The 112,578-nt window shown below is 63.3% G+C and carries 101 protein-coding genes and 1 tRNA gene (2 of these 102 only partly in view); 43 read left to right on the forward strand and 59 right to left on the reverse strand.

The features are described 5' to 3' along the window. The 4 genes from trhO to DYZ14_RS05130 all read right to left on the reverse strand — a co-directional run. A protein-coding gene (trhO, locus tag DYZ14_RS05115) for an oxygen-dependent tRNA uridine(34) hydroxylase TrhO (protein WP_154719691.1) crosses the window boundary here: on the reverse strand, positions 1-933 show its 5' portion. 12 nt of this gene lie to the left of the window's left edge; only the first 933 of its 945 coding nucleotides appear in the window; its start codon is at positions 931-933; its stop codon lies off the left edge, out of view. A 157-nt stretch (positions 934-1,090) separates the two neighbouring features. After that, positions 1,091-1,786, reverse strand: coding sequence for a helix-turn-helix transcriptional regulator (locus tag DYZ14_RS05120; RefSeq protein ID WP_154719692.1), 696 nt, complete (start codon positions 1,784-1,786; stop codon positions 1,091-1,093). Positions 1,787-1,833: 47 nt separating this feature from the next. Further along, on the reverse strand, positions 1,834-2,745 hold the full coding sequence (locus tag DYZ14_RS05125; RefSeq protein ID WP_154719693.1) for a CHAD domain-containing protein: 912 nt from the start codon (positions 2,743-2,745) through the stop codon (positions 1,834-1,836). Beyond that, positions 2,729-3,217 (reverse strand): CYTH domain-containing protein, encoded by a 489-nt coding sequence (locus tag DYZ14_RS05130; RefSeq protein WP_154719694.1) that lies wholly within the window; start codon positions 3,215-3,217, stop codon positions 2,729-2,731. Before DYZ14_RS05130 ends, DYZ14_RS05125 begins: the two co-directional genes overlap by 17 nt. A gap of 153 nt (positions 3,218-3,370) precedes the next feature. On the opposite strand from DYZ14_RS05130, the gene DYZ14_RS05135 reads away from it, so the two are divergent. The 4 genes from DYZ14_RS05135 to DYZ14_RS05150 all read left to right on the forward strand — a co-directional run bounded on the left by DYZ14_RS05135 (position 3,371) and on the right by DYZ14_RS05150 (position 5,800). Then, the gene (locus DYZ14_RS05135; protein WP_154719695.1) at positions 3,371-4,009 is read left to right on the forward strand and encodes a 2-dehydro-3-deoxy-phosphogluconate aldolase; all 639 of its coding nucleotides are present in this window, start codon (positions 3,371-3,373) and stop codon (positions 4,007-4,009) included. A gap of 92 nt (positions 4,010-4,101) precedes the next feature. Beyond that, the gene (locus DYZ14_RS05140; RefSeq protein ID WP_154719796.1) at positions 4,102-4,797 is read left to right on the forward strand and encodes a tellurite resistance TerB family protein; all 696 of its coding nucleotides are present in this window, start codon (positions 4,102-4,104) and stop codon (positions 4,795-4,797) included. Positions 4,798-4,880: 83 nt separating this feature from the next. Then, a complete protein-coding gene (locus DYZ14_RS05145; protein WP_154719696.1) occupies positions 4,881-5,576 on the forward strand; it encodes a GNAT family N-acetyltransferase in 696 nt (231 codons plus the stop codon). Beyond that, positions 5,573-5,800, forward strand: a complete 228-nt coding sequence (locus tag DYZ14_RS05150; protein WP_154719697.1) for a hypothetical protein — start codon at positions 5,573-5,575, stop codon at positions 5,798-5,800. Before DYZ14_RS05145 ends, DYZ14_RS05150 begins: the two co-directional genes overlap by 4 nt. Positions 5,801-5,805: 5 nt before the next feature. Here the strand turns inward: DYZ14_RS05150 and DYZ14_RS05155 are convergent, their stop codons facing one another. The 3 genes from DYZ14_RS05155 to DYZ14_RS05165 form a co-directional block, all read right to left on the reverse strand. Continuing rightward, entirely contained in the window at positions 5,806-6,921 is a 1,116-nt protein-coding gene (locus DYZ14_RS05155; protein ID WP_154719698.1) for a nickel/cobalt transporter, read from the reverse strand. Then, on the reverse strand, positions 6,915-7,553 hold the full coding sequence (locus DYZ14_RS05160; protein WP_154719699.1) for a DUF1007 family protein: 639 nt from the start codon (positions 7,551-7,553) through the stop codon (positions 6,915-6,917). The genes DYZ14_RS05155 and DYZ14_RS05160 overlap by 7 nt, the downstream gene beginning before the upstream one ends. Positions 7,554-7,644: 91 nt before the next feature. Then, entirely contained in the window at positions 7,645-8,538 is an 894-nt protein-coding gene (locus DYZ14_RS05165) for a LysR family transcriptional regulator (RefSeq protein ID WP_154719700.1), read from the reverse strand. A gap of 538 nt (positions 8,539-9,076) precedes the next feature. On the opposite strand from DYZ14_RS05165, the gene odc2 reads away from it, so the two are divergent. The 5 genes from odc2 to DYZ14_RS05190 all read left to right on the forward strand — a co-directional run bounded on the left by odc2 (position 9,077) and on the right by DYZ14_RS05190 (position 13,911). Then, on the forward strand, positions 9,077-10,210 hold the full coding sequence (odc2, locus tag DYZ14_RS05170) for an ornithine/lysine decarboxylase (protein ID WP_154719701.1): 1,134 nt from the start codon (positions 9,077-9,079) through the stop codon (positions 10,208-10,210). A gap of 90 nt (positions 10,211-10,300) precedes the next feature. Further along, positions 10,301-10,900, forward strand: coding sequence for a GNAT family N-acetyltransferase (locus DYZ14_RS05175; RefSeq protein WP_154719702.1), 600 nt, complete (start codon positions 10,301-10,303; stop codon positions 10,898-10,900). Positions 10,901-11,227: 327 nt separating this feature from the next. Further along, complete coding sequence (locus DYZ14_RS05180; RefSeq protein ID WP_154719703.1) at positions 11,228-11,866, forward strand: outer membrane protein; 639 nt, start codon at positions 11,228-11,230, stop codon at positions 11,864-11,866. A 328-nt stretch (positions 11,867-12,194) separates the two neighbouring features. Continuing rightward, the gene (locus DYZ14_RS05185) at positions 12,195-12,875 is read left to right on the forward strand and encodes an OmpW/AlkL family protein (protein WP_154719704.1); all 681 of its coding nucleotides are present in this window, start codon (positions 12,195-12,197) and stop codon (positions 12,873-12,875) included. Between the two features lie 211 nt (positions 12,876-13,086). Next, on the forward strand, positions 13,087-13,911 hold the full coding sequence (locus DYZ14_RS05190) for a polysaccharide pyruvyl transferase family protein (protein ID WP_195949833.1): 825 nt from the start codon (positions 13,087-13,089) through the stop codon (positions 13,909-13,911). A gap of 33 nt (positions 13,912-13,944) precedes the next feature. Here DYZ14_RS05190 and DYZ14_RS05195 read toward each other — a convergent pair whose 3' ends face one another. The 6 genes from DYZ14_RS05195 to DYZ14_RS05220 form a co-directional block, all read right to left on the reverse strand. After that, on the reverse strand, positions 13,945-15,015 hold the full coding sequence (locus DYZ14_RS05195; protein WP_154719706.1) for a GSCFA domain-containing protein: 1,071 nt from the start codon (positions 15,013-15,015) through the stop codon (positions 13,945-13,947). An 88-nt stretch (positions 15,016-15,103) separates the two neighbouring features. Next, positions 15,104-16,090, reverse strand: a complete 987-nt coding sequence (locus DYZ14_RS05200) for a WD40 repeat domain-containing protein (protein WP_154719707.1) — start codon at positions 16,088-16,090, stop codon at positions 15,104-15,106. Between the two features lie 58 nt (positions 16,091-16,148). Further along, a complete protein-coding gene (locus DYZ14_RS05205) occupies positions 16,149-17,264 on the reverse strand; it encodes a CobW family GTP-binding protein (protein ID WP_154719708.1) in 1,116 nt (371 codons plus the stop codon). Between the two features lie 209 nt (positions 17,265-17,473). After that, on the reverse strand, positions 17,474-17,863 hold the full coding sequence (locus DYZ14_RS05210) for a type II toxin-antitoxin system VapC family toxin (protein ID WP_154719709.1): 390 nt from the start codon (positions 17,861-17,863) through the stop codon (positions 17,474-17,476). After that, positions 17,860-18,117, reverse strand: a complete 258-nt coding sequence (locus tag DYZ14_RS05215) for a type II toxin-antitoxin system Phd/YefM family antitoxin (protein WP_154719710.1) — start codon at positions 18,115-18,117, stop codon at positions 17,860-17,862. Before DYZ14_RS05215 ends, DYZ14_RS05210 begins: the two co-directional genes overlap by 4 nt. Before the next feature lie 64 nt (positions 18,118-18,181). Next, a complete protein-coding gene (locus tag DYZ14_RS05220; RefSeq protein WP_154719711.1) occupies positions 18,182-18,973 on the reverse strand; it encodes a creatininase family protein in 792 nt (263 codons plus the stop codon). Between the two features lie 96 nt (positions 18,974-19,069). Between DYZ14_RS05220 and DYZ14_RS05225 the strand changes: the two genes are divergently transcribed. The 3 genes from DYZ14_RS05225 to DYZ14_RS05235 all read left to right on the forward strand — a co-directional run bounded on the left by DYZ14_RS05225 (position 19,070) and on the right by DYZ14_RS05235 (position 21,684). After that, positions 19,070-19,564 (forward strand): MarR family winged helix-turn-helix transcriptional regulator, encoded by a 495-nt coding sequence (locus tag DYZ14_RS05225; RefSeq protein WP_154719712.1) that lies wholly within the window; start codon positions 19,070-19,072, stop codon positions 19,562-19,564. A gap of 122 nt (positions 19,565-19,686) precedes the next feature. Then, positions 19,687-20,706, forward strand: a complete 1,020-nt coding sequence (locus DYZ14_RS05230; RefSeq protein WP_115669972.1) for a LacI family DNA-binding transcriptional regulator — start codon at positions 19,687-19,689, stop codon at positions 20,704-20,706. A 15-nt stretch (positions 20,707-20,721) separates the two neighbouring features. Further along, positions 20,722-21,684 (forward strand): 2-hydroxyacid dehydrogenase, encoded by a 963-nt coding sequence (locus tag DYZ14_RS05235; RefSeq protein WP_154719713.1) that lies wholly within the window; start codon positions 20,722-20,724, stop codon positions 21,682-21,684. A gap of 34 nt (positions 21,685-21,718) precedes the next feature. On the opposite strand, the gene DYZ14_RS05240 is transcribed toward DYZ14_RS05235, so the two are convergent. Further along, complete coding sequence (locus DYZ14_RS05240) at positions 21,719-22,474, reverse strand: gamma-glutamyl-gamma-aminobutyrate hydrolase family protein (RefSeq protein ID WP_154719714.1); 756 nt, start codon at positions 22,472-22,474, stop codon at positions 21,719-21,721. A 517-nt stretch (positions 22,475-22,991) separates the two neighbouring features. Here DYZ14_RS05240 and DYZ14_RS05245 point away from each other — a divergent pair. Next, entirely contained in the window at positions 22,992-24,098 is a 1,107-nt protein-coding gene (locus DYZ14_RS05245; protein WP_154719715.1) for a TRAP transporter substrate-binding protein, read from the forward strand. Positions 24,099-24,331: 233 nt separating this feature from the next. Here the strand turns inward: DYZ14_RS05245 and DYZ14_RS05250 are convergent, their stop codons facing one another. Both DYZ14_RS05250 and DYZ14_RS05255 read right to left on the reverse strand, forming a co-directional pair. Then, on the reverse strand, positions 24,332-26,170 hold the full coding sequence (locus DYZ14_RS05250; RefSeq protein WP_154719716.1) for a TRAP transporter large permease: 1,839 nt from the start codon (positions 26,168-26,170) through the stop codon (positions 24,332-24,334). Between the two features lies 1 nt (position 26,171). Further along, positions 26,172-26,723, reverse strand: coding sequence for a TRAP transporter small permease subunit (locus tag DYZ14_RS05255; protein ID WP_154719717.1), 552 nt, complete (start codon positions 26,721-26,723; stop codon positions 26,172-26,174). A 436-nt stretch (positions 26,724-27,159) separates the two neighbouring features. Here DYZ14_RS05255 and DYZ14_RS05260 point away from each other — a divergent pair, with 436 nt between their 5' ends. The 5 genes from DYZ14_RS05260 to DYZ14_RS05280 all read left to right on the forward strand — a co-directional run bounded on the left by DYZ14_RS05260 (position 27,160) and on the right by DYZ14_RS05280 (position 31,973). Next, entirely contained in the window at positions 27,160-29,463 is a 2,304-nt protein-coding gene (locus tag DYZ14_RS05260; protein WP_154719718.1) for a putative bifunctional diguanylate cyclase/phosphodiesterase, read from the forward strand. Positions 29,464-29,662: 199 nt separating this feature from the next. Next, positions 29,663-30,424, forward strand: coding sequence for an N-acyl amino acid synthase FeeM domain-containing protein (locus tag DYZ14_RS05265; protein ID WP_115669763.1), 762 nt, complete (start codon positions 29,663-29,665; stop codon positions 30,422-30,424). Positions 30,425-30,583: 159 nt separating this feature from the next. After that, positions 30,584-30,808: an aa3-type cytochrome c oxidase subunit IV gene (locus DYZ14_RS05270; RefSeq protein WP_154719719.1), complete on the forward strand. Its 225-nt coding sequence runs from the start codon at positions 30,584-30,586 to the stop codon at positions 30,806-30,808. A 28-nt stretch (positions 30,809-30,836) separates the two neighbouring features. Continuing rightward, positions 30,837-31,136: a hypothetical protein gene (locus DYZ14_RS05275; RefSeq protein ID WP_154719720.1), complete on the forward strand. Its 300-nt coding sequence runs from the start codon at positions 30,837-30,839 to the stop codon at positions 31,134-31,136. Positions 31,137-31,145: 9 nt separating this feature from the next. Further along, on the forward strand, positions 31,146-31,973 hold the full coding sequence (locus DYZ14_RS05280; RefSeq protein ID WP_154719721.1) for an NAD(P)(+) transhydrogenase (Re/Si-specific) subunit beta: 828 nt from the start codon (positions 31,146-31,148) through the stop codon (positions 31,971-31,973). Between the two features lie 80 nt (positions 31,974-32,053). On the opposite strand, the gene DYZ14_RS05285 is transcribed toward DYZ14_RS05280, so the two are convergent. Both DYZ14_RS05285 and rpsU read right to left on the reverse strand, forming a co-directional pair. Beyond that, a complete protein-coding gene (locus DYZ14_RS05285) occupies positions 32,054-32,920 on the reverse strand; it encodes a tetratricopeptide repeat protein (protein ID WP_154719722.1) in 867 nt (288 codons plus the stop codon). Between the two features lie 136 nt (positions 32,921-33,056). Continuing rightward, entirely contained in the window at positions 33,057-33,290 is a 234-nt protein-coding gene (rpsU, locus tag DYZ14_RS05290) for a 30S ribosomal protein S21 (RefSeq protein ID WP_115669758.1), read from the reverse strand. Positions 33,291-33,595: 305 nt separating this feature from the next. Here rpsU and DYZ14_RS05295 point away from each other — a divergent pair, with 305 nt between their 5' ends. From DYZ14_RS05295 to DYZ14_RS05310, 4 genes are read left to right on the forward strand one after another with little or no spacing between them, the layout of a single operon-like run. After that, positions 33,596-34,849 (forward strand): sarcosine oxidase subunit beta family protein, encoded by a 1,254-nt coding sequence (locus DYZ14_RS05295; protein ID WP_154719723.1) that lies wholly within the window; start codon positions 33,596-33,598, stop codon positions 34,847-34,849. 19 nt (positions 34,850-34,868) lie between these two features. After that, positions 34,869-35,189 (forward strand): sarcosine oxidase subunit delta, encoded by a 321-nt coding sequence (locus DYZ14_RS05300; protein WP_154719724.1) that lies wholly within the window; start codon positions 34,869-34,871, stop codon positions 35,187-35,189. Next, on the forward strand, positions 35,186-38,179 hold the full coding sequence (locus DYZ14_RS05305) for a sarcosine oxidase subunit alpha (protein WP_154719725.1): 2,994 nt from the start codon (positions 35,186-35,188) through the stop codon (positions 38,177-38,179). The genes DYZ14_RS05300 and DYZ14_RS05305 overlap by 4 nt, the downstream gene beginning before the upstream one ends. Continuing rightward, on the forward strand, positions 38,172-38,726 hold the full coding sequence (locus DYZ14_RS05310) for a sarcosine oxidase subunit gamma (RefSeq protein ID WP_154719726.1): 555 nt from the start codon (positions 38,172-38,174) through the stop codon (positions 38,724-38,726). The genes DYZ14_RS05305 and DYZ14_RS05310 overlap by 8 nt, the downstream gene beginning before the upstream one ends. 22 nt (positions 38,727-38,748) lie before the next feature. Here DYZ14_RS05310 and DYZ14_RS05315 read toward each other — a convergent pair whose 3' ends face one another. From DYZ14_RS05315 to DYZ14_RS05375, 13 genes are all read right to left on the reverse strand, one after another. Beyond that, the gene (locus tag DYZ14_RS05315; protein ID WP_154719727.1) at positions 38,749-39,804 is read right to left on the reverse strand and encodes a DUF2332 domain-containing protein; all 1,056 of its coding nucleotides are present in this window, start codon (positions 39,802-39,804) and stop codon (positions 38,749-38,751) included. A gap of 2 nt (positions 39,805-39,806) precedes the next feature. Further along, entirely contained in the window at positions 39,807-40,292 is a 486-nt protein-coding gene (locus tag DYZ14_RS05320) for a MaoC family dehydratase (protein WP_115669753.1), read from the reverse strand. Between the two features lie 91 nt (positions 40,293-40,383). Further along, a complete protein-coding gene (gene glgX, locus DYZ14_RS05325; RefSeq protein WP_154719728.1) occupies positions 40,384-42,351 on the reverse strand; it encodes a glycogen debranching protein GlgX in 1,968 nt (655 codons plus the stop codon). Between the two features lie 10 nt (positions 42,352-42,361). Continuing rightward, complete coding sequence (locus DYZ14_RS05330) at positions 42,362-43,993, reverse strand: alpha-D-glucose phosphate-specific phosphoglucomutase (protein WP_154719729.1); 1,632 nt, start codon at positions 43,991-43,993, stop codon at positions 42,362-42,364. A 4-nt stretch (positions 43,994-43,997) separates the two neighbouring features. Beyond that, positions 43,998-45,437 (reverse strand): glycogen synthase GlgA, encoded by a 1,440-nt coding sequence (gene glgA, locus DYZ14_RS05335; protein WP_154719730.1) that lies wholly within the window; start codon positions 45,435-45,437, stop codon positions 43,998-44,000. Continuing rightward, positions 45,437-46,705 carry a glucose-1-phosphate adenylyltransferase gene (gene glgC / locus DYZ14_RS05340; protein ID WP_154719731.1) on the reverse strand — a complete coding sequence of 423 codons (1,269 nt, stop codon included), beginning with the start codon at positions 46,703-46,705 and terminating at the stop codon, positions 45,437-45,439. The genes glgA and glgC overlap by 1 nt, the downstream gene beginning before the upstream one ends. Positions 46,706-46,718: 13 nt before the next feature. Continuing rightward, positions 46,719-48,932, reverse strand: a complete 2,214-nt coding sequence (gene glgB, locus DYZ14_RS05345; RefSeq protein WP_154719732.1) for a 1,4-alpha-glucan branching protein GlgB — start codon at positions 48,930-48,932, stop codon at positions 46,719-46,721. Further along, entirely contained in the window at positions 48,932-51,394 is a 2,463-nt protein-coding gene (locus tag DYZ14_RS05350) for a glycogen/starch/alpha-glucan phosphorylase (RefSeq protein ID WP_154719733.1), read from the reverse strand. Before DYZ14_RS05350 ends, glgB begins: the two co-directional genes overlap by 1 nt. Before the next feature lie 274 nt (positions 51,395-51,668). After that, positions 51,669-52,880, reverse strand: a complete 1,212-nt coding sequence (locus DYZ14_RS05355; protein WP_154719734.1) for a TadE/TadG family type IV pilus assembly protein — start codon at positions 52,878-52,880, stop codon at positions 51,669-51,671. An 81-nt stretch (positions 52,881-52,961) separates the two neighbouring features. Beyond that, positions 52,962-53,873 (reverse strand): transglutaminase family protein, encoded by a 912-nt coding sequence (locus DYZ14_RS05360; protein ID WP_154719735.1) that lies wholly within the window; start codon positions 53,871-53,873, stop codon positions 52,962-52,964. Positions 53,874-53,876: 3 nt separating this feature from the next. Further along, complete coding sequence (locus DYZ14_RS05365) at positions 53,877-56,291, reverse strand: circularly permuted type 2 ATP-grasp protein (protein WP_154719736.1); 2,415 nt, start codon at positions 56,289-56,291, stop codon at positions 53,877-53,879. A gap of 4 nt (positions 56,292-56,295) precedes the next feature. Beyond that, a complete protein-coding gene (locus tag DYZ14_RS05370) occupies positions 56,296-59,625 on the reverse strand; it encodes a transglutaminase family protein (protein ID WP_154719737.1) in 3,330 nt (1,109 codons plus the stop codon). Between the two features lie 213 nt (positions 59,626-59,838). Beyond that, positions 59,839-61,266 (reverse strand): mannose-1-phosphate guanylyltransferase/mannose-6-phosphate isomerase, encoded by a 1,428-nt coding sequence (locus tag DYZ14_RS05375; RefSeq protein WP_154719738.1) that lies wholly within the window; start codon positions 61,264-61,266, stop codon positions 59,839-59,841. A gap of 57 nt (positions 61,267-61,323) precedes the next feature. Between DYZ14_RS05375 and DYZ14_RS05380 the strand changes: the two genes are divergently transcribed. The 3 genes from DYZ14_RS05380 (at position 61,324) to DYZ14_RS05390 (ending at position 63,408) form a co-directional block, all read left to right on the forward strand. After that, positions 61,324-61,602: a hypothetical protein gene (locus DYZ14_RS05380; protein ID WP_154719739.1), complete on the forward strand. Its 279-nt coding sequence runs from the start codon at positions 61,324-61,326 to the stop codon at positions 61,600-61,602. Positions 61,603-61,722: 120 nt separating this feature from the next. Further along, the gene (locus DYZ14_RS05385) at positions 61,723-62,262 is read left to right on the forward strand and encodes a hypothetical protein (protein ID WP_154719740.1); all 540 of its coding nucleotides are present in this window, start codon (positions 61,723-61,725) and stop codon (positions 62,260-62,262) included. A 165-nt stretch (positions 62,263-62,427) separates the two neighbouring features. After that, positions 62,428-63,408, forward strand: a complete 981-nt coding sequence (locus DYZ14_RS05390) for a zinc-dependent alcohol dehydrogenase family protein (RefSeq protein WP_154719741.1) — start codon at positions 62,428-62,430, stop codon at positions 63,406-63,408. Positions 63,409-63,432: 24 nt separating this feature from the next. On the opposite strand, the gene DYZ14_RS05395 is transcribed toward DYZ14_RS05390, so the two are convergent. Then, complete coding sequence (locus DYZ14_RS05395) at positions 63,433-63,891, reverse strand: MarR family winged helix-turn-helix transcriptional regulator (protein WP_154719797.1); 459 nt, start codon at positions 63,889-63,891, stop codon at positions 63,433-63,435. A gap of 269 nt (positions 63,892-64,160) precedes the next feature. Here DYZ14_RS05395 and DYZ14_RS05400 point away from each other — a divergent pair, with 269 nt between their 5' ends. From DYZ14_RS05400 to DYZ14_RS05420, 5 genes are all read left to right on the forward strand, one after another. Further along, positions 64,161-64,856, forward strand: a complete 696-nt coding sequence (locus tag DYZ14_RS05400) for a fumarylacetoacetate hydrolase family protein (RefSeq protein WP_154719742.1) — start codon at positions 64,161-64,163, stop codon at positions 64,854-64,856. Between the two features lie 27 nt (positions 64,857-64,883). Then, complete coding sequence (locus DYZ14_RS05405) at positions 64,884-65,525, forward strand: TetR family transcriptional regulator C-terminal domain-containing protein (RefSeq protein ID WP_154719743.1); 642 nt, start codon at positions 64,884-64,886, stop codon at positions 65,523-65,525. 121 nt (positions 65,526-65,646) lie between these two features. Then, positions 65,647-67,008 carry an aspartate aminotransferase family protein gene (locus DYZ14_RS05410; protein WP_154719744.1) on the forward strand — a complete coding sequence of 454 codons (1,362 nt, stop codon included), beginning with the start codon at positions 65,647-65,649 and terminating at the stop codon, positions 67,006-67,008. Between the two features lie 463 nt (positions 67,009-67,471). Further along, the gene (locus DYZ14_RS05415; RefSeq protein ID WP_232365435.1) at positions 67,472-68,800 is read left to right on the forward strand and encodes a hypothetical protein; all 1,329 of its coding nucleotides are present in this window, start codon (positions 67,472-67,474) and stop codon (positions 68,798-68,800) included. 152 nt (positions 68,801-68,952) lie between these two features. Then, positions 68,953-69,366 carry a hypothetical protein gene (locus DYZ14_RS05420; protein WP_195949835.1) on the forward strand — a complete coding sequence of 138 codons (414 nt, stop codon included), beginning with the start codon at positions 68,953-68,955 and terminating at the stop codon, positions 69,364-69,366. Positions 69,367-69,450: 84 nt separating this feature from the next. Here the strand turns inward: DYZ14_RS05420 and DYZ14_RS05425 are convergent. Beyond that, positions 69,451-69,525: transfer RNA gene (locus tag DYZ14_RS05425), tRNA-Val, on the reverse strand. Positions 69,526-69,619: 94 nt separating this feature from the next. Further along, a complete protein-coding gene (gene cpdR1, locus DYZ14_RS05430) occupies positions 69,620-69,982 on the reverse strand; it encodes a response regulator CpdR1 (protein ID WP_115669735.1) in 363 nt (120 codons plus the stop codon). A gap of 197 nt (positions 69,983-70,179) precedes the next feature. Between cpdR1 and DYZ14_RS05435 the strand changes: the two genes are divergently transcribed. Both DYZ14_RS05435 and hisN read left to right on the forward strand, forming a co-directional pair. Continuing rightward, entirely contained in the window at positions 70,180-71,055 is an 876-nt protein-coding gene (locus tag DYZ14_RS05435; protein WP_154719799.1) for an N-formylglutamate amidohydrolase, read from the forward strand. 265 nt (positions 71,056-71,320) lie between these two features. Beyond that, positions 71,321-72,097, forward strand: coding sequence for a histidinol-phosphatase (hisN, locus tag DYZ14_RS05440; RefSeq protein WP_154719746.1), 777 nt, complete (start codon positions 71,321-71,323; stop codon positions 72,095-72,097). 4 nt (positions 72,098-72,101) lie between these two features. Here hisN and DYZ14_RS05445 read toward each other — a convergent pair whose 3' ends face one another. Further along, entirely contained in the window at positions 72,102-73,091 is a 990-nt protein-coding gene (locus tag DYZ14_RS05445; protein ID WP_154719747.1) for an alpha/beta fold hydrolase, read from the reverse strand. Positions 73,092-73,504: 413 nt separating this feature from the next. Between DYZ14_RS05445 and DYZ14_RS05450 the strand changes: the two genes are divergently transcribed. Then, complete coding sequence (locus tag DYZ14_RS05450) at positions 73,505-73,972, forward strand: Hsp20 family protein (protein ID WP_154719748.1); 468 nt, start codon at positions 73,505-73,507, stop codon at positions 73,970-73,972. Between the two features lie 87 nt (positions 73,973-74,059). Here the strand turns inward: DYZ14_RS05450 and DYZ14_RS05455 are convergent, their stop codons facing one another. Then, entirely contained in the window at positions 74,060-75,109 is a 1,050-nt protein-coding gene (locus DYZ14_RS05455; protein ID WP_154719749.1) for a threonine aldolase family protein, read from the reverse strand. Positions 75,110-75,526: 417 nt separating this feature from the next. Here DYZ14_RS05455 and gltB point away from each other — a divergent pair, with 417 nt between their 5' ends. Together gltB and DYZ14_RS05465 are read left to right on the forward strand one after the other, a co-directional pair. Beyond that, positions 75,527-80,248: a glutamate synthase large subunit gene (gene gltB / locus DYZ14_RS05460; protein WP_154719750.1), complete on the forward strand. Its 4,722-nt coding sequence runs from the start codon at positions 75,527-75,529 to the stop codon at positions 80,246-80,248. A 93-nt stretch (positions 80,249-80,341) separates the two neighbouring features. After that, positions 80,342-81,796 (forward strand): glutamate synthase subunit beta, encoded by a 1,455-nt coding sequence (locus DYZ14_RS05465; RefSeq protein ID WP_115669729.1) that lies wholly within the window; start codon positions 80,342-80,344, stop codon positions 81,794-81,796. A gap of 43 nt (positions 81,797-81,839) precedes the next feature. On the opposite strand, the gene DYZ14_RS05470 is transcribed toward DYZ14_RS05465, so the two are convergent. Next, complete coding sequence (locus tag DYZ14_RS05470) at positions 81,840-83,021, reverse strand: DUF459 domain-containing protein (RefSeq protein WP_154719751.1); 1,182 nt, start codon at positions 83,019-83,021, stop codon at positions 81,840-81,842. Positions 83,022-83,096: 75 nt separating this feature from the next. Then, positions 83,097-84,308: a lytic murein transglycosylase gene (locus DYZ14_RS05475; RefSeq protein ID WP_154719752.1), complete on the reverse strand. Its 1,212-nt coding sequence runs from the start codon at positions 84,306-84,308 to the stop codon at positions 83,097-83,099. Between the two features lie 195 nt (positions 84,309-84,503). Here DYZ14_RS05475 and galU point away from each other — a divergent pair, with 195 nt between their 5' ends. Further along, positions 84,504-85,391 (forward strand): UTP--glucose-1-phosphate uridylyltransferase GalU, encoded by an 888-nt coding sequence (gene galU, locus DYZ14_RS05480; protein ID WP_115669726.1) that lies wholly within the window; start codon positions 84,504-84,506, stop codon positions 85,389-85,391. Between the two features lie 70 nt (positions 85,392-85,461). Here the strand turns inward: galU and DYZ14_RS05485 are convergent, their stop codons facing one another. After that, entirely contained in the window at positions 85,462-86,967 is a 1,506-nt protein-coding gene (locus DYZ14_RS05485) for an outer membrane beta-barrel protein (protein WP_154719753.1), read from the reverse strand. A gap of 238 nt (positions 86,968-87,205) precedes the next feature. Continuing rightward, positions 87,206-87,475 carry a hypothetical protein gene (locus tag DYZ14_RS05490; protein ID WP_154719754.1) on the reverse strand — a complete coding sequence of 90 codons (270 nt, stop codon included), beginning with the start codon at positions 87,473-87,475 and terminating at the stop codon, positions 87,206-87,208. 364 nt (positions 87,476-87,839) lie between these two features. On the opposite strand from DYZ14_RS05490, the gene DYZ14_RS05495 reads away from it, so the two are divergent. Then, on the forward strand, positions 87,840-88,835 hold the full coding sequence (locus DYZ14_RS05495; RefSeq protein ID WP_115669725.1) for a KpsF/GutQ family sugar-phosphate isomerase: 996 nt from the start codon (positions 87,840-87,842) through the stop codon (positions 88,833-88,835). Here the strand turns inward: DYZ14_RS05495 and DYZ14_RS05500 are convergent, their stop codons facing one another. The 7 genes from DYZ14_RS05500 to DYZ14_RS05530 form a co-directional block, all read right to left on the reverse strand. Continuing rightward, positions 88,836-89,294 carry an NfeD family protein gene (locus tag DYZ14_RS05500; RefSeq protein WP_154719755.1) on the reverse strand — a complete coding sequence of 153 codons (459 nt, stop codon included), beginning with the start codon at positions 89,292-89,294 and terminating at the stop codon, positions 88,836-88,838. It lies immediately after the preceding gene. Positions 89,295-89,297: 3 nt separating this feature from the next. Then, positions 89,298-90,311, reverse strand: coding sequence for an SPFH domain-containing protein (locus DYZ14_RS05505; RefSeq protein ID WP_154719756.1), 1,014 nt, complete (start codon positions 90,309-90,311; stop codon positions 89,298-89,300). A gap of 110 nt (positions 90,312-90,421) precedes the next feature. Next, the gene (gene hemH / locus DYZ14_RS05510; RefSeq protein WP_154719757.1) at positions 90,422-91,456 is read right to left on the reverse strand and encodes a ferrochelatase; all 1,035 of its coding nucleotides are present in this window, start codon (positions 91,454-91,456) and stop codon (positions 90,422-90,424) included. A gap of 123 nt (positions 91,457-91,579) precedes the next feature. Then, entirely contained in the window at positions 91,580-93,457 is a 1,878-nt protein-coding gene (locus DYZ14_RS05515; RefSeq protein ID WP_154719758.1) for a 5'-nucleotidase C-terminal domain-containing protein, read from the reverse strand. A 213-nt stretch (positions 93,458-93,670) separates the two neighbouring features. Then, on the reverse strand, positions 93,671-94,033 hold the full coding sequence (omp10, locus tag DYZ14_RS05520) for an outer membrane lipoprotein Omp10 (RefSeq protein ID WP_154719759.1): 363 nt from the start codon (positions 94,031-94,033) through the stop codon (positions 93,671-93,673). A 209-nt stretch (positions 94,034-94,242) separates the two neighbouring features. Further along, entirely contained in the window at positions 94,243-95,688 is a 1,446-nt protein-coding gene (locus tag DYZ14_RS05525) for a homospermidine synthase (protein WP_154719760.1), read from the reverse strand. A gap of 113 nt (positions 95,689-95,801) precedes the next feature. Further along, entirely contained in the window at positions 95,802-96,701 is a 900-nt protein-coding gene (locus DYZ14_RS05530) for a heme-dependent oxidative N-demethylase family protein (RefSeq protein WP_154719761.1), read from the reverse strand. Positions 96,702-96,775: 74 nt separating this feature from the next. On the opposite strand from DYZ14_RS05530, the gene DYZ14_RS05535 reads away from it, so the two are divergent. Continuing rightward, on the forward strand, positions 96,776-97,021 hold the full coding sequence (locus DYZ14_RS05535) for a hypothetical protein (RefSeq protein WP_154719762.1): 246 nt from the start codon (positions 96,776-96,778) through the stop codon (positions 97,019-97,021). Position 97,022: 1 nt separating this feature from the next. Further along, entirely contained in the window at positions 97,023-97,313 is a 291-nt protein-coding gene (locus tag DYZ14_RS24640) for a type II toxin-antitoxin system RelE/ParE family toxin (protein ID WP_154719763.1), read from the forward strand. Between the two features lie 28 nt (positions 97,314-97,341). Here DYZ14_RS24640 and DYZ14_RS05545 read toward each other — a convergent pair whose 3' ends face one another. The 4 genes from DYZ14_RS05545 to DYZ14_RS05560 are packed head-to-tail and all read right to left on the reverse strand — an operon-like array spanning position 97,342 to position 101,272. Continuing rightward, a complete protein-coding gene (locus DYZ14_RS05545) occupies positions 97,342-97,626 on the reverse strand; it encodes a YciI family protein (RefSeq protein ID WP_154719764.1) in 285 nt (94 codons plus the stop codon). After that, a complete protein-coding gene (locus tag DYZ14_RS05550) occupies positions 97,626-98,255 on the reverse strand; it encodes an aminotransferase class IV family protein (RefSeq protein WP_154719765.1) in 630 nt (209 codons plus the stop codon). Before DYZ14_RS05550 ends, DYZ14_RS05545 begins: the two co-directional genes overlap by 1 nt. Next, positions 98,240-99,397 (reverse strand): aminodeoxychorismate synthase component I, encoded by a 1,158-nt coding sequence (locus DYZ14_RS05555; protein ID WP_154719766.1) that lies wholly within the window; start codon positions 99,395-99,397, stop codon positions 98,240-98,242. Before DYZ14_RS05555 ends, DYZ14_RS05550 begins: the two co-directional genes overlap by 16 nt. A gap of 21 nt (positions 99,398-99,418) precedes the next feature. Continuing rightward, the gene (locus DYZ14_RS05560; RefSeq protein ID WP_154719767.1) at positions 99,419-101,272 is read right to left on the reverse strand and encodes a M3 family oligoendopeptidase; all 1,854 of its coding nucleotides are present in this window, start codon (positions 101,270-101,272) and stop codon (positions 99,419-99,421) included. A gap of 235 nt (positions 101,273-101,507) precedes the next feature. On the opposite strand from DYZ14_RS05560, the gene DYZ14_RS05565 reads away from it, so the two are divergent. Further along, positions 101,508-103,058 (forward strand): sigma-54-dependent transcriptional regulator, encoded by a 1,551-nt coding sequence (locus DYZ14_RS05565; protein ID WP_154719768.1) that lies wholly within the window; start codon positions 101,508-101,510, stop codon positions 103,056-103,058. A 188-nt stretch (positions 103,059-103,246) separates the two neighbouring features. Then, positions 103,247-105,091: a DUF882 domain-containing protein gene (locus tag DYZ14_RS05570; RefSeq protein WP_232365437.1), complete on the forward strand. Its 1,845-nt coding sequence runs from the start codon at positions 103,247-103,249 to the stop codon at positions 105,089-105,091. A 113-nt stretch (positions 105,092-105,204) separates the two neighbouring features. Here the strand turns inward: DYZ14_RS05570 and DYZ14_RS05575 are convergent, their stop codons facing one another. After that, complete coding sequence (locus tag DYZ14_RS05575; RefSeq protein ID WP_028736531.1) at positions 105,205-105,471, reverse strand: DUF2312 domain-containing protein; 267 nt, start codon at positions 105,469-105,471, stop codon at positions 105,205-105,207. A 186-nt stretch (positions 105,472-105,657) separates the two neighbouring features. Next, entirely contained in the window at positions 105,658-106,455 is a 798-nt protein-coding gene (locus DYZ14_RS05580; RefSeq protein WP_154719769.1) for an N-formylglutamate amidohydrolase, read from the reverse strand. A 265-nt stretch (positions 106,456-106,720) separates the two neighbouring features. On the opposite strand from DYZ14_RS05580, the gene DYZ14_RS05585 reads away from it, so the two are divergent. After that, positions 106,721-107,134: a DUF1036 domain-containing protein gene (locus DYZ14_RS05585; RefSeq protein ID WP_115669963.1), complete on the forward strand. Its 414-nt coding sequence runs from the start codon at positions 106,721-106,723 to the stop codon at positions 107,132-107,134. Next, positions 107,134-108,573 (forward strand): pyruvate kinase, encoded by a 1,440-nt coding sequence (gene pyk / locus DYZ14_RS05590; protein WP_154719770.1) that lies wholly within the window; start codon positions 107,134-107,136, stop codon positions 108,571-108,573. Before DYZ14_RS05585 ends, pyk begins: the two co-directional genes overlap by 1 nt. A gap of 82 nt (positions 108,574-108,655) precedes the next feature. Here the strand turns inward: pyk and DYZ14_RS05595 are convergent, their stop codons facing one another. The 6 genes from DYZ14_RS05595 to DYZ14_RS05620 all read right to left on the reverse strand — a co-directional run. After that, positions 108,656-109,732, reverse strand: a complete 1,077-nt coding sequence (locus DYZ14_RS05595) for an alpha/beta fold hydrolase (protein WP_195949839.1) — start codon at positions 109,730-109,732, stop codon at positions 108,656-108,658. Positions 109,733-109,779: 47 nt separating this feature from the next. Then, positions 109,780-110,391, reverse strand: coding sequence for a tetratricopeptide repeat protein (locus tag DYZ14_RS05600; RefSeq protein ID WP_154719771.1), 612 nt, complete (start codon positions 110,389-110,391; stop codon positions 109,780-109,782). A 119-nt stretch (positions 110,392-110,510) separates the two neighbouring features. Continuing rightward, a complete protein-coding gene (ykgO, locus tag DYZ14_RS05605) occupies positions 110,511-110,636 on the reverse strand; it encodes a type B 50S ribosomal protein L36 (RefSeq protein WP_003497670.1) in 126 nt (41 codons plus the stop codon). A 177-nt stretch (positions 110,637-110,813) separates the two neighbouring features. Beyond that, positions 110,814-111,881, reverse strand: coding sequence for a 5-(carboxyamino)imidazole ribonucleotide synthase (locus DYZ14_RS05610; RefSeq protein ID WP_154719772.1), 1,068 nt, complete (start codon positions 111,879-111,881; stop codon positions 110,814-110,816). Further along, positions 111,878-112,378, reverse strand: coding sequence for a 5-(carboxyamino)imidazole ribonucleotide mutase (gene purE, locus DYZ14_RS05615; protein ID WP_115669708.1), 501 nt, complete (start codon positions 112,376-112,378; stop codon positions 111,878-111,880). The genes DYZ14_RS05610 and purE overlap by 4 nt, the downstream gene beginning before the upstream one ends. Positions 112,379-112,395: 17 nt before the next feature. Then, a protein-coding gene (locus DYZ14_RS05620) for a YdcH family protein (RefSeq protein WP_115669707.1) crosses the window boundary here: on the reverse strand, positions 112,396-112,578 show its 3' portion. 21 nt of this gene lie beyond the right edge of the window; only the last 183 of its 204 coding nucleotides appear in the window; its start codon lies off the right edge, out of view — the gene reads right to left on this strand; it ends in the stop codon at positions 112,396-112,398.

Consider the following 112,578-nt stretch of genomic DNA (forward strand, 5'->3'; position numbering starts at 1 on the left):
GTGCTTCTCGCCACGCTTCTTTGCCAGCGCGATCTGCATCTGGCGCTGACGATAGCGGTCGCGGTCGGCCTCGGTGCGGCTGTCGTAGCAGTGCGGGCAGGACACGCCTTCCTCGAATTTCGGCGACGTGACCTCTTCCGCGGTCAGCGGATAGCGGCAGGCGTGGCAGAGCGTGTGCTCGCCCTGCTTTAGCCCGTGGGTGATCGAGACGCGCTCGTCGAAGACGAAGCAGGCGCCGTCCCAGAGGCTTTCTTCCGCCGGCACTTCCTCGAGATATTTGAGGATGCCGCCCTTGAGGTGGTAGACCTCGTCGAAGCCCATTTCCTTGGCAAAGGCCGTCGACTTTTCGCAGCGGATGCCGCCCGTGCAGTACATGGCGAGCTTCGGCTTGTTGTGCAGGCCGGGATTGTTGCGCATCCAGTCGGGGAATTCGCGGAAGGTCTTGATGTTCGGATCGATCGCGCCCTTGAATATGCCGATCGCCGTCTCATAGTCGTTGCGGGTGTCGATGACGATCGTCTCCGGGTCGGAGATCAACGCGTTCCAGTCCTTCGGCTCGACATAGGTGCCGACGATCTTGTTGGGGTCGATGTTCTCGACACCCATGGTGACGATCTCTTTCTTCAGCCGCACCTTCATGCGCAGGAAGGGCATTTTCGCCGCGCGGCTCTCCTTGTGCACCAGGCCTGAAAATTCCGGCTGGGAGCGGATGAAGGCGAGGATTGTGGCGATGCCCTCGTCGGTCCCGGCGATGGTGCCGTTGATGCCCTCGGCGGCGAGCAGGAGCGTACCCTTGATGCCGTTTTCACGGGCCACGGCATCGAGTTCGGCGCGAAAGCTCTCGAAGCGCGGAAAGCGGGCGAAATGATAGAGCGCGGCGACGCAAAAGGCGCCGCCCTCTTCATGGCGAGGGGTCTGGAGATCGTCGGTCATGGCTCGGGGAATACTGCCTCGGCCCCTGCCGCGCAACGATTTTCGCGCGGCGGAATGTGATTTGAAGTTTGTCAAGCGCATCCGGGATGGTCGATCGGACGGATGGTGAGGTCGGGAGCGAGGCCGCAACGCGGTTGGGTCAGAAGTTGGCCGGAGCCTAGAGCATGCGCTCGGGAATGCCGTTCTGCTCTGCCCAGGCCCGGAGCAATTGCAGCCTTCTCTTCGGGTAGCGGCCGATCGGCCCCTCGAGCAGATCCATCCGGTCGGTTCGGAAGCTGCGGAAGTCGTTGCGCAGCGTGCACCAGGCGAGGACCACGCGGGCGCCGAGGAAGAAGGTGAGGGCAAAGGGCCAGATCAACCGCTCGGACGCCTCGCCCTTTTCGTCGCGGTAGGCGATCCTCAAGCTCTGCTCGGAGCGGATGAACTGGCGCATGCGGGCGAGATCCACACGGTCCTCAGGCAGCGGCAGTCCCGGGCCTGCAAACAGCGTGCTTGCCGTCAGTTCGTCGCGCAGGTCGCCCGGCAGGACGTCGGTGATCTTGGACAGCGCATCGCGGGCGGAGAGCGCCAGTTCCGGGTCGGCGCGCTGACCCACCAGTCGGGCGCCGAGCACCAGCGCTTCGATCTCCTCGCGGGAGAACATCAACGGCGGCAGCATGTAGCCGGGGCGCAGCACGTAGCCGACGCCCGCTTCGCCCTCGATATTGGCGCCCTGCGCCTGCAACGTGGCGATGTCACGGTAGAGCGTGCGCAGCGAAACGCCCAGTTCACACGCCAACGAAGCCCCGCTCACCGGCTGACGATGGCGGCGCAGGACCTGCAGCAGGGACAACAAGCGTTCAGAACGACTCATCGCTCAACTATACAGGACTTGCTGCCAAAAAGTGTCAGCAGCGTCGGCTATTCGGTGGCAGCCGTGATCCACAGCGCCTCGACGATCGTGCCCTCGCGCGCCGGCGGGTCGCCGAAGACATGCTCGGCGATCGCAAGCGCGTCCCTGCGCAATTCCTGCTGCTGGCGGATGATGGCGCCGAGCAGGTGGGAGAATTCCTCGCCGCCGCCGATCAGCCCGGTTTCTCGGTCGAGAAGGTCGGCGAGCAGCGCAAGGTCGTGTTCATGGCCCAGCGTGTCCACCAATGCCTTGGCTTCGGCGCGCTTGGCACGCATGGCCGACGGCCAGATGTCGCGCAGCAACGACAGGTTCATCCAGTATGCCTGGCCGGCCTTGCGCAGTTCGTGAAAGACTTCCTCGTGAACGCTGCGATGGCAATCGTCCAGCGACGTGCGGGCCCGGGCCAGGCCCTTGCGCCAGCCCCTGGCGAGCAGCTTGGCGGCCTTGCGCGGGCTGGAGGGAAAGCTTGCCGTTTCCAGCGCGGTGATTGCCTCGCGACAGGCCGAGATGGCATTGGAGACCTTTTCCGGCAGGTCTGTCTCGGCGAGCGCCCGTGCGTCACGACGTTCGGTGAGCGCCGCCCGTGCATGGGCAAGGGCGTTTCTCTCCTCATCGTTCAGCGCGTGGTTCTCAAGATAGGCGACGGTCTCGACGAGCGCCGTGGCATCGCGCACGACGGACAGTGTCCGGGCCGTATCGCGCAGCCGGGCATTCTCCACCGCACGGAACTGCTTCTGATCCAGGGCGACGAGGCGGTAGAGCGAACGTACCCGCTTGAACTTCTTGCGCGCCTCATGAATGGCTTCGTGCAGGCCCTCGGGCTGCTCTTCCAGGGCGCTGACGGCGCGCCGGAGCTGTTCGCTCGCAACCGCAACGACCTCTTCGCCAAAGGGGCGGTCCGGCCTAATTCGATACGGCATGCACAACCTCGGGCTTCAACCGTTCGGTGGCCAGCGCCTGGTTGGAATAGCGACGGTCGCCGGTGACCTCGCGTCCGAGCCAGTGCGGCAGCATCGGCCGGTCATCCTCCGACCGCATTTCCACCTCGGCGATGACCAGTCCCTGGAACGCCCCCTCGAAGACGTCGATTTCCCAGGTGAAGCCACCGATCTCCACCGTATAGCGCACCTTTTCGATGACGCTGCCGACGGCAAAGGAAATCATCTCGACGGCGTCTTCGAACGGGATGTCGTATTCGAACTCGTCCCGCACCAAGGCGGTCTTGCCGAACTTGACGGTCAGCTTGGCGGTCTCGTCATTGCTGGTCCGGACGCGGATCGAGCGGTCGTGATTGACGGAGAGATAGGCCTGGCGCATTGCCGTCGCGGATGTGGCCTGGTCCCGCCAGCTGTCGTTTATCACCAGGAACTTGCGCTCTATTTCTTTCGCCATCTCACCATCCATCGTGAAAATCCAGTTCAGCTTAGCCCAATTGGCCCATCGTGCAAACCAGCCCGTTCCTAGCGCGCGCATTTGTCTCGACAATGACACAGGTTCGCGATAATCCTTGGGCTGAATTCAATCGTTTGAAATGGATGGCAGACCGTGAGTGAGAAAACCGAAAAGCTCCTTTCCACCCTGAAGCTCCAGCCCGTCGTGCCGGTGCTGATCATCGAGGATGTGGCAACCGCCGTGCCATTGGCGAGGGCGCTGGTGGCTGGCGGACTGAAGGCGATCGAGATCACCATGCGCACCGATGCGGCGCTGGAAGCTGTCCGTCGGGTTGCTGGGGAGGTCGAGGGCGCGGTGGTCGGTGCCGGCACCATCCTCAATCCGGCGCATTTCGAGGCCGCGGTCGAGGCCGGCTCGCAGTTCATCGTCAGCCCCGGCACGACGCGCGAACTCATCCATGCCGCCCGCGCTTCGGACATTCCGCTTTTGCCCGGTGCGGCTACGGCCAGCGAAGTGATGCAGCTTCGTGACGAAGGCTATCAGGTGCTGAAGTTCTTCCCCGCCGAGCAGGCCGGTGGTGCGGCCTATCTCAAGGCACTGTCCTCGCCGCTCGCCGGCACGCTGTTCTGCCCGACCGGCGGTATCTCGCTGAAGAATGCCAGGGACTACCTGTCGCTGCCCAACGTGGTCTGCGTCGGCGGCTCCTGGGTCGCGCCGAAGGAACTCGTTTCGGCCGGCGACTGGGCCGGCATCACAAAGCTCGCCACGGAAGCCTGCGCGCTGGCCGGCTGACCGGTCTCTGCAATGAAAGCGCGGAAACGTCTTTGTATTTTCATGATCGGCTCCTTATCTAGCAGTCGATAATGAAACCGACGGAGATCCCGATGTTCGACGCGAAGAAGCTGCTTGACCAATTTCTCGGCGCCCAGGTGCCGGGTTCGACCGGCACCGTGAAGCAGAAGGCCGGCGATGCCGTCCAGCTTGCCAAGGACAATCCGCTGGCGACCGGCGCGATCGCCGCCGTTCTGCTGGGCACGAAGACCGGCCGCAATTTGGCCGGCAATGCGCTGACGCTCGGCGGTCTCGCCGCTATCGCCGGGATCGGCTACCAAGCCTACAAGAACTATCAGGCCGGCAAGGCGCCGCAGGACGTCGCCGAGGCCGAGCAGAAGCTGCTGCCGCCGCCGGCCGATTCGCCGTTTAGCCTGGAGGCGCCCGCAGCCTCCAACGATTTTGCCCTGACGCTGGTGCGGGCGATGATCGCGGCCGCCAAGTCCGACGGCCATATCGATGCGGCCGAGCGTGCCCGCGTGATGGACAAGATCCACCTTTCCGGTCTCGGGGCGGAAGCCGAAGCCTTCCTCGAAAAGGAACTGGCCACGCCGACCGATGTGGACGCACTGGTCAAGGCGGCGGTCAGCGAAGAGCAGAAGGTCGAACTCTACACCGCGTCGCGGCTGGCGATCGATCCTGACAGCCGGGCCGAGCGCGGCTATCTCGACCTGCTGGCCGGACGCCTCGGCCTTGCCGACGGGCTGGTCGACCATATCGAAGCGACGGTTGCGGCGGCGCAGGTCTGATCCGCTTTCCAAGGCGATCCCGAGGCCAGTTGCCTTTGCCGGGCGGCTGGCCTAATCGTTTGCCGACACATCAAGAGGCAAGCATGCGCGATCTTTCCACATTCAAGGGCTGCCCGGCACCGAAGCCGGTCCGGCTCGAAGGCCGTTTCGTCACTGTCGAGCCCTACGACAAGGCGACGCATTTGCAGGCCCTGTGGGACGGTCTCGGCGGCATGGGCATCAATCCGCTGCTGACCTATTTCACCCAGCCCGACTTCGCCGGGATCGATGATTTCGATGCTTGGCTCGACGGCGTTCAGACCAAAGGCGGCTGGGTTACGGAAGTCTTCTGTGACAAGCAGACGGGCAAGGTCGTCGGCATGGCCAATTACATGCGGGCGGATCCGGCCAATGGCGTGGTCGAAGTGGGCGGCGTCGCTCACGGCCCGGCGATGAGCCGCACGCCGCTCTCCACCGAGGCGCACTATCTGATGGCGCGCCACGTGTTCGACGATCTGGGCTATCGTCGCTACGAGTGGAAATGCCATAATGAGAACTTGCCGAGCCGCACCACCGCGGAGCGCTACGGCTTCACCTTCGAGGGCGTGTTCCGCCAGCACATGCTGTCAAAGGGCAAGAACCGTGACACGGCATGGTTCTCGATGATCGACGGCGAGTGGCCGTTGATCAAGGCAGCGTTCGAGGCCTGGCTTTCACCCGACAATTTCACCGAAGACGGCAAGCAGGTGCGAAAGCTCGAAGAGATTCGGGCGGAGCTCACCAAGGGAGCGACGGCATGAACGAGAACCAGAGCGAGAAGAAAAGCGACCGTTCGTCGGCCTATGCGGCGCTTGCCATCGTGCTCGGCTTCGGCCTCGTGCTGCTCGGCCTGCCGAAGCTGGTGCTGTGGATCGGCGATTTCTCGCCGGTCCTGGCGGCTGTCGTCGGCACCCTCGGCATCATGTCCTTCTTCATCGTGCTGTGGCTGCGCGCGCGCCACCAGAAGCGGCGCGACCGGTCCTGACCCATTCAGGGCTGGAGAGAGGCGGCGAGCAGTAGCGCGCCGAGCGCGATGACCGCAAGCGCTCCGAGGATCTCGATCGCGTCGGCCACCCGGCGGGCCGTCGGTGAACCCGGTCCGGAGAGCCGCACCGCCAGGCCCTTGGCCGAAACCGCGAGGGCGGCGAGGAGAGACACGGTGATCGCGGTGCCGAGCGCCATGGCGAAGACCGAAAATATCCCACCGAGATAAAGCCCGTTCAACAGGGCGAAGGTCATCACCAGCAATGCCCCCGAGCAGGGCCTGAGGCCCACGGCGATGATGGCCGACCACGCTTCGCGCAGGCTGAAATTCTTGGAGGACAGGAGCCGTGGGTCGGGCAGGTGGGTGATGCCGCAATCGGGGCAGACCGAACCCGGTGCAAGTGCGTCATGGCCGTGGTCGACGCCGGTTGCGCGGAAAGACGATCCTGTTCTGGTTCCGGCGGCGGAGACGCCGGCTCCGCTCGTCGCGGTGGCCGTCGCCGGCAATCCGGGCGAATCGAACAGGCTGGCTGTCGATGGCGTCTGAAACAGCACGGCGCTGACCGGTGTCCGGCGTGCGATGCGCAGGGCGTTCAGCTTGCGCAGCAGGAGCCAGGTGCCGAAGGCGACGACCAGGGCGAAGCTGGTGATCTCCAATACCTGCGTGGCGTCGGTCATGGAAATCGCCGTGCCGCGCAGGACGGCATAGCCGAGCCCGACCAGGGCGATCGCCACGACGCCCTGCAGGAAGGCGGAAACGAAGGAAATGGCAACGCCGCGTCGCAGTTCGGTTTCGTTGGCGATCATGTAGGAGGAGATGACCGCCTTCCCGTGACCGGGTCCGGCGGCATGGAATACACCATAGGCGAACGACAGTCCGATCAGGGTCCACAAATGGGAGGGATCTTCGCGCATCGCTTTCAGCGCCCCGGTCAGCGCCCGATAGAAGGCCTGCTGGTTTTCGTTGACCCAGGCAAGCAAGCCGCCGAACGGACCCGTCGTCTGGAATGCCGGCTCCGCCGTTCCGATGCCGAGCGGCGAGGCGGCGTGCGCCAGCGTGGCCGCGACGATCAGGATAAGGGCCGCACCGGCTGCCGGCCCGACAAGGCGGCGCATCAGCATGTCAGCTCGAGCCTCGTGGCGAACAGCTTGGTCATGTCAGTGCCGGCCGGATCGTCGAAAAAGGCCGAGGTCAGATTGGCCTGGTTTTCGGCCAGGACCTGGTCCGGGTCGGGCCGAACCACGGCGCGCTTGCACAGCTTGAAGCCTTCGCCCTCGCTCACCATGTCCTCGTCCTTGGCAAAATCGATGGCGGTATACATGGTCGGGTCATAGACGCCGATGGTGAGTTTGCCCTTCAGCGGCAGCGTCTTTTCCGGCTTTGCGACGAAGAAGACGAGCAATTGATTGTCCTTGAAATCGACATTGAACACCTCCGGCCTGGCGACCGGGACCGCCGCGCCATTGGCGGTGATCGAGGTGAAGTAGCCGTAATCGGCAAGCGAGGTGCGGATCGTCTCGGCGATCTCGTTGAGTTCGCTATGATCGAGTTTCAGGTCGCTGTTCTTGTCGAAATCCATCAGGACGCTCGACGAGAAGATGTCGTCGAAGCGCCAGACATTGCGCAGTTCGGCAAGGTTTCCATCCGCACCGGAGACGATTTCGAGGCGCGCCTCGGCAAAGACATGGGGATGGGCGATAGCAGGGAGGGGCGCGCCGAGGAGCGCCGCGATGAATGCCAAATGTGTTTTCATGCCTGCCCGCCTTCGTTCCGCGAATCCCAGTCCGATCCCTGTCCGACAATTTCGACGGAATTGGGACTGCGACGCCCGCCGTTCAATGGTCTCAGCCTTTCTGGCGAAACCAGGCATGAAGGTAATCCACGAAGGCGCGGACCTTGGCCGGCAGGTAGCGCCGATGGGGATAGACGGCATAGATGCCGCGATCCTTCGGCAGGTAGTCGTCGAACAGGGAAACGAGTTCACCCGTTTCGATATAGGGGCCGGCGATGAAGTCGGGGATCATCGCGACACCCAGCCCGGCGCGCGCCGCACGCAGGGTGGCAAGCGGGCTGTTGACCTCGATCGGACCGCTGACCGCGACCGAGATCGCCCCGCCCTGCGGATCGACGAATCGCACGGTGTTGTGCGCACGGGAGTTGGTGTCGACGAGGAAGGCTACGCGGGAGAGATCCTGCGGATGGTCAAGCGGTCCGTGCATCTCGACGAAGGCGGGCGTCGCGCAGGCATAGACCCGGAAGTCCGAGAGCTTCTTGGCGATGAGGGCGGAATCATCCAGCTTGGTGATGCGGATCGCCAGGTCGAACCCCTCCTCGACCAGGTCGACGAAGCGGTCCTCGGCGACGATCTCGAGCGACAGATCCGGATTTTCGGTGGCGAAATCGATCAGAGACTGGCCCACTTCGGCATCGATGAAGGTGCGCGGCACGGTGATCTTCAGCTTGCCCTTCAGGTCCGTGATGTTTTCCCGCACCAGATCGGCCAGGCTGTCGATCTCCTTGAGGATCTCCGTTGCGCTGCGATAATAGGTATGGCCGGCCTCGGTCATCGAAAATTGCCGCGTCGTGCGGTTGAGGAGGAGCGCGCCGAGTTCGTCCTCCAGTTCGCGCACATATTTGGACAGCAGCGCCTTGGACCGCCCGGTCTTTCGCGCGGCGGCGGAAAACCCTTCGGCTTCGACCACGTCGATAAAGGCGCGGATGCGCGTCAGCGTGTCCATTGATGGGCTCCTCCAGAGACTCTGGTTGAACTGTGAACACAACGGCTGGATCGTTCAATCATTTTTCTACCCCCAAGCTCAAAAAACGCTTGATTATGACCGCGAACATTCTTATCTCCCGTTCAGCCCAAAGTCGCACGTGCCCATGGGTGTCCGCCGACCCTCGATGTGGTGAGGAAATCGGTAAGGTACCTGGAACTAACCCCTCCAGTCGCTATTCCGGCCATCCGGGAAATGCGAGGACATCTGAAGCAACGACGGTGCGGGCCTTTCTAGTCTCTTCCGGCTTTCCATCAGCCGGAGTTACTTCAGAGGCACACCATCATTGCCGGAAGTGCGGTCGGGTCATCCCACCAATCCATGGCAGACAAAGCCGAACTGACGCTCCTGGCAGGGTGTCTGTTCACTATACGCGCTTCGAGCGCTCGTACGGTATCAGCGTCTCCACCGGCTGGTTTCGATCGGGTTCTCGTCGTCCTTTGTCCTTCCGAACTCGGCAACGAGTCCGGGAACCTTGGCACTTGAGAGGGATTGACCCATGACCACCGCTCGTATCCTCGACTTCATCAACACCCGACGTCCGGAAGGTCCCTGCCTCGTGGTCGACCTCGATGTCGTGCGCGATAATTACGGTGCTTTCCGCCACGCCCTGCCGGACAGCGCGATCTACTATGCCGTCAAGGCCAATCCGGCTCCGGAGATCCTCAAGCTGCTCGCCTCGTTGGGCTCGAGCTTCGATTGCGCCTCCGTTGCCGAAATCCAGATGGCGCTCGATGCCGGCGCAACCGCTGGCCGGATCTCCTACGGCAACACGATCAAGAAGGAACGGGACATTGCCCGGGCGCACGCGCTCGGCATCAGCCTGTTTGCCGTCGACAGCCATGAGGAAGTCGAGAAGGTCGCCCGCGCGGCCCCCGGCGCCCGCGTGTTCTGCCGCGTCCTGACCGATGGCGAAGGCGCCGAATGGCCGCTGTCGCGCAAGTTCGGCTGCGTGCCGCAGATGGCCGTCGACGTGCTCGTCTACGCCCACCAACTGGGACTCGATTCGTTCGGCGTGTCCTTCCATGTCGGTTCGCAGATGACCAAGGTCGATGCCTGGGATTCGGCCCTTGCCGATGCCAAGCGCGTCTTCACCTCGCTCGCCAAGCAGGGCATCCACCTGCAGATGGTGAACATGGGCGGCGGCTTCCCGACCAAGTACCTGCGCGACATCCCTTCGGCGGAAGCCTATGGCCGTGCGATCAATGGTGCGCTGAAGAAGCATTTCGGCAATCACATTCCGCAGACCATCATCGAGCCGGGTCGCGGCATGGTGGGCAATGCTGGCGTGATCAAGGCCGAAGTCGTGCTGGTTTCGAAGAAGTCGGACAACGACGCGCATCGCTGGGTGTTCCTCGACATCGGCAAGTTCGGCGGTCTGGCCGAAACCATGGACGAGGCGATCCGTTACCCGATCCGCACGGATCGCGACATGGACGAGATGGAGCCCTGCGTGCTCGCCGGCCCGACCTGCGATTCGGCCGACGTCATGTACGAGAAGAACATGTATCCGCTACCCGTCTCCCTGACGATCGGCGACGAGGTTCTGATCGAGGGCACGGGCGCCTATACGACGACCTACTCGGCGGTCGCCTTCAACGGCTTCGAGCCGCTCAAGGCCTACGTGATCTAGTATCACCGGGTCTTTCGACGACCGCGCCGGTTAAACCGGCGCGGCGCAACAAACCATCATCGGAAACACTTCTTGGTACGGGAGGCCACCATGGCCGCTGTTCTGGACGTCGTGCGCGCGTTTTTCGCGCCGCAAACTGCACCTGCCTTTGTCATCGATGCCGAAACGCCGGCCGATGTCGTGGCCCGCGAGGCCTTGCTCGACCGTGCCATGGGGGCCGGCCGGCGCAAGAAGTCGTCGGAAAAGATCCGCAAGGACCGTCTGCCGGCCGAAGGCCTGGCGCTGGTCGCCCGCGACCGCCAAGGCCATGTCATCGCCACGGTGCGGCTGTGGAATGTCGAGGCCGGCGTCAGCCGCGAAGGCCACCCCATCGACGCGCTGCTGCTCGGCCCGCTGGCGGTCGATCCCGCCCACGAGGGCAAGGGCATCGGCTCGGCGCTGATGCGTGCAGCGATGTTGGAAGCGCGCAAGCGCAACCACGGCGCCATCCTGCTGGTCGGTGATGCGGGCTATTACGAGCGCTTCGGTTTCTTCGCGCAAAAGGCACAGCATCTCGTGATGCCGGGGCCGTTCGCCCGCGAGCGCTTTCTGGCGATCGAGCTGAAAGCCGGCTGGCTCGAGGGGGCTGCCGGCATGGTGGTCGCCTCCGGCCGCAAGCTGTCGCATGCGCCGCGCCGCCACGTCGCCTGAGCACCAGACAGGTCCGCGCCCCCGGTAGAGTTCGACGCGTCTCGCGTCTGGAGCCGCCGGTGCGGGTGCGGGCCTTGCATCCCGCCGTGGGGACGCGGTGGGGCGAACGCCCCCTCTCCATCCACGGCGAGGGGGCGTTTCTGCGTCTGCATCCGGTTGGATTTCGCCCCCGCTGCGGCGTGTCCTTCCGGTGTCACTCCGGAAAAAAACAGCGAAGGCGCGGAACAATTCGCGCCCTCATGCTTGTTAGTCTTCGTGTGGCGCGTTTCGTCACGGCAGAGCGTCTGTTCCCGCGATGCGGGGCAGCCTTGAGAGGGAGTAGCAGCAATGATGAAGAAACTCGGATGGGGCGCGCTGGCGCTCGTCATAACGTCCACGCCGGTTCTTTCCGCAGATGCCGTTATCGAGGCTCCGGCCGTGCCGCCGGAAGTCGTGGAGACCACGCCGGTGTTTAGCTGGGCCGGCGGTTACATCGGTCTGCATGGCGGCTATGGCTGGGGCGAGGGGGACTTCTATGATGGCGTCACCTCGGCCTCCGACGATTTCGACGGCGGCCGCTTCGGTGGTTTCGTCGGCTATAACTGGGGCTTCGGCTCCGCCGCGATCGTCGGCCTCGAGGCCGATCTCAATTATGACTGGAACGAGAACAGCTACGGCGCCGTGGATGTCGGCACCGGCCTGAACGGCTCGGTCCGTGGACGCGTCGGCTATGCCATGGACCGCGTCCTGCTTTACGCGGCCGGTGGCTGGACGGCGACCGATTTCTCCGTCGAGGGCGGCGGGTTCGACGAAAGCGAAATGCTGAACGGCTGGACGCTTGGCGCCGGCTTCGACTATGCCGTCACCGACCGGATCTTCACGAGGCTCGAATATCGCTACAACGATTATTTCGAGAAGGACATCCTCGGCGTCGATACCGACTTCAACCAGCATGTGGTCAATGTCGGCCTGGGCGTGAAGTTCTAGTCGTCGGGACAGGCGACTTCGCTCCGGCTTCCGCTGCGAAGCCGGAGCCCATCGTCTGCGCCGGACAGCGCCGATCGGAGATGAGAATCAGTAGTTACGGAACGGGTTTGCAGGTCCTGTTCGGCGTTACGGCGCCCTTTGCAAGCGGCGCGCGGCGCCAGGATTTTCAATCGTCAAATCTGGCCGTGGCGGAATTGTGACAGGTGCGGCGCAGCGGCTCCAACCGATTGTTTTCCAAAGCATGTATTGATCTAGCTCAATCGTCCTTGCGTTGCGGGCGGCCTATTTTGTGCACGGCACAAGCCACCGATTATTCAAGGAGAGATTTATGAACACGATCAGCACGCGGCGGATCAGCGCCGTTGCCGCAGCCACGGCACTTCTGCTCACCGGCCAGGTCGCCTACGCGGCCGACATGACGCCGCTCGCGGATGCCCCCATTGCCGCGGCGCAGAGCCCTTGGCAGGTCCGCCTGCGCGCGCTCGGCGTGATCTCCAACAACGAGGGCGAAGTGGACGGCATTGCCGGTTCGGACCTGTCCTACAGCGATACCGTGATCCCCGAGCTCGACATCACCTATTACTTCACCGACAACATCGCCGCAGAACTCATCCTCGGCACGACCTACGCCAATGTCTGGGGCGAAGGCTCGATCACCGGCCTCGGCAAGATCGGTCGTACCTGGATCCTGCCGCCGACGCTCACGCTGCAGTATCACTTCACCGATTTCGGCGCGTTCAAGCCCTATGTCGGTGCCGGCCTCAACTACACGATCTTCTACAATGAAGAAGGCGCCAATGCCGACGATCTCGACATCGACAATGCCTTCGGTGTCGCCGTCCAGGCCGGTTTCGACTACATGATCGACCAGCATTGGGGCGTGAACTTCGACGTCAAGAAGATCTTCCTCGAACCCGACTTCACCGCCACCGTCGGGGGCGCCGATGTCGACGGTAAGGCCAAGCTCGATCCGTGGCTGATCGGCGCCGGCGTCACCTACCGCTTCTGATCCGGCCGCAAGGCCCATGGACGGCAGCCAGGGCTCCGGTCCCTCGGCTGCCGTTCGTCTTTGCGATGCGCCTGCTGCCGCCAAAGGCGCGACGCCGCATTCATGCGCAGCCGGCCCTTTCGCCCGGGCGGAAGCCCCGGCCGACGGGGGTTGCAATCGCCCGTGCCGCGTACTATCCCCGCGCGGTGGCTCATCAAGGGGACCTGACGGCATGAAAATCGCTGCTCTCAGCTGGAACGGCAACAATATCGGCGACGATATCCAGAGCGTTGCCGTCATGCAGCATCTGCCGCCCGTCGACGTGTTCCTCAATCGCGATCATCTCAACAGCTATGACGGGCCCGAGGCGTTGCTCGTCACCAATGGCTGGTTCCTGTCGAAGCTCGACAACTGGCCGCCGAGCCCGTCGATCAAACCGATCTTCTTCGGTTTCCATGTGCAGAAGCATGCCAAGCCGACGATCGCGCGCCATGCCGACTATCTGAAGAAGCACCAGCCGATCGGCTGCCGCGACCAGGGCACGGTGGATTTCATCCGCTCGCTCGGCGTCGAGGCCTATCTGTCGCTGTGCAACACGCTGACCTTCAACGCGCCGGCCGACCGCGATCCGGATTCGATCTATCTGGTCGAGGCCAATCGCGACCAGCTGTCGCCGAAGCTGTTCAAGAAGGGGCTGACGGTGAAGACGGTCAGCCATCGCTTCATCGACGTGTCGGCGGAGACGCGCCTGCAATATGCCAAGGAAATCGTCGAGACCTACGGCAAGAAGGCGGCGCTCGTCGTCACCACGCGCATCCATTGCGCCATGCCCTGCATCGCCATGGGCATTCCCGTCATCTTCGTCGGGCCGAAGAGCTATCGCACGCAGATCGTCGAGGAAGTCGGCCTGACGCGGCACAATACCTGGCATCCGTTGAAGCACCCCTTCACCCGCAGGATCGAGGCCTGGCCGCAGCCGCTCGACATTGCCGAGACCAAGAAGCGCGTGACCGCCGACATCAAGTCGCGCATCGCGGCGGCACTCGCCGAGGGTTGATTCCATTTGCGGTTAACAGGCGCCGGGGCGCCGTTATCGCAGGAAGTTCCGCTTGAAGGTCTGCATGATGAACTCGACCGATTCCTCGGTCGGGTGGCGGAAATCGTCCTTCATCGGGTTGGGCAGGAACGACGTCACCATCTCATAGGACGGGAAATAGTAGAGCTTGCTTTCGGCAGAGGGGCCGACCTCGCGCATCAGCTCGTCGATCGCCACCCGGAGCGAGGCCTTGGACACCGAACTTGCGGTGATGCAGGACACCGGCCGGAAGGTCGCGGCGAGCGGTACGGGCGAGAGCGTGATGATCACGGTCGCGTCGGGCCGGTGGGCGCGGATGAGCTGGTAGGTGCGGCGCAGGTTGTCGAGGTTTTCCACCGCGCCGAGAACGCGGAAACCGTGACGCTCAGCGTCGAAGTCGCGTTTCGGGATGGCGCGCCAGAAGATCTCGCCGGTCGGCTTGTCGTACCAGACCTCGGACAGGCCGAGTGTCAGGATGAAGACGTCGGATTTCTCGAAGATCGCCCGTGTCGCCTGGCGGACCTCGTCGGAATAGTCGCCTGGGACGCCTTCCTTGTCGTGCCACAGTTCGATCTTCGGCGCCTTGCCCTCGAAGGCCCATTCGAACTGCTGGCGGATCGCCGCGGAATTGACGATGCCTTCGCCGCTGCGCACCACATAGGAGTTCAGCTTCATGTCGCGGCCGAAGACCTGGTAGCCCTCGCGGTAGAGATATTTCGTCACCTCGCTGGCAAAGCAGCTGCCGAAGGCGGTGATGTAGTGCTCGCGGGTGATGAAGGGGGCGGCCGGAAACCAGCCCTTGCCGACATATTCATCGACCGCGTTGGGCTTCGCGATCGCCTTCTTGTCGGGGAAGAAGTTGGTGGTCTCGCCACGGTACCAGGTCGCATGCGCTTTGCGCCTGGTCCCGCCGGTTTCGTAGTAGATCTGGTCGGCGCGCTCGGGCTCGTCAACGAGCTTGAGGGCTCGCAGAAGCTTGTAGCGCAGGGTTTTCTTTGCGGGCTTGGAATGATCTTGGGCCATGGTCGAGCGATAACCCAGCGGAGGCGGCAATTCAAGCAACGCGATGCGCTCGATGGTGAGCAATCCACCAACGGTTCCGGCGTGAAGCCGGCATCGTCACCCGCCGCAACACTGCGGCAGGCGCTTTTGCTGTTTTCCCGGAGAAACGCCGTCAGGCGGATATGTCGATGACCCCGCAGTCGCCGGCGTCCGAAGCGTAGGCGAGGAGTTTGCCGTTGGCGCTCCAGCCCATCGAGGTGATCGCACCCTTGCCGGGACGTCGCAGCAGGGCCTCCTTGCCGTCGGCGATACGTGCCGCCAGAACCATGCCGTCGATAAAGCCGATCGCCAGGACCTCTTCTGCCGGATGGAAGGCGACCTGGGTGACCATGATGTTGGCGCGGGTGCCGAGTTCGAGCGGTGCCTTGCCCATCGGGCCTTCCTTGCCGGAAAACGGCCAGACGATCGCGGCAGGCGCACCCGACGAGGCGAGCCACTTGCCCTTGACCGACCAGGACAGCGACTTGACCTTGGCCGGATAGCCGGTCATGCGCATGTGGCGGGTTTCGGCCGATTTGCTGTCGAGCTTCCAGCCGTGCAGGGCGTTCTCCTGCATGGTGGTGACGACGAAGCGACCGTCGGGGGAGAAGGTCACGCCGGTATGGGCGCCCTTCCATTCGAGGTCGACCGGCGCGCCGGTCGTGCCGATCCAATGGAGCGTCACGCCATTGTAGCGGGCGGCAGCGACCCGCAGGCCCTTGGGCGCGAAGCCGAGGCCCTCGATGGTGCGCTCCTCGGTGAATTCCTTCACCTTGCCGTCGGCCAGGCGCACATAGCCAGCCTTGCCGACCGCATAGGCGACCGCGCCCTGCGGCCCGGCCGCGACGACGGAAACCCATTTGCGCGGCACGTGGGCAAGTTCGGTTAAGCTCCCGTCATGGCCGATGCGCAGAACCTTGCCGTCCTCTCCGCCGGTGATAAGGGTCTGGTCGGCGCAGTCCTTGACACAGGCGAGCAGGCCCTGATGGGCCTCCGTCACCTTCTCGCCGCCGTCTAGCCGATGCACGGTCCCGGAAGCCGCGGCAAAGACCGGAATATCGCCGAGAAAGGCAGCCGTGACGACGTGACCGTCGATGTCGAGGGGGGCAACCGTCGGCATCAGGCTTTCTTTCCGTTTGGCATGACTTGACCCGAAAACCGCTTCACACTTTTCGATGTCATGCTGCGGCCTCGCAGGCGTGGAAGCTCTTTTCCAGCTTCTCGCGGTCAAGGTCGCGTCCGATGAAAACGAGGCGGCTCTCGCGCTTCTCGCCGTCCTTCCATGGGCGCTGGTGGTCGCCCTCGATGATCATGTGGACGCCCTGCACGACATATCGCTCCTCGTCACCCTTGAAGGCGATGATGCCCTTCAGGCGCAGGATGTTGGGCCCGTCGGTCTGGGTGACCTTCTGGATCCAGGGGAAGAAGCGATCGGGGTTCATCTCGCCGCCGCGCAGCGAGATCGACATGACCGTCACATCATGGATCGGCGAGGGGGCATGGTCGTGGTGGTCGTGGCCGTGATGGTCGTGGTGATCATGATCATGATCATGATCGTGGCCATGGTCATGATGGTGGTGATGATCGTGGCCGTGATCGTGATCGCAGCCGGGACCGCAGACATGGTCGGGATCGTCGTGGTCGAGGAAGTGCGGATCGTTTTCCAGCGCCCGTTCGAGATTGAAGGCGCCCTGGTTCAAGACCTTGGCCAGGTCGACGCCGGACCGCGTCGTCGCATAGATGCGGGCCGAGGGATTGATGGCGCGAACGATGTCTTCGATGCGGTGCAGTTCGTCATGGCTGACGAGATCGGTCTTGTTGATGACGACCACGTCGGCAAAGGCGATCTGGTCCTCGGCCTCGCGGCTGTCCTTGAGGCGCAGCGGCAGATGCTTGGCGTCGACCAGCGCGACGACCGCGTCGAGTTCGGTCTTGGCGCGCACGTCGTCGTCCATGAAGAAGGTCTGGGCGACCGGGACCGGATCGGCAAGCCCGGTGGTCTCGACGATGATGCCGTCGAAACGGCCGGGTCGGCGCATCAGGCCTTCCACCACGCGGATGAGGTCGCCGCGCACCGTGCAGCAGACGCAGCCGTTGTTCATTTCATAGATCTCTTCGTCCGACTCGACGATCAGGTCGTTGTCGATGCCGATCTCGCCGAACTCGTTGACGATGACCGCATATTTCTTGCCGTGGCTTTCGGACAGGATGCGGTTCAGGAGCGTCGTCTTGCCGGCGCCGAGATAACCGGTGAGCACGGTGACGGGAATGGGTTTTGCGGCAGCTTCGGTCATGATTGCCTTCCTTGTTTGCTGGGCAGAGATATAGGCTGCCGAGTCGGCGGCTTACAACACTTGCCGGCAGATTTTTCCGGATTTCAAAGACCTTGGTGGCGGGTTGGCGGTTGTGACGCTGTGGCGGGCACAATAGAAAGTGGTTTGCGCAGCCACTCCGTTCGCCATCGGCTTGCCGTTGCTCCGCGGTCAATTCGGCTTGCCAAAGCTCAGGTCGGCAATGCCGGTCGGATATCGGTCCTGGAGAAATCGTCACCGATGAACAGGAGCGGGCAATTGAGCTGTTCGGCGAGTGCATAGGCGAAGCAGTCACCGAAGTTCAATCCGGCCGGATGGTTCCCCTTTCCCCAGCGGGCATAGGCCAAGGCGGCGCGTTCCGCCGTTTCCTCGGTCGCGTCGATGACGGTGAAGCGGAGCCGGTCGACCAGGTCGCGAATCTCCTGCAGGTGTCCCCTGGCAGTGGCGACGATCAGCGCTTCGGCCAGGGTGCCGGCGGAGATGCAGACTTCGTTGTTGGCTTCCAGCACGGCCTGGCAGTCATCGGCGGTCGCCTCGTTGCGGACGATCGCCATCAGCGCCGACGTGTCGATCGCGATCATCTGGGCAGGCCGTTGTCGTCATAGAGGAAATCCTGGCTCCGCGCCGCCTTCCCTTCGGTTGCCTGGAACTTGGGCGTGCGGGCACGGATTTCCGCGATGATGGCGCGCCGTTCCTCGGGCGTCTGAACCGGCGTGACGGGGGACAGCCTGACAGTCTCCTTGCCGTGGCGGGTGAGGATGATCTCCTCGCCGTTCTCGGCGCGTCGCACCAAATCGGTCAGGTTGGTCTTCGCTTCGCTGACGGGCATGCGCATGATCGAACTCGCTTCTGGTCCAATATTGCGGACCAGAATAGCGCATCTCGCGGGGGCGTTCAATTCAAGCAAGGTCGCCGAGGTCGAACGCCTGCACATCCCGCAGCAATGCGATCAGGCCATCGACAGCATGGTCGATCAGCTTCTCGCCCTTCTCCGCCGTTGCGGCCTTGGCATTGCCGGTGACACCCTGACGGTTGAGATCGGCCATTTTCCAGCCGAAGGCATGCGGGCCATAGGCGCGCAGGTGGGAAAACCGCCTGGCATAGTCGGATTGGCGTGACGGGAAATCCTCGGCCTTTGCCATGTCGACCCGCTCCAGACACAGCGCCAGCATGACCGAGGTCTCGATCTCGCCGCCATGGATGCCGATCGCCTTTTCCTCGGGCGTGATGACGCCTTCGGGCAGGCCGAAGCGGGTCCAGCTCGTCGCCACCGCAAGCATGCCGAAACGCACGCGCGCTTCGGTGGCGACAACGGTCATCAGCGGTGAATTGCCGCCATGGGCGTTGAGCATGACGAATTTTCGGACGCCCTTGCCCGACAGGTCCGCGGCAATCGCCAGCCAGCGCTCGACGGCGTCCTGATAGGCAAGGCTCCTGGTTCCGGCGACGTCCATGTGCTCGATAGAATAACCGACCGGCTCGGCGGGCAGGAATATGACCGGCAGGTCTTTGGGGAGCTTGCGCGCGAGGCGGGCAACGATCCCCTCGACGATCAGAGTGTCGGTTTCGAACGGAAGATGAGGTCCGTGCTGTTCATGGGCGCCGAGCGGCAGAACGGCGATGCAGTCGGGCTGCATCTGTGACGGGGAGACGGGTCCGCTGTCGGGCATATCGGGCTTGGATTGCTGCATCTGGCGTTGATCTTCGTTGTTCGATATGGATTCCTGGCAGAATATTAGCCGGCACATCATGATGTTCATTTCGCCATCGGGCGGCAGGGAGGCACAATGGCGAAAAAGGACAAGGGCGACAAGAAGAACAAGGCGGGCAAAAAGAAGGAGAACGGTGAGCGCCATCACTCCCTTGCCGCCGCAGTGACGCAGGCCGCCCGCGCCATGCGCACGCACCTGTCGCGCAGCCTTGCCGACAGCGGGCTCTATGCCGGACAGGATACGGTGGTGCAACTGCTCGCCGCGGAGGAGGGGCTGACGCCCGGCGCGCTGGCCCAGAGGCTCGGCGTCAAGGCACCGACCATGACCCGCACGATCGGCCGGATGGAGGCCCAGGGTTTCGTCGAGCGTCGCCATGTCGATGCGGACGGACGCCTGACCATGGTGCATCTGACGGCCGAGGGGCGTGCCCGGCTCGAGGCCATTGCCGTGGCTTCAGCGGAAATCGAGGAACTGGCGACCGCGGGATTGTCCGGCAAGGAGGTCAAGCAATTGCTCAAGCTTCTGGCCGCGGTGGAGGAAAACCTGCACGGGAATACGTCCAAGGACTGATGAATCTCCCCCTATTTCCTGGGAAACGGGAATTGAAATACGCACTTAAATTATTTAATTAAAAAGTTTAGGTGCGTTGGAGGAGACCGCAGGGCATGCATCGATCCATCAAGGGAGGCAAAGTGGCGCAGAAGGTCAAACTGTCAACGATCGCCGAGTCACTGGGGCTGTCGACCGCAACCATTTCGCTCGCACTGCGCGACAGCCCGCTGGTGGCCGCCGATACCCGCGAGAAGATCAAGGAGCAGGCGCGGACCCTCGGCTACATCTACAATCGCCGGGCCGCCAGCCTTCGCACCTCCCGCTCCGGCATCATCGGCGTCGTCGTGCACGACATCATGAACCCTTTCTACGGCGAGATCCTGAAAGCCATCGAGAGCGAACTGGACCGCAGCCGCCACACCTTCATCCTGTCCAACCACTATGACTCGGTCGACAAACAGCGGAACTTCATCGAGACGCTGCTGCAGCTTGGCGGCGACGGCGTCATCATGTCGCCGGCCATCGGCACGCCGGTGGAGGATATCCGGCTTGCCGAGGACAATGGCATGCCGGCGATCCTGATCGCGCGACAGATGGAGGGGCTCGATGTCCCGACCTATCGCGGCGACGACAGCTATGGCATTTCGCTCGCCACTAACCATTTGATCGGGCTCGGGCATCGGACGATCGCCATGATCGGCGGCACGGACCAGACCTCGACGGGGCGCGATCGATACCAGGGCTATGTCAACGCGCTGCGCAAGGCGGGGATCGAAGTGGACCCGGAACTGCGCATTCCCGGACCCCGCACAAAGCAGGGGGGCTTCGAGGCCGCAGTGCATTTCCTCTCCCTGCCGCAGAAGCCGACCGCCGCGGTCTGCTGGAACGATCTCGTCGCCATCGGCCTGATGAACGGTATTGCCCGCGCCGGACTGGTGCCGGGCCGCGACATTTCGGTGACGGGCTATGACGATCTCGAGGAGGCCTCGATCGCCACGCCGTCGCTGACCACGGTGTGGAACGGCCAGGCGGAAGTGGGACGGCTTGCTGCCCGCGCCTTGCTCGACAAGCTGGCCGGCAGCCACGAGCCGGACGGTATCCACCTGATCAAGCCGGAAATGCGCATTCGCCAGTCGACCGGCCCGATCCACATTCGCTGACCGACAGGAGGCCAAATGCCGAATTCGCGCGCTACCATCCTCGTGCCGGGCCGCATCAACCCGCGCGTCACGGAGAGGCTTTCCGCCCGTTTCGATCTTGTTTGCGTGCCGCATGGCCCGGACCTGGAGGTTTCCGCAGAGGATGCCGAAAGGATACGTGCGATTGCCGTGTCGGGCGCTCTCACCGCGAGCTGGATCACCAGGCTGCCGAACCTCGAAATGATCGCCAGTTTCGGCGTGGGCTATGACGGCGTCGACGTTCGCGCCGCCGCCGCGCGCGGTGTCGTCGTGTCGAACACGCCGGACGTGTTGAACGATGAGGTGGCCGACACCGCGATCGCCTTGTTGCTCAACACCGTTCGGCAACTGCCCCAGGCGGAGACCTGGCTGCGCGAGGGGCGCTGGGCGTCGGAGGGGCCTTTCCCGCTTTCGCCGCTGTCGCTGAAGGGGCGGCATGTCGGCATTCACGGCCTTGGCCGGATCGGTCTGGAGATCGCGCGGCGGCTGGAGCCTTTCAAGGTGAGGATCAGCTATTGCACGCGCCGGCCGCGCCCGGATGTCGGCTACAGCCATTTCCCGACGCTGCTCGGCCTGGCCGAGGCGGTCGATACCTTGATCTCGATTGTGCCCAAGACGCCCGAGACGATCGGGGTGATCGATGCCGAAGTGCTGAGAGCGCTGGGGCCGCGCGGCGTGCTTATCAATGTCGGGCGCGGCACGACCGTCGACGAGCCGGCGCTGATTGCGGCGCTAAAGGCGGGAACGATCGCGGCGGCCGGTCTCGATGTCTTCATGAACGAGCCGCAGGTGCCCAAGGAACTGATCGACCTGCCGAATGTTTCGCTGCTTCCGCATGTCGCCTCGGCGTCGGTTCCGACCCGAAATGCCATGGCGGATCTCGTGGTCGACAACCTGATCGCCTGGTTCGACACGGGCCGGGCTTTGACCCCGGTGCCGGAAACGCCGCAGAAGACCTGAGGCGTACCTTGCCGGGAAGAGGTTCCGGTCCGGGTCAGGCCTTGCTCTTGGCGTAGGCGCGCACGGCGTCGCCGAAGGCCTCGAACAGGGCGCGCGACGGGTTGTCGGTTTCGGCCCAGTATTCCGGATGCCATTGCACGCCGATGGCAAAGCCCTTGGCGTCGATCACCGAGACCGCCTCGATCGTGCCGTCCTCGGCCAGCGCCTCGACCTGGAGGCCCGGCGCGGTTTTCGAGATCGCCTGGCGATGCAGCGAGTTGACCTGGATCGAACCGGCGGTGCCGAGATAGCGGGCGATGCAGGAGCCTTCCGCCACGATCACGTCCTGGCGAATACTGTAGACGACGTCGCGATCATCATGCTGCGGCTTGCGATGATCCCACACGCCTTCCTGTTCCTGGATTTCGCTGGCCAGCGTGCCACCGAGCGCGACGTTCAATTCCTGGATGCCGCGACAGATGGCAAACAGCGGAATGCCGCGTTCGATCGCGCGGCGGATGAGCGGCAGGGTGGTGGCGTCGCGCGCCGGGTCGAAAGGGCCGTCGCTGTCGCGCGCTTCCGCGCCGTAGAGCGCCGGGTGCACATTGGTCGCCGAGCCGGAGACGAGAAGCCCGTCGACCCGGTCCAGAAGCGCGTCGGTCTCGTTTCCATCCTCGAAGGCCGGGATGATGAAGGACATCACGCCGGCGACCTTGAGGGCGGCGCGGACATACTGGTTCTGGGCGGCATGCCAGTGCGTTCCGTCGAATTCGCGAATGTCGGCGGGAATGGCAATGATCGGCTTGGGCATCGGAAACTCCAGAGACAGCCTCTTCGGGCATCAAGCATTTCTTGGATTGAGCCGGGGGGAGAAGTCAATATGTGATCGTGTTCCAGCCGTTGAGGCCTTGCGTGTGCCCGGCTCGATTCTGCAAACCCCATCCAGGGTCCTCCAGCGTGCCAGGTGGGAGGGATCTGGCCGTGTTGCCGGTATATGCTCTTCATTCCACCAGCATTGTGAACGAAAACGCCGCTGCGCAGAGCCTGAAACTGGTCCGCGGAGGGTGTCTGTTCCGGTCGACCGGGCACCGCCTGCTGGGCGGCCTGGCGAGCATGCATCCACGGCGACGCGCAGCGCGAAAAAGCAACGAATACAATCCGGATGATAGGAGCCAAGGCGCAATCGTCCGAATTGTCCATCTAGTCCGAAAGAATATTGCCGCGGCGCTTGAAACGCTTTGGACAAAATGGTTATCTCGCCGGCATTGCCATCGGGAGGGGGCGCAAGGTTTCCACCGTTTGGAGCAACCATGATGGGAGGTCAATTCATGGATCGTCGTTCATTTATCAAGAAAGCGGGTGTCGCCGGTACTGGCGTCGCCGCATCCACCGTGCTGGCAGCGCCTGCCATCGCCCAGGAAAACCCGAAGATCACCTGGCGTCTGACGTCGTCGTTCCCGAAGTCGCTCGACACCATTTACGGTGGCGCTGTCGACATCGCCGAACGCGTTGCTGCGGCAACCGACGGCAATTTCCAGATCCAGGTCTTCGCTGCCGGTGAAATCGTCCCCGGCCTGCAGGCCGTCGATGCCGTTGCCGCCGGCACGGTCGAAGCCGCGCACACCACTTCCTATTATTTCTGGGGCAAGGAACCGACCTTCGCTTTCGGTACCGCCATTCCGTTCGGCCTCAACGCGCGCATGTCCAATGCCTGGTTCAACCAGGGCAACGGCAACACGCTGATGAACGAGTTCTTCGCCACCCAGAACCTCTACGGTCTGCCGGCCGGTAATACCGGCGTTCAGATGGGCGGCTGGTTCCGTAAGGAAATCAACACCGTCGACGACCTCAAGGGTCTGAAGATGCGTATTGCAGGCCTCGCCGGCAAGGTGCTCGAAAAGGTCGGCGTCGTTCCCCAGCAGCTCGCTGGCGGCGACATCTATCCGGCGCTGGAAAAGGGCACGATCGATGCTGCCGAATTCGTCGGTCCCTACGACGACTCCAAGCTCGGCTTCCACAAGGTCGCCAAGTACTACTACTATCCGGGCTTCTGGGAAGCCGGTCCAGTTGTTCACGGCTTCTTCAACCTGGAGAAGTACAACAACCTGCCGAAGCACTACCAGGCGATCATCACCGACGCCTGCGCCTTTGCCAACACCAACATGATGGCAAAGTACGACGCCAAGAACCCGGCGGCGATCAAGCAGCTGGTTTCCGAGGGAACGGTCCTTCGTCCGTTCAGCCAGGAGATCATGGAAGCCTGCTATCAGGCGGCGATCGAGATCTATGCGGAACTGTCGGCCCAGAGCCCGTTCTTCAAGAAGATCTACGACGATCAGCTGGCGTTCAAGAAGGATGCCTATCTCTGGGCCCAGCTCGGCGAGTACACCTTCGACACGTTCATGATGATCCAGCAGCGCGCCGGCAAGCTCTGAGCTTTTCCAGGCCGTAGACCCTATGAGGCTCCGGGTGTCTTGCCCGGAGCCTTTTTCGTGTGCGGTCGGCGGATGCGGGGGCGCCAGGTCTCTCTCTCTCTCTCTCTCTCTCTCTCTCTCTCAGCCCGGCGCGGTCGCTGTCGCGGCAAAACGAAACGCCCCGGACCTGAGATCCGGGGCGTTTCGCATCATGTTCGTTGTTGGTCGGGATCCTGCAGGATCCCGGCTTGTGCTTACCTGATGACCGGCGGTTGGCTGAGGTCGGTTGCCGGGTTGGCAGCCGGCGCTGCCGGAGCAGGCGCGGGCTGTGGTCCGCCGAGGTTGAGCGGCGGCAGGCCCATGGCCGGAGCCTGGGCGCCATTGCCGTTTGCGCCACCCAGAGGCGGCAGGCCGAAGTTCGGCGCGCCGTTGCCGTCCGAACCGAGCGGCGGCAGCGTCATGCCTCCACCCTGGCCGAAGCCGGGAACCTCGATCTGCACGTCGGCCGGGTTGATGGTCGGCGCATCGCCCTTGTAACGCATGACCAGGCCGGGGAAGGCGATGACCACCATGATCGCCAGGAACTGGATGATGATGTAGGGGAACACGCCCTTGTAGATGTCGAGCGTCTTCATGCCGTCCATCGTCTTGCCCGTCACCTTGTCCTTCCACTTTCCTGCCGGCGCGATCGAGCGCAGGTAGAACAGCGAGAAGCCGAAGGGCGGGGTGAGGAACGAGGTCTGCAGGTTGATGCCGAGAATGACGCCGAACCAGACCAGGTCGATACCGAGCTTGTCGGCGACCGGAGCCAGCAGCGGCACCATGATGAAGGCGATCTCGAAGAAGTCGATGAAGCAGCCGAGGATGAAGACGATGATCGTCACGACGATCAGGAAGCCGTACTCGCCGCCCGGAAGCGCCGTCAGCAGTTCCTCGATCCAGACATTGCCGTTGATGCCATAGAAGGTCAGGCCGAAGACGCGGGCGCCGATCAGGATCATCATGACGAAGGCCGAAAGCTTCGTCGTTGCGTCGAGCGCGTGCTTCATGGTCGCCATCGACATGCGGCCCTTCATCGCCGCCATGATGATTGCACCCGCAGCCCCCATTGCACCGCCTTCGGTCGGCGTGGCAATGCCGAGGAAGATGGTGCCGAGCACGAGGAAGATCAGCGCCAGCGGCGGGATCAGGACGATGATGACCTGCTGGGCAAGTCGCGAGATGATGTTCAGGCCAAATTTCTGATTGGCCAGGGCGATCAGGTAGATGCTGAAGACGCCAAAGGCGAGGGCCGAGACGAGGCGCCATTCGGGGCTGGCAATGCCGGTGAACAGCACTTCATGGCCGAGGAAGTAGAGTGCAACGCTGATGACCAGCATGACGAAAAGCGAGGTGACGCCACCGCCGAGGGTACGGGCCTCGAGCGGCAGGGCAGGCGCCCATTGCGGCTTGATCATCGTGATGACGAAAATGTAGAGGCAGTAGGCCGAGATGATCAGGAGCGCCGGATAGAGCGCGCCGACATACATGTCGCCGACCGAGCGGCCGAGCTGGTCGGCCATGACGATCAGCACGAGCGAGGGCGGGACGATCTGCGCGAGCGTGCCCGAGGCGGCAATCGTACCGGCAACCAGGGGCCGGTTGTAGTTGTAGCGCAGCATGATCGGCAGCGAGATCAGGCCCATGGCCATGACCGAGGCGGCAACGACGCCGGTCGTGGCGCCGAGCAGTGCACCGACCAGGATGACCGCATAGGCAAGACCGCCGCGGATCGGGCCGAAGAGCTGACCGATGGTGTCGAGCAGATCTTCCGCCATGCGCGAGCGCTCCAGGATCAAGCCCATCAGCGTGAAGAACGGGATCGATAGCAGCGTGTCATTGTACATGATGCCGTAGATGCGGTCGGGGTGTGACTGCAGCAGAGGCCAGAAAAGTCTGATTTCCGGGGAGATGGCGGAAAGTTCGACACCGAAGGCGAAGTAGATCAGGCCGCCCGCGGCGAGCGTGAATGCCACCGGATAGCCGAGCAAGAGCATCAGCATCACCGTGGTGAACATGATCGGGGCGAGGTTGTGTGCGATGAAATCGATCATGTCAGTGTCCCGTCACTTCGGCGGTGTCTTTTACATCGGCCTTGTCTTCGAGATGGCCGGAAAGGATGGCGGCACGCTTGATGATCTCTGAGATCGCCTGGGCGCTCAGCAGCAGGAAGCCGAAGAAGACGGCGGCCTTGGCAGGCCAGACGATCAACCCGCCGGCGCTGGAGGAGATTTCGCCGATCTTGAAGGAGTTCAGGAACCACGGCCAGGCAAGCCAGGTCATCAGGAAGGTGAAGGGCACGAGGAAGATGATGTGCAGGATCAGGTCGATCCAGTCTCGCGTGCGCTTGCTCCACGAACTCGCGACGATGTCGATGCGGATATGTTCGTTGTTCAAGAGGGTATAGGCGGCGGCGAGCATGAAAACGGTGCCAAAGAGGTACCACTGCAGCTCGAGCCAGGCATTCGACGAGATGTCGAACATCTTGCGGATAACCGCATTGCCGGCGCTGATGATGACGGCGGCGAGGAGCAGCCAGGAAACCCAGCGCCCTATTGCCCCGTTGATCGCATCGATCACCCGGGTGATTGCCAATAACATTTTCATGTTTGTCTCCCCAAATACTAAGGGTCGTCCTTAGAGCATGAAAAGGTGACGTGCAACGGGTGAAGGCTCCGGTTTTCCGGCCTTTTCCGCAATCTGCGCCCTCTCTTCGTCTAGTCTTTCGTCTAATGCCTTCCGTCAATTTTTCACCGATGCGGCGGCGCCCGAAGGGAGGTCCAACGACACTCTGGGGAGCTGTTTCCGATGCCCCATTTCGGGACAGGGCACGACGCGTCGTTTGATCGACCTTAACTCGTTTGCAACGAGCGATTTGCCATCCTGGCGAAAATGCGCAATCTGCAGCAGTGGCCTGGGGACTGCTGTCGCGCGCGGCGCCGTGATCAAACGACGCGTGCGCTCGACTATGGATTTTCCTGTGTTTTTGGCAATCGATTTTTAAATCGTTTTGCATAGGTTGCAGGGACAAGGAGGCCAACGGATGAAGGCTCATGGCACGAAAGCTGTGCCGACGGACGTATACCTGTCCTTCGTCAGCTCGCTGTTCGGCAACCGGCAGACTCTGTTTACCGGCATGCTGGTCCACATCCTGACCTATCTCGTGGTCTATCATAAGACCAAGGATCTGGTCTTCGTCATGCTGGCCATCGCCTTCGTGGTCGTGTTCGCCAACCGCCTCCTCCTCTTCGCTCGCTTCAGCAAGGCCGAGAAGTCGACCTGGTCGCTCGAGGACATCCGGCAATGGGAGGCGCGCTATGTTCTGGGCGGCGCCTCGACCGCCGCCATTCTCGGAATCGGTTGTGGCTATTCCATTCTTGAATTCGAGGACACCTTCGTCGAGCTTGCCTGCGTTTCCGTCACCATGGCTTCGATGGTGTCCGTCGTCGGGCGCAATTATGGTTCTCGGCTGGCCGTCAACCTCCAGAGTCTGGCCTGTTGCGCTCCGATCATCGTCGGCGCCGCCTTTTCCCAGGACCCCTACAAGGTCCTCCTGTCGGTCATGCTCATTCCCTTCGTCCTGACAACCCAGGCGATGGCAAAGGGCGTGCGTGAGTTTCTCTATGAGAACGTCATCGCAGCACGGGAAATCAAGAAGGTCGTCGGCAGCTTCGACACTGCACTCAACAACATGACGCACGGCCTCATCATGCTCGATCCGCACAATCGCATCGAGGTCATCAATCGCAAGGCCTGCGAACTGCTCAATCTCGGCGAGCGGGCGAGGCTGAAGAGTTGTGATCTCGACGTCGTGTTGCGCTACGGCGTGCGCCATACCTTCATCGACGGTTCGATGCCGAGCCTGATCCAGCGTCAGCTCGCCCAATTGATGGACGGCACCATTTCGCGTGCCATCATGCAGTTCTCCGAGGATCTCGTGCTGGAGTTCTCCGCCAGCCGGCGTCCCGAGGGCGGCGTCGTTCTGATCTTCGAGGATGTCACCGCGCGCGTGCGTGCCGATCGCAAAATCCTGCACATGGTGCGGTTCGATTCCATGACCGGACTGCCGCAGCGCAGCTATTTCGCAGAACTCGTCAGGGACCAGATCGCGGCGCGCACCCAGGGGGGCGAGATCGCCTTCATGGTCCTCGACGTCGACGAGTTCAAGCATGTCAACGACATGAAGGGACACGTGACCGGCGACCGGCTGCTTGCAGCGATCGCCAACCGGCTGCTGAAGCTCGCCGCAGGGGAGGCGATCGTCGGCCATCTCGTCGGTGACCAGTTCGTCCTGTTCTTCCCCAATGCCGAGCAGCGTCCCGACCTCGAGCAGCGGATGCGCGCCATCCATGCCGCCATCGCCGGTCAATACGACATCGACGGCACCAGTTTTGCCGTCACCTTCTGCGCCGGCGCGGTCCAGATGGATATTGCCGAACTGCGGATGGAGGAATGGCAGATCAAGGCCGACCTGGCGGTGTTCGAATCGAAGTCGCGCGGCAAGGGAAATTTCACCGCCTTCGCCCAGGAGATGGATGCCCGCTACATTGAGCGCCAGCGACTTAAGACCGACCTCAAGGAAGCGGTCGAGACGGGTGCGCTGCAGGCCGTCTACCAGCCGATGTTCGTGTCGGACGGATCGCGCATCGCCTGCTGCGAGGCGCTGTCGCGCTGGACGCATCCGGACAAGGGCGCAATCCCGCCCAACATCTTCATCCAGATCGCCGAGGAAATGGGGATCGTCGCCGACATCACCCGTTTCATGATCCGCACGGCGTGCCGCGATTGTGCGACCTGGCCGGAGTCGATCGGGGTCTCGGTCAATCTTTCGGTCCAGGACCTGCGTAATGACGACATCGTCAGGACGGTGCTCGATGCGCTCGACGAATCCGGCCTGGCGCCGACGCGTCTGCATCTCGAAGTCACCGAGTCGAGCCTGATCGAGGAACTGGGCGCTGTCCGACTCATCCTCGAGGAGTTGCGCCAGCACGGCATCACCATCGCGATCGACGACTTCGGCACCGGCTTCTCCAGCCTCAGCTATCTCGATTCGCTGCCCGTCGACCAGGTCAAGATCGACCGTTCCTTCGTGCGCAATATCGGAGAGGATGCCAAACGGCTGAAGCTGCTGCGCGGCATCGTCACCCTGTCGCGCCAGCTCGATCTCGGCATCATCGTCGAAGGGGTCGAAACCCAGGAGCAACTCGCACTGTTGGCCAAATACGATCTGGCGGACCTCATCCAGGGCTATGTCTATTCGATGCCGATCGCTTCGGAAGCCGTTGCCGACCTTGCCGAACGGGCCGAAAAGAAGCTGGTTGCGGCCGGCGCCGTCAACGTCGCCTGATATCATTCCAGATCTCGTTTGCGAAATCCCCTGTATTTCAAGGGTGCGCCAAAGGCCGCAACTCCCGGTTAACCATGTTTTCTAAGCATTTGTTAACCTTAACAAACGGTAAATCGTCGCAGTACAAGATTTCGCAAGTGTGCAACCTCTCGTGGTTCGCTAAGGTTGGTTAACAAAACGTAAACCGCGAGGCCACCGAATGAATGCACGCGCCGAGGTGCCCGAAAGCTTTGCTGCGAGACTGATGTCGCTGCTCGACAATATCGAGTATCGACGGATCGAAAGCAGCGAGGACTTTGGCGAGATCGAACGGCTCCGCTACCGTGCCTACAAGGCGGCGGACGTCCTGCCGGTCGGGGCCGCCAGTCTGATCGACGACATCGATTTCGACGATCATGCCTATGTCTTCGGCGTGTACTATTTCGAGGAACTGGTGAGCACGGTGCGGCTGCACTATGTGACGCCGAGTCATCCGGTCGCACAGTCATCGGGTGTGTTCCCGGATGCGATTGACGATTTCCTCGAGGCGGGACTGACCCTCATCGATCCGGCGCGCTTCGCCGTCGAGCCTCAGGTCGCGGCGGAGCTTCCGGTCCTGCCCTATATCACACTCAGGCCGAGCATTGTCGCGGCTGCCTATTTCAAGGCGGACCGGGTTCTGCAGCACGTGCGGCCGCCACATGCGGCATTCTACAAGCGCGTCTTCTATGCCGACACGATCGTCGATCGCAGGATGACGGAGATCTATGGGCTGGAACTGACGCTGCTCGCCACCAACACACACACGACAGGCAGGAAGTTGCTGGAGCGTTATCCGTTCTTCAATTCGGGCGAACACGAGCGGCGCCTGATGTTTGGTCGCGACAGAACGCAGGCGGCGCCGTCGCTTACCGTGCTGCCTTCGGCCCGGCTGGTGTTCGAGGGGCACATTCCGGGTGCCATTGCCGGGGTGCATTATTGAATTATCCAGCATAGGGCGCGGTGACTGATTGCACTCCTTTCAAGCTTTGTGTAAGGCGGAAAAGGGGAGAGGCGTGTTCGACGCAGCAGCCTGCACCTGGTGAAATTCAAGTCGGCGGCCCGCTACCAAGGTGAGGCGGCCGCCCAAGGGAGACAGATCATGAGCGAACACCACGGCGGTCCCGTCGAAACCGGCGCTTCGATGAACTATAACGAGCATGAAAAGACCTACGATCTCTTCGTCGCCGCGACCAAGTACAGCACCGTCTTCCTCGTCGCGCTTTTGATCGCCATGGCCGCCGGCTTCTTCGGCGGCGCCGGCTTCCTCGGCGGCCTGATCGTTCTCGTCGTGCTCACCGCTGCCGGCGTGTTCCTGATGCGTTGATCGGCCGGCGGCAGGGGAAGGCGCAAGCATGTTCACCGCCGCTTCCGATCCCTTTCTGTTTCGGCTCGCCGTTTTCGCGCTGGCGCTCTTCGTCGGCTGGGTTTCCGCATCCCGAACATTGCGCGGCCATCGTCAGGCATTCGTGGTGGTGGCCGGCCTTATTGCCGCGGCGATCTCCAGCGGTGCCATCCTGATCGTCGGCGTGTCTCCGGCTGGCCCGGCTCGCAGCCTGTCATTCGCGGCTCTGCTTCTGGTCTCGGCCGGTGTCGTCGCTGGCCTTTTGATCGCTGCGCGGAGGATTTCGGCCGACAAGCGGCGCGCGGGCTAAAGGGGCATCATGCAGCAACTGGCCGTCATCTGCGATCTCGCTGCTGCCCTCTTCCTCGCCGTCTGCGCCATCAGGGGCGCTGGCGGGCGGCCCTTGCCCGCCCTGGTTCCGTTCTTGGCCCTTGGACTCGGTTCTGCCGCTCTTGCCGCCTTGCTGGCGGCTGAGCCGAGCTTCGGCGGTTCCCTGCTGATCCTGCTGGCGGTCGGGATCGGCTGCACACTGGGTGCGGCCGTGGCGCTTTCCGCCTCTCTTGCGCGTGTTCCGCTGTTCCTGACCGGCCTTTTGATCCTTTACGCGATCGTTGCGATCCTTCTTGCCTTCGCCATCGTCGACCGCGGTTCCCCATTCTGGCAGGCAGGTACGGGAACGGGCGACATCGAGCGGCTGGGCGCGGCCACTGTGGCGATGATCGCCGGCTGCCTGGTGCTGGGCGGCGGGAGCGTGCTTCTTTTTAGACGCGTCCGGGCGGCGAGCGCAGGGGAGTGGTTTGGCGGTCTGCGGCGCCTTCAAGCCGTTTCCACTGCCATGACCCTGTTGCTCGCCGGCGTCTTTCTCGTCACGCACAGCCCGCTGACATTCTGGCTCTGCGCCGTCACGGGCGTCCTGGCGGGGGCATTGCTGGTTCTGCCCATGGGTGCCAAGGCGCGTTGGCCGTTGTCGGTCTTGCTGACCGGACTGTGCGGCCTTTCCACCGCGGCCCTCGGCTTCGCCCTTGCGAGCCTGGTGATGATTACCGCCGGCGGCCTAGTCGCAGCGTCCATGGCTTCGGTGCTTGCCGACCTTGCCCGAGATGCGGGACGGCGACCGCTTTTGATGCTGTTCTACAGGCAAAACTGACGATCACGGGCTGCCAATGAAAAATGCCGGCGCGGAGCCGGCATTTTTTCATTGGCTATCTGTGCACCTCGACGCTCGGATCAGGCGCCGCCGCCGCGGGTGCGGGCGAGGCCCTGCTGGGCCGGCAGATATTTGGGATCAAGGCCGAGGGCGTGCGAGTAAGATTTCGAGGCGCGAGCCTTGTCGCCGCGGCGCTCGTAGATCAGCGCCTGGTTGGCCCAGGATTCGGCGATCTTGCCGTTCAGTTCGATGGCGTGGTTGAAGTCGGCGAAGGCGTTCTCGTCGTCGTTCAGGGCGACATAGGACACGCCGCGACCGTTATACGGCTCGGGCGCGCTCGGCGACAGGGAGATGGCCTTGGAGAAGTCGTCGATCGCCTTGTCGTGCTGACCGCGCAGCTGGTAGATTAGGCCGCGATTGTGATAGGCGCGGCCATCCGTCGTGTCGAGCTGGATGGCGCGGTTGAAGTCGCCGAAGGCTTCGTCGATCCGGCCGGCCTGGCGGTAGATGTTGCCGCGACCGATATAGGCGACATCGTAATTGGCGTTGAGGCGCAGCGCGGCATTGTAGTCCCGGGCCGCCTCGACAGGCTTGCCCATGTTGCGATAGACGAGCGCGCGGTTGGCGTAGGCCTGGTAGAAATTCGGATTGAGCTGCAGGGCGGTATTGAAATCGTCCAGCGCCTTGTTGAACTGCCCGGCACGGCCGTAAGCCGAACCGCGGACATTATAGCCCTCCGGATCGCGCGGATTGGCGGCGATGACCGACGACAGCGACGCGATGTTCTCTTCCGAGCCCTGTTCGCGATCGATGCGGATCGTGTCGGGGCTTTCTATCGTTTGACAACCGGCAAGGCCGATGAGGGCAAAAACCGCGACAATGCCGGCAAGGCGGCGCGTCCCGGCAATGGCAAACTTTGGGGTCTCAGGAAGCGAATGATCGATCATGGCGGGCCAATATGTCCGGCGGGCTGTCCGCCGCCGAGGAGCCGAACGGCAGCGCTTTTGGTAAAAAGGAAAAGAGCGGTGGCGAAACGATCGCCCCCGCCCTTAGAACATCGGAAAACGTCGAAAAAACGACAGATCAGCGAGCGGCGCGTGCCGGGGGCGCAGCAATCAGACCTTCGCGCTGCATGCGCTTGCGAGCCAGCTTGCGAACGCGGCGAACCGCTTCGGCCTTTTCGCGTGCGCGCTTCTGCGAGGGCTTCTCGTAATAGTCACGCATCTTCATTTCGCGGAAGATACCTTCGCGCTGCATCTTCTTCTTGAGAGCGCGAAGCGCCTGATCAACGTTGTTGTCGCGGACTAGTACCTGCACGTTTATCCCGTTCCTTTGGTTTCGAGTGGTCGTTGCGCCAAAGTCAGGTCATCGGCACAACGAAGAACTATCCTTTTCGCCCGGCTGCAAGCCCGGCGATTAGCGAGGCCAATTAGCAGAACATCGGGCCCAAGTCCAGATGGTGCGGGCGTTTTCGCAAGGGCAAAAAAGCGCGCCGGACAAGGGCTGGCCAAAGCGTGTCGAAAGAGGCATGTCGCAACGTCGCAAAAGGGCGGTCATGACGCATATGGATTTGTCAGTTTCTCAGCCTACCCCATTGCCTGAACTATAGGAGTTTGAGGCGAATGCGCAAATATTCGGTTTTTGCCGTGGCCCGCGAGGCGCTCAGAGCTCACAAGGGCTGGGAAGCCCAGTGGGTCTCTCCCGAGCCGCTTCAGGCTTATGACGTCATCATCATCGGCGGCGGCGGCCATGGCCTCGGCGCGGCCTATTACCTCGCCAAGGAACATGGAATCACCAATGTGGCGGTGATCGAGAAGGGGTGGATCGGCGGCGGCAATACGGGTCGCAACACCACCATCATTCGGTCCAACTATCTCTATGAAGAGAGCATGGACATCTACGAGCATTCCCTGAAGCTGTGGGAAGGCTTGAGCCAGGATCTCAACTACAATGTCATGTACTCGCCACGCGGCGTGATGATGCTGTCGCACAATGTGCATGACCAGCAGTCGTTCAAGCGCCACATCAATGCCAACAATCTCTACGGCATCGACAATGAGTGGCTGACGCCGGAGCAGGCGAGGGCTTATTGCCCGCCGCTCGATATTTCCAAGACCGCCCGCTACCCGATCAACGGTGCAGCGCTTCAACGGCGTGGCGGTACGGCGCGTCACGACGCCGTGGCCTGGGGCTTTGCCCGTGCGGCTTCCGATCGCGGCGTCCACATCATCCAGAACACCGAGGTCACCGGCATCCGCCGGGGAGCGAACGGTGAGGTCACGGGCGTCGAGACGTCGCGCGGCTTCATCGGCGCGAAGAAGATCGGTGTGTCGGCTGCCGGGCATTCCTCGGTCGTCATGGGCATGGCGGGCGTACGCCTGCCGGTCCACTCGACCCCGCTGCAGGCTCTCGTGTCCGAACCGATGAAGCCGATCTTTCCCTGCGTCGTCATGTCGAACACGGTGCATGCCTATATCTCGCAGTCGGACAAGGGCGAGTTCGTCATCGGCGCGGGCACGGATCAGTACAATTCCTATTCGCAGACCGGCGGGCTGCAGATCATCACGCATACGCTCGATGCCATCTGCGAACTGTTCCCGATGTTCCGACGCGTCAAGATGATGCGCCAATGGGGCGGGATTACCGACAATACGGCGGACCGTTCGCCGATCCAGGGCGTGACGCCGGTGCCCAACCTGTTCGTCAACGCCGGCTGGGGAACCGGCGGCTTCAAGGCGACGCCGGGCTCGGCCAACCTCTTCGCCCATCTGATCGCCAGGGGCGAGCCGCACCGCCTGGCGGCAGGCCTCACCCTCGACCGCTTCCGCACCGGACGCCTGATCGACGAGGCGGCCGCTGCCGCCGTGGCGCACTGATCCTCAAAGGACATTCATCATGCTGCTGATCAAATGCCCCTATTGCGAGGAAGAGCGCTCCGAGCTCGAATTCCGCGCCGCCGGCGAGGCGCATATCGCCCGCCCGGCGAACATCGCCGACATCACGGATGAAGAATTCGCGGAATATTTCTTCCTGCGTGACAATCCGAAGGGTCTCATCTTCGAACGCTGGCGCCATATGAGCGGGTGCGGCCGCTTCTTCAATGCCGTGCGCGACAGCGTGAGCGACAAGATCCACCTGACCTACAAGGCCGGAGAGCCGAAGGCCGACGTTTCAGCCTTCCTCCCGAACGCAGTCGAGAAGGGAGCGTCGAGATGAGCGGCGCCAATCGTATTGCCGGCAAGGGCCGCCTGACGCCGGCCCGTACCGCCCGTTTCACCGTCGACGGCAAGAGCCTGACGGCCTATGAGGGCGACACCGTCGCCTCGGCCATGCTGGCGAGCGGCATGCACCTCGTCGGCCGCTCATTCAAGTATCACCGCCCGCGCGGTATCCTGACCGCCGGTCCGGAAGAGCCGAATGCGCTGCTCGACGTCTCGCGCGACGCCGCCCGCCGCCAGCCGAACGTGCGCGCCACCGTGCAGGAAGTGTTCGACGGCATGAAGGTCGAGACGCAGAACCGCTGGCCGTCGCTGTCCTTCGACATCGGCGAGGTCAACGACTTCTTCTCGCCCTTCTTCGCCGCCGGCTTCTACTACAAGACCTTCATGTGGCCGAAGAGCTTCTGGCACTCGGTCTACGAACCCTTCATCCGCCGCGCCGCCGGCCTCGGCGTGGCTCCGAAGGAAGAGGATCCGGACCACTATTCCAGCCGCTATGCCCATTGCGACGTTCTGGTCGTCGGTGGCGGTGCAGCCGGCCTTTCTGCGGCGCTGGCCGCAGCCGAGACCGGTGCCGAGGTCATCCTGTGCGACGAACAGCCGGAACTGGGCGGTGCCTTCCACTACGATACCGGCGCGACCGTCGACGGCCAGAACGGCTATGACTGGGCGCAGTCGACCGCCGCCCGGCTGGCTGCTATGCCGAACGTGCGCTTCCTCTCCCGCACCACGGCCTTCGGCTACTATAACCACAACTTCGTGGCACTTGCCGAGCGCGTCACCGACCATCTCGCCAAGCCGGCCAAGAGCCTGCCGCGCGAGCGGCTGTGGCAGGTCCGCACTAGGAAGGTCGTGCTCGCCACCGGCTCGATCGAGCGCCACATGGTGTTCGCCAACAACGACCGGCCCGGCATCATGCTGGCATCGGCGGCACGCACCTATCTCAACCATTTCGGCGTCGCCGTCGGCGCCAAGGTCGGCATCTACACCGCCCATGATTCAGCCTACGAGGCAGCCTTCGACCTGAAGCGCGCCGGCATCACCATTCCGGCGATCGTCGACTGCCGCGAAAAGCCCGGCGAGGCGGTGCTGGCTCAGGCCCGCTCCCTCGGCATTGAGGTGCTTGTCGGCCATTCCGTCACCGATACGGTGGGTCGCTTGCGTATCCGCTCGATGACGGTCAAGCGCAACGGCAGCGGCAGCGCCCGCAAGATCGAGGTCGACGCGCTGATTGTGTCGGCCGGCTGGACGCCGTCTGTTCACCTGTTCTCGCAATCGCGCGGCAAATTGAAGTTCGACGTCGCCAACGACCGGTTCCTGCCGGATGTCTATGCGCAGGACAGCATCTGTGTAGGCACCTGCAACGGCACCGACGACCTGCAAGCGATCATCGACGAGGCATCGGCCGCCGGTGCAAGGATGGCGAAGGAAGCCGGCGCCACCGGATCTGCTTCGTCGGCGCCCACGGGCGTCAATGCCTTCGGCTGGACCGGCGGCATGATCGGTGCGGCCGAGGGGGCAGGGCGCGACACCAGCGTCAAGGCCTTCATCGACTTCCAGCACGACGTCTGCGCCAAGGACATCCGTCTGGCTGTGCGCGAGGGCATGCACTCGATCGAGCATATCAAGCGCTTCACCACCAATGGCATGGCCTCCGACCAGGGCAAGCTGTCCAACATGCACGGACTGGCGATCGCCGCGGAGATGCTGGGCAAGGAGATCCCCAAGGTGGGTCTCACCACCTTCCGCGCGCCCTATACGCCCGTTACCTTCGGCACGCTGATCAACCACTCGCGCGGCGAGCTGTTTGATCCGACCCGCAAGACCCCGATGCATGCCTGTGAGGCGTCACTTGGCGCTGAGTTCGAGGATGTCGGCAACTGGAAGCGCGCCTGGTACTATCCGCGTCCCGGCGAGGACATGCACGGGGCCGTCAACCGCGAATGCAGGACGGTCCGCGAGGCGGCCGGCGTGTTCAACGCCTCGACGCTCGGCAAGGTCGAGGTGGTCGGTCCCGACGCTGCCGAGTTCCTGAACCTGATGTACACCAATGCCTGGGACACGCTGAAGCCCGGCAAATGCCGCTACGGCATCATGACCCGCGACGACGGTTTCGTCTATGACGATGGCGTCGTCGGTCGCCTGGCCGAGGATCGCTTCCATGTGACGACGACGACGGGCGGTGCGCCGCGCGTGCTCAATCACATGGAAGACTACCTGCAGACCGAATTCCCGCATCTCAAGGTGTGGCTCACCTCGACCAGCGAGCAGTGGGCGGTCATCGCCGTCCAGGGGCCGAAGGCCCGCGACATCATCGCGCCTTTCGTCGAGGGCATCGACATCTCGAACGAGGCCTTCCCGCACATGAGCGTGGCCGAAGGCAAGTTCTCCGGCGTGCCGACCCGGCTGTTCCGCGTGTCGTTCACCGGCGAGCTCGGCTTCGAGGTCAACGTGCCGGCCGATTTCGGCGCGGATGTCTTCCAGAAGATCTGGGAACGGGCCGAGAGCCTCGGCGCCTGCCTCTACGGCACCGAGACCATGCACGTGCTGCGCGCCGAGAAGGGCTACATCATCGTCGGCCAGGACACCGACGGCACCCTGACGCCGGACGATGCCGGCTACGGCTGGGCTGTGTCGAAGAAGAAGAAGGACTTCGTCGGCATCCGCGGCCTGAAGCGTCCGGACCTGGTCAAGGAAGGGCGCAAGCAGCTTGTCGGCCTGCTGACCAAGAACCCGAACGAGGTTCTGGAGGAGGGCGGCCAGATCGTCGCCGATCCGAACCAGCCGAAGCCGATGACCATGCTCGGTCACGTCACCTCGTCCTACTGGTCGGAAAATCTCGGCCGGTCGATCGCGATCGCCACGCTGTTCGGCGGGCGGGCGCGTATCGGCGAAACGCTCTACCTGCCGATGAAGGACAAGACCATCGCGGTCGAGGTGACCGACACCGTATTCTTTGACAAGGAAGGGGGCCGCATCCATGGCTGATGCTTTCGTCGCTGAACGCAAGACCGTGCTGGCCCGCGCCCATGGCGGCTCGCCCTCTGTGCGACTGAGGCCCGCAGAACCCGCGATGCGTGTATCGCTGCGGGCCAGGGCGGAAGACGTCGCAGCCCTTTCCAAGGCGCTCGGGGTCAAGCTGCCGGTCAAGCCCAAGGGCTCGGCCAGCACCAAGGGCCGCATGGCATTCTGGCTCGGCCCGGACGAATGGCTGCTGATCGATGACAAGGGCGGCGATCTGATGGCCGACTGCGCCGCGTCCGGCGTGGTTCACTCGGCGACCGACGTCTCGCATCGCAATACCGCGATCATCGTTTCGGGGCCGGGTGCCGCCAATGCGATCAATGCCGGCTGCCCGTTGAACCTGTCGTTGAAGACCTTCCCGGTCGGCGCCGTCACCCGCTCGGTGTTCGGCAAGATCGAGGTCGTCCTTTATCGCATCGACGAAGAGACCTTCCGCCTCGAATGCTGGCGTTCCTTTGCCGAATACGCCTTCGGTCTGCTCAACGAGGCAGCGGAAGACGCGTCCGCCTGATTGTCTCAGGGCTTTCCGAAGGTCAGGCTGCCGGCCAGCCTTTCCATTGGACCCATCGACCATGGAAATCGGCGCGGCCGATCTCATACCGTTCGCCGGTCGGCCAGAGCTGGAGCGTGACCGAAGCGCCGTCCGGCTTGCCGTCCGCTTCCATCTGTAGGCGGGCGAGCGGGGCGTCGATGGTGGCGCGGGCGCCCGCCTTGCCGATCAGTGCTTCGCCCCTGGCCTTCAATGTCTCCGGAAAATACTGCCAGGCGATCGAGTGGTAGATCACATGGACGTTGCCTGGATACGGGCGTGCCAGACGGTCCGCGAGCCAGTCGATCGCGTCGGCCTTCTCAACCCGCATGTCATGCGCGGCCGCCAGGCCGAGCGCCAGTCGGGTCCGCTCCAGCCTGTCGGACTGATCGGCCCAGATGTAGGATAGAAGCCGCTCCTGGTCTTCGACAGAACGGGGATCAAGCGGGTTGAGATCACAGCCGGCCCGTTCGGCCACGGTGAGTGCGACCGATGGCGGCGGAGGACCGGACCAATCGGGCGCCAGTGTGACCGGTGCCCCCATGCCCCAGCCAAACTCGCCCAGCCGGTAGGCATAGCGATCCCATTGCAGATTGAGCCCGGCGCTCGCCCCGACCTCGGAGAGGATGAGGGGCTTTGCGAATTTCTCGCCGATCGTCAGGAAGCCCGGCAATAGCGCGGCGGAACGGCGGACCTCATTTGTCTGCGGCGCCGAGCGCAAGCGATCGCGAAGGAAAGGTTCGTCGCGTTCCAGCGCCGACTCGACCGCGCGCCACAGGTCCTCATCCCCGACCTCATGCGGCGGATAAGTCTTGGCAAGGACGGGGTCCGATCCAGAGCGCACAAGCGCATGAAGCGCCCCCGCAAGCCTGAGCGGAACACTGCCGGCCGCCGTTGCCGGATCGCCTTGCCAGCCGAGGACATGCCGACCGATGGCGGTCGTCTCGTCGAGGCGCCCGGCAGCCAGTCGGCAGAGACGGGCGGTGAAGGGAGAGCCGAGCTCATCGCAGGCTCTGGCCTGATGCAGGAAGGCCTCGCGGACGATGCCGGCCTTGTCCATGGTCACACGCCCTCTGGGCGGTCCTTCGGATCGAACTGGATGATGGTCATCCAGGTGGCGGTAAGCGCCGGCTTGCGTTCGCCCTCGATCTCGATGGTGACGTCATACGAGGTCATCATCATGCCCGCGCCGCGGAAACGCGCCTCGGACAGCACGAAATGCCCGCGAATGCGCTTGCCGCATTTGACCGGCGTCATGAAGCGGACCTTGTCGAAGCCGTAATTGATGCCCATGGTCTGTTCACGGATCTTCGGCAGGCAATCATAGTTCATCGTCGACAGCAGCGACAGCGTCAGGAAGCCATGGGCAATCGTTCCGCCGAATGGTGTTTCGGCAGCGCGCGCCGGATCGACATGGATGAACTGGTGATCGTCGGTCGCACCGGCAAAGGCGTCGATCATCGCCTGATCGACGGTGATCCACTTGGACACACCAATCTCCTCGCCGATCAGCGCCGAGACATCGGCCAGGGAAATCTCACGGGGCATGGAACCTCACCAATGGTTGCAGTCAGTGAATTCTTACAGGGGCTTGTCCGAACAGGGAATAGCGCGCCTGTGCGCAAGGAAAATGAAAAAATCAGTGTTCGATGTAAAAGGTGACGGAACGGGCACCGAGGCGGATTGGCTCGACGGGTTTGTTGGCGGGCAAGTGGTGCCAAATGCGTTTATCGCTTTGGGGTAGATGGAAGTCCAGTGTCGAATGGGAGCGGTTGAAAAGGACGGCGAGGCGCAGTTCGGTCTTCAGTTCGTAGTCGATCGTCCGCAGGATCATGGTGAGGCCCTGGGCCTCGCCGTTTTCCCAATCCGCGACGATCATGGGCGTGCCGCCCGGCGACAGCCATTCCACCGCGCCGTGATTGGCGAAGAAATGCGTCTCGGCAAAGACCGAGAAACGCTTGCGCAGCGTCGAAAGCTGCGAGACGTGATCGATCATGTCCTGGTCTGCCGCAGGCCAGTCGAGCCAGGTCAGCTCATTGTCCTGGCAATAGGCATTGTTGTTGCCGTGCTGGGTCCGGCCGAACTCGTCGCCGGCGGTCAGCATGATCGCGCCTCGGGTAGCAAACAGGGTGGAGAGAAGTGCGGCGACGTCGCGGCGACGGTCGGCGAGCACTGCGGGATTGGCCGTTTCGCCCTCCACCCCGTTGTTCCACGAGAAGTTCTCGTCATGGCCGTCGCGGTTGTGTTCGCCGTTCCGGCCATTGCGCTTGTGGCTGTGCGAGACCAGATCGAACAGGGTGAAGCCGTCATGGGCAGCAATGAAATTGACACTGCGGGTCTCGGCACCGCCGTTGCGCGAAAAGCTATCCGAAGATCCGGCAAGGGCCGTGGCAAGCGGACCGGCCATGTGGCCGTCGCCGCGCCAGTAGCGGCGGATATCGTCGCGCGCCCGATCGTTCCATTCGAGGAAGCCGTCGGGAAAATTGCCCAACTGGTAACCGCCCGGACCGATGTCCCAGGGCTCGGCGATCATCACCCGGTCCTCCAGCACCTCGTCGCTAAGAATAGCGTGCAGCGTGCGGGATGTGTGATGGAAGCCATGAGCGGTGCGGCCGAGGATGGGGGCGAGGTCGAACCGGAAGCCGTCGACGCCGGCGTGGATCACGAAATGGCGAAGGCTGTCGACGATCAGGCGGCGGACATAGGGATGGTCACAGGAAAGCGTGTTGCCGCAGCCGGTGTCGTTGACCAGTACGCCGGGATTGTCGGGCAGGTGGCGATAGCAGCACAGGTTGTCGAGGCCGCGCAAGGACAGCGTCGTGCCGAGCCTGTCGCTCTCGCCGGTGTGGTTGAACACCAGGTCAAGGATGACGCCGATGCCGGCCTCATGCAGCGTCTGCACGGTCTCGCGCATTTCCGTCATGCCGCCCGGTACGGTGCGCGGGTCAAGCGCCATCAGCGCGATCGGATTATAACCCCAGGCATTGGTCAGCCCGAGCGGCGGCAGATGACGCTCATCGATCCAGGCGACAATCGGCATCAGTTCGATCGCGTCGACGCCGAGCTTTCTCAGGTGGGCGATGACAGCAGGATGCGCAAGCGCGGCAACAGTCCCGCGCTGTTCCGGCGGGACATCGGGATGCCGCATGGTGAAGGCCTTGACCGCCAGTTCATAGATGAAACCACCCTTCGGTAGAAGCGGACGGAGCGGCTTGGCCAGCGGATCGTCGGTGACGATGGCCTTGGGGACCAACGCGGCTGTCTCCGCGCCGAACACCGAGAGGCGTGGATCGTGGGCGAAGGGGCGGTCGAGCTCCTTCGCATAGGGATCGACCAAAAGCTTGGATGGATCGAACCAGAAACCATGATCCGGCGCGTAGCGCCCATGGGCGCGATAGCCATAGCGGCCTCCCTTGACGATGCCGTCGACATGCAGGCGGTGGACATCGTCCGTCCCACGCACCATCGGCAGACGGCGCAGTTCGGCACGGCCCGAATCGTCGAACAGGCAAAGCTCGATGCGCTCGGCATGATGCGACCAGACGGCAAAATCGGCGCCGCGATCGGTCAGCACGACGCCGCCCTGTCTGGTCTCGATGGAAATCATGGGCGGCCGATCAGGTAATCACGCTCGGCGCATCGCGGCCGGTGCGGGTGCGGATGTCGGCGAGGCTTTCGGCCGCGGCGATCAGGTCGGCAAGGGCGGTCTGCGTTTCGAGATCGTGGCGGCTGGCATCGGGCTCGTAACGCTCGATATAGACGCGCAACGTTGCGCCGGACGTGCCGGTGCCGGAAAGGCGGAAGACGACGCGCGATCCGCCTTCGAAAAGGACACGGACCCCCTGGTTGTTGCTGACCGACTGGTCGACCGGATCGAGATAGGAAAAATCGTCGGCTTGTGCCACGACGAGATCGCCGATCTTGGTGCCCGGAAGCGTGGCGAGCTTTGCGCGCAATGCGGCCACAAGCCCGTTCGCCGCGTCAGTGTCCACTTCCTCGTAGTCGTGGCGCGAACAATAGTTGCGGCCATAGGTCGCCCAGTGCTGGGTGACGATGTCACGAACGCTCTCGCCGCGCACGGCAAGAATGTTGAGCCACAGCAGGACGGCCCAGAGCCCGTCCTTTTCCCGCACGTGGTTCGAGCCGGTACCGGCGGATTCTTCGCCGCAGATCGTCACCTTGCCGGCATCGAGCAGATTGCCGAAGAATTTCCAGCCGGTCGGCGTCTCGTACATGCCGATCCCGAGCTTTTCGGCCACCCGGTCGGCGGCGGTACTGGTCGGCATGGAGCGGGCGATGCCGGCAATGCCCTTGTTGTAGCCGGGGGCCAGATGGGCATTGGCGGCGAGAATGGCCAGGCTGTCGGAGGGGGTGACGAAGATGCCCTTGCCGATCACCAGATTGCGGTCGCCGTCGCCATCGGAGGCTGCGCCGAAATCGGGGGCATGATCGCCCGACATCATCTCGTCGTAGAGTTCCTTGGCATGCACCAGGTTCGGGTCGGGGTGGTGGCCGCCGAAGTCGGGCAGGGGGATGAAGTTGCGGACCGTGCCGGCCGGCGCGCCCAGGCGGCCCTCGATGATCTCCCTGGCATAGGGGCCGGTCACGGCGCTCATCGCGTCGAACACCATGCGGAAGCCGAGACCGAACAGGTTGCGGATGGCGCCGAAGTCGAACAGCTCCTCCATCAGCGCGGCATAGTCGGCGACGGGGTCGATGACCTCGACCGTCATGCCTTCAATCTCGGTGCTGCCGATCGTGTCGAGATCGACATCGGCCGCGTCGACGATCCTGTAGCTTTCTATCACCCGGGAGCGTTCGAAGATCGCGTCGGTGATCCTTTCCGGCGCCGGACCGCCATTGCCGGTATTGTACTTTATGCCAAAATCCTCGGTCGGGCCGCCAGGATTGTGGCTGGCCGAAAGGATGATGCCGCCGAAGGCCTTGTACTTGCGGATGACGTGCGAGGCGGCAGGGGTCGAGAGTATGCCGCCCTGGCCGACCAGCACCTTGCCGAAGCCGTTGGCGGCTGCCATTCTGATCGCCTTCTGGATCACTTCGCGATTGTAGTAGCGGCCGTCGCCGCCGATCACCAGCGTCTGGCCAGAGAAGTTCTCGAGACTGTCGAAGATCGACTGGATGAAGTTTTCCGCATAGTTCGGCTGCTGGAAGACCGGAACCTTCTTGCGCAGGCCGGAGGTGCCCGGCTTCTGGTCCGCAAACGGCGTGGTGGCGACGGTCGAGATCATGGACTTACTGGCCTTTCGAGACGAGGCGTTGATAGAGTTCGGCATAGCGCTCGGCGCTTCTGCCCCAGGAGACGTCGCATTTCATCCCCTGCTTCTGCAATTGGCCCCAGATTTTGACAGAGGTGTGAAGGCGCACCGTGCGGCGGATCGCCGAGCGCAGCGCGTCGGCGGATCCGGGCGCAAACTTGATGCCGGTGGCGGTCTGGGCGGCGATCGCCGCTTCGTTGGCGTCGATGATGGTGTCCGCCAGTCCGCCGGTGCGGGCGACGACAGGCACGCAGCCGTAGCGCAGTCCGTAGAGCTGGGTGAGGCCGCAGGGCTCGAAGCGCGACGGGATGAGGATGGCATCGGCGCCGGCCTGCATCAGGTGCGACAGCGGTTCGTCATAGCCGACCACCATGCCAATCCGGCCCTTGTGGCGGGCGGCGGCCGCGAGCAGGCTGGATTCGAGCGCATGATCGCCGGAGCCGAGGACCACCAGCTTGGCGCCGGTTGCGACAAGCATGTCGGTGACCTCGGCCAGAAGATCCATGCCCTTTTGCCAGGTCAGCCGCGAGATCACGCAGAAGATCGGGCCGTCATCACGGTCGAGCGTGAAGCGGGCGGCCAGCGCATCGCGGTTTGCCTGGCGCTTCTTCAGTGCCGTGGGCGCATAGGTCTGGGCGATCAGCCTGTCGGTCGCGGGGTTCCACACGGTGGCGTCGATGCCGTTGACGATGCCGTAGAGGTCGTCGGCGCGGCTGGCGATGACGCCTTCGAGCCCCATGCCGAAGGCGGGTGTGAGGATTTCCTCGGCATAGGAGGGACTGACGGTGCTGACCGCATGGGCCGTGACCAGCCCGCCCTTCAGATAGCTGATCGTGCCGTAATATTCGAGCGCTTCCCACAGGGCGTGGCCGGGAAGACCAAGCTGAGGGAACAGGTCGGCGGAGAATTGCCCCTGGAAGGCGATGTTGTGGATGGTGATGAGGCTCGGCCTTTCCGGCGTCTCGCCATAGCGCATGTAGACGGGCGTCAAGGCGCTCTGCCAGTCATGGGCGTGGACGAGATCCGGCTGCCAGCCCGGCATCGCGCCGGCGGCAATCTCCGCGCCGGCCTTGGAAAGCACCGCGAAGCGCTTCCAGTTGTCGGCATAATCGCGGCTGTTGGGATCGACATAAGGGCCGCCGGACCGCTCGAACAGCGCAGGCGCGTCGAGCACGAGGATGTCGACGCCTTCGTGTTTTGCTTCGAGCAGGACCGCCCTTTCGCCGAGCAGGTCGGAGAACTCCGTGCGTTTCACCAGATTGCCGAGCGCCTTCAGCACCGCCGGATAACCGGGGACGAGGGTCTTGGTTTCCACGCCATGCGCGGTCAGCGCCAGCGGCAAAGCGCCGGCGACATCCGCAAGGCCGCCGGTCTTGACGAGCGGGTAGAGTTCGGACGCGACCGAGAGGACCTTCATCAGACTGCCATGCCGAGCTTGTCGATCATCGGCTGGGTGATCAGGCAGATGCCTTCCTCCGAGCGGCGGAAACGCCGGGCGTCGATTTCCGGATCCTCGCCGACGACCAAGCCTTCGGGAATCACCACGCCGTGGTCGATGATGACGTTTGTCAGGCGGGCATGCCGCCCGATCTGGACCTTCGGCAGGATGACCGCGCCCTCCAGCCTCGAGTAGGAATTGGCGCGCACGCCGGTGAAGAGCAGGCTCTTGTAGAGCGAGGAGCCGGAGATGATGCAGTCGCCGGCCACCAGCGAGGAGATCGCCGAGCCGCGCCGGCCTTCGTCGTCATGGACGAACTTGGCCGGAGGGGTGATCTCCGAATAGGTCCAGATCGGCCAGGACTTGTCGTAGATGTCCAGTTCCGGAACGATGTCGGTCAGGTCGATATTGGCCTGCCAGTAGGCGTCGATCGTGCCGACGTCGCGCCAGTAGGGTGTGCGCTCGAAGTCGGACCGGACGCAGGAATGGGCGAAGCGATGCGCCACCGCTTTGCCGTTCGAGACGATGTAGGGAATGATGTCCTTGCCGAAGTCGCGGCTCGAATGCGGATCGGCGGCATCGCGGCGGAGGATCTCCATCAGGAACTTCGTGTGGAACACGTAGATGCCCATAGAGGCGAGCGCGAATTCTTCGTTGCCGGGGATGCCCGGCGGATCGGCCGGCTTTTCGATGAAGGCGATGATCTCGTCCTTGCCGTCGACATGCATGACGCCGAAGCCGCTGGCTTCCATGCGCGGCACTTCCAGGCAGCCGATGGTGACGTCGGCGCCGGAATCGACGTGCTGCTGCAGCATCAGCTCGTAGTCCATCTTGTAGATGTGGTCGCCCGCCAGGATGACCATGTATTCCGGGCCGTAGGGCTCGATGATGTCGATGTTCTGGTAGACGGCGTCGGCGGTGCCCTCGTACCACTGCGTTTCGGAAACGCGCTGGCTGGCCGGCAGCACGTCGAAGCTCTCGTTTCGCTCGGGCCTCAGGAAGTTCCAGCCGCGCTGCAGGTGGCGGATGAGCGAATGAGCCTTGTACTGCGTCGCGACGCCGATGCGGCGAATGCCGGAATTGATCGCGTTGGACAGGGCGAAATCGATGATGCGGGCCTTGCCGCCGAAATAGACGGCGGGTTTGGCGCGCCGGTCCGTCAGTTCCTTGAGGCGGCTTCCCCGACCGCCGGCAAGCACATAGGCCATGGCATCGCGCGCCAGGGGTTGGGGTCGCTTCTCCATCATTTCGCCTCCCGACTCAGTTTTCTTGTTCCAGCATGATGACGGCCAGCGGCGGCAAGGTCAGGATGGCGTAGGCGCGGCCTCCGTCTCCCGGACCGGCCTCCACGCGTCCGCCATTGCCCTTCCCGCTGCCGCCGTAAATTTCCGCGTCCGTATTGAGGATCTCGCGCCAGCGCCCCGTCGCCGGAAGCGGCACGACATAACCCTCATGATAGACCGGGGTCAGGTTGCAGATCACCGCGATGGTCTTTTCGCCGGGAGACTTGCGCAGCCAGGCAATGACGGAATTGTCGTGGTCGTCGGCAATCAGCCATTCGAAACCTTCGCCCTCGCAGTCGCGGGCATGCAGCGCGGGCTTCGAGCGGTAGGTGAAGTTGAGGTCGCGCACCAGCCGGCGCATGCCTTCGTGCAGCGAATATTGCAGCAGGTTCCAGTCGAGCGATCGCTCCTCGCTCCATTCGCTCCACTGGGCGAATTCCTGGCCCATGAACAGCAGCTTCTTGCCCGGATGGCCCCACATGAAACCGTAGTAGCAGCGCAGATTGGCAAACTTCTGCCAGTCGTCGCCGGGCATCTTGGCGATCATCGAGCCCTTGCCGTGCACCACCTCGTCATGGGAGATCGGCAGGACGAAATTCTCCGAGAAGGCATAGAGCAGACCGAAGGTCAGCTCCTGGTGATGGAACTTTCGGTGCACCGGATCGCGGGCAAAATAGCTCAGCGTGTCGTGCATGAAGCCCATGTTCCACTTGAAGCCGAAGCCGAGGCCGCCCTCGTGCACCGGCTGGGAGACCTTGGGCCAGGAGGTGGATTCCTCGGCGATGGTCATGATGCCGGGATGGGTGCCGTAAACGGCCTTGTTCATCTGCTGCAGGAAGCGCACCGCCTCCAGGTTCTCCCGCCCGCCATATTCATTGGGGACCCACTCGCCTTCCTTGCGCGAATAGTCGAGGTAGAGCATGGAGGCGACGGCATCGACGCGCAGACCGTCGAGATGGAATTTCTCCGCCCAGTACAGCGCATTGTTGACGAGGTAGGAGACGACCTCGAGGCGACCGAAATTGTAGATCGCCGTGTTCCAGTCGGGATGGAAGCCCTGGCGCGGGTCCTCGTGTTCGTAGAGGGCGGTTCCGTCGAACCAGCGCAGGCCGTGGGCATCGGTCGGAAAATGGGCGGGCACCCAGTCGAGGATGACGCCGAGGCCAACCTTGTGGCAGCCGTTGACGAAGCGGGCGAAGCCTTCCGGCTCGCCGAAGCGCGCGGTCGGGGCGTAGAGGCCGGTCGTCTGGTAGCCCCAGGACGGATCGTAGGGGTGCTCGGTGATCGGCATGAACTCGATGTGGGTGAAGCCCATGTCGACGCAGTAAGGGATGAGGCGCGCCGCCATCTCGTCCCAGCTCAGCATCGATCCGTCGTCGCGCCGTTGCCAGGAGCCGGCATGAACCTCGTAGACGCTGATCGGCTGGCGGCGCTGGTCGATGGTCGCCCAGTGCTTGCGGTGCGCCGCATCCTCCCAGGTCTGTTCCAGCTCGGCGGTGGTGACGGAGGCATTTTTCGGCCGAAGCTCGGCGCGCCGCGCATAGGGGTCAGCCTTCAGCGGCAGCAGTTCGCCGTTCTTGCCAATGATCTCGAACTTGTAGGCGGCTCCGGGCCTGACGTCCGGCGCGAAAATTTCCCAGATGCCGGTGTCGCGGCGCAGCCGCATCACGTGTCGGCGCCCGTCCCACTCGTTGAAGTCGCCGACCACCGAGACGCGCCTGGCATTCGGTGCCCAGACGGCGAAGTGAAATCCGTCGACGCCCTGATGCTTCAGCGGATGGGCGCCCATCTTGTCGAACAGGCGCAGATGCGAGCCCTCACGGACATAATAGTCGTCCATCGGTCCAAGCACCGGCCCGAAGCTGTAAGGGTCGGTGACGGTCCACTCGACGTCGCCGCGGGTGGCCCGATAGCGCAGCGGCTGGAAGGCTTCGGCGGAGACCCGTCCGCAGAAGAAACCGGCGGGGTCGAGGCATTGCAGATCGCCCAGTGCGGCGCCGCCGATGGAATGAGCGGAGACGGCTTCCGCGCCGGGGATAAAGCAGCGCGCGACGAAGCCCGATGCGGTCTTTTGCAGTCCCAGCACGGAGAAGGGGTCGTTGTGCTGGCCACGGACAATCGCCTCGATCTCGCCCGCCGGTGGGATCTCCGGCGGCGCGGCATCACCGATCTTCTTCGGTGACTTTGCCATCAGGCTCTCCAGATGTCGGCGCTGTACTGGCGAATGGTCCGATCGGAAGAGAACCAGCCCATGCGCGCCGTGTTGCGGATCGTCTTGGAATACCAGGCCGCATTGTCGCCCCAGAGGGAATCGACGTCGCGCTGGGCCTTGGCATAGCCGTTGAAGTCGGCCGCGACCATGAACCAGTCATGCTGGTACAGACCATCGACCAAACCGGAAAAACGACCCGGATCGTCGGGCGAAAAGACGCCGGATGCGATTGCCGACAGGGCCTGGGACAGCTCGCGCGAGCCTTCGATCGCCGCGCGTGGGTTGTGGCCTTCCGCCCTGACCTTTGCGACCTCGCCGGCCGTCATGCCAAAGATCACGATGTTCTCCTCGCCTACATGGTCGCGCATCTCGACATTGGCCCCGTCGAGGGTGCCGATGGTCAGCGCACCGTTCAACGCGAACTTCATGTTCCCGGTTCCCGACGCTTCCATGCCCGCGGTGGAAATCTGCTCGGAGAGGTCGGCGGCGGGCACCATGACCTCGGCCAGCGAGACGTTGTAGTTCGGGATGAACACGACCTTCAGCAGGTTGCGCACCGCCGGGTCGTTGTTGATGACGCGGGCGACGTCGTTGGCGAGCTTGATGATCAGCTTGGCGTTGTGATAGCTCGGCGCCGCCTTGCCGGCAAACAGCTTGACCCGCGGCACCCAGTCGCGCTCGGGATGGGTGCGGATCTGGTCGAACAGCGCCACGGTCTCGATGATGTTGAGCAGTTGGCGCTTGTATTCGTGGATGCGTTTGATCTGGATGTCGAACATGGCCGACGGGTCGAGCCGGATGCCCATGCGGCTGGCGACGAGGTTGGCCAATTGCTCCTTGTTGGCGCGCTTGACAGCGGCAAACTGCTTCTGGAATTCCGGATCGTCGGCATAGGCGTCGAGCGCCTTCAGCTTCTCCGCGTCATCGAGGAAGTCCGGGCCGACCGTGTCGCGGATCAGCGACGTCAGGCGCGGATTGCACTGCATCAGCCAGCGGCGCGGAGTGATGCCGTTGGTCTTGTTGTTGATGCGGTCCGGGTAGAGCTTGTGCAGGTCGGCAAACACCGTCTCCTTCATCAGCTCGGTATGCAGCGCCGATACGCCGTTGATGCTGTGCGAGCCGATGAAGGCGAGGTTGCCCATGCGCACCCGCCGCTCGCCGCTCTCGTCGATCAGGGAGATATGGCTGATCTCGTGGTCGGAGAAATTGCGGTTCTTGCGGGCGTCGCGCAGAATCTTGGCATTGATCGCATAGACCAGCTGCATATGGCGCGGCAGCAGCCGCTCGAACAATGGCACCGGCCAGCTTTCCAGCGCCTCGGGCAGCAGGGTGTGGTTGGTATAGGAGAAGGTGCGCCAGGTGATATTCCAGGCGGTGTCGAAGTCGAGACCATGGACGTCGCACAGCAGGCGCATCAGTTCTGTGACCGAAATGGCCGGGTGAGTGTCGTTGAGCTGGATGGCCACCTTGTCCGGCAGCGCCGAGAGTTCGTTGCCCTGTTGCAGGTGACGGCGAAGGATGTCCTGCAGCGAGGCGGAACAGAAGAAATATTCCTGGCGCAGCCTCAGTTCCTGGCCGGCCGAGGTGGCGTCGGCCGGATAAAGGACGCGGGTCAGCGTCTCGGCCTTGTTGCTTTCCTTGAGCGCGCCGATGTGGTCGCCGGCGTTGAAGGCTTCCAGCAGGATCGGATCGATCGGCTGGGCCGACCACAGGCGCAACGTGTTGACATGTTCGCCACGCCAGCCGACCACCGGCGTGTCGTAGGCCGTGGCGATCACCCGTTCGCCCGGCTTCCAGACGAAATGCGGTTCGTCGTCCTGGCCGGGGACGGTGTCCACCGCGCCGCCGAAGCCGATTTCATACGAGCTCTCGCGCCGCTCGAATTCCCAGGGATTGCCGTGGGCGAGCCAGGTTTCGGGAAGCTCGACCTGCCATCCATCGGCCATCTGCTGGCGGAACAGCCCGTGCACGTAGCGGATGCCATAGCCATAGGCGGGGATGTGGATGGTCGCCATGGATTCCATGAAGCAGGCGGCGAGCCGGCCGAGGCCGCCATTGCCAAGTGCCGCGTCCGGCTCCAGTCCTGCGATGACGTCGAGATCGACGCCCATCGAGGCGAGCGCCTGGCGGATTTCGTCCATCATGCCGAGATTGGACATGGCGTCGCGCATCAGCCGGCCGATGAGGAATTCGAGCGAGAGATAGTAGACCCGCTTGGCATTGTTGTTGTAGGCCGCCCGCGTTGTTTCCATCCATCGGTCGATGATGCGGTCGCGCACGACCAGGATGGTGGCCGTTAGCCAGTCATGCGGCGTCGCCACCTTGGCGTCCTTGCCGATCCCATAGGTCAAGCGCTCGATGATTTCTGCGGCCAGGACCTCCGGATCGGAGACGCGCGGTTGGGGCAGGGGCAGGTCGGCTTTGCTCAGGCTGTTGATCATGATCTCGCCAGTTCGGTTGCTCGCCTATCGGATGCGGCGCCGATTCTCCCCTAACGGCACGCGTTCAATGACACAGTTTACGCATCGTTACGAAGCACTTGCAACACAGGAAATCGGCAAAGGCGAAAAACGGCCCGGCCCGCGGCCTGCCATCAAGTGGCTGAATTTCAACAGCTTGCGAAGACCATGCCGAGTGCGGAAAGGCCGCGTCCCCCTTGGGGTGCGCGGCCTTCTCACGTGTCGTTCGTGGTTGGAACTGTTGACGCGATGGGTGTCAGTTGGTCAGGCGGGTTGCCGCCATCGAAGCCTTCTCGCCGATTTCCTTGAAGGCGGCGACGAGCTGTGCTGCATCATTGGCGTCATAGTAGTGCGAGGTGTCGGAGGCACAATATTTCAGAAGCTCCTGACCTCGCCACGGTGCCATGAAGGCTACGGTGAAGATCTCGACGTCGGCGGCCTTGGCGCTATCGCACCAGGCCCTGGTCGAGGTATCGGCACTTGTATAGTTGTTGTCGCCGTCGGTCATGAAGACGATGAACTTGCCCGGATCCTTCTGGCCGTTCTTGGCGATGTGCGCATTGACCTCGCTTGCTGCGGTAACCTTCTGATAGGCGGTCTTGACCGCGTTCGACGAATCCGTGCCGCCGGTTGCGGTCAGGGCGTTGACATAGTTCGTCACGGCAGTCGTCCCCCATTGGAAGGTCGTCGGCGACTGGCTGGATGAATTGTAGGAGATCGCCGCGGTCCGGACATATTTGTTTTCGGGATCTGCGGTCTTGAGCTGATCCACGAGGTCGGCCACGGCAACCTTCAGGGCATCAATCTTCAGCACATAGTTCGTCACGGTGCGCGAACACCAGGAGCGGCCGCACTGGTAATACTGTACCTTGGTCGGCTGCGCTTCGTTGACGGTGCTTGTGTTTTCTCCCATCGAGCCGGACCGGTCGACGACCAGATACATGGAGAGCGCGTTCTTGCTCTCGGTGGTGCTTTCCGATGTGCTGGCGACGCTCACGCGCACCTTGTCGTATCCCAGAAGCTTGGTGAAGGCGTTCATCGACACGTCGTAATGGCCGTTGACGGTTACCTCATACGTGTTGGTGGCGCCGCCGGCGCCGGCAGTCCGCTGAACGCTGGCAAGGGCGCTGTCTGCGAGATCCTCGACGGCATCCTCCTCCTCGGTGGGCATGGTGCCGCCATTGAGGCTGGTGTTCTTGAACTGGGCGGCCAGGAATTTTTTGGCCAGCGCAATGGCTTCCTCGTCCGAGATGCCCTTTCCGGCGAGGGCCGAGGCCGCGGAGAGCGCGGCGGAGTCCGCTGCGTCCTGTAGGGCCGATCGCACCTGGACCAGTTTCGCCAGGTCCATCGCCACCCCGGCGCTGGCCAGCAGCACGGGAAGCAGGATTGCGGTCATCATGCCGAAATTGCCGCCGCGATCGGTGATGAAGCCGCGGCCAAAAGCACGCTTTGTCCTGGAGTCGACCATCATGTTCATCCGTCAGAGAACCACTTTGATGATCTGATACAGGGGAAACCTGTTTTTCGGCTTAAACGGCTTGGTAAAATTTTAGCTGACCGGCGAGATCGCCGGAGATTGAGGCGACTTGACGGGAACTACGTCGACCGCCTGGTCCGTCTGATGGCTGCCATAGCTCTTCAGAACGCCGATGACGGGTGCGACGTCGGAATAGTCGCGGCCATAGGAGGTGACGATGTGATCGGCCCCGACACTGATATTGTTGGTCGGGTCCAGTTCGATCCAGCCTGCCGTCTCGCCGCACCATATCCTGACCCAGGCGTGCATGGCGTCGGCGCCTTCCAGCCTCTCCTTGCCCGGCGGGGGAATGGTCCGCAGGAAGCCGCTGACATAGCCGGCAGGGATGCCGAGGCTTCTGAGCGCTATGATCATGATGTGCGAAAAGTCCTGGCAAACCCCGCGTTTCAGCGAGAAGGCCTCCAGCGGCGGGGTGTCGACGGTCGTGGCCTTCGGGTCATACTTGAAGTCGGTGTGGATGCGCGCGCAGATCGCCTCGGCGATCTGGCGCACGGTGAAGCCGGGCTTGACTTCCGCACGGGCATAATCGGCGATCATCGGATCGATGCCGAGCCGCGGGCTTTCCGCCAGAAAATGGTGCGGCGAATCCGGTCCGAGCGACCAGCAGTCGGCCAGTTCCTCCGGAAGCTTTGCCAGGATCGGAGAGAAATCCGCGGTCGGCGGCGGGGCCTGGACCGAAACGCGGGCCTGCATCCGAATATCCAGTCTCTCGTGCGGAGAGCGATACATGACATAACTCGCCGGGTGGCCGAAGAAGTCGGTGAAGCGGCTGGTTTCATCGGGCTTGGGATCGACAGTGACGCTGCCCGCCACCAGACGCTGGCGATCGGCAAGCGAAAGAGGCAGGAGGCGCAGGATATGGTGCGCGCCCGACGCCGGGACGTCGTAGCGATAGCCGATATGCAAGGAGAGGTCATAAATCATCGGCTATCCGAGATAGGTTCTGGCGAGCAGGTCGGAGAGCTTTTCGAGATCGCGCTCCAGGTTCGAATAGATCTCGGCGGTCATCGTCTCCGGCGTCATCACCGCCAGCATGGAGTGCAGCCGCATCGTCTCGCGGTAGAGGGGCGACATCTGGCCGTTGACGAAGGCATTGGGCAATTGCTCGACCTCGGTGCGGATTTCGTCCAGCTGGTACAGGATCGAGCGTGGATTGAGCGGATCGAGCGCCAGCAGGTCGGTGACGGTCAGCCGGGCGGTGCTGACATTGTAGCGGCGGCGATGGGTCATGACGTTGTCGCCGATCTCCAGGGTCATGTCGAGCGCGCCGTCGGGGGCGTCGTCCGCCGTCATGTGGCCGAGCAGGCGGGTCATGTGCAGGCCGCGCTCCAGTAGTCGCCCGATGGTGAGGAAGCGCCAGCCGGTGAAGCGGTACATGTTCTCGTGCACAAGCCCGGCAAAGCCGGCGAGCTTGCGCAGGAGCACGGTCATCGCGTGCGCCGCATCGTCGCCGTGCCCGACCGCGTCGTGGAAACGGCGCGCGGTCTTGGCCAGGTCGTTCAGCGCCAGCCAGCCGTCGGGCGAGAAGCGGTCGCGAATATTGCTCGCCGAATAGACGGCACTGTCGATGTTGCGCAGCAGGCTTTCCGGCACGCCATGCGTCATCTCGACGTCGATGTCGGAAAGCGAGCGGGTGACATAGGCGAGCAGCGGCTGATCGGGATCGGCGGATTCGGCAAAGCGCGCGTGCCAGGCGCGCAGAATGCGCAGAGCCCCTTCCGAGCGCTCGATATAGCGGCCCAGCCAGTAGAGATTGTCCGCGGCGCGGCTTGGCAGGCTGCCGGGCATGTTGCGGGCAAAGCTCTCCTCGGTCGGCAGAAGCGAGGTGCGGTCGACCGGCTTGTCCGAGACGATCCACACGTCGGCGGCGCTGCCGCCCGACTGCATGGCGAGCGCCGTCACGTCGTCGCCGGCACCGATCCGCGCGAAACCGCCCGGCATGATCTGCCAGCCGTCGCGGGTGCGGGCGGCGTAGACCCGGAGCGACAACGGACGCGGCGTCAGCTTGCCGTCGACCAGAGCCGGGGTGGTGGAGAGGGTGACGACCTCCTGGCCGACGAGGTTCGAGCCTTCGGTCTCCAGCCATTCGGTCGTCGAATGGCGAGACGAGCCGGACAGCCTCGAACCGAGCACGGAACGGCCATTGTCGTCGAAGAAGGGCAGGCGGGAATAGGCCGGGCCGATCACCATGCGGTCGATGTTGCGCGCCACGTGCCCGCGCTCGCTCTTCTGGCCGCACCACCAGGTGGCGATCGACGGAAGCAGGAGATCCTCGCCCAGCAGATGGCGACAGATGGTCGGCATGAAGGCGAGGAAGGCACGGGTTTCGAGGATGCCGGACCCGAGTGCGTTGACGAAGGTGACGGAGCCGTTGCGCAGGGCCTGCACCATACCCGGCGTGCCGATATGCGAATGCTGGTTCAGTTCGAGCGGATCGGCAAAGGCCGCATCGAGGCGGCGCCACAGCACGCTGATGGGCTTCAACCCGGCAACCGTGCGCACCATGACGCAGCCGTTGACGACGGCCAGATCCTCGCCCTCGAGCAGCATGATGCCGAGATATCGGGCAATGTAGGCATGCTCGAAATAGGTCTCGTTGGCCGGGCCCGGTGACAAGACGGCGATCCGGTCGTCGCTGTTGAGCTTCTGCGCCTGCAAGGCCTCGCGGAAGGCGCCGAAAAAGGAGGCGAGGCGATGGACATGGCTTTCGCCGTAGACGTCGGAGAAGGCGCGGGTGGTCGCCACGCGGTTTTCCAGGGCAAAACCCGCGCCCGATGGCGCCTGGGTGCGGTCGGCGAGCACCCACCAATTGCCGTCGGGACCGCGGCCGATCTCGAAGGAGCAGAAATGCAGATAGTGGCCGCCGACGGGCTTGATGCCGACCAGCGGTCGCAGGAATTCCGGATTGGCGGCGACGAGGGCTGGCGGCAGGAAGCCCTGCTCTACCAGCTTGTTGTCGCTGTAGATGTCGGCGACGACGGCTTCGAGAAGATTGGCGCGCTGGACCAGGCCTTCCGCCAGGACGTTCCATTCCTTCTCGTCGATCAGCACCGGGATGTGGGAGAAGGGCCAGGCGCGCTCGCTCGAGCCGGATGCGCCATAGGCACGGTAAAAGACGCCCGCGTCGCGCAGATAGCGGTCGGCGCGGGCAAAGCGCTCGTGCAGATCGTGATCCGACAGGCGATCGAGTGCCGAGACGAAGGATTGCCAGACCGGGCGGACATTGCCTTCGGCGTCGAGCATCTCGTCGGCGGCGCCGGGAAGCGCGTGATAGCCCGCGGTTCGGGCCTTTGCCGGCTCCTCGTCTTCCGGGGTCCTATCCGCTGCCGGTTTGCTTGCCATATCGTCAAATGCCCTGGGGTCGCCGCAAGTCCAGCGTATGGGGGAACTCCGCAGACACCGTCTCCGGCCAAAGCGGGAAATTGCCCGCTGTATGGCCCCATGGCTCGAAACGCGCAAGCCGTCGTGCTTCCGCTTCATTCCCGTTCACAGGGAAAGTGTCGTAGTTCCGGCCGCCCGGATGCGCCACGTGATAGACGCAGCCGCCGATCGACCGGCCTGACCACATATCATAAACATCAAATGTTAGCGGTGTGTTGACCGGCAGGACCGGATGCAGGCCCGAGGCCGGCTGCCAGGCCTTGTAGCGCACGCCGCCGATCGCAACCCCGCTGGTGCCCGTCTTCGTCAGCGGTACGCGCCGGCCGTTGCAGGCGATCGCGTAGCGTTCCGGATTACCGGTTTCCAGCCGTACCTGCAGTCGCTCGACGGAGGAGTCGACATAACGCACGGTCCCACCGATCGCGCCCTGTTCGCCCATCACGTGCCAGGGTTCGAGCGCCTGCCTGAGTTCCAGCCGCGAATCGCCGTATTCGACCTCGCCGTAGAAGGGGAAGCGGAACTCGAGCTGGGCGGCGAACCATTCCGGCTTGAAGTCGAAACCGTTGTCGCGCAGGTCCGCCAGCACTTCGAGGAAGTCCTGCCAGATATAGTGCGGCAGCATGAAACGGTCGTGCAGGGCCGTGCCCCAGCGCACGAAGCTGCCGCCGGTCGGGTTCTTCCAGAAGCGGGCAATGAGGGCACGCACCAGCAATTGCTGGGCAAGCGACATGCGGGCGTTCGGCGGCATTTCGAAGCCGCGGAACTCGACGAGGCCGAGGCGGCCGGTCGGGCCGTCTGGCGAGAACATCTTGTCGATGCAGATCTCGGCGCGGTGGGTGTTGCCGGTCACGTCGATCAGGAGGTTGCGGAACAGCCGGTCGACCAGCCAGGGCAGCGGCGGAGCCTCGCCCGATCCCGGCATCGGGATCTGCGCCATGGCAATCTCCAGCTCATACAGGCTGTCGTGGCGGGCCTCGTCGATGCGCGGCGCCTGGCTGGTCGGGCCGATGAACAGGCCGGAGAACAGGTAGGAGAGCGACGGATGGCGCTGCCAGTGCAGGATGAGGCTCTTCAGCAGGTCGGGACGGCGCAGGAACGGGCTGTCGGCCGGATTGGCCCCGCCCACCACCACATGGTTGCCGCCCCCGGTGCCGGTGTGGCGACCGTCGATCATGAACTTGTCGGCGCCGAGGCGCGATTCCCGCGCCTCTTCGTAGACGGCGCTGGTGATCGAGACGCAGTCGTCCCAGCTGGCGGCCGGATGGATGTTGACCTCGATGACGCCGGGGTCGGGCGCGACGCGCACGACATTGATGCGCTCGTCATGCGGCGGCGCATAGCCTTCGATGTGGACGGGCAGGCCTATGGCGGTGGCCGCCTGTTCGGCGGCGGCGACCAGTTCGAGATAGTCCTCGATGCGCTCGACCGGCGGCATGAAGATGCTGAGGCGGCCGTCGCGCACCTCGACCGACATGGCGGTTCGCACCGCGCCGCCGATCTCGCCGAGCACCTGCTCGACACGGCCCTGCTGGATCGTGTCGTCCACCTGGAAGGAGGCTTCGGGCATGGCGCGGCCGGCGGGCTCGACGATCTCCGGCAGAGGCCCGCGCGGCTCGCTTGGATCGGCCGGGTGGATATAGGGGAATTGCGACGGCGGGACATGGGGCAGTGCGCCGAGCGGCAGGCGGTAGCCGACGGGGCTGTCGCCGGGAACGAGGAAGATCTTGCCGCGGCGGGTCTTCCATTTCTCGCTCACCCAGCGCTTGCCGGTCGCCTTGCTGTTCCAGGTCTGGACAGGCAGCACATAGCCGCTCGGCTCGGTCAGCCCGCGTTCGAAGACGCGGGCGATGCGGCTGCGCTCCTCCGGGTCCTTCAGCTTGGAATTGGCCGGATCGACATTGTCGGGAAGGTTGGCCTCCTTGAGGATCCATTCGCCGGGGTCCTCATAGGCCGGCACCACCATTTCGGATTCGATGCCGAGGGCTTCGGCGATCTCGCCGAGCAGCCGGCCGGCATCGTCGGCAGTGACCTCGTAGCACTTGCCTTCCTCGGCCACCAGTTCGGGGTTCTGCCAGATCGGCTTGCCATCCTTGCGCCAGTAAAGCGAGAAGGTCCAGCGCGGCAGGCTTTCGCCCGGATACCACTTGCCCTGGCCGTAATGCAGGAAGCCCCCCGGCGCGAAACGCTCCCTGAGACGGCGAATCAGGGTGTCGGCCTTGTCACGCTTGGTCGGGCCCACCGCGTCGGTGTTCCACTCCTCGGACTGGAAATCGTCGATCGACACGAAGGTCGGCTCGCCGCCCATGGTCAATCGCACGTCATGGGCTTGAAGCTCGGCATCGACGCGGTGGCCGAGCGCGTTCAGCGCATCCCAGCTCTCCTCGGAAAACGGCATGGTGATGCGCGGGTGCTCGGCGACGCGCGTCACCGTCATGGCGAAATCGAATTCGGTATTCGCATGGCCGAAATAGCCGCCGGTGATCGGCGCGGCGTTGCGGTAGTGCGGGGTCGCGGCGAGCGGGATGTGGCTCTCGCCGGTCAACAGGCCCGAGGTCGGGTCGAGGCCGACCCAGCCGGCGCCGGGCAGGTAGACTTCCGCCCAGGCATGCAGGTCGGTGAAGTCGACCTCGGTGCCCGACGGACCGTCGAGCGCCTTCAGATCCGGCTTCAGCTGGATCAGGTAGCCGGAGACGAAGCGGGCGGCGAGCCCGAGGCGGCGCAGCACTTGCACCAGCAGCCAGCTGGTGTCGCGGCACGAACCTTGGCCGATGGTCAGGGTATCTTCCGGCGTCTGCACGCCGGGTTCGAGCCGGATGACATAGCCGATCTTCTGCTGCAGGGCGGCGTTGAGGCCGACCACCATATCGACCGTGCCCTGGCCCGGCGTCCTGTCGAGCGTTTCCATATAGGCGGTGAGCGCCAGGGTGTCCGGTTCCGGCGTCATGTAGATCTTCAGGTCGTCCCGGATCTCGGCGGGATAGTCGAACGGCCACTTCATCGCCTCCTCCTCGACGAAGAAGTCGAAGGGATTGTAGACGGTCATGTCGGCGACGAGGTCGACCTCGATCTTGAACTCGGTCACCGGATCGGGGAAGACGAAACGGGCCTGGTAATTGCCGTAGGGGTCCTGCTGCAGGTTGACGAAATGATTGGCCGGCGTGACTTTCAGCGCATGGCTGAGCACCTTGGTGCGCGAATGGGCGGCCGGTTTCAGCCGGATGATCTGGGGCCCGAGGCGGACCGGCTTGTCATACTTGTAATGGGTGAGATGGTAAATGCTCGCCTTGATCGACATATGAACTGTTCGCCCTCTTTGCCCGTTGTTCTTTTTGCCGGGCTGAAGGGCGATCTTGTGCAATGCAGCGTCATAAAGCAAGGGCGCAGAGCCCTGCCTGTGGGAGCGCATCGCCTGTGGGTTCTGTACTGGCGAAGGGATTGGGCCAACCCGCAAGGATGGTTTCGCGGGTTGGAATGTGTGTTCAGCTCGCGTCGGGCAACGCCCAGGCGGTCAGCTCCGGCCGAACTCGTCGACCAGACGAATGATATCGTCTTCTCCGAGATAGGAACCGGTCTGGATCTCGATCAGTTCCAGCAGGATCTTGCCGGGATTGCCGAGGCGGTGGACCGCCCCTTGCGGGATGTAGATCGACTGGTTCTCGTGCAGCATGGTCACCTTGTCGTCGATTGTCACTTCGGCCGCGCCCTTGACGCAGATCCAGTGTTCCGAGCGGTGGTGATGCTTCTGCAAGGAGAGCTTCTTGCCGGGATGGACGAAGAGCCGCTTGACCTGGAAACGCTCGCCGTTCAGCACCGAGGTATAGCCGCCCCAGGGACGCAGCGAGGTCGGGTGGTTCTCGGTGAGCGTCGCGGTCTTCTTGTCGGCGGCCAGCAGCTTGACGAGGTTGCCGACCTGCTGGCTGTCGTCGAGCCGGCCGACATAGACGGCATCCTCGCTGGCGATCACGGCCACGCCATCCATGCCCTGAACGGCGAGATGGCTGTTGCGCGACATGACGAGGGAATTGCGGGTGTTGACGAGCGTGGCATTGCCGCTGACGACATTGCCGTCCGGATCGGCATTGCCGAGCTTCCACACGGCATCCCAGCTGCCGAGGTCGGACCAAGTGATCGGTGAGGGGACGACGGCGGCATTAGCGGTCTTTTCCATCACCGCATAGTCGATCGAGATGCTCGGGCTCTCGGCGAAGGCCTCGGCGTCGAGACGGGTGAAGTCGAGATCCTTGGACGATGCGCGCACCGATTTTTCCGCAGCCGCCAGCACGTCTGGCGCGAGCAGGCGGAGTTCGGAGAGAATCTGGCCGGCAGAGAAGACGAACATGCCGGAATTCCAGAAGTAGTTGCCGGCGGCGAGCATCTTCTCGGCATTTTCAGCCTTCGGCTTTTCGACGAAGCGCTTGACGGCGTTGGCACCGGCGGTCAGCGGCTCGCCCATCTCGATATAGCCATAGCCGGTGGCCGGCTCGGTCGGGGTGATGCCGAAGGTGACGATCTTGCCGGCACGGGCGGCGGTGGCCGCCGCGTCGACGCAGGTGCGGTAGCGGTCGTCGGTGGCAATGTCATGGTCGGACGGCAGGATCTGCAGCAGCGTGTCACTGCCGTAGAGATCGGCGACGATCAGGGCCGCGACGGCAACGGCCGCTGCCGTGTTGCGCGCTTCCGGCTCCAGCACGATGCCGGAGAGCCGGGCGTCCATCTCGCGGGCCTGCTCGGCGACAAGAAAACGGAATTCTTCATTGGTGATCACCAGTGCCGGCTCGTAGAGGTCGTGGTCGGCGACACGGTCGAGGGTGCCCTGGAAGAGTGTCTTGTCGCCGATGAAGCGGATGAACTGCTTGGCGGCGGTGGCGCGCGACAGCGGCCAGAGGCGGGTACCTTTTCCTCCCGCCATGATGACGGGTACGATCTTCTCGGTCATGTTCTGCTTTGCCTTTCGGTTTGGCGGACGATGGGCGGCGATGATGAGGACCGGACCATGAACAACGGTCGTGCCTCGATCTCGCGTGGCTTCGGCCATGGTTCTAACGCCTGGATGGCGGCGTTGTTGCATTTTTTGGCGCAAACTCCAAGCCCGCGCCGATGGCCGTCGGCTCCGCAGCCGGAGCATTTCGGCCGCCTTTCAGCGGATATCTGCGATCGTCAACGGTTGAAAGCATGGTCATTTGCGCGGAATCGTGATGTCCTTGACCGGGTACTCGGCTGGCAAGCTTGGAGTGATGGCGTTAATGATAAATTGCATTTCATCACTGCTTGACCGCAAACTCTCCGGTGCCCTTTCTACTTCCCATAAGGCTACCGATATTTCACCGCGGCGCACGCCCCGGCCGGGAGGGTCGATATTCGCCGGATAGTCGTCTTCCTCGCCCTGCTCTCGGTGTCTGTCGCCCACAACGTCGTGGCGAAAGACCTGCCGTATGCCGGCTCGCAGGATCCGATCTGGACCGACCGTCCGGTCAGGGTCGATCGGGCGGGACAGACGTACGAGCGTATTCCGGGACTGTTTGATCCCTTCGTCACGAAGATCCGCATCAAGCCGCAGGCCCAGGCCTTCGATGGCGGGTCCTTCCGACAGGACGGCACGATCTTCATCATCGCCGACGTCGTGGCGCCCGACCCGAAGCGGATATGCCACGCTGACGACGGCAGCATCCGGGCTTGCGGCAGCCAGTCCAGGGCCTTCCTGAAAAGCCTGATCAACCGTCGCTATCTCGAATGCCGGGCCTGGTCGATCGCCTTGGACACGCGGATGATCGACTGCCGGATCGGGCAGTACCGGATCGCCGAGACGCTGGTGGCTTCGGGCTATGTGCGCGCGGCCCGGGATGCGGGGCTTTTCGCCGTCGAGCAGGACGCGATGCGGCGGCGGGCCGGTCTCTGGGCCGATGCCGGATGCCGGCTGTCACAGCGCTGCTGAGTGTTCCGTGAGTGACCCCGTTGCCCTTGGGGCGAGCTCCTCACCGGGCGCTCGATGCGTCAGCGAAAAGAACTTGATTCCGATCACGGCGTCATGAAGGCTTATCGAGCATAGACGATCGGGTTGCGAACTGCCGTGGGGTTCCGGAACCGGGAGGCCTAAGAGATGAAAGCCATGGTGCTGCATGCGCCGCGCCAGCCCTTGAGGCTGGAAGAGCGGCCCGATCCGGTTGCCGGTCCGGGCGAGATCGTCGTTCGGGTCGAGGCCTGCGCCGTTTGCCGCACAGACCTGCACGTGGTTGACGGCGACCTGACAGAGCCGAAGCTGCCCCTCATCCCGGGGCACGAGATCGTCGGCATCGTCGAGAGCTGCGGGGAGGGCGTCGATCTCAAGCCCGGCCGGCGTGTCGGTATTCCGTGGCTCGGCCATACCTGCGGCTGCTGCAGCTATTGCGAGAGCGGACGGGAGAACCTCTGCGACAATCCCGGCTTCACCGGCTACACCCGCGATGGCGGCTTTGCCAGCCATGTGGTGGCGGATGCGGACTTTGCTTTTCCGCTCGACGGCTTCTCCGATCCGGTCGCCACCGCACCCTTGATGTGCGCCGGGCTGATCGGCTGGCGGTCGCTGAAGATGGCGGGTGAAGGAAAGCGGATCGGCATCTACGGCTTCGGCGCGGCGGCCCACATCATTGCCCAGGTCTGCGTCTTTGAGGGCCGCGAGGTCTATGCCTTCACGCGGGCCGGGGATGAAGCGGCGCAGGCGCTGGCCCGTTCGCTCGGCGCCGTCTGGACCGGCAGTTCCGAAGACAGCCCGCCGGTTCTGCTGGACGCCGCGATCATCTTTGCGCCGGTGGGCGCGCTCGTGCCCGCAGCCCTCCGCGCCATTGCCAAGGGCGGCCGCGTCGTCTGCGGCGGCATCCACATGAGCGACATCCCGCAGTTTCCCTATGCGATCCTGTGGGGCGAGCGGCAGGTGTTCTCGGTCGCCAACCTGACACGCGCCGACGCGGTCGAATTCCTCGAACTGGCGCCGCGGGCCGGGGTGACCACCACGACGACGGTCTATCCGCTGGAACGCGCCAACGAGGCGCTCGCGGATCTGAGGGCCGGCCGGTTCCAGGGGGCGGCCGTCCTCGTGCCGTGACGGCGTTGCTTCGGACGAAGCGTGTCAGGTTACCCGCAGCGGCGCGCGGCTGCGGTCGTTGACCGCCTCGCAGGCCTTCTGCAAGAGCCTTACGAATTCCTGGCGTTCGTCAGCATCCAGTCCTTCCAGGAGAATCGTCTGCACGTCGTTGACGATCGGGCGTATCTCCGCGAGCGCCTGCGTGCCTTTCTCCGTGACGTAGAGATTGCGGGCCCTTCGATCGCTCGGATTGGTCTCGCGGCGCACCAGTTCCTTCTGTACCAGCCTGTCGACCACCCCGCCGATGGTCACGCGGTCATAGGCGATGCGGCTCGCCAAGGTCGCCTGGTCCAGTCCCGGTTTTGCCTCGATGGCGCTGAGCGCCGCATATTGGACCGGCGTCAGGTCGAAACCCTTCTTGGCGGTTTCGTCCATGAAGACGGAAACCGAAGCCTGGTTCAGCCGACGAACCAGATGGCCGGGCATTTCATAGATTTCGAGCATCACGATTGCGTTCCCCCCGCAAATTCATGCTTTTCTCTAGCGCTTATCGCGCCAACAAAAAAGAGATAGGGACGCGATTGCACCCTTCGACGCTTCCGTGTCCGACGGGCGGAGCCGGATGTTCCAGCGCGTAGCCACTCCGTGTCATCGACATTTTTTCATGTGCGCACGCTTGCCGACACTGGCGATCCACGGGCTTAGCTGTTCTATGTTGGGCGGGCCGCAGCGGCAGACATGCCGCAAGATCCGATGCAAACGCGAGTTATCCGATGAAGACGCTTTTCGATATTCCGACCGCACCGCTCGTTCCCGTTCGGGGAGAGACCGCCGGCTATCCGGTTCACCGCATTTTCGGCGTCGGTCGAAACTACGCCGAACACGCAGCCGAGATGGGCTATGAGGTCGATCGCGAAACGCCGTTCTACTTTACCAAGCCGGCATCGGCGATCGTCGAAACCGGCAGCGAAATTCCCTATCCGCCCGGCACATCCAATTTTCACTACGAGATGGAACTGGTGGTGGCGATCGGTGCGCCGGCTTTTCGGGTTAGTGTGGAGGAGGCTGCCAAGGCGATCTACGGCTATGCCGCGGGCCTCGACATGACGCGCCGCGATCTCCAGCTTGCCGAGCGGGCCAAGCAAAGGCCCTGGTCGCTGGGCAAGGCGTTCGAGCAATCCGCGCCGATCGCACAGATCACCAAGGCCGCCGAATTCGGCGAGATCGGACCGCAGCGCATCCGGCTTTCCGTCAATGACGAAATCCGACAGGATGCACATCTTCGCGACCTCGTCTGGTCGGTGCCGGAACTGATCAGTCACCTTTCGCGCTTCTATCATCTCGGCGCCGGCGACCTCATCTACACCGGAACGCCGGCGGGCGTCGGCCCGCTCCAGCCCGGTGACCGGGTTTTCGGGGAGATCGACGGCTTGCAGCCGGTGTCGATCACCATCGGTGCCGCCGAGTAGGTCTTGATCGGCGGCGAGGAGCCTTGAATGGGCGAGCTTGGAAAGTTCGAACGGAAACTGCCGGAGGAGCGCCGCCGGGCGCTGATCGAGGCGACGCTCGCCTGCCTTGCCCGCGAGGGCCATGCCGGGCTGTCGATCCGCAAGATCAGCCAGGAGGCCGGCATTTCCGTCGGCCTCATCAATCATCACTATGCCAGCAAGGACGAACTCGTCGGCCATGCCTACGAGACGCTGTCGCTCGGCCTGCTCGCCAATATCCGCGACAAGGTCGAAGCGGCGGGGGCGGATCCCCGGGCGCGGCTCAGCGCCTATTTCCGCGCCTCGCTGTCGGCGCCGGTGCTGGAGCGCAGCACGCTCAGAACCTGGGTGGTGTTCTGGGGCATGATCGATCATTCGACGATCATGACGGAGGTGCACGACCGCACCTATGCGGAATACCGGCGGCTGCTTGAAACCCTGCTGGCGGCCGTGTGGGAAGCGTCCGGCCGGCCGATGCCGGATCTGAGACTCGCGGCGATCGGGCTGGTGGCCATCCATGACGGGCTATGGCTCGAATGGTGCCTCAATCCGCACACCTTCTCGTCGGAGGAGGCGATCGGGCTGTGCGAGCAATGGACCGATTCAATGCTCGCCACGCAAGCGGCGATGAGCGACGAAAGACAAAACTGAACACTCGTTTAATTTCTCTTGCCTCTGATCGCGACCGCGGTATCATCGCGTCGTCAAAGGTCGGCGTTCGAGCCGGCGCCCCGCCACCTCAAGCCGTCCGCGCAATCTTAAGAGAGCCCCGATGTCCAGTTCGAAAATCACCAGCACCGGCAGCAGCTACGGTGTGCAGTCCCTGCCCAAGATCGCCTATGGCAAGGGCAGCTATCTCTACGACGTCACCGGCAAGCGCTATCTCGACGGATCCGGAGGCCCGGCGGTCTATTGCCTGGGCCACGCGCATTCGGAAGTGACGGAAGCGGTCAAGCAGCAGCTCGACCGCATTGCGCACGCCTATCGCTATCTCTTCACCTCGGATGCGGTGGAAGAACTGACCGAAATTATCACGCAGAATACCGGCGGACATTTCCCCAACATCATCTATGTGTCGAGCGGCTCGGAGGCGGTCGAATCCTGCCTGAAGATCGCGCTGCAGTATCATACGGCCCGGGGCGAGAAGAGCCGCCGCCGGTTCATCGCGCGCGAGCGCTCCTGGCATGGCAATACGCTCGGCGCGCTATCGGTCTCGCACTTCAAGACCCGGCGCGACGCCTTCGAGGGCAGCCTGCTCGACGTCGCCTTCGTGTCCGCCGCCAATGCCTACCGGCCGCCGCAAGGCGTCACCGCCGAGGGGCTGGTCGCGCATCTTGCCAGGGAATTGGAAGACAAGATGCTGGAGATCGGGCCTGACAAGGTCGCAGCCTTCATCTTCGAGCCGGTCGTCGGAGCCGCCGGCGGCGTCGTGCCGGCGCCGGAAGGTTATGCCAAGGCGATCCGCGCCGTCTGTGACAAGTATGGCGTGCTGATGATCAGTGACGAGGTCATGTGTGGCTCGGGTCGCACCGGCACCTGGCGGGCGCTGGAACATGACGGCATCTTTCCGGACATCATGAGCGTGGCCAAGGGGCTCGCCGCCGGTTACCAGCCGCTGGGTGCTGCGCTCTACAGCGACAAGGTGCATGAGACCCTGATGGCCGCGCATGGCGGGGCGATGACCGGGCATACCTTCACCGGCCACACCGCCGCCTGTGCCGCCGGCGTCGCCGTGCAGAAGATCGTCACGCGCGACCGCCTGCTCGAACGGGTCCTCGATCGCGGCGCTGTGCTTCAGCAGGAACTGCGCTCGGCGCTCGCCGATGTCGGCGAGCTTGGCGACGTGCGCGGCCGCGGCTTCTTCATCGGACTGGAACTGGTCAGCGACCCGATCACCAAGGAGCCGTTCCCCGCCTATGCCAGCCTGCATGCGACGATCGGTCGGCGGGCCTTCGAGGCCGGCCTGATCTGCTATCCCTGCACCGGCAATGTCGGCGGCACGGCCGGCGACACCGTCATCCTCGCGCCGCCCTACAATGCCAGCGAGGACGAACTCGGCGAGATCATCACGACCCTGTCGCGGGCGGTTCGCGAATCGGTTGCGGAAGCGCGGCGCACGGTTGCGCTTCGCTAAGCTGTGGGTCCGTGGCGGCCGTGCCGCCCCGGATGCCATCGACAGTAGCATTCTGGTACAGATCGGGCGGCGCGCCGCGTCGTCAAACCGTCACATGAGAAAGAAAGTTGTTGGAATCGCGGCCGGGCTGGCGGAAGCGTCCTAACTTTGCTTTGACGCAAATCGAAACATGCCTGATCTTCCCGTCGTGGGGTGCTTGCATCGGCAATTGGCGATTAAAAGTTGTTTCTAAAACAATATTTTAGACATTTTTGATGAGGCCGACGGGGTTGGATTGGGGAACAGAATGGTTATGAGCTTTTTTCGCCGCACCGAGGATCAGGGCAGGTCGGAGACCGGCACGCGCCCGGCTTCGAGCCCTGGAAATGGCACCGCATCCGCCGCTTTGGCGACATCTTCCTTGCAGCTCAAAGGTGAGTTCGGAGAATGCCAGGCCTTCGGGTCGGTCGTCGAGGAAAGCCAGATGTCCTCGGAGCATCTCCTGTCCGGCTTCGGTTTCCTGCAGGAGCGCGTCTCCTCTCTGCTGACCGCGCACAACGAAGCGCTGGCCGAACTGGCCTCGCTGCGCACGGAGCGCGCGCGGATCGCATCCCTGCTCGACTATGAAAGCCATGCCCGCAAGAAGCTCGACGGCGAAAGCCAGCGGCTTGCTTCGGAGTGCAAGGATCTCAAAGCCGAGAACACGCAGATGCGGGGCGAGATCGAGGACAATCGCGAGAAGCTGGTCAAGCTGCAGGCGCTCTACGAGGCCAATGCGCAGGATCTCTCCGTGGTCGAGACGCGGCTGCGCGATGCCTCGCGCGAGCTCGATGAACGCATCCGTCAGTATGACGAGACGGCGGCCCTTTTGAAGCGTGCCCACTACGACCTTGAACAGCGCAACCGCGATTTCGCCATGATGCGCGAGAAATACGAGACCGAGCGGACGCAGCATCATGTGCTGAGCGAGACCTCGCGACGCGAGGCTGATGCCCAGGCCCGCGAAGTCGCACGCCTGACAGAGGAGAAAGGCCAACTCAAGAATGGCCTCGCGCACCAGGAGAACCTGTCGCGCAATCTGGTCAGCGAAGTGACCACTCTGCGACAGGAACTTTCCTTCACCGAAGAGAAACTGAAGCGCCTGCAATCGGATCTCGACACGCGCCAGAGCGCCATGGCCGTGGAGATGTCGCAGCTTTCCACCCGCCACGAGGCGATCAATTCCAAGGCAGACCTGGTCGAGAAGCTGCTGGTCACGGCGCGCGGGCGCCTCAAGATGGTCGAGGACGAGTTGCAGGCGAGCCGTTCGGAGCTGAAGCAGACAAAGGCGGAGCTGGCGACCTCGACGCTTCGTGCCGATCGCCTGTCGCAGGAACTCGCCGAGGCGCGCGCGGCGCAGGCCGAAAACGAATCGACCCGCCGTGATCTCTCGCTGCAGGTCAGCGAGCTGACCATGCGACTGCGCGATTCGGAAAACATGCGCGGCAAGCGCGATCGCGACGCCGAGACGATGAAGCGCGATTTCGACCAGCGCAATCGCGCCGACCTGGAAGAGATCAGTCAGTATCGCTCCAGCGCCGAAGTGGCCAAGGCGGAAATCCGCCAGCTGCGCTCGGAGATCGCCATCCTGACAGGCCAGCTCGACGTGGCGCGGACAGACCGGCAGGCCGGGGCATCCGCACCCATGCCGGCAGCCTCCCTCGGACCGCTCGAAAGCTGGAGCGTGCCGCTCGACCCGGTTACTGCCGTCAAGCCGATCATAGAGATTTCGGAAAAGTCCCTGCGCGGCGCCATGCCGCCAGCCGAGGCATGACCGTAGAGGCCGGGCCGCATCGTGGCGCGCTCGGGCCTGTGTTCGAAGAGGGTTCGAACCAAAGCCGCCGGTTCATGCCGGGCTGGCGGCTTTTTGCGTGTTGGGGGCCGGTTTCCTTGTGATATCAAGGCGGTATGACGACGATGGTTTCCATGCCCGATACTTCGGCGATCCCGCTCCTCGAGCGTTCCTGCCGGACCTGCACCTTGTGCTGTGACCTGCCGGACATAGACGAGCTCGACAAGCCGGCCAACACGCTCTGTCGCCACTGCGTGCGCGACGAGGGCTGTATCGCCTATGCGGCGCGACCGGCGACCTGTCGTGACTTTCTCTGCGCCTGGCGAACCGACGTCGCCTTGGGGCCCGAATGGGATCCCGTCCTCAGCCACATGATGATCTATCGCCAGGGGGACCAGTTGACCGTTCTGGTCGATCCGCGCCATCCGCGGGCCTGGACGGAGGCGCCCTATCGCAGCCAGTTGCAGGATTGGGCGGGGCAAGTCGGTGCGATCGGCGGCTATGTCATCGTCTGGGTCGGGGACGAGGTGTTCAAGGTGGAGGCGTAAGGGGGCGTTCCGGTCCGAACCCGCCTTTCCCACTATGCGACAAGGGCTCGGCGATTTCTCGCCAAGCCCTTGTTTGAATTAGGATGGTGGGCGTGACAGGGATTGAACCTGTGACCCCTACGATGTCAACGTAGTGCTCTCCCGCTGAGCTACACGCCCATCCGATGGCGGCTTAAGACCACAAAACCCTTGGGCCCGTCAATAGGGATTTTTCGGTTTTGTGACGAGTTTTTAAGGCCGCCCGCAAAAGCCCTTACGCGGCAAGGAGTTTGTTGACCTCGTTGACGAGGTCGCGCAGGTGGAAAGGCTTGGAGAGGACCTTTGCGTCCTTCGGTGCCTTCGAATCGGCGTTGAGCGCGACGGCGGCAAAGCCGGTGATGAACATCACCTTGAGGTCCGGATCGAGTTCGGTTGCGCGGCGCGCCAGTTCGATGCCGTCCATCTCCGGCATGACGATGTCGGTCAGCAGCAGCGAGAAGGGCTCTTCGCGGAGACGATCATAGGCGCTGGCACCATTGTCGAAGGAAGATACCTTGTATCCCGCCTTCTCGAGCGCCTTGACCAGGAACCGGCGCATATCGTTGTCGTCTTCGGCGAGAAGAATTTTCTGAATCATGGAAGTCCGCACTCACTCATTTCCAGGGGAGGCTTTCGGGCTTTTTAGTTTCCTCTTGTGGAGTAAACATCCGGTGAAGAACCGGTTTTGCGGGCTCGAGCGCCATTTGACCCAATATGGACTTTCGCGGGGGCAACTGGCAACATGAACGACGCAAGAAGGTTGTGACTTGGTAAAAAAGAGGCAGCGTGAACGGGATGACAGGCGAATTCGAGCTGTTCGAGGTGCGCGAACCGCAAACGCAGTCGATCCCCTTCGTCTACAACTCACCCCATAGCGGGCGACGCTACCCCGCCCGCTTCCTCGACCAGTCGCGACTCGACGGCCTGGCGATCCGCCGGTCCGAGGACCATTATGTCGAGGAACTGTTCGGCGCCGCGCCCGATTTCGGTGCTCCGTTGTTGCTGGCTCATTTTCCGCGCGCCTTTGTCGATGTCAATCGCGAGCCCTATGAACTCGACCCGCGCATGTTCTTTGACCCGGTTCCGTCCTTTGCCAATATCAATTCGGTGCGCGTGGCCGGTGGGCTCGGCACCATTCCCCGCATTGTCGCGGAGAACATGGAGATCTATGCGAAGCGGCTGCCGGTCGCCGAGGCGCTGGAGCGCATCGAGGCGGTCTACAAGCCCTATCACGCCTGCCTTCGCAAGCTGATCGCGCGTACCCATGCCCGCTTCGGGTTCGGCGTGCTGGTCGATTGCCACTCCATGCCGGGCAATATCCGCATCGCCGGCAGCGGCATCCGCCCCGATTTCATCATCGGCGATCGCTATGGCACCAGCGCGTCCGCCGAACTGTCCCAGGCGGCATTGGAGTTTCTCGAGGGACTGGGCTTTGTTGCGGTGCGCAACAAGCCCTATGCCGGCGGCTTCATCACCGAACATTACGGCCGGCCGGCGCGCGGCCTGCATGCCGTGCAGATCGAAGTCAACCGCGCGCTCTACGTCGACGAGACGACCCTTGCCAAGCGCGGCGATTTCGGTGCGCTCGCCGGATCGATCGCCGTGTTCATGCAGCAAATGGCTGAATTCGTTGCCGATTATGCCGGAGATACGGCACTCGCCGCTGAATAGACGCGGCTTTTGCGCAAAAAAAACCGCGCCATGGGCGCGGCTAAGTCTAGGGAGGAAACACCCAAGGAGGGTATTTACAGTCCGGAGACTGCAGAAGAACAATATTGCTGCGACGCACAATCGTCAAGGCGCAAAAGACACTTTTTTAAGCGAGGCGCTTTTTTGTGCAGATTTTGAGGGGCAGCCCTTCCTGGCCGCGATTGCAAATCGGCGAAACTGCTTTATGAAACCGCTATCCCGATCCCTTCAACGAGCGGAAATGCCGATGCGTCCCGACCGCAGCTTCTTCAATCGTCTCGCCGATGCCGCCAAGGCCGAAACCCTGCCGCGCTTCCGCTCTCCGCTCAGCGTCGTCAACAAGGAAAAGGGCGGCTTCGATCCCGTCACGGAGGGCGATCAGGCGGCGGAGGCGGCGATCCGCGCCCTGATCGAGGCGGAATATCCCGAACACGGCATCCTCGGCGAGGAGCATGAGGATATCGGCACGGACCGCGATCATGTCTGGGTGATCGATCCGATCGACGGCACACGTGCCTTCATCTCCGGGGTTCCGGTCTGGGGCACGTTGATCGGTTTCCAGGAAAAGGGCCGCTCGGTCATGGGCATGATGGACCAGCCGTTCACCGGCGAGCGCTATTTCGCCGATGGCGAACGGTCCTGGTATAGCGGTCCCGACGGCGAGCGGCAGATCTACACGCGTGACTGCGGCGGCATGGATAACGCCATTCTCTTCACCACCTCGCCACACCTGTTCAAGGGCGCGGAAGTGGCGCGGTTCCAGGCGGTGCAGGATCGGGTCAAGCTCTTCCGCTACGGCATCGACTGCTATGCCTATGCGCTGCTGGCGGCCGGCCATGTCGATATCGTCATCGAAACGGTGCTGAAGCCCTATGACGTCGGCGCGCTGATCCCGCTGATCGAGCAGGCGGGCGGCGTGATGACGACCTGGGAGGGCGGACGTCCCGAGGCCGGGGGGCGCATCATAGCGGCTGGCAGCGCTTCGCTGCATGCCGAAGCGCTCGAAATGCTGAACGCGGCTTAAGCCTTCAGTTTTCCGAGAAGATTGGCGTTGCCGTCGTCTCGCCTGTCTCCGGCTGCGGGTCGCCGCCGGGGATGAAGGCGTCGAAGGCGGCCAGCGCCTGGGCGCGATAGCGGTCGCGTTCATGAAGGATTTCGTGCAGCGCGCCCGGCACCGGCACAAGCTGTCCGGCGCGGAAATATTGCGACAGCTTCTCTGGATAGCGGTAGGGAACGATCGGATCCTTGCCGGGCGCGATGATCACCGTCGGCACGGTGATCGAGGCGAGATGCTTCGGCGACGAGACCTGCCGGATGGTTTCCTGCGCCTCGTAGAGCCAGCGGGCGGTCGGCGGCCCGAGCGCCAGATGCGGATGGGCTTTCAGGATTTCGACATTGCGCCGGTAGCGCAGCGGGTCGGAGGTCAGCGGATTGTCGTCATAGGGCTTGGTCGGATCGTCCGAGGTCAGGCAGATCCGTCCAAAGCCGGTGAAGGTGGCGAGCGTCGCCAGCCGGTGGATGTTGTTCGGTGACAGCTTCTGCCCGCCGAGGCCGACGAAGGGCGCCGAAAGCACCATGCGCTCGATGCGGTTTGCCAGGCGCGGCGCGGCAGAAAGCGCAATCAGCCCGCCTGTGGAATGCGCCAGCAGGAAGAAGGGTAGGCGGGTATCGGGAAGGACGATCTGTTCGAGGAAGATCTCCAGATCGCGCACATAATCCGAAAAGCGGTGGACATGCCCCTTGCGGGAGTTCTTCAGCAGCCGCTCGGAGCCGCCCTGGCCGCGAAAATCGAAGGTCGCGACCCACAACCCCCGCTGGTTGAGGTCGCGGATCGTCTCGAAATACTTCTCTATGGCCTCGTTGCGACCGTGCAGCAGCACCACGGTGCCCTTGGCGACCGGGGCGTCGGAGCGAAACACCGCATAGCGCAGCTTGATGCCGCGATGGCCGGTGAGAAAGCCGACCGTCGGGCTTCCTGGGATCGGGTTGCCGGGGGTGGCGTAAAGGATGGGGTCCATGCTCGCATTCGCCGAATCGTGCGCCGGCGCAACCGCCGTTTTCCGACTATGGGATAGGAGGAAGACCCGGCAAGGTCAAAGAAAAAAGCCGGAACCTCTTGAAGGGGGGACGACGGGCGGTTCCGGCAAAGACAGGCCGGGAAGGGAAGGGACGATGTCTTCCGGCCATCGGTTGCGAGGCATCCGATGCTTCCTGTCTAGCCGCCAGGCCTTGAACCGCCCCTGAACCCCGTGTTCACGTTCAATTCATCGCGAGGACGACGCGGAGGCTGCCGGTTGGACTTGAATCCAAATGCCAAGGTTCCCATCTGAATTGCGTGATCGCCAGTCACGGGATCGCATTCCTTTCCGTCTCCGCCTCTCATGGGGTGCCGGATGAGAAAACCGCAAAACGTCGCTTCAAGGAGGACACCATGCGTCACGTTGATTTTTCCCCCCTCTACCGCTCGACCGTCGGCTTCGACCGCCTGTTCACCATGCTGGACGGCCTCGGCCAGCCGGAGCAGGCGCAGACCTATCCGCCCTACAACATCGAGCGCACCGGCGAGACCACCTATCGCATCACCATGGCGGTTGCCGGTTTCGACGAGACCGAGCTTTCGATCGAGGCCCATGCCCATGTGCTGACGGTGAAGGGCGAGAAGGCCGAAGAAGACAAGGCTGAGCAGAGCGAATTCCTCTATCGCGGCATCGCCAAGCGCGCCTTCGAGCGCCGCTTCCAGCTTGCCGACCATGTGGAAGTGCAGAGCGCTTCGCTGAAGAATGGCCTGCTGCATATCGAGCTTCTGCGCAACATTCCGGAAGCGATGAAGCCGCGCCGGATTTCGATCAGCGCCGAGGCGGTGAATGCGCCGAAGGCGATCGAGGCGCGCGTCGCCTGATCGCAAGCGCGTTCGGTTCAATCGAAAAGGGCGGCTCCCGGTGTGGGTGCCGCCCTTTTTTAATCGGTATCGTTCCGGATCGGCGGATCAGGCCAGCACGTCGAGGAAACGGTCGACATCGTCTTCCGTCGTGGCAAAGCTCGTTACCAGGCGGATCAGCATTTCGTTGTCCTGGAGCAGGTCCGGCGTTTCGGCGGGCACGGGCCAGTCGTAGAACTTGGCGCCACGCCCTTCCGCCAGTGCGGCGGCATCCTTCGTGAGCACGGCGAACACCTCGTTGGTCGTGGTGTTCCAGGCCAGCCGGCTTTTCGTAGCGGCACCTATTCCGGCGCGCAGGCGGTCGGCCATCGTGTTGGCATTGCGCGCGAGATCGAGCCAGAGACCACCTTCGAGGTAGGCCTCGAACTGCGCCGAGATGAAGCGCGTCTTGGAGAAGAGCTGGGCCGAGCGCTTGCGGATGAACGGCATTTCGCTTGCCAGCTCGGGTTTCAGGAAGATGATCGCCTCGGCGCACCAGCAGCCGTTCTTCGTCGCGCCGAAGGAGAGAATGTCGACGCCGCGTTTCCAGGTCATGTCAGCCGGGGTGGCGTCGAGCGCGACAAGCGCATTGGCGAAGCGGGCGCCGTCCATGTGCAGCGGCAGTCCGTTTTGACGTGCGACGGCGGCGATGGCCTCGATTTCGTCAAGGGTGTAGACCGTGCCGGATTCGGTCGCCTGGGTGATCGTCACCGCCATGGGGCGTCCCTGATGCACGGCACCCGGCGGAAAGCGGCCGATGGCGGCCGCCAGCGCGTCCCTGTCCATCTTGCCGCCAGGGCCATGGACGGGCACGAGGCGGCAGGCGCCGGTGAGGAATTCCGGCGCGCCGCATTCGTCGGCCGTGACATGCGCCTCGGAATGGCAGAAAGTAACGCCACCCGGCTTGGCGACGGCGGCGAGCGCCAGCGAATTGGCGGCCGTGCCGGTGCCGACGAAGAAGACGGCCACCTCGCGCTGGAACAGGTCGTTGAAGCGTTCTTCCATGCGGCGGTCGAGATCGCTCGTGCCGTAGGCCGCGGCATAGCCGGCGGCTTCGAGCGCCAGGCTCTCGGCAATCTTGGGGTGGGCGCCGGCCCAGTTGTCTGAGGCGAAGAACATGGCAATGATTCCATTTTTGCGAAGAAAATCGATCCGTCGCACCTTAGGGATTTCACCCGTCCGATCAATCCATATGCCGGCGGACCGATGTGGAATTATACGTTCGCGCAATAAGGCAAGAAGAAGTGGCGCGACTACGCAAGAAAATTACCAAAACGGAGCGGTCGTCGTAACAAAAGGGCTGGCCCCGCGTTGTTTTTTTCGAGAGACGCCTTGCGCCCTCTTGTCCTTTCTGTCATAGAAATCGTCAAAATAGGTCAGATAGATTGACCTATTTAAAGAACTCTTGAGCCGGTGCGGTTCGCTTGTCATGATGGTGAAGGCAAAATTCACCACAGTGCGGCGGCCGGGCCGGCATCGGCGCCAGCGGTTCTGGCGAGTTTCACCCGGGCTTCCGGGTCAATTGGAGGGAAGGCAATGACCATGATGACGCCATCCGACGAGAGCATCCAGGCCATCAACGCAGGCAATGGCGATGGCACGGTGCGAGCGGCCACCCATGGTCTTCCCGCCAAGCAGGGGCTCTACGATCCGAAAAACGAACACGATGCCTGTGGCGTCGGCTTCATCGCCCATATGAAGGGGCAGAAGTCGCACCAGATCGTCAAGGACGGCCTGTTCATCCTCGAGAACCTCACCCACCGCGGTGCGGTCGGGGCCGATCCGCTGATGGGCGACGGTGCCGGCATCCTCGTGCAGATCCCGGACCGCTTCTTCCGTGAGGAAATGGCACGCCAGGGCATCACCCTGCCGAAGGCCGGCGAATATGCCGTCGGCCACTTCTTCTTCCCGCAGGACGAGACGCAGATCGCGCATTTCAAGAAGATCATCGCCGAGGTCTGTCAGGCCGAGGGCCAGGAACTGATCGGCTATCGCGACGTGCCGGTCGACAATTCCTCGCTCTCCAAGGCGCCGGACATCGCCGCGACCGAGCCGCGCCATATCCAGGTCTTCATCGGTGCCGGCCGCGATGCGGCGACCCAGGAGCAGTTCGAGCGCCGGCTGTTCCTGCTGCGCAAGGTTATTTCCAACCGCATCTACGATGAGTTCAAGGGCGAGGAGACGGGTTTCTATCCGGTCTCGCTGTCATCCTCGACGATCGTCTACAAGGGCATGTTCCTCGCCTTCCAGGTCGGAGCCTATTACAAGGATCTGGCCGATCCGCGCTTCGAATCGGCCGTCGCACTCGTCCACCAGCGTTTCTCGACCAATACCTTCCCGTCGTGGAAGCTGGCGCACCCGTATCGCATGGTGGCCCACAATGGCGAAATCAACACGCTGCGCGGCAACGTCAACTGGATGGCGGCGCGTCAGGCGTCGGTCTCCTCGCCGCTGTTTGGCTCCGACATTTCCAAGCTCTGGCCGATCTCCTACGAAGGCCAGTCGGATACCGCCTGTTTCGACAACGCGCTCGAATTCCTCCAGCGCGGCGGCTATCCGCTGGCCCATGCCGTCATGATGCTGATCCCGGAAGCCTGGGCCGGCAATCAGTTGATGGCGCCTGAGCGCAAGGCATTCTACGAATATCACGCAGCCCTGATGGAGCCGTGGGACGGGCCGGCCGCGGTCTGCTTCACCGACGGACGCCAGATCGGCGCGACGCTCGACCGCAACGGCCTGCGCCCCGCTCGCTATCTTGTCACGGACGACGACCGCGTCATCCTGGCATCCGAAGCCGGCACGCTGCCGGTGCCGGAGGAGCGCATCGTCAAGAAGTGGCGGCTGCAGCCGGGCAAGATGCTCTTGATCGACATGCAGGAAGGCCGCATCATTTCCGACGAGGAAGTGAAGTCCAAGCTCGCCGGCAGCCATCCGTACCGCGAATGGCTCGACCGCACGCAGCTGATCCTCGAGGACCTGAAGCCGGTGGAGCCGAGGGCGCTTCGCCGTGACGTCTCGCTGCTCGATCGCCAGCAGGCCTTCGGCTACACCACCGAGGACACCAAGCTCCTGATGTCGCCGATGGCCACCACCGGCCAGGAAGCGATCGGCTCGATGGGCACCGACACGCCGATTTCCGCCATGTCGAGCAAGTCGAAGCTGCTCTACACCTATTTCAAGCAGAACTTCGCCCAGGTCACCAACCCGCCGATCGACCCGATCCGCGAGGAGCTGGTGATGAGCCTGGTGTCGTTCATCGGTCCGCGCCCCAACATCCTCGACCATGCCGGCATGGCGCATGCGAAACGTCTCGAGGTGCGCCAGCCGATTCTCACCAATGGCGACCTGGAAAAGATCCGCTCGATCGGTCATACCGAGGACCGCTTCGACACCAAGACGCTCGACTTCACCTATGATGCCGAGCGCGGCGCCGAGGGCATGCCGGAAATGCTGGAACGGCTGTGCGAGCGGGCGGAAGCCGCGGTTCGTGGCGGCTATAACATCATCGTCTTGTCCGACCGCCAGCTCGGTCCGGACCGCATCGCCATCCCCGCGCTGCTGGCGACCGCCGCCGTGCATCATCATCTGATCCGCAAGGGGCTTCGCACCTCCGTCGGCATCGTCGTCGAATCGGGCGAGCCGCGCGAAGTGCATCATTTCTGCTGCCTGGCCGGCTACGGCGCGGAAGCGATCAACCCCTATCTCGCCTTCGACACCCTGCTCGACATGCACAAGCATGGCGAGTTCCCCAAGGAGGTGTCGGAAGACGAAGTCGTCTATCGCTTCATCAAGGCGGTCGGCAAGGGCATCCTCAAGGTCATGTCGAAGATGGGCATTTCGACCTACCAGTCCTATTGCGGCGCGCAGATCTTCGATGCAATCGGCCTGTCTTCGGACCTGGTGGAGAAGTACTTCTTCGGCACCGCGACGACGATCGAGGGCGTCGGCCTGGCCGAGATCGCCGAGGAAACCGTCGCGCGCCACAAGTCGGCCTTCGGCAAGGACCCGATCCTCGCCAACACGCTCGACATCGGCGGCGAATATGCCTACCGCATGCGCGGCGAGAACCATGCCTGGAGCCCGGACTCGATCGCGGCGCTCCAGCATGCTGTGCGCGGCAACAGCCGGGACCGCTACCGCGAGTTTGCGGAGATGGTCAACGAGTCGTCGCTGCGCCTCAACACCATCCGTGGCCTCTTCAAGATCAAGGGAGCGGAAGCGCTCGGACGCAAGCCGATTCCGATCGACGAGGTCGAGCCGGCGGTCGAGATCGTCAAGCGCTTCTCGACCGGCGCCATGTCCTTCGGCTCGATCAGCCGCGAGGCGCATACCACGCTCGCCGTCGCCATGAACCGGATCGGCGGCAAGTCGAACACCGGTGAAGGCGGAGAGGAAAGCGATCGCTACCTGCCGCTGATGAACGGTGCGGCGAACCCAGAGCGTTCGGCGATCAAGCAGGTGGCCTCCGGCCGCTTCGGCGTCACCACCGAATACCTGGTCAATGCCGACGTGCTGCAGATCAAGGTGGCGCAGGGCGCCAAGCCCGGTGAGGGCGGTCAGCTGCCCGGCCACAAGGTCGATGCGACGATCGCCAAGACCCGTCACTCGACCCCGGGTGTCGGCCTGATTTCGCCGCCGCCGCATCACGACATCTATTCGATCGAAGACCTGGCCCAGTTGATCTTCGACCTGAAGAACGTCAATCCGGTGGCCGACATCTCGGTCAAGCTCGTCTCGGAAGTCGGCGTCGGCACCGTTGCCGCGGGCGTCGCCAAGGCTCGTGCCGATCATATCACCATCTCGGGCTTTGACGGCGGAACGGGCGCATCGCCGCTCACCTCGCTCAAGCATGCCGGTTCCCCCTGGGAAATCGGTCTGGCCGAAACCCAGCAGACGCTGGTGCTCAATGGTCTTCGCTCGCGCATTGCGCTTCAGGTCGATGGTGGCCTGAAAACCGGCCGTGACGTCATCATCGGGGCGCTGCTCGGCGCCGACGAGTTCGGTTTTGCCACCGCGCCGCTGATCGCAGCCGGCTGCATCATGATGCGCAAGTGCCATCTCAACACGTGTCCCGTCGGTGTCGCGACCCAGGATCCGGTGCTGCGCAAGCGCTTCAAGGGTACGCCGGAACACGTCGTCAACTATTTCTTCTTCGTCGCCGAGGAAGTGCGCGAGATCCTCGCCTCGCTGGGCGTTGCCCGGCTCGACGAGATCATTGGCGCCTCCGAACTGCTGGAGAAGGAAGATATGCTGGCGCACTGGAAGGCCAGGGGGCTCGATTTCTCCAAGATCTTCCACAAGGTGGAGGCACCGAAGCCGGCAACCTACTGGACCGAGCGCCAGAAGCACCCGATCGACGACGTGCTCGACCGCAAGCTGATCGAAAAGGCCATGCCGGCTCTCGAGGCAAAGCAGCCGGTGGTCTTCGACGTCGACATCAAGAACGTCGACCGGTCGGCCGGCGCCATGCTGTCGGGCGAGCTTGCCAAGCGCTACGGCCACAAGGGCCTGAAGGACGACACGATCCACGTGACGCTCAACGGCACTGCCGGCCAGTCGTTCGGCGCCTTTTTGGCCCGCGGCATCACGTTTGACCTGGTGGGTGACGGCAACGACTATATCGGCAAGGGCTTGTCGGGCGGCCGCATCATCGTTCGCCCGCCGGAAAACGCCCGGATCGTCGCCGAGGAGTCGATCATCGTCGGCAATACGGTTCTCTACGGCGCGATCGCCGGCGAGTGCTATTTCCGCGGCGTGGCCGGCGAGCGTTTCGCCGTGCGCAATTCGGGCGCTGTTGCCGTCGTCGAGGGCGTGGGTGACCACGGCTGCGAATACATGACCGGCGGCGTCGTGGTCGTGCTTGGCCAGACCGGTCGCAACTTCGCGGCCGGCATGTCTGGCGGCGTCGCCTATGTGCTGGACGAGAGCGGAGACTTCGCCTCCCGCTGCAACATGGCGATGGTCGAACTCGAGCCGGTTCCGGAAGAGGACGACATGCTGGAGAAGCTGCACCATCACGGCGGCGACCTCATGCACAAGGGCTTGGTCGACGTATCAGGCGACATGACCCGCCATGACGAGGAGCGGCTCTACCAGCTGATATCGAACCATCTGCATTACACGGGCTCGGCCCGCGCCAAGCAGATCCTCGACAACTGGGCAGGTTTCCGTCCGAAGTTCCGCAAGGTCATGCCGGTCGAATACCGGCGTGCACTGGAGGAGATGGAGCGCATGCGCATGGGTGTCGCGGCGGAGTAACCGCCTTTCGAAGCCGTCCCGCCGGTCATTCGGCGGGGCATTCTTCGGGCACGGGAACCGTGCCGTCCACGAGATATTGAGCAGGATCAGACTATGGGCAAGGTTACAGGTTTTATGGAAATCGACCGGCAGGTGATGAAGTACCAGCCGGCATCCGACCGCATCCGCCATTTCCGCGAATTCACCATTCCGATGTCGGACGCCGAGGTTACCAAGCAGGCGGCACGCTGCATGGATTGCGGCATTCCGTATTGCCACGGTCCGACCGGTTGCCCGGTGCACAACCAGATCCCCGACTGGAACGACCTCGTCTACAACAACAAGTGGGAAGAGGCGATCCGCAACCTCCACTCGACCAACAACTTCCCGGAATTCACCGGTCGCGTCTGTCCGGCTCCGTGCGAGGAAGCCTGCACGCTGAACCTCGAAGACATGCCGGTGGCCATCAAGACGGTCGAGCAGGCGCTCGCCGACAAGGCCTATGAACTCGGCTTCATCGTGCCGCAGCCGGCAACGGTTCACACCGGCAAGAAGGTGGCGATCATCGGCTCCGGCCCGTCGGGCATGGCGGCCGCCCAGCAGCTCGGCCGTGCCGGCCACGAGGTGCATGTGTATGAGCGCGAGACCAAGCCCGGCGGCCTGCTGCGTTACGGTATTCCGGACTTCAAGATGGAGAAGAACTTCATCGACCGCCGTGTCGAGCAGATGGAAGGCGAAAACGTCACCTTCCATTGTGGCGTCAATGTCGGCGTCGACGTCAAGGTCGAAAAGCTGCTGTCGGACTATGATGCGGTTCTCTACTGCGGCGGTTCGGAAACCCCGCGCGAGGCCGGTATTCCCGGCGCGGATTTCCAGGGCGTGTATGACGCCATGCCCTATCTGGTACAGCAGAACCGTCGCGTCGGCCGCGAGAATGTCGACAGTGTCGGCTGGCCGTCCGATCCGATCCTCGCCGGCGGCAAGCACGTCGTCGTCGTCGGCGGCGGCGATACGGCATCCGACTGCGTCGGCACGGCCTTCCGCCAGGGCGCCGTCAAGGTGACCCAGCTCGACATCCGTCCGCGTCCGCCGGAAACCGAGGACAAGCTGGCCGTCTGGCCTTTCTGGGCGACCCGCATGCGCACCTCGTCGTCGCAAGCCGAAGGGGCGATCCGCGAGTTCCAGGTCGGCACCCTCGAATTCGTCGGCGAAGACGGCGTGTTGACGGGTGTGAAGTGCTGCCAGGTGGACGACAAGCGCAAGCCGATCGCCGGTTCGGAGTTCATCATCAAGGCCGATCTCGCCTTCATCGCCATCGGCTTCCGCGGTCCCTTCGGCGACGGCGTGCTGAACGAACTCGACGGCAAGCTGACGCTCAACACCGACCGCCGCGGCTCGACCAATGTCGTTGCCAATGATCGCGACTACAAGACTTCGGTCGACAAGCTGTGGACGGCGGGCGACGTGCGTCGCGGCCAGTCGCTGGTCGTCTGGGCGATCCGCGAAGGGCGCCAGGCAGCGCGCGCCATCGACGAGGCGCTGATGGGCGCCAGCGTTCTTCCGCGCTGAAGGACTGCATAAAGCCTCAGGGCCGCGCATGTCGCGGCCCTTTTCATTTCTGCGGGGTTTCGGTCCCTGGAACACGCAAGTCGTCGACGCGGCCGGATGGCGGCGGCGGCAGGGTGCCGTTCTTGACCAGCTGGTCGCGGGGCGTGGGAGTTGCTGCGACTGGCAAGGGCGCCGCGCCGAGCAGTTCCGTCGCCCCGTCGAGTTCGGGGTCGAAGAGATCCATCGGCTGCGTCTTGACGATGTTCTGAATTTCCGACGGCGGCAGATTGATCAGTTCGGGCAGGTTGCTGGCATCGAGGCGGACGAGATCCGGGCTCGTCATGTCGCCGAGCAGGCGGCGAGCCGATTTCTCGACGTAGAAGGCCAGCTTGCGCTTTCCCGCCGCCGTCAGGTTGATGCCGTCGGTGCCGCGAAGGCGAACCTGCTGGCCGTTTATGTCCGAGCCGGTGATGATGAAGCGTCCCTCCTGGTCGACGAAGCCGTCCCAGACGTCGATGAACTCCCCGCCGATGCGCTCGACAGCGCGGCGATAGACGGCGTTGAGCGTTAATGCGTCAGCCGTCATGTTCTGCGGGCGAAAGGCGGGCAAGCCGACCCACAGCAAGGGGATCTTGGCGTCCGTGACGATCTTGCCGAAGGCGGTTACGCGCCGCTCGTATTCCTGGAACCACTCCTCGGTGCGGAAATTGAGCTTGCCGGAAGCCGTGACCATCTGCTGCCGGTCGTTGGCGCCGATGTCGATGATGACGATGGCGGGCTTGGCTTCGGCAATCATGGCCGGCAGTTCCGCCTGCCAGTCATAATAGTCCGTCCTGACAAGACCCGACGAGCCGTTGCTGCGCTCGTCGATCACGACGCCGGGCGAGGCTAAGAATGCCTCGGTCAGGCCCGTCGCCAGGCCGTCCGCGACGAAGTCGCCGACCACCAGGACCTTTCGGGCATTGTCGATCTTCGGCGCCGGCGGTGGCGGTTCAGGCGCTGTCGTGATGCTGGTGACGCTTTTCGTCTGCTTTTTCACCGGGCGCGGCGGCTTTGCCTTCCGTGGCGGCGGGGGCTCAGGATAGCGTTGCTCGCGCGTGCCGAAAAACAACTCGATCAGATTGCGCGGCTGGCGCGTCTGCTGGGCCATGGCCGTGCTGGCAAACACCGACACGGCGAGGAAGGCCAACGCCAACGCGCCGGCCATCCAGCCCCGAGCGCCCATATTTCGCCGCGTCTGCCGCATCCCGGTGGTCGTCCTATTCGTGCCGCACTATCCGTTCCGGCTGAAGCGGATATGTGAGGCGGGCATGTGCAATTGTCAATTGCGCAGCTTGTCGAGCAGATCCTTCGACGGCTGGCCGTCGGTGGTCATGCCGAGGCGTGTCTGGATGGCGGTGATTGCGGCCCTCGAGCCGGAGCCGAAATTGCCGTCGATCTCGCCATCGTAGTAGCCGAGCGCCTGCATGCGGCTCTGCAGCTCGAACTTTTCCTTGATGTCGAGGCTGCCATCCGGCCGTGGCCATGCCTGCTGCATGCCGCCATAGCCCGCGATCTCGTCGGCGAGCAGGCCGACGGCCAGCGCGTAGCTGTCGGCCGCGTTGTAGCGCTTGATGACGAAGAAATTCTTGGTCATCAGGAAGCCTGGACCGTTAGCGCCGCCCGGCATCTTCAATTCGGCCCGCTGCGCGCCGTTCTTGAAGCCCTTCCCGCTCGGCCGCACGAAGCCGAGCGCCGCCCATTGGGCCAGCGTCTTGGTCTTGCCGGCATGGGCGTGACCGCCCTTCGGCATGACCGCCTCGTAGCCCCAGGTCTGGCCTGTCTGCCAGCCGTTCTTCGCCAGGAGGTTGGCGGAAGTGGCGAGCGCGTCGGGTACAGAGTGCCAGATGTCCTTGCGGCCGTTGCCGTCGGCATCGATCGCATAGAGCAGGTAGCTCGACGGGATGAACTGGGTATGGCCCATGGCGCCCGCCCAGGAACCCATCAGGTTCTTCGACGACACGTCGCCATTCTGCAGCATCTTGAGGGCGGCGATCAGCTGGCTCTTGGCATATTTCGACCGCTTCGAATCGGCATAGCCGAGGGTCGCCAGCGCCCGCGGCACGTGGTGCAGCCGGTCCGGGCTTTCGAGTGCTGCGCCGTAATTGGATTCCATCGACCAGATGGCAAGCAGCACATTCCGGTCGACGCCGAAATGGCGCTCGAGCGCGGCCAGCGTCGAGCCGTATTTCGCCGCCATCTCGCGACCGATCTTCACCGTGTAGGGGTTGACGCGCGAATCCAGGTAATCCCAGATCTGCGACTTGAATTCCGGCTGGTAACGAGCCTTTTCCAGCACGAAGGGATCGGGCTCCGACACCCCGGCGAAGGCCAGGTTGTATGTCTTCTGGCTGATGCCGCTCTTGGCGGCGGTCGAGTAGAAGCCGTTGATCCATTTCTTGAATCCGGCGTCTGCCGATGCCGGCCCGGGCAGGAGGCCGGCGGCGATGGAAATGGCAATGGCTCCGAAAAGCCTGCGATTTTGTCTCGTCATGGGAACATCCCCGCTCTGTTACGGTTCTTTTCCAGCCCAACTGAAGGCTGTTCAGCCTAGGTTAAGGCAACAGCGTCAACAAAGTCTTTACCATGGTGAAGGGCCTCGTCAAACCTTTGCGAAATGGTAGAGAATATATAGTAGTGGGCGGGTGCGTATTGAAGGCGCCCTGGCAGAATCCTCGAGGAGGAATGAGTGGTTCAACGAAATAGACTCCGCAAAGCCGTTTTCCCCGTTGCCGGTCTGGGCACGCGCTTTCTTCCGGCTACCAAGGCTGTGCCGAAGGAAATGCTGACGGTCGTCGACAAGCCCGTCATCCAATACGTGGTCGATGAGGCCGCGGAGGCCGGTATCGAGCATTTCGTCTTCGTCACCGGGCGCGGCAAGGGTGTCATAGAGGACTATTTCGACATCCAGTACGAACTGGAACAGACGCTGAAGGCGCGCAACAAGAATGCCGAGTTGACGCTGCTCTCCGGCCTGTTGCCGAAGGCGGGTTCGGCGAGCTTCACCCGTCAGCAGGAGCCCCTCGGGCTCGGCCATGCCGTCTGGTGCGCTCGCGACATCGTCGGCCGCGAACCCTTCGCGCTGCTTCTGCCCGACATGATCATGCGCGGCGAAAAAGGTTGCCTCAAGGGCATGGTGGAGCTTTACGACAAGGCTGGCGGCAATATCGTCGCGGTCGAGGAATGTGCGCCCGACCAGACCCATAAATACGGTATCGTCGGCGTGGGCGAGGCGCTCGAGGGCGGCTTCAAGATTACCGAGATGGTCGAGAAGCCCGCCAAGGGAACCGCACCCTCCAATTTCTTCATCAACGGCCGCTACATCCTGCAGCCGGAAATCTTCGCCATTCTCGAGACCCAGGAGCGTGGCGCCGGCAACGAGATCCAGCTCACCGACGGCATGCTCAAGCTCGCCAGGGAACAGGCGTTCGCCGGCTATCACTTCAAGGGCCAGACCTTTGATTGCGGCGCCAAGGACGGTTTCATCCTCGCCAATGTCTCCTTCGCCATCGAACGCGCCGATATCCGGCCGATGATCGAAGAACCGCTGAAGGCGCTGCTGGCCGCCCTGAAGTAAGGACGATCGGCCTTCAAATGACAAAGCCGCGTCCGGCAAGGGCGCGGCTTTTTTATGCCCGCGGTTGCGGTCAGCGCTTGGCGGTCAGTCCGATCGAGGAGGTCAGTACATTGCTGCCGTCCGATCCGCTCCGCGTCGTGCGCTCGTATTCGACATCGGTCGTCAGGTCGAGGTAGCGGTTGATGCTCCAGGTGAGGCCGGCGCCGGTGGTGTAAGTCGTGGAGTCTTGGGTTGCCGCGCTGTCCGGATATCGGGTCCATTCCACGGCATTGGCAAGCCGCAAGACGAGATTGCTGCGCAGCTGATGCTGAACCTCGGAATTGAGGGCATAGATCACCGAGCCGTTGAGGCCCGCGGTGGTCGAGGGATCGATCGTCGTCGACAGCCCAAGGTCGACATCGGTGCCCTGATGTGGCGACCATGTGACATTGCCGTCGACGGTGAGCGCTGCGAGATCATCGAGGCGGCTGTCGTCAAATCGCTGGCGTTCGTAGCCTATGCCCAGTTCGCCCTTCAGCTTGTCGCCGAAATCGGCGGCAATCCCGCCCCTGGCGGCATAGGTGTCGGCGGAGCGGGCGTAGCCGGACGTGTCCTGCTTCTCGTCATAGGTGACCTTGCCGATCGCCACCTCGACGAAAGGCGTCAGCGCCGGTGAGATTTCATAACCGATGCGCCCGCGCAACTCGCCGGCCAGGCGATCGCGATCGCTGAGCGACAGGGTGGTGCCGTCGGAGAGTTCGGCATCGGAATACTGGAAGCGGGTGAGGTCGGCGGCGATCGTGCCGCGCAGCCGGCCGAAATCATGCTCAACGGAGAGGCCGCCGTTATATTGATGAATGCCGGACTGGACCGAGGCGCCGGAGATGGCGTTCGGATCATCGCTATCCTCGCGGCTGAAGGCGTATCCGCCCTTGATATGGGCGACCGTATCGTCGGCAAGATCGAGACGCAGGTCGGCATTGACGTTGGCGCGCGGGTCGGTGGCGCCGTCGCCGGAGAGGTTCTTCTGCCAATAGCCCTCCGCGCCGATGGTCAACTCGTGGCGGGACCAGTCGGTCGTCAGCGTTCCCTTGAGGCCCGTTTCGGATAAGGTGCGGTTTTCCTTCTCGCCGCCGCTGCTGGTCCGCTCATGCACGAGCTTCTCGCTGATCGAGGGGCGCAGCACCATGGTACCCAGACGTACACCTTCGCTGCCCGTGTCGCGGCGTGTTCGCAACGCCGTCGGGTCGTCCAGCGTCGTTTCGCGCAGGTTCTGGCGGACAAGGTCGAGCGGTTGGGTCTCGGCGTCCGGATCCTCCGGGAGCAGTGCGGGGTCGGTGCCGTTTATGTCTGTCGTGCCGTCGACGCCGGCTGTCGTGGCGGTGGTGGTCGGGTCGACGGTGGTCCCGGTCGCCGTCGTGGCCTGCGGACTGGCAGCAGCGCGGCTGGATGGCGACGTCCATGTCGTGGACTGCGTCGCAGTCTGTGCCAGTGCTGGTGGGACAAGGCCGAGAACGCCGCAGGCCAGAAGGCCGGCCGACAGGGCGGACATCTTGCGGCGTGCAGATTCCGCTTCGGTCTTTGCGTTCTCAATCATCTGGACTTCGCCCGGCAATACTGAAATGCTTACCTAAACGTAAAGTCTAGCGCGCTTCTACATACACAGGGCAATTCGACCCTAAGCGCATGTTTTCACTGAGCAAACTTCACCCTTGGTAATCAGGTCATATTGTGCGCTTGAAGCACTAATTTATGGTTAACAGTTGGTGAAAACGGTGCGCTGTTGGCGGATATGGTCACCGTTCGTCTCAGTCCGCAGGGCCGTGTGCTACAGATCAAAAAGGCTGCGACAAGTCCAGGTCAAGAGGCTCAACTGGGACTGAGTTCTGATCCGGCATAATTTCGATCCGGACAGGTAGTCGGTAAGTCGGGGTTAGTAATACATCCTTTGGCCAAATTGCCGCGAATACTTCTTCGATTGTCGCGGAGGGTTCGAACGCAAAACTTTTCACGTACGAATTAGCCGGGTTCCCGTGTTGATCGGCGTGTTCGAGATAGTGGGCGACGGCGATAAATTTCGATGCTTTGTGGCTCATTCTGTCCATTGCGAATCTCCTTTACAGAGAAGATATCACGACTGTGGAGCCAGCAATGGGGTTATCCCCGATATCCGTTCGACGAATTTTTTTCGATCCGCCCCAGCGTCTAGGCAAGCCGTGCCGACCCTTCCGGTTGGTTCACATTCTGGGGCTTGCGGGTATAGCGTCTATTCCAATATGTTCATTTCTGAACAGCCGACTAAAGCCTTGTGGTTAATGTTTGGTTGCGAAAGCGCGGCTGGCTCAAAATCAGAGTTTTCAGCCGGAACGAGCGGCTTTTCGCCTCTATGCTGTGCATGAGATGCCCGGGATGGGCGGGTGTCTACGTCATTTTGTGGACATGGGCGGGCAAAAGCATTAAGGAAACGCTATGATCAAGCGCGCTGTAAATCTCGTCGAAGCCGGAGCCATCGAATCGGCTCTCCGGGTGGTCTCAACCGAGCGGAATGGACTGGACGCCCTGGAGCGGTCGCTGACCGAGAACCTGGCCGGCCCCTTCTGCAATGCGATCAAGGTGATCGGCAGCATTTCCGGCCGCGTGATCGTCACCGGCGTCGGCAAGAGCGGCCACATCGGCACGAAGATCGCGGCGACCTTCGCCTCGACCGGAACGCCGTCCTTCTTCGTTCATCCCGTCGAGGCCAATCACGGCGACTTGGGCATGATCGCCCGTGACGACGTCATCCTTGCCATGTCGTGGAGCGGCGAGAGCACAGAACTGCACGGCATCCTCTCCTATTCGCGCCGCTTCTCCATTCCGTTGATCGCCCTTACGGCCGGCGCGACCTCGACGCTGGCGCGCGAAGCCGACATCGTGCTTCTGCTGCCGAAGGAGCAGGAAGCCTGCCCGCACGGCCTGGCGCCGACCACCTCGACCATCATGCAGCTCGCCATGGGCGATGCGCTCGCCATTGCCCTGCTCGAAGCGCGCGGTTTCACGGCCCATGACTTCCGCACCTTCCATCCGGGCGGCAAGCTCGGTGCCATGCTCAGCCACGTCTCAGACATCATGCATACCGGAGACAGCATTCCGCTCGTTCCGGTCGGTACCGGCATGCCGGAAGCGATCACGGTCCTGTCGATGAAGCGTTTCGGCTGCGTCGGCGTGGTGGACGAGGCCGGCCTCTTGTGCGGCATCGTCACGGATGGCGATATTGCCCGTCACCTGAGCGTCAACCTCGGCGAGACATTGGTCGACGATGTGATGACGCGCAATCCGAAGACGGTCAACTCGACAATGCTGGCCACGGCCGCCATGGGCCTTCTCAACCAGCACAACATCTCGGCGCTGTTCGTCACCGAGGAGGACGGTACGCCGCTCGGCATCGTCCACTTCCATGACCTCTTGAGGATCGGTGTCGCCTGATCAGGCGGCCTCTACGATCAAATCCCGGCCATTCCAGGAAACGATCCGGACCTTGGTGCCGGCCGAAATGTCCGGACCGAGAACAGGCCAGTAGGTGTCGTCGAGGCGGATGCGCCCGTGGCCCTCGGCGATCGGCTCCTGCAGGGTCGCGGTGCGGCCGACCAGGCTCGCGCCGCGCTGGTTGAGCAGCGGTTCATCGGTCACCAGGTCCGATTTCGACAGGTACCGGCGTCCGAGCAGCGTGGCGACGACCGCCAGCGCGGCAAAGACCAGAACCTGGACCTGCCAGCCCCAGGCGGCGCTTTCCCACAGCAAGAGCGAAATCACCCCGGTCGCCAGCGCACCAATGCCGATCCACACCAGGAAGACGCCGGGCAGCAGCAGTTCCGCGCCCAGCAGCAAGAGACCGAGCAGCCACCAACTCCACGGACCCAGTTCGGCGACCATGCGGCTCAGCATCGCTCAATTCTCCTGATTGGGCGCGAAGGGGTTGACCACCGGGGTCGTGCGGGGCGGCACGACGGGCGTTGCCGGTCGGGCGCGCGGCGCTAAGGGCTGATCGGCGAACACCTCGCGGGCGATCGCGCCGATACCGCCGAGCGAGCCGATCAAGCTCGAGGCCTCCATCGGCATCAGCACGATCTTGGAATTCGGCGCAGTACCGATCGCGCTCATGGCCTCGGTGTATTTCTGGGCGACGAAGTAGTTGATGGCGTTGAGGTCGCCGGCGGCAATCGCCTCGGATACCATGTGTGTCGCCTTGGCTTCCGCCTCGGCCAGTCGCTCGCGGGCCTCCGCCTCGCGATAGGCGGCTTCGCGCTGGCCCTCCGCCTGCAGGATGGCCGATTGCTTGGCGCCCTCGGCGCGCAGGATCTGCGCATTGCGGAAACCTTCGGCTTCCAGTACCTGGGCGCGCTTCTCACGCTCGGCCTTCATCTGCCGGCCCATGGCATCGACGAGGTCCTTCGGCGGCTGGATATCCTTGATCTCGACGCGGGTGACCTTGATGCCCCAGGGGCCGACCGCCTCGTCGACGACGCGCAACAGACGGTCGTTGATGACCTCGCGGTTGGAGAGCAGTTCGTCGAGATCCATCGAGCCCATGACCGAGCGGATATTGGTCATCGTCAGGTTCAGGATGGCATTCTGGAGATCGGCAACCTGATAGGCGGCCTGGGCGGCGTTGAGGATCTGGTAGAAGGCGACCGCGTCGGCCGAGACGCTGGCATTGTCCTTGGTGATGACTTCCTGGGTCGGGACGTCGAGCACCTGTTCCATGACATTGAGCTTCGAGCCGATGCGCTCGATGAAGGGCACGATCAGGTTGAGGCCTGGCTCGAGCGTGCGGGTGTAGCGACCGAAGCGCTCGATCGTGTAACGAAAACCCTGCGGCACGGTCTTGATGCCGGCGAAGAGAACGAGAATGACGAGCGCGACGAGCGCGATGACGACGATATCGGGACCTGTAAATTCCATGACCTGCCCTCCTGGCTGTGGCCGGCGCCGGTTCGAGGCGCCGTCCGCATGGTTCTAACATCGGACGGCGACGAGGGCATTGCAAGGCCGAAGCGTCTTGGCAGTGTCGTTTAGACCCAGCCCTGCAGTTCGCGGCGCACGACCTTCTCCAGGACGCTCATGCCCTCCGGGCTGTCGTTGAGGCAGGGGATGTGAACAAACTTCTCGCCGCCATTGTGGTGGAAGATCTCGCCCGCCTCGCCGGCGATCTCCTCGAGCGTCTCCAGGCAGTCGGAAACGAAGCCGGGGTTCATGATGGCGATGCGCTTCACGCCGTCCTTAGCGAGCTTCTCCATGGTCTTGTCCGTATAGGGCTGGAGCCATTCCTCCGGTCCGAAGCGAGATTGGAAGGTCACCATGAACTTTTCCTTCGGCAGGCCGAGGCGTTCGCGCAGCAGGCGGCCGGTCTTCATGCAGTGGCAATGATAGGGGTCGCCCTGCTTGAAATAGGACTGCGGGATGCCGTGGAACGAGGTGATCAGGATCTCCGGCTCCCAGTCGAGGGTGGCGAGCTTCTTCTCGACCGAAACCGCCAGCGCATCGATATAGGTCGGGTCGTCATGATAGCGCGGCACCGTGCGGATGGCCGGCTGCCAGCGCATCTTCATCAGGTGCTCGAAGGCCTTGTCGTTGACGGTGGCGGTCGTAGAGGCCGCATATTGCGGATAGAGCGGGAAGAGCAGGATCTTTTCACAGCCGGCGGCGTGCAGTGCGTCGATCTTCGAGGCGATCGACGGCTGGCCGTAGCGCATCGCCCAATCGACGATGACGTTCGGATAGTCCTTGAGCGCTTCCGACATCAACTCGGCCTGGCTGCGCGTATAGGTCCGCAGATAGCTCTCGTCCTTGTCCTTGTTCCAGATCTCCTCATAGGCCTTGCCAACCTTCTGCGGACGCGTGTTGAGGACGATGCCGAACAGGATCGGATACCATTTCCACGGCGACCATTCGATCACGCGCTTGTCCATCAGGAATTCCTTCAGGTAGCGCCGCATCGACGTGTAGTCGGTGCCGTCCGGTGTGCCGAGATTGACGAGCAGCACGCCGACCTTGCCGAAGCGGACGGGCGGATGGTCGGAAGGCAGGTGGGAGGTATCAGCGGTCATGTCGATGTCCTGATGGTTTCTGTCGAGATCCACTACGTTGGATGGCGTCTCGGAGATCATCTCATAAAAGCAAAAACCGGCCCGGGAAACCCCGGACCGGTCGAGAACCTGCGGCAAACCGCCTTACTTGGCCGGCAGTTCCAGCTCTTCGCCGACGCCGATCCGGTTCGGGTTCTTCAGCTTGTTGGCTTCGGCGATCTTCGTCCACAGCATGCCGTCGCCATAGGTTGCGACGGCGATCTTCCACAGGCTGTCACCGAGCGCGACGGTGTACTTCTTCGCGGTGGTAGCGGCGGTCTCGGCCGCGGCCGGGGCGGCTGTGGCAGGCGTTGCCGCAGCCGGGGCCTCGGTCGTTGCAGCCGGGGCTTCCGCCGCAGCAGGGGTGGTTGCTGCGCCGGCGACTTCGGTGATGCGGCCGTCGGTGTAAGGCTTGTAAGGGCTGTTCTTGGCGATGAAGTCCGCCAGGACGGTTTCCAGGCCGGGGCCGAAATCATAGGCGTTCTGGCCGGCCGAGGCGAAGATCTTGTAGCCGTCGCCGCCGGCGCGCATGTAGTTGTTGGTGGCGACGCCGTAAAGCTTTTCCGGATCGAGCGCGACGAAACCGTCGCCCTCCTTGACCTCGACCGAGACGACGCGGCTGCCGGCCGGCTTCGACTTGTCGAACGAGTACTTCAGGCCGGACACCTGCGGGAAGCGACCGGCGCCTTCCTCGATCTGGCTGAGACCGTTTTCCAGGGCGGTGACAATGTCCGACCCCTTGAGCTTGAAGGTGGCGAGCGTGTTCTGGAAGGGCAGGACGGTCAATGCCTCGCCCATGGTCACGGTGCCGGCATCGATAGAGGCACGCAGGCCGCCGCCGTTCTGGATGGCGATCGTCACGCCCTGATCCTTGACGCGATCGACCATGGCGTCGGCGACGAGGTTGCCCATGGAGCATTCGGCCGCGCGGCAGACTTCGCGCGAGCCGTCGATGACATCGGCCGTCTCGCCGATCTCCTTCTGCTTCAGCTCTTCGATCGGTGCGCCGAGCTCGGCGACCTTGGCTGTGAAGGCTTCATCCGGAGTGACAGAGGCGTCGAGGAGCTTCGGGGCGCCTTCGGCGGTCTTGACCGCGCCGGTGTCGTCGAACACCACCTTGAGGTCGCCGAGATACTTGGAATAGGCATAGGCGGTGACGATCGGCACGTCCTTGCCGGCCGGGTTCTTGACCAGCGTCGGATAGGGACCGGCGGCCTTCTCGTCGGTCGAGGACAGAAGCGTGTGGCTATGGCCGCCGACGATGACATCAATGCCGTCGACCGCCTTGGCGATCTCCTGGTCCTTGACATAGCCGACATGCGACAAAAGCACGATCTTGTTGACGCCCGCCGCTTCGAGCTCCTTCACGGCGTCCTTCAGGTAGCCGATCTCGTCAACGAAGAGCACGTCCTCGCCGGGCGACGAGGTTTCGTCGGTGTCGGTTGCGAGGACCGAGACGACGGCGACCTTCTCGGCGCCGAATTCCTTGATGATGTACGGCTTGTACTTGTCGGCGATCGGCGTGTTGAGGCCTGCGAGCACATTGCCGGAGATCAGCGGGAACTTCAGCGCCTCGATAAATCGGGCCAGTTCTTCCGGGCCGTCGTCGAATTCGTGGTTGCCGATCGCCATGGCGTCGAAGCCGATGCCGTTCATGAATTCGGCGATCGGGGCGCTCTTGTAGGTGGTATAGAACAGCGATCCCTGGAACTGGTCGCCGGCATCGAGCACGAGAAGATTGGCGTCCTTTAATTCCGCCCGGCGGCTGTCGATCGCCGACTTGACGCGGGCGATGCCGCCGAAGCATTCGTTCTTGCCGGCCTCTTCGGCCGAGCAGGTGGAATCATATTTGTTGATCGCTTCGATGCGCGAGTGGAAATCGTTGATGTGCAGGATGTTCAGCTCGAAATCGGCAAGCGCGCCGCTGGCGGAAAGGGCGAGCACCGAGGCGCTCAAAAGGCCGGATCGCAGGTGTTTCAACATGGCTTATCTCCTGTTTTGGCAATAGAGCCGCAAAACGCCGTTGGGCATGTGTGCAGCGCAAGAAAGTTCCCTGATGGCGGCGATGTTTTCATCATGCGGCCGGGACTGCAAGCGAAATTCCGCACTGCATTCTTCAACCGGGAGTGCCCGAAACGACAAACCGGCCGATGCTTGCATCGACCGGTTCATCGTCAGGCAAATGGGACGAAAGGCTCAGCCGCGGCGGGCGAGCGAGAACTGGGAACCTGCGTCGGAGGTGCAGTTCAACTGGCTCGGCGTCACCATGGCGCAATTGACCTTGGACTGCGTATTGCGCACCAGCGACGTCAAGTTGATCTCGACGAGCCGATCGGAAACCATGGTATAGGTGCCGGAAGCCAGCAACTGGTTGCTGTCGGTCGTTCGGGTGGAGAAGGTGCCGGCCTGGAAGGTCGACACAATGCCGTTCGGGTCGACCCATGTGCCATCGACGGTCGGGGCCTGGCGGATCGGCGGCAGCGGGCGCGGACCGCTCGATGAACAGGCGGCAAGCGTTGCCGTGCATGCCAACAAAATTACAATGGACCTGATCTTCATCGCCGTCTCCTGCCTAATCGCCTTCGGCCGGCGACCTCGGAACGCCTGGCCGATTTTGCCGAACCATGCCGCGAAGGGATGGTGAAAGCAAGACCACAAGGCGGTCTGTCGCCGGGATATACAGGTTTAGCAGCAACTTATTGATATTTGGCAACAGAAAGCCCGCCGCTTTGGGCGGCGGGCGAGATCGTCGCTAAAGCGTTATCAGATCAGCGAACGAGAATGTTCCTGAACTGCCAGGGATCCTTGGTGTCGATGTCTTCGGGGAAGAGGCCCGGGCGACCATCGAGCGGGGTCCAGTCGGTGTAGTGGCCTTCGACCGGGCCGAGATATTGCGACTGGACTTCGAGGCAGCGCTTGTAGTCGACCTCGTCGGCCTCGACGATGCCGGCCTTCGGGTTCTCGATGGCCCAGACCATGCCGGCGAGAACGGCAGAGCTGACCTGCAGGCCGGTGGCGTTCTGGTAAGGCGCGATGCGGCGGGTTTCTTCCAGCGACAGGCGCGAGCCGTACCAGTAGGCGTTCTTTTCGTGGCCGTAGAGCAGCACGCCGAGCTCGTCGACGCCGTCGACCAGCTCGTTCTCGTCGAGAACATGCAGCACCGGCTGGGCATTGCCGCCATTGCCGAACATTTCGTGCAGCGAAAGGACGGCGTCATTGGCCGGATGATAGGCGTAGTGGCAGGTCGGGCGGTAGGTCACTTCGCCGTCCTTGTCACGAACCGTGTAATAGTCGGCGATCGAGATCGACTCGTTGTGGGTGACCAGGAAGCCGTATTGCGGACCGGGGGTCGGGCACCAGGTGCGGACGCGGGTGTTGGCGCCGGGCTGCTCCAGATAGATCGCGGCCTTGCAGCCCTTCTTGTGCTTCTTGGCGTTCTTCGGCATCCAGTTCTCATGGGTGCCCCAGCCGAGTTCGGCGGGCTGCAGACCTTCCGAAATGAAGCCTTCGACCGACCAGGTGTTCCAGAAGACGTTGAGCGGCTTCGGGTTCTTGGTGCGCTGTGTGTCGCGCTCGGCGATGTGGACGCCCTTGACGCCGAGCTTCTTCATCAGCTTGGCCCAGCCTTCGCGATCGTCGGCGGCCGGCTCCTCGAACTTCAGGCCGGTTTCATTGGCGAGGTTGACGAGCGCCTGCTTGACGAACCAGGAGACCATGCCCGGGTTTGCACCGCAGGTCGAAACCGCGGTGGTGCCGCCCGGGTTCTTGTTCTTTTCGGCGCGAAGGGTTTCGCGCAGCGCATAGTTGGTGCGGTCGGCATTCTTCATGCTCTTGTCGAAATAGAAGCCGAGCCAGGGCTCGACGACGGTGTCGATGTAGAGAACGTCGAGCTTGCGGCAGAACTTCATCAGGTCGACCGAGCCGGTATCGACAGAGAGGTTGACGAGGAACCCCTGGCCGGCGCCTTCGGTCAGAAGCGGCTTCAAGAGCTTCTTGTAATTGTCCTTCGTGACGTGCGCCTGGATGTGCTTCACGCCATGCTTGGCGAGCAATTCGGCTTCGTCATTGCGGGGATCGATGACCACCATCCGGCTCTTGTCGAACTTGAAATGGCGTTCGATCAGGGGCAGCGTGCCGCGGCCGATCGAACCAAAGCCGATCATCACGATCGGGCCGGTGATCTCGCCGTACACCGGATAGGTTTGCTTGGTCATTTCCTTCTCCTTGCAATGCGGACTGGGCCCGCTGATATCGGCGGTTCTAGATCATAAAAGCCTGACACAATAAAGGGCGCTTTTCAGCTGGGGCGCACGTTCCGGACTGATTTTCATGCGTAAACGCCGGAGCGAAGACAGCGTAGCAGGTCCTCCCGCCTTTCTGCCAGCCCCTTGTAGTCGATCTGGTCGGCGGTCATCGCCTCCAGCTGGCGAGCCAGACCTTCGGCCATCCGGGCCCCGTCGGGGTGGCGCTCGAAGACGGCCACGGGGTCGAGATAGATGCGGATGGTGAAGACGATGTCGCCGGTTGCCGGCAGCTTGCGCAGGGTTTGGCGTTCGACTCGGACGAAGGCCGAGCGGGGATCGATGCCGTGGGAGGCTGGATCGCTGGACGGACGGATGCTGACCGGGTGATAGAGCGCATAGCGCCAGTTGATCGACCAGTTGAAGCGCTCGGCCGGCAGGTCCGGCTGGAGATTGTCGAACACCCGGTTGATGATGGTGTCGTTGCGCGTGCCGCCCTCAAAACCCGGCACATGCGCGTGGACCTCTGCCATCGGCCGCATGAATTTTTCCGCCAGCGACCAGGAGGAGGGGAAGGCGAGATGGGCGGCGATGATCGTCCATCCGTCGGGCTTCTTGCGCAGGATGACCAGGTCGTCCTGGACGAGGGATCCGGCGCGCAGGAGCGGCGGGCGGCTTTCGTCGGCGAGGTCCACGGCATGCCCGGCCATGGTCATGGTCGGGCCTGAGCGGTTGTAGCGGTCGCCGTGGGATTGCTCGAGGTGACCCACCAGCAGATCGAGACATTCCTGCTGGGCGTCGAGGCTTTCCGGCGCGGCGCGGAAGATGTCGTCGAAATGCTCATCTTCGAGGCGCTGCTTTTCGTTGAGATAGCGCCCGAGATCGTCATCCGGTTCGATCCAGCGGCGAGGATCGAGCGCGAAAAGACCGATGGCGAAGGGTCTGGTGGCGTCGCTGGCATAGGGGGTGTAGGTGGGTGAGGTCATGGGAGCACAATTCTCGATTTGCGCACTATCATCTAGATTGATAATCTACGGTCAAGTCGAATAGGAGCCCGATCATGAAACATGGCGCTTCGGTCCAAGTTCCCGTCGAAGTCAGGGAGCGGCTGGATGCTCTTTCGCTCAAGGTGCGGCGCGAGGTCTCTGACCTGGCCGCCGAGGCCCTGAACGACTACCTGGACGCGGTGGACCAGGAGCCGCCGGAACTCTTCGTCTCCAATGAAGTGATGACGGCCTGGCTCAACAGCTGGGGCACAGCGGACGAACGCGGCGCTCCAGAGGCAGACATCAGAAAACCCGCCTGATATGCGAATAATTTGGGCGAGGTCAGCGCTGTTGGACCTGATTGCCATTCGCGCCTACATAGCTCAGCACCATCCACACGCGGCTGCACGTATTGCGGCTGAAATTGTTGAGACAGCGGAATTCCTGGCTCTCAATCCTGCTCTTGGTACCGCTTTGCCCAAGCCGGGTTATCGCAGACTCGTGATCGGCGGGACGGTCTATATCCTCATATATCGCATCAGGTCCGACGACCTCGAAATTCTGGAGGTGTTTGATGCACGCCGCCGCCGTCCGAGAACTAGGATCCGATAAGCAGCGGAACGAAGGATGCGCTTCGCGGTCAGTGCCGCAAAATGTCCAATCCGTCGGCCGTTCGCGTCAGGGCCACCTCGGTGATCTCATAGTCAGCCACGCCGTGAACCGAAAACGGATCGGCGGCAACGAAGGCCTCGATGTCCGCGCGCTCGCCCCTGGCAAGGATCAGGCCGCCGGTGCGGGGCACCTTGCGGCCGGAGGCGAGGAACATGCCGATGTCGTAGCCCTGTTTCACCCAGGCCACGTGCGGTTCCATCAGGCGGTCTGCCTCTTCCTGCGGCTTCACATAGGTGAGCGAGAGGATGAACATCAGGCGTCGCCTTCCACCAGTTCGGCGCGGATCAGGCCGCGCAGCGAATTGCCGACATAGAGTTTTCTGAAATGCAGGTCCTCGGGCCGCAGGACCTCGCTTCTGGCTTTGCGTTCGCGGATGAGTTCTGCACGCAAGACGCCCGGCAGCAGGCCGCTCGACAGGGCTGGTGTCACGAACCGGCCTTCCTCGACCTCGGCGAAGAGATTGGTGATAGTACCCTCGCAGACTTCGCCGCGTTCGTTCAGCAGCAGCACCTCGTCGGCCTCCTCAAGCTTGAACTCGGCACGCGCCGCCTCATAGGGTTCGCGGCGCGAGGTCTTGTGGCGGTACAGGCTGTCGTCGGATTTCAGCCGGGTTTCGGCGATGCGGAGCCGCCAGACCGTGTCTTCGGACTGGAGAGCGAACGGCGCCACGGTGACGTCGATCTTGCCGCGAAAGCTCATGGTCAGGCGCACACGAAGTGGCTGGTCACCCTCGACGGCTGCGTTCAACCTCGCCAGCGCATCCTGCGGCTGGCGAAATCCGAGCGCGTCGGCGGAGCGCGAGAGCCGACGCAAATGCTGGTCGATCCGGAGAAAGCCTTCATCCGGCTGCCAGCGCATGGTTTCGATCAGCGAGAAATCCATTGATCCCCTACCGCAAAGCGCGCCTTCAACAGGCACTCCTCGTATTCCGCTTCCGCCTTCGAATCGAAGACGATGCCGCCGCCGACATTGAAGACTGCGCGGTGGTCTTTGAACAGTGTCAGAGTTCGTATGGCCACCGAAAAGCGCATGGGCCCGGAAGGGTCGCAATAGCCGATGGCGCCGCAATAGACATCGCGCGGGCCGGCTTCGAGTTCGGCGAGAATGCGCATTGCCCACATTTTCGGCGCGCCGGTGACCGAACCGCAGGGGAAGAGGGCGCGGAAGATTTCGGGAAGGCCTGTCCCGTCCACAAGCCTTGCCCGCACATGGCTCACCATCTGGTGCACGGTCGGATAGGTCTCGATCTCGAACAGCCTTGGTACGGACAGCGTGCCGACCTCGCTGATCGCCGAGATGTCGTTGCGCAGCAGGTCGACGATCATGCGGTTTTCCGCCTGGGTCTTCTCGTCGGCGAGCATGGCGGCGATGATCGCCTCGTCTTCGCCCGGCGTTGCCCCGCGGGGTGCCGTGCCCTTCATCGGGTGGGTCTCGATCCAGCCCTCGCTATCGACCTTGAAGAACAGTTCGGGCGAGCGCGACAGGATCACCGGGCCGCCAAGATCGATCAGCGCGCCGTAGTGTACCGGCTGTCGGGCAACCAAAGACCAGAAGGCAGAGCGTGGATCGCCGCGCCAGCGAGCCTCGATCGGCATGGTGAGGTTCGCCTGGTAGCAATCGCCCCTGCGCAGGTGATCGTGCAGGCGCTCGAAGCGCTGGCGGTAGGCGGCGAAATCCCATCGGGCATGCGGCTCGGTGACGAAGGGGGCGTCGTCCGTCTCGACCGGCGCTGCAAGGGGATGTCCGGCCGGCGCGGGAGCGTCGAAAATGCTCATGGCGATCAGCGGCGTCTCGCGACCATCTTCGACGAGCGGCCTCAGCTTGCCCTCGAAGACATAACCCGCTTCATAAGAGACGAAACCCGCCAGCCATTTTCCCGATCGCCGCGCCGTCTCCAGCCGCTCGAAGGCGGGCAGAACCTCGCTTGCCCTCCGCGCAACGACGATGTCGCGCGGATCGGCAAACAGCAGGCTTTCTCCGCGCTTGTCGTCGCGGAACAGGGCATAGAGGGCATGGTCAGCCATAGGGCTTGAGCGTTCTCCGGTTCAGGAGGTCTTATCAAGCGCCTCCAGTTCGTCGATCAGGCCTTCTATCATCGACAGGCCCTTGGCCCAGAACGACGGATCGGTGGCGTCGAGGCCGAAGGGGGCGAGCAGTTCCGAATGGTGCTTCGTGCCGCCGGCTTTCAGCAGTTCGAAATACTTCTGCTGGAAGCCCTCTTCGGCATTCTGGTAGACGGCGTAGAGCGAGTTCACCAGGCAATCGCCGAAGGCATAGGCATAGACGTAGAAGGGCGAATGGATGAAGTGGGGGATATAGGCCCACCAGCTCTCATAGCCTTCCGAAATGCGAATTGCCGGCCCCAAGCTCTCCGACTGCACCGACAGCCACAGCTCACCGATCTTCTCCGCCGTCAGCTCGCCTTCCTTGCGCGCCGTGTGCACCTTGCGCTCGAATTCGTAGAAGGCGATCTGGCGCACGACCGTGTTGATCATGTCCTCGACCTTCTGAGCCAGCATGGCCTTGCGTTCTTTGCTGTCGGCCGTGCGGTCGAGCAGGGTGCGGAAGGTCAGCATCTCGCCGAACACGGAAGCGGTTTCGGCCAGCGTCAGCGGCGTCTGGCACATCAGCGGCCCCTGCGCGCCGGCGAGCACCTGGTGGACGCCGTGGCCGAGTTCATGGGCGAGCGTCATGACATCGCGCGGCTTGCCGAGGTAGTTCAGGAGGACATAGGGGTGCGCCGAGGGGACCGTCGGATGGGCAAAGGCACCCGGTGCCTTGCCGGCGCGCGCGGGGGCGTCGATCCATTGCTCGTCGAAGAAGCGGCCGGCGATCTCGGCCATTTCGGGCGCAAAGGCGCCGTAGGCTGACAGAACCGTATCCTTGGCCTCGTTCCACGGGATGAGCCGGTCAGGGGTTTCCTTGAGCGGCGCGTTGCGATCCCAATAGTTCATCTGCTCCATGCCGAGCCATTTCGCCTTCATGGCGTAGTAGCGATGCGACAGGCGCGGATAGGCCTCACGCACGGCCGCAGCCAGCGCGTCGACCACATCGCGCTCGACGCGGTTCGCCAGGTGGCGGCTGTCGGCGATGTCCTCGAAGCCGCGCCAGCGATCCGAGATTTCCTTGTCCTTGGCGAGCGTGTTGGTGACCAGCACGAAGATACGGATATTGTCCTTGAAGGTCTGCGACAGCGCCGTGGCCGCCTGCTCGCGCAGCGCCGGATAGGCATCCTGCAGCATGTTGAGGGTGGCTTCGAGCGGCAGTTCCTGCTCGCCGACCCTGAAGCGCAGCGAGGCGAGCGTCTCGTCGAACAGCCGGTTGAAGGCGGCCGCGCCCGTCATCGATTTCTCGAGAAAGAGCTGCTCGATCCTGTCTTCAAGTTGGAACGGCTTGTCCTTGCGCAGGTCGACGATCCACGGGCGGTAGTGGGCGAGCGCCGGATCGCTCTGCATGCCGGCATCGACGATGGCGTCGTCGATCCGGTTCAGCTCCAGCGAGAAGAACAGGAGATGGGCGGAAATGTCGGTGAGCCTGGCTTGAACGTCGCCGAAGAACTTGCCGTTTTCCGCATTTGTCATGTCGGAATAGTAGGTGAGGCCAGCATAGGAGGCGATCCGGCCGAGCAGGTCTTCCAGCGCTTCGAGCTCACGCAGCGCCGCAGCCAGTCCCTGGTCGCCGGTCAGTGAGGCGGCTTGCGTGAGCTTGCCTTTCCATCTCATCTCGAAGGTGACGGCATCGCTGGCGGCCTTCTCCAGATCGCCGCGGAAGGCATCGGAGGTCTGCGACGGATAGAGATGCGAGAGGTCCCACAGCGGAAGGCCGCCCAGCTCGGGCTGCACCGCGCCGCTCGGAGTGGTTGCGGACAGGGTGCGGACGGGCTCAAAATCTCTCGGCATGGTGGTCCTTCTCTTTTCCCGACGGATCGTGGAGATGTAGTCAGTCCCGCCCGATGGGGCAAGCGTGCGTTCCCGCCGGTGCCGGACTTGTCATGCCCGATGGGTGCTATCAGATTGATAAAATGCGAGCTTTTCTCAAAACTGGATGTTCAGTCCTTTCTGGCAGGTTTGCCCGAGCCATGGTTTGCAATCCGCATTCCGCCTGAAGCGCCAGAATGAATCCGGGAGCTCGACGTTGACCGCTCATATCCTTGTAATCGATGACGATGCGGCGCAGCGCCGCGCACTCAAGGCGGCGATCGAGGGGCTTGGGCATGTCGTTCATCTTGCCGATAGCGACCAGGCCGGGCTTGAGGTGTTTCGCCGGCATCGAAACGAGATCACCGTAGTGTTGGCCGACCTTTCCACGCCTGAGCGTGTCGGCAACGGCTTCCTCCAGTCGCTCGGCGACCTGCATGCGAGCGTTCCGGTGATCGTCCAGACGTCCGAGGGCGCCACCCATCGCGCGGTGGAGGCCATGCGGGCCGGCGCCTTCGATTTTCTCGTCAAGCCATGCTCGAGCGAGCGCATTTGCGCTGCAATCAACAGCGCCATCCGGTTCAACCGCAACGGTTCGCAGGGCAAATCCGTTCGCCGCACGCGCTCCGGTACGGTCGGCTTCGGCGACATCGTCGCGGCGAGTTCGGCCATGGCGCGCGCGGTGGAACTCGGCCGGCGGGCCGCCCAGTCCGTCATTCCGGTCATGCTTGAGGGGGAGGCCGGCGTCGGCAAGGAAATGATGGCGCGTGCCATCCATGCGACGAGCGAACGCTCGGCGCGGGCCTTTGTCGCTGTCAACTGCGCCGCCGTTCCTCACGCCCTGATCGAAGGCGTGCTGTTCGGTCCGGACGCAGTCGACCCGGCCGGTGGCGGCCAGGTGCCCGGCAAGTTCTCCGAGGCCGAAGGCGGAACGCTGTTTATCGAGGAAATCAGTGAATTGCCCGCCCACGTGCAGACCCGGCTGCTTTCGGTCGTCCACAACGGGGAGATCGACGGGCTCAACGGCAAGCGGCCCCGCAAGGTGAATGTCCGGCTGATCTTCGCCACCAACAAGGATCTGATCGAGGAGGTCAAGGCGGGGCGGTTCCGGGAGGATCTCTACTATCGCCTCAACGTCTTTCCGATCACCATCGCTGCACTGCGCCGCCGCAAGGAGGACATTCCGCATCTGGCGCGCGCCTTCGTCGAGCGGTTCTCGGCGGAGCAACGCCTGGCAAAGCCGTTGGCCATCGATGCGGCGGCGCTGGGCCTTCTGACCGGCTATGACTGGCCGGGCAATACGCGGCAACTGGAAAATGCGGTGTTCCGGGCGGTCGTCCTGGCCGAAGGGCCGGTGCTTGGCGAGTCCGACTTCCCGCAGATCGCGGCGCAAAGGGTATCCGACCGTCCATCGCCGGCGCCTGTCGCAGAACGCGGCGGATACGAAGTCGCGCCTGCCGCCACGGCGCCTGTCCTCGATGTGGCCAGTCACGGTCACGCCTCCGAATCGCCGGTCGAACCGGCGCCGACCGGAAGGTCCGCTCCGTCCGGCGATATCGCTGCGAACGTCATCATCAGCACAGACGATGCCGGCAATGTGCGCAAACTGGCCGAGATCGAGGAGGAGCTGATCCGATTCGCTCTCAAGTTCTATCGCGGGCAGATGAGCCAGGTCGCGCGCAAGCTCGGAATCGGTCGTTCGACGCTCTATCGCAAGCTCAAGGACTATGGAATCGACCCCGACGATCCGCAAAAACACGCGGCATGATGCCGCGAAGAAGCCCCATTGTTAACTGTCGGGTAAAGGTGTTCTCTTATCAGCAGCTAATCACTTGTTAGGCATACGTTCACTATATATGGATTGCTTGTGTGCATGTGGCAAATTTGCCATGGTGTTACCGCATTTGGCAGTCATTTAGGTTGACGCGGGACGTAGTCTTTCGGACGGGGATTGAATTGCTGATAACGCATGATCGCAGCGCGCCTTTCGGCGGAAACGGGCGCAGTCATCCGGCTGCGCATGCACGGTCCTTCGCCCGGACGGCCCTGTCGGTCTTCGCATGTCTCCTCGTCAGTGCCATCCTCTTCCTTTACATGGCGCCCAGCGCCTCCGCTGAAACCCGCACGCTCAAGATTCATTTCGTCCACACAGGCGAAAAGGCGGCCGTCGTCTTCAAGCGCAATGGTCGCTACGACGCCAAGGGCCTGAAGCAGCTGAGCTACCTCGTGCGCGACTGGCGCCGCAACGAACCCACAAAGATGGACCCGCGGCTGTTCGACCTCGTTTGGGAAGTCTACCGTCGCTCCGGCGCGTCGGGCTATATCACGGTCGTTTCGGGCTACCGGTCGCCGGCCACCAATGCCATGCTGCGTTCGCGCTCCAAGGGCGTGGCGAAGGAAAGCCAGCACATGCAGGGCACCGCGATGGATTTCTACATTCCGGGCGTGCCGCTGAAGAAGCTGCGCGAGATCGGCATGAAGATGCAGGTCGGTGGCGTGGGTTACTATCCCAATTCCGGCTCTCCCTTCGTCCACATGGATGTTGCCGGCGTGCGCGCCTGGCCGCGCATGTCGCGTCAGGAACTGGTTCGCCTGTTCCCCGACGGCAAGACCGTCCACATCCCTTCCGACGGCAAGCCGCTGCCCGGTTACCAGCAGGCGCTGGCCGACTACAAGAAGCGGGTAACCTCCAAGCAGATCATGATCGCCGAAGAAAAGTCGGGCGGTGGCAAGCGCAAGAACCTGCTCGCCATGCTGTTCGGTGGCGGCGACGAGGACGAGGAAGAAGATGTGGTCCTGCCGAGCGAACGGCCTTCGGTCGCGCCGCAGCCCGTCGTGACGGCGGCTGAGCCGGTGATGGTGGCCAACGCTGCACCGCCGCCGCGTCAGGCGGAACTGACGATGCCGGAGCCGACCGTTGCGCTCAACGCGCCGGTGCCGGCCGCCCGACCATCGCTGACGGCGGCTGACACGAGCCTTGCCGTCGCACTGTATTCGCCGGCTCGGAACCCGGCTGAAGATGCGCTTTCGCGTGTCACATCGGGTACGCCGACGGCAGAGGAAGGCTTTGCGGATCTGCAGGCGATGAAGATTCCGGTTCCGACCCTTCTGGGCCCGCGTGGCATGCAGGGTGATGCACAAGCTCCCGAACTCTTGACCGCCTCGGTCGATCCCGCTCTTGCCGGCGCGGTCGAAGGGGAGCTGGCGCTGGTTCCGGTGCCGGTTGCACGGCCCGCCGTGGCCGAGGCTTTGCTGGCCGGCGCCGAGAGCGAACCGGAGGCCGAGGTCGACGAAATCGAGCAGGCTATCCTTTCGCCGGAAGCTGCCGCGGCACTGGAAGAGAACAACATGCCCCTGCCGGGATCGCGTCCGGAAGCGCCGGTATCGAGTGCCGCCTTGCCGGTCCAGACGGACGAAACGACGGACGAAACACCGGCGGTTCAGGTCGCGGCCATCGCGCCGAGAGCCAAGCCCGCAGCGGGTGAAGGCGAGTTCGGCGACGGCTTCGACATGCCGAAGACGGTTGACGCAAACGGGATCGCGGCTGGCCTGCCGGCCAAGGGCAAGCGTCCGAGCCAGGCCGAGGCCGAGGCTGCGCGAATGGCCATGACAGGCGGTCGCCTCACCGAGGACATGATCTCCTATTGGGCATTGAACCAGGACCGCTTCGAAAAGGTCGACAAGGCGGCCAAGGCGCCGCGGGTTGTCAGCCGCTCGCTGAGCGCACCCACGGCGGCCGTGCCGGTCGGCTTCCAGCAGGGCGCCGTGTCGGTCGATCCGAGCCGTTTCGGCGCACCATAAGCTCGACGCGCGCCGAGACAGATCGACCAATTTTCTCGTCGACAGAACAGCGAAAGCCCGCCTGACAGGTCGTCAGGCGGGCTTTTCAAAGTGAAGAAACCTAAGGTGCCGGGTTATTCCTCCGGCGGGGTCTCGATCATGCCGAGGGCGTGCAGGTAGGTGTCGAGGATCAGATCCTCCTCCATGCGCTCCTGCTCGTCCTTCTTGCGCAGCGCAATCACCTTCTTGAGGATCTTGGTGTCGAAGCCCATGGACTTGGCTTCGCCGTAGACATCCTTGATGTCGTCGGCGATGGTCTTCTTTTCCTCTTCGAGACGCTCGATGCGCTCGACGAAGGCGCGGAGCTGGTCGCGGGCGACGCCGTGTGCGGCATCAGACATGGGCATTCTCCTTGAATAGCGGTAATCTCATTTCGTGGGGCTGAACTGCCGCGAAGCGGGGCTCGCGTCAAGACCCAAGTTGCACGCAAGCGATCACTCTTCGGTCCTGCGTCGCACGGCAGGCAGGCGCTGGGCGAATTGCGCAGGCAATTGCGGCGAATTCCCGTTCATCCGCGGAGCGCTTGCTCAGTCGATCGGGTAGGGGCCCGTGCGGGAGGCGTGGACCTCGTAGCGGTGCAGCGCCGGGTCGGCATTGAGGCTGTCGAAGATGGGTGCGAGCCGCTCGGCCCAGGCGGCAACGCCCGCATCGTCGCCGATCAGATCCTGTCTTATTTCCAGCAGCGCGTGCGGCGTTCCCGTCATCATGCAATGACGATACATCGTGTCGCCCTTCAGGGCGCCGTCATAGGGTTCGTTGTCGCCGACCAGAATGTCGCCGGTTGCCCGCAGGTGATGAAGCAGGGGCTCCACGGCGCGATGATCGCTGTCCCACAGCACCGCGGCATGCCAGGGGCGGGCAACGCCTTTCCAGGCAGGCGTATAGGAATGCAGCGACAGGACCAGCGGCGCCTTTCCCGAGGCGGCGGCGACCGCTGCGATCGTCCGGCTGACGGCATCGTGATAGGGCCGGTGGAAGGTGCCGATGCGGTGGTTCCATTCCTCGGGGCTGATCGGGTGATTGCCGGGAATGATCGCGCCGTCGGAGATCTTCATGATCAGCGTCGGATCGTCCTCACCGCGGTTCGGGTCGATCAGCAGGCGCGAAAAACGGCTCATCACTGCGGGCACGCCGAGCCGCGCGGAGAGCAGGCGGGTCAGGGCCTCGATGCCGATGTCGTAGGCGATGTGGCGGGCAAAGGCTGTGTCGGGCAGGCCCAGACTGCCGTAGTGCTTCGGCAGATGGTTGGTCGCATGGTCGGCCAGAAGCACGAGGCCCCGCTCGGCGTGCCCATCCAGGATTTCATAGGCATCGGTGTCTTGCATGAAGGAAAGCCGCGAATGGTTGTCGCCGGCTTGATGACATGGGGGAAAGACGAGCGCAAGCTTTCGCCCCGGTCACGTTTGTGCCAAGATCGCGGTCGATGGTTTATGTCAAAAATATAATCGATTAGAATTGCGTTGACTTTCCTAGACCATCATCGCAAGAAAGCAGTCGACGCACAAACATGGAGTTCCAGCGGAAACCGTGCTGAAGCAAGATAGAATTCCAAGCGCCCTCGGGAGCGCGCGTCATCTCAGACATTTTCTCATCGCCAGTGCCCTCGTTGCACCGCTGTTTGCAGCCGGGGTGGCCCATGCCGAGTTCCGTGTGTGCAACGGCACACAGAACCTCGTCGGCGTGGCAATCGGCTACCGTGCGGCCGAAGGCTGGATCACGGAAGGCTGGTGGCAGGTTCCGGCCTCGACCTGCGCGACGCTGATCGAGGGCGAACTGCAATCACGCTACTACTATCTCTATGCCGAGGATGCTGCCCGCGGCGGACGCTGGACGGGCGACATCAACATGTGCGCCGCCGAGAACGAGTTCAAGATCGTCGGCGTGCAGGACTGCTTCGCGCGGGGCTACCAGCAGATGGGATTCAAGGAATACGACACGGGCCGACAGGGCAGCTGGATGGTCCAGCTTTCCGACACGCCCGGCACGCAGGAAAGCCAGAACTGATGAAGCGTAATCGCAAAGTGAAGATCCTCGCAACGCTCGGCCCGGCCTCGTCCGACGAAGCGATGATCCGAAAGCTGCATGAGGCGGGGGCGGACCTGTTCCGCATCAACATGAGCCATGCCAGCCACGATGTGATGCGCAGCCTGATCGCCAAGATCCGTTCCGTCGAGGCCGAATGCGGCCGGCCGATCGGCATTCTTGCCGACCTTCAGGGGCCGAAGCTGCGTGTCGGCAAGTTTGCCGACACGACGGTGGAACTGGTGCCGGGCCAGACCTTCACCCTAGACGACAAGGACGTACCGGGCGACAATACCCGCGTCTTCCTCCCCCATCCGGAAATCCTCACCTCGGTGAAGCCGGGCCACCGTCTGCTGATCGACGACGGCAAGCTGCATCTGCGCGCCGAGAAGTGTGATGGCAAGAGCATCGTCACTACCGTCGTCTCCGGCACCAAGATCTCCGACCGCAAGGGTGTGAGCCTGCCCGATACGCTGCTCGCGGTTGGCGTCCTCACCCCAAAGGACCATGCGGACCTCGATGCCGTTCTCGCGACGGACGAGGTCGACTGGGTGGCGCTCTCGTTCATCCAGCGACCGGAAGACCTGGCCGAGGTGCGCAAGATCGCCCGTGGCCGCGTCGGCCTGATGTCGAAGATCGAGAAGCCGCAGGCGATCGAGCGCATCGACGAAATCATCGAACTCTCCGACGCGCTGATGGTGGCGCGTGGCGACCTCGGCGTGGAAATGCCGCTGGAAGCCGTTCCGGGCCTGCAGAAGCAGTTGATCCGTGCCTGTCGCCGGGCCGGCAAGCCGGTCGTGGTTGCGACGCAGATGCTCGAATCGATGATCTCGGCACCGGTGCCGACACGCGCCGAAGTCTCCGACGTCGCGACGGCCGTGTTCGAAGGTGCAGATGCCGTCATGCTGTCGGCCGAATCGGCGTCCGGCCAGTATCCGGTCGAGGCGGTCTCCACCATGGCGTCGATCGCCCGCACGGTCGAGCGCGAGCCGCACTATCCCGGCATCATCTACGCCCAGCGCGCCCAGCCGGAAGCGACCGGCGCGGACGCCATCTCGCTCGCCGCCCGCCAGATTGCCGAGACGCTGAAGCTGACGTCGATCGTCTGCTACACCTCGTCGGGCAATACCGGGCTTCGCGCCGCGCGCGAGCGTCCCGAAGTGCCGATCATCGCCCTTTCGCCGGTCATCCAGACCGCGCGCCGCCTGTCGGTCGTCTGGGGTCTGCATTGCGTCGTCTCCGAAGAGCCGACCGATCTTGACGACATGGTCAACCGCGCCTGCCGCATCGTCGTGGCCGAAGGCTTCGGCAAACCGGGCGACCGCGTCATCATCTCGGCCGGCGTGCCGCTCGGAACGCCGGGTGCCACCAACATGCTGCGCATCGCCTATATCGGTTCGGACGGTCTGTCGGGTATCTGACGGTCGACATTGCCATCGAGTTTGCGAGAGCCGCCTCCGGGCGGCTTTTCCGTCGGTGCTGTGGCCGCCTTGCAGGACGTGCCTACTGGCCGGCCTGCAGTCCCGGACGGCTGGGCGGCGGAGCAACACGGGTGGCGGCGAGCTTCGGCTCCAGTTCCCGCGCCATGGCCTGGAGGTCTCGCGGGCGACCGGCTATCTTCTCGATCGCGGCGATGGCGAGGTCCCGTGCCGCATAGTCCGGTTTGTGGCCGAGGCCCTCGACCCACACCAGTTCCGACCCCTCGATGTCGCGCGCCAGTCCGCGAGAATGGATCTCCTCCAGCACAATGTCGTCGCTGTCGCCGGTGACGATGACCGTCGGCGCCTTGATCTCGCGATAGCGTTCGGCAAAGCCCGAGACATAGCCGTGCAGATTGGCGACGTCGGTGGCGTTGGCGCAGAAGGCGGCGGGGCGCAGCACCAGGGCAGGGGTCGTGTCGCCGACATAGGTCTCAGGGCGCGGATTGGGGGCAAAGACGCCGCGGGTCGCCGCGTCGAGCCGCGCCATGCCGGCATGGAGCGCGACGGTGTGGCAGAAGAGCGTTCCGAGCACTGGTGTCGATGCCAGATTGTAGTACCAGTCGACGCCGCCCGGCCAGGGATGGGTGGCCGGCGCGAGGAAAAGCAGGCCGGCGGTCTTTTCCGGATAGAGCACACCGAAGCTGGCAGTGATCGCCCCACCGAACGAGTGACCAACGATGATGGCCCGGTCGATGCCGTGCTTCTCCATCAGGCGTGCAATGGCGTGGGCCTGGCCGTCGGGAAAGGCGTTTTGCGGCCCGCCACGCTCGGAATAGCCATGTCCCGGCCGATCGACGAACAGGAGTTCGGCCCGGCCCGTTAGCGGATCGCGAAAGGCGGTCGCCTGGTCGCGCAGATTGCCGCTCGCGCCATGGACGAAGACGATCGGCGGCAGGTCGGCGTCGGCGCCGGGCGGGACATGGAGTGCGTGCATGGCAAGGCCGCCGATGTCGGTCAACGTGCCGATTCGCGGGGCATCGGCCTCGATGGCGCGGGCACGAAGCGCAGTCACGCCAGCTGCGGCCGCGGTGAGAACGGTAAGTGAGGCGAGTGCGGTCAGCAGCATGATGCGAGACGGGTTGGACGGGAAGAAGGGCATGGCGGAATGTCAGTGGCGGGGCGGCAGGCGTGCGACGTTGCATGTCGTCATGTGCGGCTGCCGGCCAGTTTTTCCGAGAGCTTGGTCACGACTTCCTGGGCCTGCCGGTCGGCAGGGTAGATCGCCAGATAGCGCTCCCAGGCCTTCAGTGCCATCTCTTCGCTGCCACGTTCGCTGAGGATCGCCGCAAGGCCGGCGAGAGCGCCGAAATGGCGCGGCTCGAGCGCCAGCACGCGATTGATGTCGGACACCGCCTTCTTGTAGTTGCCCATCGTGTAGTGAAGCGTTGCCCGCTGGTTCCAGGCGCCGACGAAATCGGGTTTCAGCACGATGGCCTGATCGAGAAAATCCAGCGCGGCGGCGTTGCGTTTCTCAGTCGCCGCGGTCAGGGCCCATTGCATGACGAGGTCGACGGTGGCGCTACCGGAAGCATTCCAGTTCGCCATGATCTCTTCGGTCAACCGATTGGCAGCTTCTGGATCGCGCTCGCGTCCCAGTTCGGTGATCAGCGCATCGACGCCCTTTGCCGTCTTGCCATCGGCCGGCGCGTCGAGGGAGACGCTTTCATTCGCTTCGGCCTGCGCAAGGGACGGCTGGCCGAAGGCCGTCGAGAACAGGACGGCGGCAATGAGTGGGGCGTATAAATGAAAACGGCGCATGTGGATAAGGTAATCCGCTTGCGCCGGCTTTCAAACTCAATTTTTCGCCATCGACCAATTCGGGCGGCAAGGCCCGGTCAGGCGAAAAGCAGCGCCGCTCCAGAAGCGGCGCCCATGCCTCAGCCCTGGCGGGCCTTGAAGCGCGGGTTCTGCTTGTTGATGATGTACACGCGGCCCTTGCGGCGAACCAGACGGTTGTCGCGATGACGGGCCTTGAGCGCTTTCAGCGAGTTCTTGATCTTCATTTTACTGGTCCGCAAAGGTTATCGGCGAATGGTTCACCCGCCACTGTCTCTGACAATCAAAAGCGCGCTACGGGGGCGCGCTCTTAAAGGGTTGGTGGCAGATACTCCGTCATGACCCGTCGTGTCAACCGGCTCCGCCCGGATTTGGTGGCGAAAGCCCGGATTTTTCCGGGTTTTTCAGCCCGTAGAACGCGTGAGCTCCGTGACGTGGCCCATCTTGCGGCCCGGTCGAGCCTCGGTCTTGCCATAGAGATGGACGAGCACGCCGGACTTGGCCAGCCAGGCGGGAACATCGTCCAGATCGTCGCCGATCAGGTTGGTCATCACGCAATCGGAGTGCCGGGACGGATCGCCGAGCGGCAGGCCGGCAATCGCGCGAATATGCTGTTCGAACTGCGAAATAGCGCAGGCCGCCTCGGTCCAATGGCCGGAATTGTGAACGCGCGGGGCGATCTCGTTGGCGACCAGGCTGCCATCAGGCAGAACGAAGAACTCGATGCCGACCACGCCGACGTAGTCGAGAGCGGCCAGAAGCTTTTCCGCCGATTCGCGCGCGGCGCTTGCCGTGGCTTCACCGATTCGGGCCGGAAGCGTCGAGGTGTCGAGAATGCCGTTGCGATGGACGTTCTCGGCCGGATCGTAGGCCCTCACCGTTCCGTCGATCGCCCGGGCGGCAATGATCGAGATCTCGCGCTCGAAGGGCACGAAGCTTTCGAGAATCAGCGGGACATTGCCGAGCTCGGCAAAGGCGCCTTCCGCGCGGTCGGCCAGGGAGCGAAAAACCCGCTGGCCCTTACCGTCGTAACCTAGCCGCCGGGTCTTCAGAACACCCTGACCACCAAAGTCGGCGAGGGCTTGTTCGAGGTCGGCCTGGTTATCGACCGCGTGAAAGCGGGCGGTCGGTATGCCGCAATCGTTGAGGAAGCGCTTTTCCGTCAGCCGGTCCTGGGCCACTTCCAGCGCGCGCGGCGGCGGAAAGACGGGCACATTGCGGGCAAGCGTCGCGGCCGCTTCTACGGGTACGTTTTCGAATTCATAGGTGACGATGTCGCAGGCGGCGGCGAGTTCGGCCAGGGCGACCGGGTCGCCGTAAGGCGCGGTGATCTGACTGTTGGCAACCTGGGCTGCCGGGCAGTCGGCCTGCGGCTCGAGGATCACGGTGCGAAAGTTCAGCCGCGCGGCGGCCATGGCCAGCATGCGTCCGAGCTGTCCACCGCCGATGATGCCGATGGTCTGAGCGCTCATGGGGTTTCGTCCAGCGGATATTCGGCAACAGCGGCACTCTGGCGGGCGCGCCATTCGTCGAGCCGATCGGCGAGATCCTCGTCGTGGAGCGCAAGCACGGCGGCGGCGAGCAGTGCCGCGTTGACGGCGCCGGCCTTGCCGATGGCAAGCGTGCCGACGGGAATGCCGGCCGGCATCTGGACGATGGACAGCAGGCTGTCCTGGCCGGAGAGTGCCTTGGACTGGACCGGCACGCCGAACACCGGCAGCGGCGTCATGGCGGCCGCCATGCCGGGAAGGTGGGCTGCGCCGCCGGCACCGGCTATGACGACCTGGAAGCCTTCGTCGCGGGCGCCCTTGGCAAAGGCCACAAGGCGGTCAGGGGTACGGTGCGCCGAGATGATGCGCGCCTCGTAGCCGACGCCGAGAACATCCAGCGTGTCGGCGGCGTTCTTCATGGTCTCCCAGTCGGACTGGCTTCCCATGATGATGGCGACAGGCGGGCGTTCTTCGTTCATCGGGGCTCCTTACCTGTTCACGCGATGATGTCGGGGATGATCTGGTCTTCGAGCGAGGTCATCTTGTCCTTGATGCCCAGCTTCTTCTTCTTCATCCGCTGGATTCTCAAGGCGTCGCAGCCGTTGGTGATCATGGCATTGATGGCGACGTCGTAGTCCTCGTGCTCCTGCCGGAGCCGCGCGAGCGCCAGCCGAATGTC

The organism is Ciceribacter sp. T2.26MG-112.2 (assembly GCF_900492205.1).
GTDB classification, from domain to species: Bacteria; Pseudomonadota; Alphaproteobacteria; order Rhizobiales; family Rhizobiaceae; genus Allorhizobium; species Allorhizobium naphthalenivorans_A.

Excerpts from the sequence above, each read along its gene's own strand:
- DYZ14_RS05120 (WP_154719692.1), bottom strand. The coding sequence starts at position 1,786 with ATGAGTCGTTCTGAACGCTTGTTGTCCCTGCTGCAGGTCCTGCGCCGC.
- DYZ14_RS05125 (WP_154719693.1), bottom strand. The coding sequence starts at position 2,745 with ATGCCGTATCGAATTAGGCCGGACCGCCCCTTTGGCGAAGAGGTCGTT.
- DYZ14_RS05130 (WP_154719694.1), bottom strand. The coding sequence starts at position 3,217 with ATGGCGAAAGAAATAGAGCGCAAGTTCCTGGTGATAAACGACAGCTGG.
- DYZ14_RS05140 (WP_154719796.1), top strand. The coding sequence starts at position 4,102 with ATGTTCGACGCGAAGAAGCTGCTTGACCAATTTCTCGGCGCCCAGGTG.
- DYZ14_RS05145 (WP_154719696.1), top strand. The coding sequence starts at position 4,881 with ATGCGCGATCTTTCCACATTCAAGGGCTGCCCGGCACCGAAGCCGGTC.
- DYZ14_RS05150 (WP_154719697.1), top strand. The coding sequence starts at position 5,573 with ATGAACGAGAACCAGAGCGAGAAGAAAAGCGACCGTTCGTCGGCCTAT.
- DYZ14_RS05155 (WP_154719698.1), bottom strand. The coding sequence starts at position 6,921 with ATGCTGATGCGCCGCCTTGTCGGGCCGGCAGCCGGTGCGGCCCTTATC.
- DYZ14_RS05160 (WP_154719699.1), bottom strand. The coding sequence starts at position 7,553 with ATGAAAACACATTTGGCATTCATCGCGGCGCTCCTCGGCGCGCCCCTC.
- DYZ14_RS05165 (WP_154719700.1), bottom strand. The coding sequence starts at position 8,538 with ATGGACACGCTGACGCGCATCCGCGCCTTTATCGACGTGGTCGAAGCC.
- odc2 (WP_154719701.1), top strand. The coding sequence starts at position 9,077 with ATGACCACCGCTCGTATCCTCGACTTCATCAACACCCGACGTCCGGAA.
- DYZ14_RS05175 (WP_154719702.1), top strand. The coding sequence starts at position 10,301 with ATGGCCGCTGTTCTGGACGTCGTGCGCGCGTTTTTCGCGCCGCAAACT.
- DYZ14_RS05180 (WP_154719703.1), top strand. The coding sequence starts at position 11,228 with ATGATGAAGAAACTCGGATGGGGCGCGCTGGCGCTCGTCATAACGTCC.
- DYZ14_RS05185 (WP_154719704.1), top strand. The coding sequence starts at position 12,195 with ATGAACACGATCAGCACGCGGCGGATCAGCGCCGTTGCCGCAGCCACG.
- DYZ14_RS05190 (WP_195949833.1), top strand. The coding sequence starts at position 13,087 with ATGAAAATCGCTGCTCTCAGCTGGAACGGCAACAATATCGGCGACGAT.
- DYZ14_RS05200 (WP_154719707.1), bottom strand. The coding sequence starts at position 16,090 with ATGCCGACGGTTGCCCCCCTCGACATCGACGGTCACGTCGTCACGGCT.
- DYZ14_RS05205 (WP_154719708.1), bottom strand. The coding sequence starts at position 17,264 with ATGACCGAAGCTGCCGCAAAACCCATTCCCGTCACCGTGCTCACCGGT.
- DYZ14_RS05210 (WP_154719709.1), bottom strand. The coding sequence starts at position 17,863 with ATGATCGCGATCGACACGTCGGCGCTGATGGCGATCGTCCGCAACGAG.
- DYZ14_RS05215 (WP_154719710.1), bottom strand. The coding sequence starts at position 18,117 with ATGCGCATGCCCGTCAGCGAAGCGAAGACCAACCTGACCGATTTGGTG.
- DYZ14_RS05220 (WP_154719711.1), bottom strand. The coding sequence starts at position 18,973 with ATGCAGCAATCCAAGCCCGATATGCCCGACAGCGGACCCGTCTCCCCG.
- DYZ14_RS05225 (WP_154719712.1), top strand. The coding sequence starts at position 19,070 with ATGGCGAAAAAGGACAAGGGCGACAAGAAGAACAAGGCGGGCAAAAAG.
- DYZ14_RS05235 (WP_154719713.1), top strand. The coding sequence starts at position 20,722 with ATGCCGAATTCGCGCGCTACCATCCTCGTGCCGGGCCGCATCAACCCG.
- DYZ14_RS05240 (WP_154719714.1), bottom strand. The coding sequence starts at position 22,474 with ATGCCCAAGCCGATCATTGCCATTCCCGCCGACATTCGCGAATTCGAC.
- DYZ14_RS05245 (WP_154719715.1), top strand. The coding sequence starts at position 22,992 with ATGGATCGTCGTTCATTTATCAAGAAAGCGGGTGTCGCCGGTACTGGC.
- DYZ14_RS05250 (WP_154719716.1), bottom strand. The coding sequence starts at position 26,170 with ATGATCGATTTCATCGCACACAACCTCGCCCCGATCATGTTCACCACG.
- DYZ14_RS05255 (WP_154719717.1), bottom strand. The coding sequence starts at position 26,723 with ATGAAAATGTTATTGGCAATCACCCGGGTGATCGATGCGATCAACGGG.
- DYZ14_RS05260 (WP_154719718.1), top strand. The coding sequence starts at position 27,160 with ATGAAGGCTCATGGCACGAAAGCTGTGCCGACGGACGTATACCTGTCC.
- DYZ14_RS05265 (WP_115669763.1), top strand. The coding sequence starts at position 29,663 with ATGAATGCACGCGCCGAGGTGCCCGAAAGCTTTGCTGCGAGACTGATG.
- DYZ14_RS05270 (WP_154719719.1), top strand. The coding sequence starts at position 30,584 with ATGAGCGAACACCACGGCGGTCCCGTCGAAACCGGCGCTTCGATGAAC.
- DYZ14_RS05275 (WP_154719720.1), top strand. The coding sequence starts at position 30,837 with ATGTTCACCGCCGCTTCCGATCCCTTTCTGTTTCGGCTCGCCGTTTTC.
- DYZ14_RS05280 (WP_154719721.1), top strand. The coding sequence starts at position 31,146 with ATGCAGCAACTGGCCGTCATCTGCGATCTCGCTGCTGCCCTCTTCCTC.
- DYZ14_RS05285 (WP_154719722.1), bottom strand. The coding sequence starts at position 32,920 with ATGATCGATCATTCGCTTCCTGAGACCCCAAAGTTTGCCATTGCCGGG.
- DYZ14_RS05295 (WP_154719723.1), top strand. The coding sequence starts at position 33,596 with ATGCGCAAATATTCGGTTTTTGCCGTGGCCCGCGAGGCGCTCAGAGCT.
- DYZ14_RS05300 (WP_154719724.1), top strand. The coding sequence starts at position 34,869 with ATGCTGCTGATCAAATGCCCCTATTGCGAGGAAGAGCGCTCCGAGCTC.
- DYZ14_RS05305 (WP_154719725.1), top strand. The coding sequence starts at position 35,186 with ATGAGCGGCGCCAATCGTATTGCCGGCAAGGGCCGCCTGACGCCGGCC.
- DYZ14_RS05310 (WP_154719726.1), top strand. The coding sequence starts at position 38,172 with ATGGCTGATGCTTTCGTCGCTGAACGCAAGACCGTGCTGGCCCGCGCC.
- DYZ14_RS05315 (WP_154719727.1), bottom strand. The coding sequence starts at position 39,804 with ATGGACAAGGCCGGCATCGTCCGCGAGGCCTTCCTGCATCAGGCCAGA.
- DYZ14_RS05320 (WP_115669753.1), bottom strand. The coding sequence starts at position 40,292 with ATGCCCCGTGAGATTTCCCTGGCCGATGTCTCGGCGCTGATCGGCGAG.
- glgX (WP_154719728.1), bottom strand. The coding sequence starts at position 42,351 with ATGATTTCCATCGAGACCAGACAGGGCGGCGTCGTGCTGACCGATCGC.
- DYZ14_RS05330 (WP_154719729.1), bottom strand. The coding sequence starts at position 43,993 with ATGATCTCGACCGTCGCCACCACGCCGTTTGCGGACCAGAAGCCGGGC.
- glgA (WP_154719730.1), bottom strand. The coding sequence starts at position 45,437 with ATGAAGGTCCTCTCGGTCGCGTCCGAACTCTACCCGCTCGTCAAGACC.
- glgC (WP_154719731.1), bottom strand. The coding sequence starts at position 46,705 with ATGATGGAGAAGCGACCCCAACCCCTGGCGCGCGATGCCATGGCCTAT.
- glgB (WP_154719732.1), bottom strand. The coding sequence starts at position 48,932 with ATGGCAAAGTCACCGAAGAAGATCGGTGATGCCGCGCCGCCGGAGATC.
- DYZ14_RS05350 (WP_154719733.1), bottom strand. The coding sequence starts at position 51,394 with ATGATCAACAGCCTGAGCAAAGCCGACCTGCCCCTGCCCCAACCGCGC.
- DYZ14_RS05355 (WP_154719734.1), bottom strand. The coding sequence starts at position 52,880 with ATGGTCGACTCCAGGACAAAGCGTGCTTTTGGCCGCGGCTTCATCACC.
- DYZ14_RS05360 (WP_154719735.1), bottom strand. The coding sequence starts at position 53,873 with ATGATTTATGACCTCTCCTTGCATATCGGCTATCGCTACGACGTCCCG.
- DYZ14_RS05365 (WP_154719736.1), bottom strand. The coding sequence starts at position 56,291 with ATGGCAAGCAAACCGGCAGCGGATAGGACCCCGGAAGACGAGGAGCCG.
- DYZ14_RS05370 (WP_154719737.1), bottom strand. The coding sequence starts at position 59,625 with ATGTCGATCAAGGCGAGCATTTACCATCTCACCCATTACAAGTATGAC.
- DYZ14_RS05375 (WP_154719738.1), bottom strand. The coding sequence starts at position 61,266 with ATGACCGAGAAGATCGTACCCGTCATCATGGCGGGAGGAAAAGGTACC.
- DYZ14_RS05380 (WP_154719739.1), top strand. The coding sequence starts at position 61,324 with ATGAACAACGGTCGTGCCTCGATCTCGCGTGGCTTCGGCCATGGTTCT.
- DYZ14_RS05390 (WP_154719741.1), top strand. The coding sequence starts at position 62,428 with ATGAAAGCCATGGTGCTGCATGCGCCGCGCCAGCCCTTGAGGCTGGAA.
- DYZ14_RS05395 (WP_154719797.1), bottom strand. The coding sequence starts at position 63,891 with ATGCTCGAAATCTATGAAATGCCCGGCCATCTGGTTCGTCGGCTGAAC.
- DYZ14_RS05400 (WP_154719742.1), top strand. The coding sequence starts at position 64,161 with ATGAAGACGCTTTTCGATATTCCGACCGCACCGCTCGTTCCCGTTCGG.
- DYZ14_RS05405 (WP_154719743.1), top strand. The coding sequence starts at position 64,884 with ATGGGCGAGCTTGGAAAGTTCGAACGGAAACTGCCGGAGGAGCGCCGC.
- DYZ14_RS05410 (WP_154719744.1), top strand. The coding sequence starts at position 65,647 with ATGTCCAGTTCGAAAATCACCAGCACCGGCAGCAGCTACGGTGTGCAG.
- DYZ14_RS05415 (WP_232365435.1), top strand. The coding sequence starts at position 67,472 with ATGTCCTCGGAGCATCTCCTGTCCGGCTTCGGTTTCCTGCAGGAGCGC.
- DYZ14_RS05420 (WP_195949835.1), top strand. The coding sequence starts at position 68,953 with ATGCCCGATACTTCGGCGATCCCGCTCCTCGAGCGTTCCTGCCGGACC.
- cpdR1 (WP_115669735.1), bottom strand. The coding sequence starts at position 69,982 with ATGATTCAGAAAATTCTTCTCGCCGAAGACGACAACGATATGCGCCGG.
- DYZ14_RS05435 (WP_154719799.1), top strand. The coding sequence starts at position 70,180 with ATGACAGGCGAATTCGAGCTGTTCGAGGTGCGCGAACCGCAAACGCAG.
- hisN (WP_154719746.1), top strand. The coding sequence starts at position 71,321 with ATGCGTCCCGACCGCAGCTTCTTCAATCGTCTCGCCGATGCCGCCAAG.
- DYZ14_RS05445 (WP_154719747.1), bottom strand. The coding sequence starts at position 73,091 with ATGGACCCCATCCTTTACGCCACCCCCGGCAACCCGATCCCAGGAAGC.
- DYZ14_RS05450 (WP_154719748.1), top strand. The coding sequence starts at position 73,505 with ATGCGTCACGTTGATTTTTCCCCCCTCTACCGCTCGACCGTCGGCTTC.
- DYZ14_RS05455 (WP_154719749.1), bottom strand. The coding sequence starts at position 75,109 with ATGTTCTTCGCCTCAGACAACTGGGCCGGCGCCCACCCCAAGATTGCC.
- gltB (WP_154719750.1), top strand. The coding sequence starts at position 75,527 with ATGACCATGATGACGCCATCCGACGAGAGCATCCAGGCCATCAACGCA.
- DYZ14_RS05465 (WP_115669729.1), top strand. The coding sequence starts at position 80,342 with ATGGGCAAGGTTACAGGTTTTATGGAAATCGACCGGCAGGTGATGAAG.
- DYZ14_RS05470 (WP_154719751.1), bottom strand. The coding sequence starts at position 83,021 with ATGCGGCAGACGCGGCGAAATATGGGCGCTCGGGGCTGGATGGCCGGC.
- DYZ14_RS05475 (WP_154719752.1), bottom strand. The coding sequence starts at position 84,308 with ATGACGAGACAAAATCGCAGGCTTTTCGGAGCCATTGCCATTTCCATC.
- DYZ14_RS05485 (WP_154719753.1), bottom strand. The coding sequence starts at position 86,967 with ATGATTGAGAACGCAAAGACCGAAGCGGAATCTGCACGCCGCAAGATG.
- DYZ14_RS05490 (WP_154719754.1), bottom strand. The coding sequence starts at position 87,475 with ATGGACAGAATGAGCCACAAAGCATCGAAATTTATCGCCGTCGCCCAC.
- DYZ14_RS05495 (WP_115669725.1), top strand. The coding sequence starts at position 87,840 with ATGATCAAGCGCGCTGTAAATCTCGTCGAAGCCGGAGCCATCGAATCG.
- DYZ14_RS05500 (WP_154719755.1), bottom strand. The coding sequence starts at position 89,294 with ATGCTGAGCCGCATGGTCGCCGAACTGGGTCCGTGGAGTTGGTGGCTG.
- DYZ14_RS05505 (WP_154719756.1), bottom strand. The coding sequence starts at position 90,311 with ATGGAATTTACAGGTCCCGATATCGTCGTCATCGCGCTCGTCGCGCTC.
- hemH (WP_154719757.1), bottom strand. The coding sequence starts at position 91,456 with ATGACCGCTGATACCTCCCACCTGCCTTCCGACCATCCGCCCGTCCGC.
- DYZ14_RS05515 (WP_154719758.1), bottom strand. The coding sequence starts at position 93,457 with ATGTTGAAACACCTGCGATCCGGCCTTTTGAGCGCCTCGGTGCTCGCC.
- omp10 (WP_154719759.1), bottom strand. The coding sequence starts at position 94,033 with ATGAAGATCAGGTCCATTGTAATTTTGTTGGCATGCACGGCAACGCTT.
- DYZ14_RS05525 (WP_154719760.1), bottom strand. The coding sequence starts at position 95,688 with ATGACCAAGCAAACCTATCCGGTGTACGGCGAGATCACCGGCCCGATC.
- DYZ14_RS05530 (WP_154719761.1), bottom strand. The coding sequence starts at position 96,701 with ATGACCTCACCCACCTACACCCCCTATGCCAGCGACGCCACCAGACCC.
- DYZ14_RS05535 (WP_154719762.1), top strand. The coding sequence starts at position 96,776 with ATGAAACATGGCGCTTCGGTCCAAGTTCCCGTCGAAGTCAGGGAGCGG.
- DYZ14_RS24640 (WP_154719763.1), top strand. The coding sequence starts at position 97,023 with ATGCGAATAATTTGGGCGAGGTCAGCGCTGTTGGACCTGATTGCCATT.
- DYZ14_RS05545 (WP_154719764.1), bottom strand. The coding sequence starts at position 97,626 with ATGTTCATCCTCTCGCTCACCTATGTGAAGCCGCAGGAAGAGGCAGAC.
- DYZ14_RS05550 (WP_154719765.1), bottom strand. The coding sequence starts at position 98,255 with ATGGATTTCTCGCTGATCGAAACCATGCGCTGGCAGCCGGATGAAGGC.
- DYZ14_RS05555 (WP_154719766.1), bottom strand. The coding sequence starts at position 99,397 with ATGGCTGACCATGCCCTCTATGCCCTGTTCCGCGACGACAAGCGCGGA.
- DYZ14_RS05560 (WP_154719767.1), bottom strand. The coding sequence starts at position 101,272 with ATGCCGAGAGATTTTGAGCCCGTCCGCACCCTGTCCGCAACCACTCCG.
- DYZ14_RS05575 (WP_028736531.1), bottom strand. The coding sequence starts at position 105,471 with ATGTCTGATGCCGCACACGGCGTCGCCCGCGACCAGCTCCGCGCCTTC.
- DYZ14_RS05580 (WP_154719769.1), bottom strand. The coding sequence starts at position 106,455 with ATGCAAGACACCGATGCCTATGAAATCCTGGATGGGCACGCCGAGCGG.
- pyk (WP_154719770.1), top strand. The coding sequence starts at position 107,134 with ATGAAGCGTAATCGCAAAGTGAAGATCCTCGCAACGCTCGGCCCGGCC.
- DYZ14_RS05595 (WP_195949839.1), bottom strand. The coding sequence starts at position 109,732 with ATGCCCTTCTTCCCGTCCAACCCGTCTCGCATCATGCTGCTGACCGCA.
- DYZ14_RS05600 (WP_154719771.1), bottom strand. The coding sequence starts at position 110,391 with ATGCGCCGTTTTCATTTATACGCCCCACTCATTGCCGCCGTCCTGTTC.
- ykgO (WP_003497670.1), bottom strand. The coding sequence starts at position 110,636 with ATGAAGATCAAGAACTCGCTGAAAGCGCTCAAGGCCCGTCATCGCGAC.
- DYZ14_RS05610 (WP_154719772.1), bottom strand. The coding sequence starts at position 111,881 with ATGAGCGCTCAGACCATCGGCATCATCGGCGGTGGACAGCTCGGACGC.
- purE (WP_115669708.1), bottom strand. The coding sequence starts at position 112,378 with ATGAACGAAGAACGCCCGCCTGTCGCCATCATCATGGGAAGCCAGTCC.